Source organism: Colwellia demingiae (assembly GCF_007954275.1).
In the GTDB taxonomy this organism is placed as follows: domain Bacteria; phylum Pseudomonadota; class Gammaproteobacteria; order Enterobacterales; family Alteromonadaceae; genus Colwellia; species Colwellia demingiae.
Genome location: NZ_VOLT01000010.1, coordinates 57,672 through 173,014 on the forward strand (window position 1 = coordinate 57,672; position 115,343 = coordinate 173,014).

Genomic DNA, 115,343 nt, shown 5'->3' on the forward strand with positions numbered 1-115,343 from the left:
AACCAGCATGATAGCTTAATTAATTTAATATATTTAATCGAAGACTCCAACCCTGCAATAGCGTTAGCTACCGCTTTATCAGGACTATCACAGCTGTGTTTCCAAATACGTAAACGTATCTTAATTTCATAATAAACAAAGATTACTGAGGTTATGGCTCCGAAAGCAAGGTAAGCAATAGTTGCCGTTCCCCAATCCCCTTGATATAGGCCAATTAATAACGCAGTGATAAGCCCAACAGTAGCGATGATATCAATCGCTAACAAAGACTTTGCTAGCAGAGTACGTTTTTTAGTTTGTTTTAATAACGCTTGAATGTCTGTTTTTTCATAAGGTTGATTTTGCCAATCTTGGCTAAGTGTGAGCCATTGTTCATCAAGTAGATTCGTTGGCTCTGCGCTAGTATCTGAGACAGTATCTGAACTTAATTGTACATCGGGTTCTTCATGACCGTCTTGATGAAATGCTTTATTTTCCGGTGATTTATCGTTACTCATACGGCCTCCAACATTTGAGCTAAAACTTGTTTCGCTCTCTGTAATCGTACACCAACAAGGTTTGTTGTAATGGCTAAAACGTCTGCAATCTCTTGATAACTCATGCCTTCTAATGCAAGTGTTATCACCTGCTGTTGCTCAAGTTTTAACTGCCGAATTGCTTCGGCTAGCTTTTGTTGTCGTTGACTCTGGTTAAGAGATTGATATGGTGTAGGTTGACGTTCATCTTTTTCAACCTCCATACTAATGTTACTTAAATCTTGATCAACTTTAATGGTTTTGACTGCCTTAGCAACGTGTGTCGCTAATACATTGTGAGCAATACGCGCAACAAAAGTTTTTACCGCCGAATCCTGACGAAACTTAGGCAAGGCTCGCCAAATATTTAACGCGATCTCTTGAAAAAGCTCATCTTGAATAGCGACTTTTGCTTCAAAACCGGTAATGATATGACGTAGCAATTTTTCATGCTCCGTCATCCACAGGGTAAATACGGCTTGATGATCCGCAATCTGTGGCTCTACTGAATGACAATCCAATGCGTGTTCCTGGCAGTCTATTCCCTGTGCGGTAGCATAGGAAATATCTGCTTTTTTTATGCTTAACTTACTTAAATTTAACATAAAATTTACTGTGATTTCATCATTTATCATTCTTTACATCATCACTAACGGGGTAGGCTTAACTTAATGCCATGACTACTTTTTCTGACTTCAGCTTTTTAGCTAACGCTAAAACTAAAGCAACCGTGATAGCAATAGTCACTGCACTCGTAGCGAAAACCGCTAACCAATCGACGTCAACACCCTTAAATATATTTTCAATTATCATGGATTGACCCGCTATTGGCAGCCAATTTAGCCACTGAGGACGGTCATCCATCATCGAAACAACAAAAGGGATAAAAGCAGGAATACCAATAAGCATACCTACCGTTGATTGCGCCTCTTTAAAACTCTTTGTTTGAAATGCCACAAATAACTGACAGGCTGACGCAAAGAAACAAATAGGTAAGAGTAGTAATAATAATACAGCTGCGGTCGATATATCTAAGCTAAAGGTGGCACCAATTTTTGTTAAATCGACAAAACCTACGGAAACAGAAGTAAGTATCAATATCAGTAACACCCCAATAACTGCAACGGTTGAAGCACTTATCAATTTTGCTAACACTATTTTCAAGGTGCTCACAGGTTGGCAAAGTAACATTTCCAGCACATTACGTTCACGCTCACCAGCACTTGAATCAATCGCGACAGATAAACCAGACATAAATGCAGCTAACATCAAATAAATACCAAGCATCATTGAAATCAGCATAAAAGTAGCATCAGGCTTTGCCGTGTCTTGCTCAACTAATTTAACTGGGTTTAACAAACGTATGTCTACGCCTCGCAGTAACAAGCGTTTATAACCAATGGATAAAGAAAATGCTCTTACGGCATTATTAATTCGCCTTACCGGTGGTTGAACAGCCTTGTCAGTGAAATCAGCTTGTAAATGCAATTTTATCGGCTTACCTTCTGCCATATCTGCTGCATAATCTTCTGGGATCTCAATCGCTATATTACGTTGTTCCCAAGTAGACTTTTCATCCTTAGGTACATCAGCAAAATCTAATAAATTTTTCTCCGCAAAGTGCTTGATTAACTTAGGTGCATGCTCAGCGCCGATGAACTTGACATAGACAGGCGGCTCATCCACTAATTTTTCAATCATGATCTTTGACATGACCATTATTCCGACAGGCGCTAAGATAGCCATCATTAACGCAACCATCAGAGCACGTTTATCACGAAAAGCTTCTCTGTATTCTTTTATCACTAATGCTTTTAATTGGATTAAATCTAGATTCATTATGCTGCTACTCCTTCATCTGAACCAATTAATTTAACAAAAGCTTCTTCTAAATTCTGTTCACCCGCTAACTCACATAACTCTTGTGGAGTGCCTTGGGCGGCAAGTTTTCCATTCGCCACAATAATCACGCGGTCACATAAAGCAGCAACCTCTTGCATTACATGTGACGAGAATAAAATACAGTGCCCTTTGGCTTTAAACTTCGCTAAATGATTACGCAAAATACGAGTACTCATTACATCTAACCCTCGCGTTGGCTCATCAAGCACGAAGTTTTGCGGTTGATGAACTAATGCTTGAGCTAGCGTAACTTTCATACGTTGCCCTTGAGAAAAACCAACGGTTTTACGATGCGCTAAATCACCTAACTCTAAATCTTGGATCACTTGTTCTATCGCTTGTTTTTTAGTTTGTCCTGACATGCCATGTAGACTTGCAAAGTAATCAATTTGTTCATAAGCAGTAAGACGTTCATACAAACCGAATTTATCGGGGAAAATACCTAACTTGGCACGAGCGGCAAGTGGGTTTTCAGTAACACTGATACCATCAATGGTGGCAAAGCCTTCGTCAGCTGAAAGCAAACCATATAGCGTGCGTAAACAGGTTGTTTTTCCGGCGCCATTTGGGCCTAAAATCCCGGTAATTTCACCGTCTTTTGCGGTGAAAGAAAGCCCATCTAGCGCTTTTACCGTATTCTTCTTGTCTTTCTTATCAATAAAGCTCTTATGTAAATTATTTACTTCTATCATTACTTTTTCCTTCAAACATAGTTATTTCCTTATTCGTGCCATTGCTTGTAAATGCATGCGATCTATTGAATACCGTTAACACTGGTCATAAAAGTTTCTTGAGGAATATCTTTTAAACAAGATTCATCAAGTTTCTTAGGCGTTTTACTGGTTAAAAATTCTTGGATAATATCACTCGCACACGTACTCATTGCCACGGTATGAGAAGCATTTTCAACAATAATATGATGGCTATTAGGTAGAGACTTCGCTGAATATTCACCATTACTCGGCGGAGTTACCGGATCTAAGTTACCTGATAAAATTAACGTCGGAATATCTGCGGTGACACTTTGGTAAAAATCTTCACTAGGACGGTATTCAGGGAAAAATGGACAAACCATATCCCAAGCTAGCTGGCTGTCTTTACCATCAAAGTTATTATTTGCGTCTGCAGCTTTATCTGCTAATGATAATCTTGGCATGTCTTCATTACATACAATGTTAAAGAGCAAGCCAGTATAAACAAGTTGTTCACCCTCAGTGCGAGCCATCAAGCCAACTAGTGGTTGATAATTACCTAAGAAAGCTTGATGAATAACAAGTGGCACCATAGAACGACCTTCCATTCCATAGAGCTGAAAACGTAAGTTACCAGTAAATTTAGTATCATCAATAACAAGTTTTGTCGGTGTGCCTAAACGAGGATGTAAGATATCAATGCTAGCTGGCTGTTTAGCTAAACGTGCTTTTACTGCTTGAAATTCTGCAGCTAAATTAGGGAAAGCTTTATTGCAGGATTCACTGTTTTTACAATTATCAATCAATAGATTAAAAGAGCGTGCACCACTTTGCCCAAACATGCCGATAGGTACTTCGATGGGGCCAACACTATCTAACACTACACTTTCCAGAGATTCAGGAAACATGCGCATAAATACCAAGCCGGCACGTGTGCCATAAGAGCCGCCATAAATGTTTAACTTTTCATGGCCTAATGCTGCTCGTATTGCATCAAAATCTCGAATAGCATTTTCAGAATTATATTGAGTTACATCACCTTTAAATTGCGCAACACAATCTTTTACCTCTTGAGGGTTTAGTGCATCAGGTAAAGCGCTATAAACATTATCTACTGCTTCAAATTCACATGATAAGGGGCTGCTTTCACCAGTACCGCGTTGATCAACAAGAATAATATCACGCGTTTTACGCACCTCACGAAACACTCGATTCAATCCTGTCGCTAATTCAACCGCTGCTTGGCCTGGGCCACCTGCTAAAAACATTAACGGCGCTTTGTATTCACTATCATCAATAGCAGGCAATACTGCAAAATTAACGGCTATTTTATCACCATCAGGCTTCTGATAATTTTCTGGCACTTCAAGTTTGCCACACTTTACTTGTGAGCGAATTTCTCCTAGATGACAGTTTTCTAGAGTTAATTTATTATCATTGGCCCAACTCGTTGCCGTTAATGACAACAAACTTAGCGCTAAAATATTTTTCCACGTTATATTCATACTATCTTTCCTTAATAAAGCATTGGACAGTTAGTCTGCAGGTTTACCCATTTATTACAGAAAAATAAAAATAAATTTTATATATACCCAAACCACCTGAAGATGCAGGTTTCAGCTGGAAATAGAAATGCCTTTAGGTAAGGCATTGATTGAAGAGAATAGTTATTCTATTGTCGAAATCAATAACGCACCTTCAAGTAGCTTGGGTATACGATCCACAAGTAATCAATAAGTAGACAAATAGCTACTTTATCCATCACAAGACTAAAAAAGTTAAAATAGCCATTCCCAAACGCCTGAATAAGCGATATGGTTTAGTTATATCTTTTTAAATTAGTAGTGGGGATTTTATATGGACTTAAATCAGTGGGTAGATGAATTATTTGAAGTGTTTGATGAAGATAAAGACGGCGTGATAAGTCGTTCTGAATTTGTTGAGCTAATTGACGTTTTATTGCAAGACAAAGGTATTCGTATGTGCGAAACCATTTTTAATCGTTTTGATAAAAATCACAGTAACTCAATCTCTAAAGATGAGCTAAAAGATATGGTTATTGAGTTAGCACTTTAACTAAAGTCTGCTCAACTCTGATACCAAGGCTAAAAACAGATTTAGCCTTAGATGAGCTGTATCTTTGCTTTGTAAAATTAATCAGCGTGCATTTGTACACTGAATTTATTAAAGCTGCTTATTATGATTGATCAAAAAGATTCTGCTTCAACCAATTCTCAACCAACCTCTTATAGTCAAAACGAAGAAAAACTTAATGTTATCAGCCATGCTTTTGGGCTATTGTTAAGTTGTTTAGCACTATTTTTACTATTAAAAAATAGCCATGGCGAACTTAACCGGATAGTTAGTTTTAGTATTTTCGCTACCAGTGGTATTCTGCTTTTTCTTTCCTCAACTCTTTACCATAGTTCAACGAATAAGCGTGCTAAGAAGTTATTTAAACTGCTGGATCACTGCGCAATATATTTACTCATCGCAGGTACTTATACACCACTATTCGCTATCACATTAGCAGGCCCGCTTGGCTATACTTTGCTGGCTTTTATTTGGCTATTTGCTCTATTTGGTATTATTTTCAAAATAAAGTTTGGTGACAAATACAAAAAAACATCTCTAGCCACTTATTTAGGCATGGGGTTTATTTCGTTGGGCATTTTAGGCGAGTTATATGAGAAACTACCTGAACAAGCCATTGTCTTGCTGGCATTAGGTGGACTAGTTTATTTTCTTGGGGTATTTTTCTATGTTAAAAAAATGGTGCCCTACACTCACGCTATTTGGCACCTTTTTGTTTTAGGAGGCGTCACTTGCCACTTTTTGATGATTTATTGGTATGTGTAATTAAAAATTAGCCATAGATTGCTAGCCACAAAAAAGCCGCAATAAATGCGGCTTTTTAGTAAATACAAACTAAACATCGAACTAGCATTCAAAGTAAACTTTAACGCCTTAAGGCAACAAAGCTTAACGAACTAGCTGAATTAATCTAAATTGTTAATAGTAACTTCTGGGCTAACATCAGCGTCGTAATCAACACCATCAATACCAAAACCAAACAGTTTTAAGAACTCTTGATGATAAGCAACGTAATCTGTTAATTCATCAATCGTGTCAGTATCAACTTTGTTCCAAATATCAGTAACACGTTGTTGAACACTGTCTTCTAGTTCTTTATAGTTTTGACGGAAACGACCTTCCTCATCTAAACGTGGTGAATCGCTATAAATATTCTCTTTAAATAAGTTAGCGATTTGCTCAATACAACCTTCATAAGTACCATCAGCTTTCATCACTTTGAACATAGCTGAGATGTATAAAGGCATAATAGGAATAGCAGAACTTGCTTGTGTTACCACAGCATTTAAAGAGGTAACACGTGCTTGACCATTTAAATCAGCAGTTGCTACGTTAATCGCATTAGCGGCTCTGTCTAAATCTTCTTTCGCTTTACCAATAGTCGCTTTACCGTAAATTGGCCACGTTAACTCTTTACCAATGTAAGTGTAAGCTACGGTTTTAACCCCTTCAGCCAATACGCCAGCTTCGCCAAGTTGGTTCATCCATAATTCCCAATCAGCTCCGCCCATTACGTCGATAGTACCTTGAATTTCAGCATCATTTGCTGCTTCAACCGATATTTCATCGATAGTACGTTTTGAAGTATTGAGGTTCTTAGTGGTAACGCTTTGGCCAATTGGCTTTAACGTAGAAGAATAAACTTCACCGGTATCAGGATCAGTTCTACGTGGTGATGCTAATGAATAAACAACTAAATCAACTTTACCCATGTCAGCTTTAATTGCTTCAATCGCTTTTGCTTTTATTTCATGAGAAAAAGCATCGCCATTAATGTTCTTAGCGTAAATGCCAGCTTCATCAGCCGCTTTTACGAAAGCCGCGGTATTGTACCAACCAGCAGAGCCTGTTTTCTTTTCTGTTGGTGGTTTTTCAAAGAAAATACCTAACGTTTTCGCATCATGACCAAAGGTAGATGTGATACGTGAAGCTAAACCATAACCAGTAGATGCACCGATAACCAAAACATTTTTAGGACCCGAAGTCGCTGATGTCTGCGCTTTTACATAAGCAATTTGTTCATTAACATGCGCTTCACAACCTACTGGGTGAGCATTAGTACAGATAAAACCACGAATTTTTGGCTTGATAACCATAAGTTTACCTTTTTATTTATATTAGTGACTCAGCTAGAGTATGTATATAGCTAAGGTTTGAAAGAAACTTTCAAGTATTTGATGACATTGTACCTTGCCTAAAGCATAAAGAGGTACGACCAGAATACAATGTTATACCAATTTGATTAAATTTATTCCCTACTCAGAGCTACATTAGCAAGCTTAGAACAAGAAAAATTTGTTAAACATAGTTATTCTATATTTCATTCATTTTACGCTGTTATCAGTTTACTAATTAGCTTCCAAAGGACGAGTACCTAATAAAAGGTAAAGGCTTATATGTTACGTTATTGATTTTGACAAGGGAATAACCATTCTCTTCAATCAATGCCTTACCTTTAAGCCTTTTAATTCTCGCTGAGTGGAAAATAACTTAATCAACTTGATATTAATTGTTCTACTTTCCGCCACCTAAGCAGTTTGGAGAGCTTGGCGCATTGCCAGCATACTGCTCTTGCCACTCTTTTTCTGTGTAGGTGTGTAATGCTAATGCATGAATTTTTTCAGCTAACTCTTGTGAAAGTACACTATTGATTAAACGATGACGTTTTATTAAACGCTCATTCTCAAAGGCTTTGGCTACAATCACCACTTTAAAATGTGACTCACTGCCCGGCGGTACATTATGGTTATTACTTTCATTAATCACATCTAAGTGTGAAGGTTGAAAAGCATCAAGCAGTTTTTGTTCAATAACAGAGGCAACAGTCATTATTCTCTCGCTGAGTGTAAAATATGAAGTATTAAAAGTAGTAAATATTTTAGCTGATTTAAGTGGATAGACCAACAATATGTTGTAGATTATGACACAATAGCGGCCAAATTTTTACAGACCTTTAGCCAATTTTTATGATCAGCCCTTTTATTGTTAATGATAAGAACTTATTTCTAAGCCGTTTCCCTGTTTCACAAGTAAACCGTAGCCTACAAGCATGGGACTCCGCCGATGAATACCTAATAAACCATGTTAATGAACAAGGTTTAATTAACGCTAAAACAAAAGTGGCTATTTTTAATGATGCTTTTGGTGCGCTGGCTGTTAATTTTTGTCAATCAGCTACTGAAAATGCTGAAGTTTTTTCTATTAATGACTCTTACATCAGTAGTGAAGGGGCCAGCTATAACATCGAGCAAAATAACTTAAATGATAGTAATTTTAAGCAGCTAAATTCTCTTGATAGTTTGCCAAATGATATTGACGTCATTTTATATAAGATCCCTAAAAGCAAATCGCTACTTATTGAACAGCTCATTCAAATCAAAAAGTCGGTGAGTGATAACTGTATTTTTATTGCTGCTGATCGCGCCAAAGAAATTCATAGTGCGACTCTAAAAGTATTTGAAAAACATTTAGGCACCACCAAAACATCTTTGGCTGTTAAAAAAGCACGTTTAGTCTTTTGTCAGTTAGATAACAAACAAGTACATCAGTCTCCTTTCCCAACAGTGTGGTCTTTAGCACATACATCTACTAATGACTCGCCCTCTCGCGAGTTAACTATAAGCAATCATGCCAATGTTTATGCCCGAGAAAAGTTAGATATTGGCGCTAGATACTTTATTGAAAATTTACCTAAAGTTGCCGCTAACAGCACAGTAATCGACTTAGGTTGTGGCAATGGTGTTATCGGCCTTACCGTTTTAGCGAATCAACCTGAAGCGCATGTTCACTTTATTGATGAATCGACTATGGCAATGGCCTCAGCGAAGCAGAATATTATGACTAACCTGCCTGAAGTGATTGAACAATGTGAGTTTACCCTCAACGATTCTTTAACCGATATTGAAGGTGGTAGTGTTGATTTAATTTTATGTAACCCTCCTTTTCATCAAAATACCGCGACAACCGATCACATCGCTTGGCAGATGTTTAGAGATAGTCACCGAGTATTAAAAAAAGGTGGTGAGTTACGTATTATTGGTAACCAAAAATTAGCTTATCATATTAAGTTACAACGCCTTTTTGGCAATGAAAGCTTAATCGCCAGTAATGATAAGTTTGTCACCCAATCAGCAATTAAACGATAAAAATAGAGAAAACAATGAACTTCAATACACTTAAATCAATAGCCCTAGCCTTATTGCTTACGAGCATTGTCGGCTGTAGTACAGCACCTACACATTTAATTGTTTCACCTCAAGTTTATCTATCACCCTCAAATCAATTATCCGGCAAGCAAGCACAATTGAACGTTGTTGATATGCGTACAAGCCCGCATATCATCCAGATACTAGAAAAGGATGAAGCGGCAATCATTCTTTCGTCTGAGCAACGTCTTGAAGATATTATTCAGGGACTATTAGTGAAACAGTGGCAACAACAAGGTTTATCTTTGGCTAACTCAGCAAATAATAAAATAACCGTTTCCATAGAAAAAGCTATCATCAGTGTTGATCAGGAAAGTGTCAGTTACAGCACTCAAAGTGAAATTATCATCAAAGTTTCTATTGATAATACAAAACAGACGCTAACTAGCAGCTTTAAAAATAGAGCCCACAGTGAAGGTGCTCTTAACGCTGATATCGCCGTATTAGAACGTGAATTTAACCAGCATTTAAGTACATTGATAAAACAGATTCTAACCAGTAAAGATATTAAAACCTTCTTATAATATTAGGCAATGTGACAAACATCTTTAATCAAAGGTAGGCAGGTAATTTTGAAAAATATTGTTCAATTTATTATAACAAGCACTTTGCTAATCCTTAGTAGTTTTAGCTATGCGGTTGATCCAACTAATATATATCCTCAAGTAAAATTAGAAACATCGATGGGGGTAATTGTTGTTGAACTCGATAGAGTGAAAGCACCTATTACGGTGAATAATTTTCTGGAATATGTGGTAAAAGGAGAATATAACAACACTATTTTTCATCGCATAATCGATGACTTTATTGTCCAAGGTGGTGGTTATGACGCTAAGTTTACCGCCAAAGAATTAGGTAAGAACATTGTTAACGAGTCAGGGAATGGCCTAAAAAATGAAATTGGTACAATCGCTATGGCTAAAGAAAATAGGCCACATACAGCCAATCGCCAGTTCTTTTTTAACCTCGCAGATAATACAACTTTAGATCCAGGAAGAAAGTGGGGCTACGCTGTTTTCGGCGCCATTATCGAGGGTGAAGAAGTATTAGAAGCGATTGCTAAAGTACCAACAGATTATAACGATACTATGGCTTGGAATGATGTACCGGTAAAAGCAGTAATTTTAATTAAAGCAACATTATTACCGGCTAATGATTAAGTTTTCATCAACAATAACTTACAAAAAACCAACAAATAAAAACTGAATTTTCTTTGACAAAAAGCCAACTATCACCGATACATAAGTTAGCCAATAAATTTTCTCGCAAATAAATATCAAGCCGTGAATCAATATTAAAGGCAATAATACTTTTCGGTGAAAATTAAACCTATAGCTAACCACCGTCATCTTCTGTACCAAACGGTACATGTATTTTAAGGGGACTTCATGATAATTGAACAATTCATCGATCATAAAATACTACAAATGCATGCCTACGTGAGCGCAGTCATAGATCAAACACTTCACTATACTGAGCTCGACAGTTTTATTTTAGATACCATGTCTGAGTGGACCTTATTAAAAGTTGTTGATGAAACGCCACACAGTGCTAAAGAACGTGTATTTTGGCATTTAATGCATGAAGTTAGCTTACATGGCGCCTTAGCACTAAGCCAAGATCTGTTTTTTAAAAGTGAAATGAATACCTGTCTGGACTTTTTTAACGGGACTGGAAGTTACCCTATTGATTGCATCGGCTGGCGTCCAATTCCTTAAACAATGGTTTTAATAAAAAACCTTACCTTTCATTGCCTTTCCTCTTTATCAGCTTGCTAAATCAATCAATCAGCTTATTATTAGTGTCACTATCAATTAGACCTAAGACCTAAAGTATGTGCAGCCTCTCAGTAAAAGGTGCTATTTTAATTTTCCGAATGCAGCTCTGTATTTTCATTGGTTTCAGTTCTATTTTTAGCGCTATTTTTCCTTTAATGAGCCAACGATTATCCCCTGTTTATTTTAAAGGTAATGACTAAATGCAACAAAATAAAACATGGTTGCAGAGCGCCAAAATTTATTTAGAAAAACGTGTCGCCACTCTATTTTTCCTAGGGTTTTCTGCCGGTTTACCTATCCTTTTAGTTTTTTCGACACTTTCATTCTGGTTGCGTGAGGCCGGCGTCAGTCGTGCTAATATTGGGTACTTTAGTTGGATAGCTCTCGCTTATGCATTCAAATGGATTTGGGCACCTTTTGTTGATCGGTTATCGGTCCCTATTTTGACTAACTACTTGGGTCGTCGTCGAAGTTGGCTATTACTCTCTCAACTTTCGATTGTATTTTCGCTCGTTGGTATGGCCATGAGTGACCCGCAGGTTAACCTCACTCTTTTCGTTATTTTTGCAATGATTGTGGCATATAGCTCTGCAACACAAGATATTGTCATTGACGCATATCGAATTGAGTCTGCCCCTGAAAAGTTTCAAGCCGCAATGGCTGCTGCTTATATGACAGGGTACCGCCTTGCTATGATTATGGCTGGCGCAGGCTCTCTTGCTATTGCTGCTTGGGCAAGCCCTAGTGATGCATATCAACTGAGTGCATGGTCACTTTCGTATCTTGTAATGGCGGGCTGCATGTCTGTTGGCATAATAACTACGTTTATCTGTCATGAACCGGAATACCACGATAATCTCAGTAATAAGCGTAAAAAAATAGAAACCAAGCTTGAACATCAGAACATCCCCCATTGTTTTTCACGTTTTATCGCATGGCTTGATATCGCAATTGTCGCCCCCTTTTCTGACTTCTTTAAACGTTATGGAAAACAATCTCTATTAATATTATTATTAATCGGTACATACCGAATATCGGATATTGTAATGGGTATCATGGCCAATCCTTTTTATGTAGATATGGGCTATACCAAAGGAGAAGTTGCAGCTATAACTAAAGTCTTTGGTGTCATTATGACGTTAGTCGGTGCAGGCCTTGGGGGAATACTATTAACCAGATATAGCACTTATTCTATTCTTTTTTTAGGTGCTTTCTTAGTGGTTATCACCAACCTTATTTTTGCTGTACTTGCTTTTGTCGGCAAAGACCTTATCCTTTTAACCGTGATTATCTCTATGGATAATATTAGTGCAGGTATTGCCACAACAGCCTTTATTACTTATATATCTAAACTGACCAATATAGAGTTTTCAGCGACACAATATGCATTATTTAGCTCGATGATGTTGTTGTTCCCCAAATTTATTGCGGGTTTTTCAGGGGTGTATGTAGATGGCTTTGGATACGTAAACTTCTTTGTTAGTTCGGCTTTAATTGGTGTGCCCGTTTTAGGCTTAATTATACTATTAAAACAAGTAATTAAAGAAGATAACAACTGTGATGTGAATGAAAATCAAACAACAAATTAACAAGGTAGCAATATGATAAAATTTTTCTTTTTAATACCTATTATTATGTGTGCAATTTGGACTTGGTACCTTAATGCACATAATTACAGCCTTAAAGAAGGCATAAAAGGCTTCACTTACATTCTTATTTTCAACACTATCCTCGTTGGCTTCTTTGTGATGATGATTTATATAACCCATTCATAAATAGTCATATAATTATATTTTAAGTAAGCAACATGGCTTACTTAAAAAGTAGTCCAATGGCTAATTTAATAATATAGACAATGTTTCATACTGAATTAACCCGTTACCTTGATAAGAAACATAGCAAGCAGATTTTTTATAACATACACTGATGCCATATTTTTATAGCCTTTTATTAGTCTTATGTTAATTGTTGATCAAAGTGTTTTAGATGATATTGGTCGTGGCTTCTCTGTCCCAGCCCAACCCAAACTGCTGCTAGAGTTACTGACACTTATGGCAGAAGCAAACCCAGATATAAACGCTATTAGCCGCGCCATTAGTAAAGACATCGCGGTCAGCGCTACTATTTTAAAAACCATTAATTCCCCTCTATACGGTCTCGGCAGAACAATAACCGATATAAAAATGTCAGTGAACTACATTGGCATTTTTGGTGTCGTAATGTTGGTCACTGGTAGCTTACTTAAAAAGAGTTTTGATCCCAAAAGCTGCAGTATTAATTTGGAAGATTTTTGGCAATTTACTTCTGATATTGCCAATGCGGCCATGTTGCTTGGGCAGAGATATAAACCTGATATAGCTAATGATAGGTTTTTTAGTTTAGGGTTATTTCATGCCTGCGGTGTACCTGTTATGGCGATGAAATATAATGATTACCAACAGTTATTAGATAATGCATTAACAACGCCAGAGATAGCGCTTACTGAGGCAGAAGAACAACATTATGGCGTGAATCATGCGACTATTAGTTATTATGTTGCCAGTTCATGGCGATTACCCAAAGATGTTTGCCAAATTATTTTACAGCACCGTGATAGAAGTTTTATTAGTGAACTTGACGGCTCGCAAGAGCAAGATTTATTTGCCGTACTTAAGTTAAGTGAACAGTTAATTTCAATGAAGCACTCCGATTTTTCTAGTGCTGACTGGCCCTATGTACAAGAAAATGTTTGCAAGATATTGGCAATTGATGAAGAGATTTTACAGGATCTAGTTTCAGAGTTTGCTGACAGTAAATAATAACGGCACAGCTAACTAATTAAAGATGCTACCAAAGCATCTTTAATTAAATTCAACTATGGTTTATCGTAAACCGTTAGTGAACTGCCCCCAAGAAAGCAGTAATACTCTAAAGTCATCTAAACCACAGCTAGCCATTTCATTTTGATCTAAATGAATATGTTCATCTGTTAACATCTCAGGTAAACCTTCACCACTGCCGTTTAACGAGCCATTCATGCTCACATTAGTTTGAATCGAGACATCTTCATTATTTAACGTAATAGAATATTCGCTACCCGTGATGAGTAGCTCTTGAGACTGTCCTGTTTCAATGTTATCAATCGCAATTAATAGATCGGTAAGCTTAGTAACGTTATGTCCTAGCTCAACTTCCATCCATGGGCCTATGACCTCATGTTCTAACGAAAAGAGCGCTCGGGCTTCGCCTGTTATGGCGTCATGTACAAATTCGTATTCCATAGCCATTCCTATCAATGGGGTATAAAAGGGCCTATACCCAAGTATATTCAGGTAGCTTGGGTATATATTAAGTGTAGCAAAGCTTTGCAGCTTTTATAAAAAATAGTAGAACTTAGTGAGGTGATTACTGCGCTTGCCAGTTACAATCTAATAGTACTTTTTCATTCGATAGTTTATCTTGTTGGCTCAAATATATTTGGCCAATAAAGTTATCATTTTGACCAATAACACCCACACCTTTCGGTGTACCTGTCATAACAATATCGCCATCTTCAAGACTCATAAACGTTTGTAGTTCCTTTAAGATATCATCAGGTTTTGCCATCATTAAATTAACGCCGCCCTGCTGCTTGAGAGCATTATTAATCATAAGTGATAAGTTTAATTGCTGAATGTCTTCTTGCTCAATACTGACAAAGTCACTAAAAATAGCCGAGTTATCAAATGCCTTAGCACGCTCCCAAGGAAGTCCTTTAGCTTTTAACTTTCCTTGTACTTCACGTTTAGTTAAATCTAGACCAAGAGCCACTGCAGTGAATTTGCCACCCTGGTAAAGAAAACTTAACTCAGCTTCATAGTGTAATACATCATCATTATGCTTAGCATTAAGCACAGTATTAATTGCTGAGTTAGGCTTTAAAAATACCACCATTTCATCAGGTATTTCATTGGCAAGCTCTTTGATGTGCTCGACATAATTACGACCTATACATACAACTTTTGATGGAGTTATCAGCTGTGATGATTTTTCAGCTGAAACTAAAGTGACAGTATTCATATAAAGACCTATTTATCTTACGAGGAGTTATTAGGGGGCATACTAATCAGTTACGGGTTATTGAACAAGTTGATTTTCTGATTGACGGTAAAATATAAACGCATGCACCTCACCATCAAGACGAATAGCCATACAAATTCAACTAACAGAAAAATAGCAAAAACAACATATAAGCTCGGTTCAAATAGTACTGCCAACAGTGATAAACCACTTAAAATATGCATATAATAAAGTGCTAAACCATGTTTTTTATTTAAAAACTCATGCATATGAGGAATAAACTGCATCGCAGAAAAGTCAATAAAACAGCGTTGTTGAAGGTGAGTGTAACTCAAAAAGGGTAATATTTTTAGTAACATACCTTGGATTACGGAGAGTAAATAAAAGTAAATGAAAATTGAAGTTAATAGCATCCCCTTATCAGGTAGAGAGATAAATATAGGGGTCTGTTCTGCGCTATAAAAACTATCAGGTAAGAAGTAGAGTAGATTCAGTAACAGCAATGTTCCCGCTGCCAATTGCCAGTACTTGATACTGGTGTCGGGTACTTTACGTTTGCGCTGCTTGATCACATAAAATAAGCTAAAGGCGAACACACCATGGCTAATGAAAATAAGTCCTAAGGCAATCTCAGCATAAAAAACATATACTACCAGTAAGATAAAAATGCTGACACCAAGATATTGTCTTATGTATTTCGGCATATTTGGAGCGACATGAAACATAGGTAAAACTTGAAAGCTCACCGCAATAATTAACAAGCCTGCCCAGCCAACTAGCCCCATTAGCGCATGGATATCAGTAACATGTTTATCAAGCTTAATAAATGGCACCGTAATGCCCAATCTATTGGCTAAAAGTAATATGCCTAACAGCAGCAATATAACCAATGATGTTATCGCTAAGCGAAAACAATTAATGGAATCACCTTGGCTTATTTTTTTTATTAGCACCCAAATAATAGCACCGAGATAAATACTTACCCCAAAACTGAGCAACGCTAATGCAGCTAGCGTTAACCAGTTAATCGCCAGTACAAAACTTAACATTAAGGCCATTACACCAGCACAATATAAAGCGTGGCTACTGGTCGCTATGAGTCTAGGTTTGGCAATACCAATACCACCAATTACCGGCAATAATTGTAATAATGCGCCCATCATTACCATGGTTAAAAAGCCTAAAGTAAAACAGTGTGTTAGCGCCAACATATTCGGTTGCCAGCGACTTAACCATAGTGTTTCCCCTGAGAATAAAACTAATATCGCACAAGCGATGATAAAGATAGGCGCACTTAAGAAAAAACGAAAAGGTAAATCAATAGGAGGTAATGCGTTAAATGACAAGCCTGACATATTCATAGCGAGCCCTTACTTTGGTGTACTTGTTTGAAAGGTTTGACCGTCAAAGTGCTGCTCAAATAATTGTTGTTCGATGTGACGATAGATGAACAATGAAATATGATCATCATCATGTACTTGGCAGTGGTACGCCCAACCTGCTTGAATCAGTTTTTCATACAAAGGAAAGGGCTGTCGTCTATGGGTAACCAATAAACAATGGCCTAGTGCCAAACTAGCCAACGCAGTTAAAATCACTGTCATTGGCTCAGGTGGGGCAAGCTCACTTACATCAACGGATACAAGCTGCATGATAACTTAAACTTCTGCGTTGGCTTTGAAGCCCTCAATAAGCTGATCGCCATCGCTTAAATGTTGCGCCATCATAGGATAAAGCATCATTTCTTCTTTCATATTATGCTGCTGCATCATTACCATCAAGGTTTCAGATAAGCCTAAATATTCATCTTTATCTTTGGCAGCAAGAGCATTATCGAGTGATTGCACCAAAGCACGCATTTGCTGATGTTCCATACGCATGACTTGTGTCGGTCCTGCTGTCATACCAGTAGCTTTTTCAAACTGTGGAAATAAAGTATCTTCTTCTTGGGCGAGATGCTCAGTTAATTCACTAGCAAACAGCTGCCACTTGGCTAATGCCAACGACCAATTTTTATCGGCAACAGCCGCTTCGGCTTCAGAAAAAAACTCATCACATTCTCTATGTTTTGACGTCATGTACTCTGGAATTGAACTCATAAAATTTCCTACTATTTATTATCAATGTTGGCATGTTAAAGCAGGAACCAATGCCATGTTTTGACCTACATTAACAAAATCTCAAGCAAATAATAATTATTATCTCTAGAGCCTCGATTGATGTTCTAAATCAATATGGTTAAGCGTAAAAAGCCACTATCGCCAACGCCACTATTACCAAACTCACGGTAAAGCTGTTCACAAGTGAATACTAGTTTTCACTGTTGATAACAGTTCAAAACTAACCTTTAAGGTAGGCTCATTACTTTATCCTTTCTACATGGTCCAAACTTATGACATTCAATAAAACATTGTTAACGCTATCGTTAACCTGTTCATCATTTTACAGTGTCGGCGCCGCCTTCCAGTTGGCTGAGCATAGTGCTGCGGGTTTAGGTCGAGCGTTTGCTGGTGAAGCTGCAATTGCCGATGATGCGTCTGTAATTGCACGCAACCCTGCCCTTATGGCGCAATTTGATCAAATAGAGTTATCATTCTCTGGCACTTACGTTATACCTGATGTCAGTTTAACGGGTATTGATGCACCAACGGGTATTAACCCCGTAACATTGAATGATACTAGTATTGCGCCAAGTGCGATCATTCCCGCAATATATCTCGTCGTGCCGCTAAATGACAAATTTGCACTAGGTTTTGGCACCTTCTCTAATTTTGGTTTAGCGACTGAGTTTGAAGATGATTATGCTGCTGGGCAAATCGCGGGGGAAACTTCAATTACGACTGTTAATTTTAATTCCAGCCTCTCTTATAAAGTAAATGATAACTTTGCCATAGCAGGCGGTTTTAATGTGGTTTATGCCGATGCTTCCTTAATACGTAATTTTGGTGACAGCCCTATGCCTTTACCATCTGAAACGGTCGCTGCAAATTTGTCTGGCGATGATATCTCCTATGGTTGGAACCTAGGTTTATCCTATGATTTTAACGAAAACAATAGACTAGGTTTTAGCTATCGAAGTGAAGTAGAACTAACACTTGAAGGTGATTACAGTAATGGTTTACCTGCTAACCTTGGTGGTTTAGCGGGTGAAGTAGTCATGGGCACCATGGATATAACCTTACCTGCAACTATGGAATTTTCTGGTTTTCATCAATTAAATAATTCCTTAGCTGTGCATTACTCTGCCATGTGGACTGGTTGGAGTAGTTTTGATGAACTAGCGGGATACGCTGAAGGTTAGAAGACCCAGTATTTTCAAAGCAAGAGAGCTTTGCCGATTCAATGCGATACGCCGTTGGTGCCACCTATCAATTAAGCAGTAATATAAAACTCAGAACGGGTATAGCTTACGATCAAACACCTACGGATGAAGAACATCGATCTATCTCAATTCCTGATAGTAATCGTATTTGGGTAAGTGGCGGCTTAAATTATAGCTTTGACGAGCAATCATCGATAGATTTAGGTGTCAGTATCATTCAAGGTAACACCGAAAAATTCACTGAAAAAGATGACTTAGGCCAACAATGGACATTCGAATCACAAGGTGATGCTTATATTGTTTCTGCACAATACAATCATGCTTTCTAGGGTGTTGTGTGAAGGTTAAATGGCTAAGAATAGCTGAAGAGTATAGTTAACTTAAGTTAATAGAATCCTCGCGGTGTATGACGAGGATTTTTATTCTAAAAAGACGCTAAGGCCATTTTTTACTGTTCATCTTTTACGGCTAACAAGTTACGAATCGAAACGGTGATTTCTTCAATATTATCGACATCAACCGGAGCAATGAAAATAGTGTCGTCTCCAGCAAGAGTACCTAAAATACCTGCAGACTCTCCCATACTATCCAGCATACGAGAAATTAATGGCGCAGCGCCAATTCCTGTCTTTAAGATGATTTGCATTTGATTATGCTTAACACTCAATACCACTGATTCGATTGATTGCTTTGATTTTGGTACGGCCAATTCATCCGGCAGTATATAAATCATTTCATTATTGGTGTTACGCGTTTTAACTGCACCGAGTTTAGATAACAAGCGAGAAATTTTCGCTTGCGACATATCTTCGAAACCCTGCGAAGCAAGAGCTTCTGCTAACTGACCTTGAGAACCATAACATTGTTCTTTTAATAATCTTTTAAATGCTTGAACTAATAGGGATTCTTTTTGTTTTCGGCTGCTAGTCATTTAGCTTCTTCATATAATTAATTGGTATTAATTAATTCTACACTATTGATACTCGATTAGTGAATATTTATTCAATAATTGTCATGTTTTTTAGGCTGAAATCACCTTCATATCATTATCTCAACGAAAATCATTAAAATCAGTATTTTATTGGTAAGCTTTTAAGGGGATTTTGTGAAAAACCACACGCCTCGCTCTGTGGAGATGACAATGTTATCAGTAATCAACGTCTCTTCTTCGCCATTTTGAGTTCATGGCTAGCAATAAATCGTTAACGATTAATAACTAAAAGAAAGTAAATCCCTCTTAGGGTAGTCACTAAAGACAAGCTAAAGGTGATCTAAAAATGATCTAAAGACAAATAATGGGCTAGAAAGCCCATTACTTGTTAACAAGTGTAAATTTTACCCGTGCCTACAATGACATAACAAAATCTAACAACGCTTGTCTATCTGCTTGTGTCATAGCCATGAAGTCTGCTTTACTTTGCTGCGCTTCACCACCGTGCCATAAAATAGCTTCTTCAACCGTTGCAGCTCGGCCATCATGTAAAAATCCTGCGGCAGGGTTCACTGTTTTAGTTAAGCCTATTCCCCACAAGGGTCTAGTTTTCCATTCAACACCGGTAGCAGTGAAGTCTCGACGGTTATCAGCTAAGCCTTCACCTAAGTCATGTAATAACATATCAGTGAAGGGATATATTTTCTGCCCTTTCAGCCCTTCAGGTGCCGGTAAACCACCCACTAATAATTCACCCTTTGCGGTGGTAAAATCAGGTTGATGACAGCCAGTGCAATTAACTTGATCAAAAAGCTGCGCACCAGCTATCACGGATTCTTTTTCAATATTTCGCCTTGCTGGTACTGCTAACGTTTCAGCATAAAACACGACTTCATCGGAAAACTCTTGTGAAGCTTCAGTGTTACCTTGTTCATCAACACCTGTATCAACAAAATTTGTCCGTGTTAAATAACTTTCATGCAACGGTGTGTTCGCAATACTTTCATCAGGAAATAATGGATTGGTCACGCCCATATCGCCTCGTAATGCCCCTAGAGATTGCACACGAACGCTCGGCGTACTGGCTTTCCAACCAAAACGACCTAAAGATACTGGTATAGGATCATTACCTTGTGCTTTGACAGGGTCGAATACCCAATTTGGACGCCCAGATATTCCATCACTATTAGAGTCATTTTCATCGGCGTTTGCCAAAATATCCGCATCACTGATCAGTTCAAGTAAACCTAAGCCGAAAACTGGCATGCCGTTTCTTGGACTGTATCGAACATCGGCTTGTAATATCGCACTGTCTAACCGGTTTTCGGTACTTACATCATAAGGCTGTTCAATCGAAAAAATCGGTTTTTTAAGTTCAACAGAACTGCCATCTGCATATTCCACGGTCGAATATTCATAAGCAAGATAAACATCTGCTTGACCAATGAAAGGGTTCTCTTGCCAATCATCTCGGGCTTTTAATACGCCTCGATGAAATAGCTGTGTGCCAAAGCCATCAACACCCGCATTTTTACAATAATTGTTCTCTGCAGATGGATTAGAACATTCGCCATCATCAATACTCATGCGTAAGAAGATCCCTGCTTCAGGACCCAATAAAACACGCTCTTGACCTTGTGCCAACGTAATCGTTGAGGGTCGCCCATCACGTTGATGACAAGAATTACAATCTTGATTATTAAAGACAGGTCCTAAACCATCGAGTTCAGGGTGTTCACTATTTGGAGCCGTAGTAAATGCGGTTTCAAAATGAGCATCACCGGCTAAATGTTTAGTTAATTGTTCATCAGTTAAGTTAGGCATAGGCGTTGAAAATCCATGCCCAGAATCACTCGCACTAACCGCCGTAGCATCACCACCTAATTGACTTACATGGGTATAGGCAACTTGGGATATTTCTTCTTTTTTATCTGAGCTGCTTGAGTTACAGCCAGAAACAATTATCGAACTCGCGATAATGATGGTCAAGCTTGACCATTTTGCTCTTCTTAAATTTTTCATTGAGAATACTTCCAGGACATTCACAGGTGTGCATCCTTGCACGACATTCATCCTTGAAAAACACTTATGATAGCGAGCTAAATTACTGCTGCCATTCTTTCAATTGCGTCAACACATCATTCTCTAACGAGGTTTGTAATGTTGTTAACGTATCAATTGCTGTTTGAATTCTAACGCGAGCATCAGCATTATTAATGGCCTGTCTAAAAGGTAGGTCATTGTCACCTGCAATGGCTTTAATTGCTGCGATAGCATCAGCTATTTCAGTGTCTACACGTGTTGCTATAGCGGCATCTGCTGCTGTAACAAAATCAATAATACCGGTTTTATCTGCTTGCCCTAGGAACTCGCCACGATAAACATTTTGAACACCTTGAATATTGTCAGTAAAATCGGCTAGAGAGTTCCAGCTATATTGTGATTCTACTTTTGTGGTATCAATGTTATCAATACTGCTACCAAAGGGTTCAGCGATTTTACCATTGCCTACCTCATCAACTATCCCGATCATGCCGTTAATTAATTCTTCGACTACACCTAACTGAGAAGCGTAAACAGCATTATCCGCTGTCAGTAATAAGTCTTTATATGCAGGAGAGTTAGCATCATTTGGATCATTTGCAACAGTCCATGCATCAAACAATGTTTGCGTATGAGTTTTGAAAACTTCTGCAGCAGCAGATAAGTATTCACGCTCTAAGGCTGTCATTTCACCAATAGCTTTTTCATTGTCGGCAACACCATCACCAAACAATAAAAACTCCATGGTATGGAAACCTTGTACGTCATCATTAAATGCTTTTAATTCAGTAGCATTAAAGCCTGATTGAGAGTTTAACAAGGCTTGTAAGTCACTGGTATTCAATGGCCATGTATCTAAATGTGGGTCAATGGAAAGTGCATCAACAGGACCGAATATATGAGACTCACCTTGTTCCCAATGTACACGAACATCTTTCCAAGCTTGTTGCGCTGCCGCTAAATTTTCTTCCGTAGCGGTATTGGCTAAATTTTGAGTGGCTAATAAAAAATCTGCTGCCTCATCATTAAGGTTTTTATAGCCTGCAACAATTACATCGTTGGTTAAGTTAGTGATCATTTCAGTTGCTTCAAAGGCAAACCCTGTTAATTCAGCAGGTACCTCAGGAGCTTCTGATGAACTGCCGCCACAACCAGTAAGAAATGCGCTCGACAAGGCCAAGGCCAGAAGTGATTTTTTTAACATTTTATTATGTTCCTTGTTTAAATATTGATATTGATTAACTAGGGTCTGTTAACCTTTCGCGGTTAAATTTTGTTCGCCTTTTTTAAAGAGATAAAAGCGTTTTAATCGCGGCGAGTAGTGTGTAACCTAGTAATTCTAAGTAAACACTACTTAACAAAGAGTAAAACGCTTTTAGCCGAATCCTTCGGACAGCGTTTGTAGGGTCTTTTTACTGCGTTATCGCCTTTTTATGTGGAATAACCACATGACAAATGCTCCGCCTTGTATAAATACCCAACAATTCGCTGCAAAAACAATCTCGAAAGTTCAACAGACCCTATTATTAAAATTTTATATTGAGAAAAAGTAACCCATCGATAGACTGAAGCTTGTGCTGTCATCCAAATCACTTTGTGCATACATCTGTTGTGCTACTTGTGCTTTTAGGACAATGTTTTTGATAGGAAAGTAATTAATACCGACAGCAACAGATTCTTTATTAAAGCGGTCGGTTGCATTGCCCTGCTCAACCTTTTTAATTGGGTTGGCATATTCATACGTGGTGTATAAATAAAGAGGATTACTTAAATTGAAAAGACCTTGGCTGTTATAAGCCAACTCAACAAATGCTGACTCAGCTTCACTACCTAGCTGTGCAAAGTTACCTGGTTTAAGGCCCGGCGTGGTTTTATTGGCATTGGTTATCGCTTCGCTATCATCTAACGTACCAAATAGATATTGCCCTCTAACTTGCCAGTTTTCATAGCTGTAAGCACCGTGAAGACCGATGATGGTGAGATTTCCGTCGCCAGCAACTTTAGTGGTATTATTTCGGTTTCCTGAGGTGTCACCGGTATAATAACTAACGCCAAATCCATTACCTGCTTTTATATCGCCGTAATCTAAACGAAGCGTTAGTGCTAAATCATCTGCATTAACTTGTTCAAATCGTTTTTGATGCCCAGTAGCTACCCACTCATAAGTTCGAAAATACTCTGAGTTTAGTCCTGTTGTTATTAAGGTTTGTGCCGTAAACCCCTGCCATTTACTGATCAAGTTAACACCTGTTTCGTGCCATACTTGTGGAATGAGTGTCGCTTCACTCCAATGACGTTGAGTCGTAAAATACTGGCCTGGTTTATGTAAATCAGTACCTAAACCGACAGGAACAAAAATGTGGCCCATTTTAATGGTGAAATTATCATTCGCTGTATATTTTGCTTGTAGCTTTTCAACAATAACTTCGCCGCCCGCTTCAATTTCTGTTTCAAACTCACCAAACTCTTCAAAACCGTCATATTCAAGTGTTGAACCTACGCCGCCATGTTCATATTCAAGTTCAATTTCAACTTGCCATTTAGCATCAAAGTCATAAACAAACTCTAAAACAACTCGCTCTAAATCAGTGGTAGCTTTACGTTCTGGATCTATGTCTTGGATATTACGGTAAATCTCTTCGTTTTTATAAAGGACACTGCCGTAAGAGTTAATTTGCCAATTTTTATTATTAGCATTACTTGCTGACTCCTCTTCATGACGCTGATTTTGTGCACTTACCATTGTTGTTTTTAACTCTGCTAATTGATTTTCAATCAGTTGCAGTTGCTCTTTTTGTTTTAATATTTCTGTCTGTAATTCAGTTTCACTAGCCGCAAAGCTTTGATGGTGAAAGAGAAACAAGGTATTTATGGCTATAAATTTTAGGACGTTATTCATGGAATCACTCAAATATAAACGAGAATTAATACTATTTGCGGTAATGATAATGACACTTGTTTACAATTACAAGTGAGAATTGTTTTTATTTGTGATTAGCTTGGGATAAATCAATAGAATAGTGAAGTTCAAGCAAAATCCGATAGGTCCTACTTCATTACTCATCCTTAACGCATAGTAAAATACGCCACAATAATGATGAGTTTTATGACAATAATGACACTTCGCGGATTACTTTTTGAAACCAATCTTTACAATTGAAATTAATAATTTTCATTGTTTTTTTTGACTAAGGGTTATCACTAGCGCACACTCCCTTGTCGATATTTATTATCAAAAAAATTACAACCAAATAACAACTAAATAACATAAAATGTAGTCACCACAACTAATTTGATTCGGTTCAAAACTACATAAGAAAAGTAGGATAGCTATGATTAAAATGAAACAATTTCTGAGCTTGTCAGTAATACTGCCGACACTAGCTCTTAGCGCAGGTTCAGCATTAGCAGATGAAGGTATGTGGCAGCCAAACCAATTACCAACTATCGCCAAGGAATTAACCAACGCGGGTTTAAAATTAAATCCAAATGATTTAACCGACCTTACCGGCTTCCCTATGGGTGCCATTGTTAGTTTGGGTGGTTGTACCGCATCGTTTGTTTCTGATCAGGGCTTGGTAGCAACTAACCATCACTGTGTTTACGGTTCTGTACAATACAATTCAACAGCAGAAAACAACTTACTTAAAAATGGTTTTTTAGCTAAAAATTTCGCTGAAGAATTACCGGCAACACCAGGTAGTCGCATTTATGTAACAGAAGAAATTACCGAAGTAACTAAACTGGTAAAATCAGGTGTTACTGAAAAAATGTCAGGTAGTGATCGTTATAAAGCGGTTGATACCAATTCTAAAAAATTAGTCGCTGAATGTGAAAATGATGATAGATACCGCTGTAGTGTGGTTAACTTTCACGGCGGTTTAGAGTATTACTTATTCAAGCAGCTTACTATTCGTGATGTTCGTTTAGTCCATGCGCCTGCTAGCAGTATTGGTAAATACGGCGGCGATATCGATAACTGGATGTGGCCACGTCACACAGGTGATTACGGTTTTTACCGCGCTTATGTTGGTAAAGATGGCCAACCTGCTGATTTCAGCAAAGACAATGTTCCATACCAACCTAAGCATCACTTAAAAGTTAACAAAAGTAGTGTTGATGACGGTGATTACATCATGGTTCTTGGTTACCCTGGCCGAACTAATCGCTACCGTACAGCTTATGAAGTTGAAAATACTTTCTCTTGGACTTACCCACACGCTAAAGCTTACCGCGAAGAGATTATTGATTTAATTCATACTCATTCAGAAGTAGGTAGTGAAGCGCGTATTAAATATGAAAGTACGTTAGCCGGTCTTGCTAACTATGCTAAAAACTATGGTTCAATGATCCACAGTTACAACAAGGGTACTTTCTTACAACGTAAGCAAGAACTTGAAACAAACTTAGCTAGCTGGTTAAACAGCAGTGCAAAGCGTAAAGCTCAATATGGCGAAGCGCTATCTGGTTTAGACAAATTAGTTAAAATGGATGACAAACAACAAGCTCGTGATTTAATTTTAGGTTACATGCGTTACAGCAAAATGTTATCAACTGCGAAAAAACTTCACCGTTTAGCCGTTGAAAACACTAAGCCAAATATTGACCGTGAACATGGTTATCAAGAACGTGATATCGCCCGTTTTGAGCAAGGTATGAAATCTGTTGATCGTCGTTATGATGAAAAAATTGACCAAGAAATTCTTGTAGCTATGTTAACGCACTACGTTGCTTTACCTAAAGCTGAGCGACTTAAATCATTTGATAAATTCTTTGGCTTAACGAATACCACAGCTAAAAACTTTAACGAGAAGAAGCTTCGCAAGCAATTAAGCAAAATGTATAAAAACACCAAGCTTAATTCACAAGAACAGCGTTTAGCGCTTATGAATAAATCGGTAAGTGACTTTAACAAGAGTAAAGACCCGTTTATTCAATTAGCTGTTTCTAGTTTTAAAGAACGTAAAGCGATTGAAGATAAATCTAAAGAGCTAGCGGGTAATATCCAAGCTTTCCGTCCTAAGTACATGGAAGCGCTTATTGCTTACTTCAACGATAATGACTTACCTGTATATGCCGATGCGAACAGCACTTTGCGTATTACTTACGGTAATGTAAAAGGTTACTCTCCTCAAGATGGTTTAACGGCTACGCCTTATACTACGCTTGAAGGTATTGTCGCTAAAGATACTGGTGTTGCACCCTTTGATGCTCCGCAAAAGCAATTAGACTTAATCAATAAAAAACAGTACGGCGAGTATGCGAAAAAAGCACTTGGTTCAGTACCTGTTAACTACTTAGGTACACTTGATATTACCGGTGGCAACTCAGGCTCACCTACACTAAATGACAAAGCTGAATTTGTTGGTTTAGTATTTGACGGTGTTTATGAAAGCATTATTGGTGATTGGGATTACGATACTAAGTTGAATCGCTCAATTCACGTTGATGTTCGTTACATGCTTTGGGTTATGGAGCACGTAGATGGCGCCACTAACCTAATCGAAGAAATGGATATTGTTGAATAGCCTTTCGCTTATTCAACTTTAATCATAAAAATCCGGCCAAGCGCCGGATTTTTTTGTTTTCAATTTACTAGCAGCTCATGCATTATCTGGATTTTAACTTGATGGTATTGTCAAAAGCATCTGAGTTTTCAATATTTTTTAAGGCCTCAGCAGTCGGTAAAGTGTCGTTGGAAACAAATTGAATAACACTTAGATCTGGCTGACAAAAGAGTATATCGAATGCTAAACGATCCAAGCCATATAAACCACGATGAATCATATTCGCCGAAAAGATTAATAAATCTCCCGCTGCTAATTTAATGATCTTGCCTTGCGAGAGCGCTTGATCATTTTTATGGCCATTTTGCTCTAACCTTACATTTAGTTCTTCAGTAGAATCCCAACGTTTATGTGTACCTGGCACTAATTCAATACCCGGTTCATCAAGTAAAGGTAGCCGAAAATGAATAACCTCAGAGGCCGACAAAGCCGATTTTTGCTGTTCAATAGAGAGGTGGTATTGCGGATCTCTGTGCCAATAGTTACTCTGCTTTGGATTCATGGGATTAAAAAATAGTTGGGTATTTAAAAAACAAGGCTGTTCGGGTATCAGTTCATTAACAACAGACATCACTTTTTCTGAGCCAATAAAATCGAACAGTACTTGTCGCTGTTTATCATTTAAATACTGGTTATTAGTAAGGTAAGCTGAGTTAACTGCGTTCTGCGCATAATAAGTAGCATTTTCCTTTTGCCATAAACGATGAAACTCCGCCAGTATGGCATGCAACGTTGAGACTTCACTATCGTTAAGGAAGTTTCGTATAAGTAAGTAACCACTTTCATTGTATGCTTTATTCATAATGAGTTTTACACTTAACATTTGCTTTCAATATTACCGTTAAATCTTTACGCTTAAGAGTAACATCAAGTATTAGTAGTAAGCATTTTCTTCACGCCAGTATAGCTATGATAGAACGTAAGGTGGGCTGCTTTAGAGAAGTTATCATCTCTAAGTTCGTATTGAGAAATCCACTGAATAAGCATGGTTAAGTTAGTATCTTGTTCCATTTTAGACGCGTATTTATGCGGTTCCCAAGGTCGGTTCTTGGCATTTTCAATGCAATCATCAACAGGTAAATTCATAAAGATAATCTCTGTTGATTGCTCTTTGGCGATCTTTAATAAGTCACTATAGCAACCTTCAATAACCCACTGGTCATGCTCTCGCATAAACGTTTCAATCGCTTTAGCACTTTCAACTAACGGTACTCTGGTTGGTGGATTGGTCGCTTGCCAAGCAAGTAAGTCGAGATCTAAGTGTGCCAGTAAATCTACCTTAGCTAATCGCTTAGCTAAGGTAGATTTACCACTGGCTGAATTACCAAAAACTAACACCTTCTGCAATATTCTTTCCTCGCAGCTTAGCGCGTCACTTATCATAAGTAATGCTTAATTATGTTATCTAATATCCCACATTTTCATGATTTTAAAAACAGGTAAGCGTTTGTTGTCCAAAACAACAAGATAACTAAATTTACTGGGTTAACGCTCGCCATGCTTTCACGGCTTCAGCATGACCATTTTGAGATTTGATATACAGATTTAATAACTTCAGTTCGTTGCTTTGTCTTGCTTCAATGGGTTTTGCTGGTACTTCAATTAATGATATCCCTGCTTGCTGACTGCAGGCTTTAAAGTAAGTTTTAAACTCTCTGACGCTAGTACATGTTTTGCTATCACCTTGGTAGGCTTTCACTAAACTATGTACATCAAATTCACTGTCATTACAGTGATAAATAGCGCCATCACCACTTTTTCCTAAGTGAAAAACATTATTACGCATATAAACGATGGTAACGTCTGACTTATCCTTTAAAAAATGGATCAGTTCATTTAGCTGAAAATGAAAACCTCCGTCACCAATGATTACCACCGCACGTTCTGCTATTTGTTGTGACTTTATACGCTGAGCAACTACTCTGGCATAAGGTAATGCTGTGCCCATTGCGCCATACCAAGGATTAGTGAGCCATGAGCGACCAAGTATTGATTGACGAACTTTTAAGCTGTAACTGGCAAAGTATGAATTACCCACTTCAGGTAGATAAACATAGGTACTCGCATCTTGTGCTTGTAAGTCGTTGAGTGTTTGCGCCAAGTTATTAAAATCTATGTCATCATCACCTTTGGCTAATTCATGACTTTCAATCTGTGGGGCTAGGGTTGTTAAAGCTCTTTGAGAAGGCGCTGTAAAGTCGAAGGGGATAATATCTTGTTCCAACAAGCGCTCAAAGATTGCGATAAGGTCTTTTTCTAACAGTGAACCGCCTTTTAATAGTGTCTTATTGTCAAAGCGCTCAATTTTATGGGTACCAGTACCAAAAGCAATATTACTGTCTTGCGGGAATATACTGGTCGCAATATCAATAACATAATCAACTTGCTGTTCAATGTACTCACGGCCAGTTGTTTGGGTAAAAATACCATTGTAAGCGCCTAAACACAGTGGCGCATATTCATCAAAAAGTCCTTTAGCAAACCAAGTGGTGGCGTAGGGAATATTAAATTTATCAGCAAAACTAATGATCAAACTTTTAAGTTTTTCATTGTGCTTTAGACGATCGCCTAAGTAGAGCATAGGTGCTTTGGCTTGGGCCAATTTTTCTAGAATATTATCAACAATTAGCTCTGTCCCCGCTAAAATATTACTACCGCAACAAATATTATCTAAAGTGCTTGGTAGCTTAATCGGTTGGGTTTTTGCAAAGACTTGGTCGCGTGGCACTTCAATAAAAACTGGTTGTTTGTTCTTATACGCCTCACTGACAATTTGATAAAAACGTTGTCCGGCAATATTAGGATGCCCTTCTACTCGCTGCCCTTGTAAACGTTCTACACGCATACCCAAGGCCGAAAAGGCTTCTAAAGCATTATCATATTCAGCCTTCCATGAGGCATTGGGATGAATAGTATGATGAATAGCCACTTGATTTACTTCACTTTCTGCAGGAGCGCCTGAAATAAAAACAACAGGCAAACCCTCGGTTACTGCTAATGCGGCAGCACTAGTACAAGGTAAGCTACCAACCATATAGGTAGTTAAACAAAACCCCATACCGTCGACTTCAGCCTGAGCACAGGCTGAAAATCCTGCATGCATTTCATTACTTGAGGGATTAATTTGAATGCCTTCGCCATGCTCATTAACACCAAGGGCTGCTATTAAGTTAGCAGCAAAATCACCACCAACACCATAAATGTGCTGTCCACCAAAAAAGCGAATAACATCGCTCATGGTTTCGCCTAAAGTAGGTAATTGTTCATTGTAATCTTTGCCAAAGTTCATTTCATACGACATATTTTTAATCTCTCCCATAAAGTTTATCTCTGTACTTTAAAGGGCTATTAAACAACCAATATGATTAAGATCATATTTTATGATCTTTAGATAAAATCACTATGAAGTCGTGTGTGCAGTCTTTTTTACAGTTTTTGTAAAGCTGTAATTGAGAAATGACAGCTCAATTGATTTTGGTTTTACTAGTGAGCTTGCAACTGAGGTAGGGTCAAATCTGAAAGGAAAATGAGGAATGCTCATATTTAAAAAGAAGCATTCCTACAGTATCAATAAATATTTTCGCTGTTAGGTGAGGTTAAATTTTCTCAAATAACATCACAAAGCGATCCGTTTTACGGCGTAGTTCAGGAACAAAAACTAACTTAGAGTGATCATCTGCATTGTTTTCTAATATTTTGGAGGTTTTAACTAATTTAAAGCCACGTTTTTCTAAATCAGCTTTAACATATGCACTATCAATTCTATGCAGTGATTTAACATCAAGAATACCACTATTTTCTGTTGCATCATGGTCGATAACTAATAATTTCCCGCCTGATTTTAATGATTTAAGCACTTGTGGCATCACTTCATCAGCCGTGAAATTCCAGCTATCTTCTTTGAAAAACATGTCATGGAAACCCAAAACTAAAAAAGCACTATCATAAGTATTTTCACTAAGTTTTAAGTTATCTGCCTCACTGAGTAAATAAGTAACATTTTTCAACCTGTCATTGGCAAGCCTAACTTTTATCGATTTTTCTGCATACTTTAGGTATGCCTTAGGTATTTGCAGGGTAACTTCGCCTTTTTCACCGACAACTCGCGATAGTAGTTCAGAATAATAGCCTCCACCAGCTAACAAATCGAGTACCTTGTCACCCTTTTTAACGCCGACAAACTCGATAATTTGTGCAGGTTTTCTGCCACTATCTTGCTGGGTATCGTCATCACTTCGACCTGATAAATCGAGTGAACCGGCTAAAAGTGGTGCACTAAAAGCTAATAAAGTCATTGCAGAAAGTGCCGCTAACTTAGCGGTAATTTTCCCTTGAAATGTGTTCATACTCATTGTTATTTCCTTAGCTGTTATTATAGGTATTAAGGTTATACGTTGCGAAAATGTCACTATTAAATGAGTTTACAACGTATTATACCCGTAATCATTCAAAATGCTCGATTCAGAGTGCTTGAGCAATGTCAGTTTGAGGCGCGTCAATTAAATCATGGTCATTCCCTATTTCTTTGATGCAACAATAAAATGGCTTTGCTCAAGCGCTTCTGCGATGGGGCTAAAAACGATTGATGCGTCGTTATTGATTTTGAGAATGGAACAACCATTCCCTTTAATCAATGCCTTGTCTCAATCGTTTTTTTCTCCCACTGAAACATGCATTTTGAATGGTCACGGGTATAAATAAGCTAACAGTCTATAACAGTGTTTTCATTGAGCAATAAGTAACTTGTTTCAAAATATGTAACGCGCGTTAATTTAGTGCAGGTTAGGTGCAGGAAGTACTTCAATTCGATTTCGACCCTTTTCCTTTGCTAGATACATAGCTTTATCAGCATCGTTAATTAATTGGTCTAAGTTTTTATGACGTTCACTGAGCATAGAGATCCCAATACTTAAGGTCACACAAACTTCTTTACCATCCAGTGTCACGCAATGCTTAGCCAATGAATTCTGTATACGGTTAGCGGTTTCAATACCTCCGGCTATATCACAATTTGGCAAAACGATAATAAACTCCTCACCTCCATATCTTGCTAAAAAATCAATATCACGTATTTCTTGGCTACAGATATTACAAATATGGATTAATAACTCATCACCAAATAAATGACCGAACTCGTCATTAACATGCTTAAAAAAGTCGCAATCTAACAGTAATAACGTTAATTTATTTTTACTTCTCTTTGCCCTAGAAAATTCCATACTTGCACGCTCAAAAAGGGCGCGTCGATTGGCCACTTGAGTCAATGGGTCGGTCTTTGATAACAACTCTAATACATGTGTTCTTTCCTCAACAATTTTTTTCATAACGGTTAAGGAGACAGTAGACTCACTTAATTTTTCATTCATAGCATTAAACGCTATAGCGATACTATCAAACTCTTTAGAGTGATGAGAAAGCTGTATGTTTTGATAGTCACCACTGTGGTTTTTCTCAAAAGCATGTTTAACTTCATTCAGTGATTTTCTGACTATAGAGGTCAAGGTAAAAGCACCAAATAACAAAGCGAGTATACTGACTGCGGAAACTGTAATAATAAAAATAGCTTGATTTTTAATGGTGTTGTAAATATCTTTTTGTGCTATTGCTGATAGGTGTAAAGCATCTGATCGAATAGCTTCTAGCTGTGTCATCAACTTTGCTTTCAAATGCGTTTTTATTACCTCGCTGGCATTTTTTAGTTTGTTTTTATTTATCAGAGTAAAAAGGTTTTTCAAACTTTCATTTTGACTTTGAAGGCTATTTTGAATGGTTAGTTGTTGATCTGTTAATTTGGGTGATGATTTGAGTAGTGCAGTGAGTTTTAACTCTAACGATTGCCAATCATTAATACTGTAATTACTGTCATAAATATTATCATTGGCGACCAGTTGCTTTAGTGTATTTGTCTGGTTAGTGAGTTGTTGCGCATAATTATTTCGACTAAAAGCGAGCTCTATCGCCTGTGATGACCAGATGACACTGCCAAGTAACAAGACAAATAATAAACAACAACTGAGAGTGAAAAAAAAGATACGTTGCAACAAACTGATATTCATCGTAAATCTTCCTTTATTGGGGGATATTTACCGCATTAGGCATAACTTGCAACATAGCTCTGCTGTCAATAAAGTGCTCTATATTGGGGACTTCATTAAATTGAGTCATCTGGGTCGCAACAGCCCAAATGGCTTGTGATTCAACACTTAACATTAAAGACTGGTTGAGCCCTAGTTTGAATATATAATCGGACCATACCCAATCAATAAATTTAGCTGAAAGTTTAAGTTCATTCATCACTATTTGTTTAGACTCAGAAGGATGAGAGGCAATATAATCAATAGCAATACTCAGTCCTTGGATAACACATTTTGCCTTTTCCACCAGTAAATTATCTGCAGTGACAGAAATCAAATTAAAACTTAAGGAGTTTAAACTTTTAGTGTTATGTATTTTAATTTGGCCATTAAGCAATTGATCGCTTTGAAATCCAAAAGGTTCCCAAGGCACGAAGGCATCAATATCATTATTTATAAAGCCATTCATTAACTGTTCTGGTTTGTAATGATGAAGCTCTACATCTTCTATGGTTAACCCCTCAAGCGCTAACAAAGTACTCAAGAAGTATTCACTTGCAGTACCTTGAGTCACACCAACTCGCTTTCCTTTAAGATCCATGGTTGAGTTGATTTTAGCGGAGGTTCTAGTGATGAGTTTGACATCATTATCAGATTGAACAAACATTGCATGGGTGACAAATGCTTTGTTCGCCAAACTTTGAAAAGCGATAACTGAGTCTGAACTAGTACCGAAATCAACATCACCATTCATAACTTTGGCAAATGCTCTTTGTCCACCAACAACCTCATCAAATTTGACACTAACGCAAGTTTCATCGAAGGCTCCTATTGCCTTAGCAACATAGAAAGGCGTTGATAACGGTGTTTTAGAAACCGCAATCATTAGCGGATATTTTGGCTGCTGCCAATGAGATTCAAAATTAGAATAAAGCCAGACAGCACTGATAAATACAATCAGCATAATCAAAGACAAAATAAGGTTTTTATTAATCAAAATAATCAATACAAAATAAAGGTTTTGTTAAGTATAGAAAGGATTCATGAAATAGGATCATTGTACTGACATTTACTTATATACCCATGATACTTCAAGAGGCGAGTTTCATGATGACTGTGCGATTTATGATCGAGGCGCCTCTTTTTATTAAGGGTTGTTCCCTTAAAAAGAGAGGCAACGAAGAGCATTATTCTCTCAGACATCCCCGTAGGGCTGGTTTAGAAAAGCTTTATGCTAAGTTATTAATGTCGATAAGGGAACAACCATTACCTTCAATCAATAACTTGCCTAAAGACGCTTCTAATTCCAGCTGAATCCTGTCTCTTGAGGTAACATGGGTATACATCAGTAACACCTTAATTAGTAAGACCTATAGCACTTAAAAGTGCCTTAACCCTCGTTATTTCCTCCCTAATATTATGACAAGTACGTCATAAGTCTTTTCACCTTTACTTCACTTCGATATTCATCACGAGCAAATAGTATAAATTACACTTTCTAACAGTTTTTCGACACTTAGATTACTGATTTTTACATCAGCGTTCGTCAAAATTAGTCCATAACTAATTCGCATTACACCCAGAAAAAGACAGGGAAGCTAGAAATGAAAACAACATCTACCACTAGTTTGGCTAGTTCACTTTTAATGCTCATAGCGGCAATGCCTGTCACTACATTGGCAGCATCAGAAGAAAGTGCAGAAAAAAACTCAAATAAAAGCACTGTTGAAGCGACAGACAAAAAAGCAATAGGTCAAGACATTGAAGTTATCGAAGTCACCTCAAGACGTAACCAAGCCAATAGTGAGATGACTGAACAAACTGAGCAGTTAATGAGTGTTGCAGGTATTGGCAATGATCCTTTAAGCGCCGTTTATAGTTTACCCGGTATTGTTTACGCTGGTGGTGATACTGGTTCACCGGCAGTGCGCGGCTCTTCTCCCGAAGATAATGCCTTTTACATTGATGACATGCCTGCAGGTTACATATTCCATTTATTTGGCGACAGCATTTTTAATGAAAACCTAATTCAAGATTTCACCTTACATCCAGCTGCATTTGGCAGTGAATATGGCAATGCCACGGGTGGTGTTTTTGATGTGCAATTACGCGATCCTCGACACAAAGATATCACAACTACCGTTGACTTAAGCATGCTCAAAAGTGGCGTTATGATCGAAGGTGAAACCTTTGAAGACCAAGCTTTTTACGTGTCTTATCGTCGTAGTCAGATCCACCTATTTTTACCCGAGGGAGAAGAAGATGAGGGATATACGATATTTAAAGCCCCGATAAGTGAAGATTACCAAGGTAAATATCAATGGTTAATAGGTGATGCTCATAAACTTACCTTAAGTGCTTCTGGAGCCAGCGATACCGGTGGCGTTAATATTTCTGAAAAATCAGAAGAAGGTCGAATTGACCCTGATAGTGTTGGTGATTTTAAAATATTGACCAAATTCGATAGCCAAAGTCTTTCATGGCAATACTATGGCGATGAAGAAAAAATAATGCAGTTAGTCGCAGGCCATACGATCAACAAAACTGACCAGATTTTTGGTAAAGGGCAGTTTATCAAAGTTGATGAAGAGTCCTATAATGTGCGTTTTTCATCACAAATTACCTGGCTTGATAATCATAAGTTAGGTTTTGGATTTGACTACAGTAAATCAGACGTTGATTACAGTTTCGATATGATCCCTTATTACTGCACGGAAAATGATGCCGACTGTAATGAAAACAAAGGTGATCGCATTCAAGATGTTGCCAAGCTCACTGATGAAGATATCGCCGTTTATATTCATGATATTTGGCAACTAAGTGATGCTTGGCAGCTAACTGTTGGCCTTAGAGCTGAACGTAACGATTACACCGACCAAAGTTTTGTTCATCCTAGGGTAGCCTTAGATTGGTTCGCTACCGATGACTTAACCTTTAAGGCAAAGGCAGGTACTTATAGCCGTTTTCCTGATGTTGATACCGCATTAAATAAACTAGGCAACCCAAAGATAAAATCACCACAATCAACGCATTACTCATTAGGTGTTGATTATGATTTAAATGGCATTTGGTTCACCTCACTAGATATCTACCATAAAGAGCTAACTAAGTTGCCCCGCTCTGTTGATGAAAATACGGCCGTAGAGGATGCTGATGTGCACTATACCAATGATACCTCAGGTGATGCACAAGGAATTGAGTGGCTAGTTAGACATGAACGCAATAATGGTTGGTTTGGCTGGGCATCTTTAAGTTGGTCACAAAGTCAACGTACTGATGACTTGACTAATGTCACTGCTGATTACTACTTAGATACCCCTTTGGTCGCCAATATTGTTGTCAATTATGAGTTAAATGAACGTTGGGATTTTGGTTTGCGTTTCACCCTGCGCAGTGGGGCAAAATACACACCTATCGTTGGTTTGCGTGAAAACCCTGACTATGATGATCACTTCTTACCGACTTATGGTGAGTTAAACGCAAAAACATTACCGGTATATCATCGCTTAGATTTAGAAGCTAATTACAAGACAAATTATTGGGGCTACGACGCGCAATGGACTTGGGCAATTATCAATGCCATGGCACAGAAAAATGTCTCTGGTTATTACTACGATCCTAGTGATAACGACAGCCTGACTGAATACAATGTGTCGGGCGAAGAAGATATTGGCGTATTTCCCTATATCGGTTTAAAGATGACTTTCTAATCAAGAGTTAACTACCTTTACTATTCAAGGTGTTGATAGCTGTTATCAATCAAGGTACATGTTTCATAACGCACATTGAATGGTACTGGATTTAAGTTTACTTACACTTTTTAAACAATAAAAATGAACAGCTAAGCACAAGTAACATTTACACCGTGGTAACATATAGTTACTTTTTGTAAATACGCTTTGTGCTTTGCTATGTCCTTTAAAAAAAATAATATCAGACAACCACAGAATCAAAGCTTTTCTTGGCTACTCGCCATTAGCTTGGTGATATTTAGCTCCTTAAGTTACGGGCAAGATAACAGTGACAACCAAGAGAATAATGCCAACAAACCGGTTATTAAAGATGGTTTTGAATGGCAAATTTTACTAGATCTCTCTTTAATTTATGATCCTACAATCATAGCCGGCATCGAACAGGAAAAATTATCAGAATATCTTCTGCCAGGTTTGTTGGTTGATATTTCTTACAAAGGCTTTTATTTACAAAGCAACCAAAGACGCTCACATGTACTACTTGGCGCTACCGAATTAGGTTACCAACTATTTATTGAAGAAGAATGGCAACTTGATCTGATACTAAAAGCTTACATGCAAGGTTACGATTCTGACTCCTTGATTGAGTACGGTGGTGGCGACGAAGAGTTGCTAACTGGATTAAAAGAACGTGAAGTTACTATCGGTGCAGCGATACGTTACTCACAGTATTTTGAAAATGCATTATTTCGCATTGATTTTGCTTATGGCAGTTCAGGTGAAGATGAAAACGAAAATCATGTCGGTGGCCTTATCATTGATAGCTTCTACAGCTATTTATTACCCTATAAAAATTGGGATATCTATTTAGGTGCTGGTTTAACTTATTTTAGCCAAGATATTATTAATTATTATATTGGTGTTAGTCCTGATGAAGTATTAGCAACGAGGCCAGAATACAACGCCAGTGGAAGTTTTAGAGGACAAGCTGAGGTTTATGCGCAATATCCCTTATCAGAAAGCTGGTCTTTTCATACCGGTATCACCCACAGTTATTTTTCAAATAATGTAAAAGAAAGCCCCTTAGTTGATACTAACCAAGTTACCCAAGTTACGCTTGGAGTGATGTATGTATTTTAATGTTGGCAAAGGAATTGCCATTGTTTTACCAACACTGCTTTATTGCTTACTGGTGTGTAAGCAAGTTAGTGCAAATGAGCTAACAGTAGATAACGAAGTGGTTTTTACTGCCCTGCCCGAGCAGTGTGTAACATTAAGGCAAGGGCGTAGTTGTTTTGCCACCGTAGAATTGCAATGGCAATCACCTTCAAAACAAAGTTTTTGTTTATATCAAGAAGGTGAAGAGAAACAATTAGCTTGTTGGAAAAATAGTAACAATGTTCAGATAAAAATAGACTTCGAATCAAATAAAAGTGTCAAATATCAGTTACGTAAAGAAACTAACAATAAAGTCGTAGCCGAAGCTCAAGTTGAAGTAAGTTGGCAGCATAAAAATACCGCGCGTAAACGTCGCTGGCGACTATTTTAGTAATAGCTAGCTATTGCGATTGTAAGTAACGACATCATTGGATATTCAAGTCATTTTAAAATGATCATTTATCTTGGTCAAATGGATATAACACAGTAGGAATAAGCAAAATGTACAATATATTATTGGTGGAAGATGACATTAGCCTAGCCGACTGGGTGTGTGAATATTTAACCGAGCAAGGATTTAATGTTACCCATGTTGCTCGTGGCGATCTAGTACTTGATGTGATCAAAAAAAACACCACTGACATAGTGTTACTTGACGTTATGTTACCTGGACTCAATGGTATAGAAGTATGTCGCCTTATCCGCCAGCATGAACAGAGCAAACAAGTTCCGATTATTATGCTAACCGCCCGCGCCGATGAATTTGATGAAGTAATCGGCTTAGAAGCTGGCGCTGATGATTATGTGATAAAACCGGTTCGTCCCCGCGCCTTATTAGCACGAATAAACCGTCAGTTAAGCCATAATGATAAAGTAGAGCCCGATCTCAATGCCCCACTGGTTTTTGGGCAACTTACCATTAACCAAGAAGCAAAACGTGTGCTTTATCAGGGAAAAGAGGTTGAGTTATCAACCAGTCTATTTGCCTTTCTCACTTATCTGGCACAGCATGCTGGTAATGTTGTTGATAGAGACTCTGTTTTTAAAGCCCTTAAAAAACGTGAATATGATGGCCAAGATAGACGCTTTGACGTTATGTTATCCACCTTACGTAAGCTCTTTAATGACGATCCACAAAAGCCACAAAAGTTTAAGACCATTTGGGGTAAAGGTTATTTATTTGTTAGTGATGCTTGGCAAGATAATTCTCAAGATAAGCCAGTGTGCGATATTGAAGAATAGCTATGCGTAGTCTCTATATTAGTATTATTTTTACTGTACTAGGCTCGCTATTTTTTATTGGCTGGGGGTTAGATGAACTAGTAGAATACTCAACTGAAGATAAAATAACTGAAACACAAGGCACTATTGTATATCGTCAGTTGCTCGACGGTTTATCGAGTGAACTTAGCTCGCTCACCCATTCGCAATTAAACGAAAAAGTTAATCTCTTTCAACAACACTATCAAATAAAAGCCAGCTTGGCCTCAAGTAAAAATATAGCCTTACCTAGTTCATTAGTGGCCGAGTTAAACCAGTCAGGAGGATTATTACTTGCTTCAAGTCACCATCAGTATTTAGTGAAAAATATCGCCAATCATTCTGACTACCTTTTACGCATTGAGTTACCCATTGAAACTGTCGACGACGATAATTTCAATTTTATTCTAACTTTAATACTCTATGTCAGTATTTGCGGCATCTTGATTTTATGGTTAATACCGTTAACAAGGCGCTTATACCTACTAAACAATGCCGCCGCTAAAATTGGCTCAGGACAACTTGATGCACGTATAGCTAGCAGCCGATTCTCCTATATTAAAATGTTAGAGCAAAGCTTTAATACTATGGCTGGAAAAATAGAAAACCTAGTAGCCGATAATAAGATTCTTGCTCGAAGTTTATCCCATGACATTCGCACACCAATGTCCTGTTTACGCTTTGGTATTGAAGCAGCGCTTGATAGCAAATCAATGGATAAAAAAAATAGCTACTTAACCCGTATGGACAATGAATTAACCCGTATGGAAGAGATGACCTCTCTGTTTCTCGATTACGCATCAATGGAGCGACAAGCGTTAAACTTGAAAAAACAACAAACCGATATTCAAGCGTTAATTATCTCCGCCATCACTGATTGCCAAGTACTTGCCACACAAAAAGACATAAAGATTAGCACCATTGTCCCAGATAAAACGCTTAACTATGAGCTAGATTATCACTGGTGTTATCGCGCCATAGTCAACTTAATTAGTAATGCAATTGGTTATGCTGACAGCAATATAGTCATCTTATTAGAAACTAGTAACAACGCCATTTCTATTACTGTAGCCGATGATGGTAAAGGTATTAGTGAAGATAAGTTGGAGATTATTTTCAGTCCTTTTGTGAAACTTGATGCTGATAGAACCCGAGAGCAAGGCCACTTTGGCTTGGGCTTAGCTATCTGTAGCAAAGTGATGGATTGGCATCTAGGAAGTATAAGCGCCGTTAACGGTACACAACTTTGTGGTGCTAACTTTACTTTATCATTCCCTGTTAACTAGCTAATTGAATCATCTTTTTTAGTTCATCTACTTCTGTTAATTTCGTTCATTGAGTAAAATAAAATAAGTAGTAATTGTTAAGAACTCCTTTAATAACTTTCTTGTTAACGGTAACCTTGAGGGTATATTTATACCAATCAGCTACTGAGAAATACTCTATTGAATGCCGACATAAAAATTAATTTTATTAATAGTATTGATAAAATAAGTGCTAGTGATTGGCAAAATTTAAATAGCTCACCCTGCCCTTTTCTTCGTTATGATTTTTTTAATGCTCTTGAAAAAAGCCACTCCGCAAGCGCTAAACAAGGTTGGCAAGCCCATCACTTAGTTGCCACCACTAACAATGAAGTGACGGCTGTTATGCCGATGTATTTGAAAAGTCATTCTTGTGGTGAGTATGTTTTTGATTGGGATTGGGCTGATGCTTTCAAACGTCATGACATCAATTATTACCCTAAATTAGTTGCCACCATCCCGTTTACTCCCGTTAGTAGTGATAAATTGCTTTCTTCACAACTCCAAGTAAATGAGCTATTTGAGCCATTAATTGAGCATTGCCAACAAGAAAACATTAATAGCTGGCATATTTTGTATTGCAATGAAATTAAGACCGCTTTGCCCGAAGATGTTTATCAACGTAATACCGTACAATTTCACTGGTTTAATCGTGATTATAAAACATTCGATGATTTCTTAAATAGATTCACTTCCCGTAAAAGAAAAAATACCCGTAAGGAGAGGCTGTCGATCCTTGAACAAGATATTAAGATTCGTCAGTTAAAAAATAGCGAAATAACAGAAAAAGATCTCGAGTTTTTTTATCTAACTTATCAACTAACCTACTTAAAGCGAGGTCATCAACCGCACCTAAACTATGAGTTTTTTAGACAGCTATTATTGAACATGACAGATAATATTTTATTGATCATTGCCAGTAATGAGCAAGAGGATATTGCATGTGCTTTATTCTTTTACGATGATTCTCAATTATATGGTCGGTATTGGGGCTGCACCAAACACTATAATAATTTACATTTTGAGCTTTGTTATTATCGCGGTATCGAGTTTTGCATTCAAAACAAGCTAAGAAGCTTCAACCCTGGCACCCAAGGTGAACACAAAATTCAAAGGGGGTTCGAGCCAGTATTAACGCACTCTTACCACTGGATAAAACACGCGGCTTTTAGAATGGCAATTAAAAACTTTTGTCAACAAGAGCAGCAGCATATGCTAACGTACCAGCAACAATGTCAGCAGATATTACCTTTCAGAAAATATGATGAATAAACCCTTCTCTCAAGCATGTGAAAACAACAAACGGCCGATCTTAAATATTCTGTCAAAAGTATTCTCAAAAAATAAACATATTTTAGAAATTGGCTCAGGAACGGGACAACATGCGGTTTTCTTTGGCCAGCATCAACCCCACTTAATTTGGCAAACCAGTGATTTACCAATAAATCATCAAGGTATTAATTTGTGGTTAGATGAAACAGTCTTGTCTAACGTGCAAAAACCTATTGTGATAGATTTGAATAAAACCTGGCCGATGCCTAAAAATACTCTGCAAGTTGATGGATTATATACTGCCAATACCCTTCATATAATAAGCTGGCCATTAGTAGTAAAGTTTTTTGATGGTATCGCACAAAACTTAGCATCAGAAGCTATCGTTTGTATATACGGTCCCTTTAAGTATCAAGGGAAATACACCAGCGACAGTAATGCTAATTTTGATTTCTGGTTGAAAGACAGAGATATAGATAGTGGTATTCGTGATATCGAAGCGATTTTGTTATTAGCAAATTCCGCAGGTCTTACGTTAATAGACGATCATGTTATGCCCGCTAATAATCAGCTTTTAGTTTTTTCAAAAAGTTAGTTGTTCGTGCTAAATGAAGATAAAAAGTATCAAACAGACGGCTCATAACGAATAGATAGCAACACACTCTCTAATCATCCGCTCTAAATAGGCTCCAGCTAGTAAGGCTTTCTATGTTTTGTTGGTCTTGTACTTCGTAGCCTAAGTGTTGATAAAAATTGATGTTTTTATCTGATTCGGTATTCAGACCGACCCCTGTTGAATAGACATCTGACTTTGATAACTCTTGGTATTTAAGAATAAGGGCTTTTGCATAGCCCTTACCTTGATGGTCTGGATGCGTGCCAATGGAGTCGATAAAAAAGTGTGCCCTTTTGGGGTGTGCAGCATCAGCTTGCTGCTCGTATTGTTCAATGCGACGGGAGGCTTGGGGGCTTATGCTTTTGTAAAATTCAGTTAATGCATCATCGCTTCCCTTGATCATTTCTTGTTCACTGGAATTACAGCCAAGAGCAACAGCTACCCATTGCTCATTAACTTTCACGCCATAACAGGGCCAGTTATTGGCTAAGCCGAATTGATAAAACGATAAGAAAAACTCAGTAATGTGTGCTTCATAATTGTTGCCAGAATCATTGAATAGATAGCGCATTACTTCGTAGTTTTTAAAGGAAGAACTAAGAATGTCAGCTGCCTCTACAAGGTCAGTTTTTGTTATTGGAAAAATATTCATAATTAAGTTCAACTTCGTATTTTATTTATATCGATAATAAGTTTAAATAAACTTATTGGCAAGTATCCTGTCATGCACCACTACTTTAAACCATTGTTATTTAACGTTAATAAATACAATCAATGTCTACCCCTTTCTTTCAGTCAATAGGGCTTATACGTTTACCGGCAATTATAGACTCGCCGCTTAGCGCCTCGACTTTAAAATTAGACTGTTCATCTCCTAAATCTTTATTTGTAATGACTGTTACTTTTTACCTCGCACAGTTTTCAAGTGTCATTGATTAGTGGGAGATAAAACCTATACTCATCGATATAACAAAAGGAAAGTGCTAAATGGAATATTTAACCCCTTTACAGAATCTACAAAATAATGTCAGCCGTCACCCTAATAAAGTTTTTCTCCACCAACCAGTAAATCGACAATGGCAAGAATATACTTGGGCTGATGTTGATCATCAAGCTCGTTGCATTGCTAATGCTCTTAAAAGTCAAGGTTTTGAGAGTGGTGCTAAGGTTGGTATTCTTTCTAAAAATTGTGCTCATTGGGTTATTACTGATTTAGCCATCATGATGGCAGGCATGATCAGCGTGCCAATTTATCCGACCGCAGAACATACGAACATCAGCCATATTATTAAGCATGCTGATTTAAAAGCTATTTTTATTGGAAAACTAGATAATCCTGAAGAAGTACAAATGGCTATTAACGATGATGTATTAAGTATTGCCTTTCCCTATCCAACGCCAGCCACAGCAGTACAATTTTCTGACTGGTTAATCGAATTTGAGCCTTTGGTCGATGTTCACCAAGATGCTATTGATGATATAGCAACCATTGTTTACACCTCAGGCTCAACAGGTCGCCCAAAAGGCGTCGTATTAAGCCATAAAAATATGGCATCTGTAGCCCAAAACCTCGTAGATATTTTTAAGCTCTCCAATAATTTTCGGTCAATATCTTATTTGCCCTTAGCGCACATAGTAGAGCGCAGTAATGGATATGTAGCCCTTTATGCTGGATTTGAAGTGTTTTTTGTCGAATCACTCGATACGTTTATTGATGATTTACAATACGCACAACCTACAGGGTTTATCTCAGTGCCACGCTTATGGACCATTTTTCAAGGCAATGTGCTAAATAAAATATCACAAAATAAAATCGCATTATTATTAAGTATTCCTATATTAAAGCACTTGTTCGCCAAAAAAATCCGCAAGGCATTAGGACTAAACAATGCACAGTGGTTTGTCTCAGGTACCGCTCCAATTGCCCTGTCGTTACTTCATTGGTATGAAAAATTAAACATACCTATTAGCGAGGGGTGGGGAATGACCGAAACATCTGGCGCTTCTTGCCTAAATTACCCTTTCTCTAAGCTCAGTTTAGGGACTATTGGTAAACCCTTACCTTGTGTTGAAATGACCTTGTCTACAGAAGGTGAAATTCTCATTCGTGGCGATGCTGTATTTAGTGAATATTACTTAGACCCTCAATCCACCGATGCGTCATTTTCTAATGGCTGGTTCCACACTGGCGATTGTGCAGCGGTAAATGGGCAAGGTGAATATACAATTATTGGTCGCATTAAAGACAAATTTAAAACCAGTAAAGGTAAATACGTCGCGCCGGTTCCCATTGAAAGTTTACTCTGTACTAACCTTGATATTGAGCAAGTCTGTTTGATAGGTTCTGGCATGAAACAACCTGTCGCATTAATTGTATTAACCGCCATGGACAATAAACGAGATATTGAGGTCGTCAATCGCTTAAAAAACACATTAAGTAACGTTAATGCTGAACTAGAAAGCCATCAAAAAATCGACTATTTACTTGTCTGCGAGCACGCTTGGAGCGTAGATAATCATTTACTGACACCCAGCATGAAAATTAAAAGAAATATTATCGAAAAAAAATACGATGCACTAACCACTAAGGTATTTTCAGATCTTGTTATATACGAAGAAGATATGTTCTAAATAAACACTGCCATAAACAATTGTAAACAAGGTAAAATATAGTTAATTAAAATATAATAGTCTCTATGTAAAATCATCTAGCATCAAAGCTCATATACGGTTATTGTCGCTTTGCTCACAAAATACTTACTAACTTTAGAAGGCATTTGTTCTCGTATATGGATACTAGCAGTTTTATTGCCCTACTCTACAATGCAGCACTCCTAATTTCTTTAGGCGTTATTTATGATGCGCTGAAGCTTGAATCAATCAAGAACAAAAAGATACGCGATCTAATCTCTGGATTATTGGTCGGTATGCTCGGCCTCGCAGTGATGAACACTTCATGGGAATTGGCCCCTGGAATGTTTTTTGATACGCGATGGGTGCTGATCAGTCTTTGTGGTTTGTTTTTTGGCCTGATACCAACCCTAATTGCCGGAGCTATGATGGTTGCCTTAAGACTTCATATAGGAGGGGCAGGAATTCTGGTTGGCTCATTGTGTGTCATCATCCCCGGTTCTCTTGGTTATATATTCGCCATTATATTAAAACGCAAAAATCTGCAGCTCGATTGGTTCAAGTTATATTCATTTGGCATGCTGATTCAAATCACTGTATTGGGTTGTATGTTACTCATGCCCGAACATTTACGATTCAAAGTCATAGGCGCAGTGATACAACCCGTCATCTTCGTTTTCCCTGTTTGTACCATGCTAGTGGGTTTAATACTAAGGCGTCAACGTGACCGTCGAAAATCTGAATATGACCTAACAGAGAGCCAAAAACTGTTGAACAGGGAGCAAAGCTTGATGAGAGGTTTGATTGGCTCATTACCTGATTTAATATCTTTTAAAGATGTGCAAGGACGTTACCTTGGCTGTAATCATGCTTTTGAACAATACGTTGGCCTGACAGAGCAAGAATTGAAAGGGAAAATGGATCAGGAGCTCAAGGGGAATTTTAAGCCTTCAGATATAACAGGGCTTGATGAACAGGAAATTATTGCCAGTGGTAAAGTGTACAGTCAAGATGAATGGGTAGTTTACCCTGATGGTAGTAAAGTATTACATGAAACCATTAAGAAAACCTTTGATGGTTTAGATGGAACTCGTTATGGTTTAATGAGCGTTAGTAGAGACATCACTGAACGCCAAAGCCATGAAGATCAAATTCAACGACTTGCCTTTTATGACTCATTAACACAATTACCCAATCGCAGGATGTTGCAAGACAGATTGCAACTTATGGTGACTACTAGTTCTCGTGACGAACGATTCAACGCACTTTTTTTCATCGACCTTGATCACTTTAAAACCCTTAACGATACCAAAGGGCATAATATGGGCGATCAATTATTAATAGCTGTTGCCGCCAGAATACAAGACAGTGTTCGAGGTGAAGATATTGTCGCTCGATTAGGAGGGGATGAGTTTGTTGCTTTGATTTCCAATCTTGGTGAAGATGAAGCAACTGCTGGCCATGTTGCTGAAAAAGTAGCTGAGAAAATACGTCTATCCATTTGCCAACCTTACAAATTATCTATCAAAGAAAATGTAGATGCTAACAACGAAATGACTTTTCACTGCACACCCAGTATTGGCATCAGTTTATTCAAATCAAACTTAACCAGCCCCGATGAAATCCTAAAACAAGCTGACGTTGCAATGTACCAAGCAAAAGCAGCGGGTAGAAATGCTATCCGTTTCTTTGATCCAGCCATGCAGATTGCATTAGAAGAGAATGCGGCTATTTTAGCTGAACTGCACCAAGCAATTGATAATGGTGAACTTGAATTGTATTACCAAATTCAAATAGATGAAACCAAGGGTATTCAAGGTGCAGAAGTATTATTACGCTGGTTTCATCCGATACGAGGAATGGTTTCACCACTTGATTTTATTCCTTTGGCAGAAGAGAGCGGCTTAATCATACCCATAGGACGTTGGGTATTAGAGTCAGCTTGTCATCAACTTAAAGTGTGGGAAAACATGCCCAACCGAGAAAACTGGCAGATATCCGTTAATGTTAGTGCCTTACAATTTAAACAAGAGAATTTTGTTGAAACTGTGCAAGAGATCATCGTCTCAAAGAACATAAACCCGCGCGGTTTAAAACTAGAATTAACCGAAAGTATGGTGCTAGAAAATGTCGACGTTATCATTGAAAAAATGCAGCGATTAAATCAACTCGGCATTGACTTTTCTATGGATGATTTCGGCACTGGATATTCTTCTCTTTCGTGTTTGAAACGTTTACCACTTAAACAATTAAAAATAGATCAGTCATTTGTACGTGATATCACAACAGATCCTGATGATGCCGCAATCGTACAAACAATTATTAACCTATCTAGAAGTCTAAATTACGACGTCATTGCTGAAGGTGTTGAAACCCAAGAGCAACGTCAGTTTTTATTTAATAATGGCTGTAGTCAATATCAAGGTTATTTGTTTAGCCGTCCTGTACCTATTACTGAGTTTGAGGAATTAGTAAGCTCCATGTCAGTTAATTTTGCTCCTGCCCTAAACTAAAAGGCAACAACGCTGTAGACATGGCACTTAACCTTTCAATAAAAGTCCTCTATTTATTGAGGGTGTTACTTTGCAAACGACATGAAATATCCTAACACCTTACGGCTTAAGAGAATTTATTTAGAATTGACTGACAATATTCAGTTTTCAACAATCGAGTCACTTCACTTTTTTCATCATTGATAACATCTAACATCAATTTATCTGTAGATTGGCGCATTAATCTTCTGCTTGTTTGTACTGAGTCTGCAGGTAGTTTAGCAATAGTTTGTGCTATATTTAGTGCGTTTTTTATCACCTCATTAGGTTGGCAAATCTGATTTACTATACCGTATTGATAGGCTTGCTCTGCTGTGAAAGGTGCCCCTAATACAGCCAACTCAAATGCTCGATTATGACCAACTTTCAAAGGCAGTAATAAACTTGCTCCGGCCTCCAAACAAATGCCTAAGTGTGCAAAAGGTAAAATGAACTTACTATTGGTTGCCGCGATAATCATATCGCATTGCAACAATAACGTGGTGCCAATGCCTACTGCGGGCCCAGCAACCGCAGCAACGATAGGTTTAGAGAATTTTGCCAGTTGCTCAATAAATACAAAGGCGGAAAGCTCTTCTTCATTGCCTGATTCAGCAAAATCATTACCGGCAGAAAAACAATTTTCATCTCCTTGAATGAGTAGACAATGTATATGTACAGAGTCATTGGCATATTTTAAATGCTCACACAGTAATTTATACATGGCAGCATTAATGGCATTTTTTTTCATTGGTCGATTTAGCGTTATGGTAAAAACGCCTTGATGTTCTTCTGTTAAAACTAAATTTTTCATTGTTATTTCACTTAATGATAGAAATATTTTTTAAACCAAAATAAATGGGCTATTAAAAACATAAATAAGAGAGTGGATTGTTTAGCGGTTTAATGTGCCAATGAAGTCATTAAATATTAGGAAATCTTTGTAAAACAATTTCGCCTTCCACTTCCAATACCGTCTTTCCCTTGGCATTTTTCACCTCAAATTTTAACTCTGCATTTCCTCTATCAATACGAGTATCGACGCTTAATTTAGCAATGGTCATGTTAACCGTTAGGCAATCGTTAACAAAAACAGGTAGACGAAAGTGACACTTTCGAAGCTCTCTCCATGCGACGATATGCCAATTGGCGTAGATGTTATCAAAGGTTAAACGTTGCATTATGCCTAAGGTATGTATGCCACTGGCACACAATGCACCTATAGGCGATAACTTCGCTTTTTCTGGATCAACGTGAAATTCCATCGGATCGTAACGCTTGGCAAAATCAATAATCTCATGCTCAGTGACTTTATAATGGCCATAAGAAAATTGCTCACCCTCGTTAAGTTCATCCCAATAGATCTTTTGATTTTGTTCTATTTTGGCTGACTTTAATGCAGACTCATTTATAACATCACTCATTGTGAACTCTCATAATCGGCCAAAATCATATCAGCAGCTTTTTCACCAATCATGATAGTAGGTGCGTTGGTATTTCCGCTGACAAGCTTAGGCATTATAGAAGCATCTACCACTCTAATTCCGCTCAAGCCGTGTACTTTGAGCTGTTCATCCACAACAGCCATGGCATCAGATTCAGTGCCCATTTTACAAGTACAAGCTGGATGATACTGAGTGTCTGAGCGATTGCGAATGTCTTGTTCTAGAGAGTGCTCGTTGCCTTTTTCAAGGGGGAATAGTAGTTTTTGACGAATACCATCAAAGGGAGTACTTTCAAGAATAGCGCGCATTTTTTTCGCACCACGTTTGATCAGTTCTAAATCTTTTTCATTATCAAAAAACTTAGGATCAATTGCTAGCGAATCTTCTGGGTCTCGGCTGTTGAGTTTCACTTCACCCGTGCTATCCGGACGAAGAACCGTAATATGGCAACTATAACCATGGCCAAAATTCACCTTACGGGCATGGTCATCAACAATACCCGGCACGAAGACTAACTGAGCATCCGGCGCGACTAAATTGTCTTCCGTACTAAAGAATGCTCCTGATTCTGCGAGTGTACTGGTAATTTTTCCAGAACGTTTGTTCTTCCATTCAAGCATCCATTTAAGCATTCCGGTGCCACCTCGAAGGGATAAACCAAAAGTCTCATCACTACTGGCAACTCGGTAAGTTTGTATATAATCAATGTGATCTTGTAAGTTTTGACCTACACCAGGTAGATGATGAACAAGTGTTATATTTTTATCACAAAGGTGCTCTTTTGGACCAACCCCAGAAAGCATTAAGACTTGTGGCGAACCAAAAGCACCACCGCTAAGAATGACCTCTTTATCACAATAAATATCAACAGACTTTTTGTCTTTTTTATACCGTATTCCTATTGCTTTTTTCCCTTCAAATAATACTTTTTCCGTTAATGCATGAGTGATTACCGTTAAATTAGAACGACTCAAATGAGGTGTTAAAAAAGCTTTAGCTGCACTGCAACGTTCTCCATTTTTTACCGTGCGCTGATACATAAAACAACCTTCTTGCTCAGCACCATTGTAGTCATCAATCTGTTTCAGCCCTTGCTCCTGACAAGATGCAATAAACATTTGATTGGTATTACTGGCAGCCGTTGCATTTGAGATACCTAGCGGGCCGTCTTGATTATGATATTGGTCAGAAAAGTACTCATTACCTTCAGACTTTTTAAAGTAAGGCAGTACTTCTTCATAACTCCAGCCCTTGTTGCCTAACGCAGACCAATTATCGTAATCCCATTTATTACCTCGTACATACAACATGGCATTGGTAGATGAACAGCCTCCAAGAGTTTTCCCCCGAGGTTGGTAACCTTTACGACCGTTTAGACCTTTTTGTGGAATAGTTTCAAATGCCCAGTTATTTATCTTCGTTGGCAGCATTGCTGCTACGCCTGCAGGAGCATGAATAAAGACACTTTTATCTGGCCCGCCCGCTTCTAATAAACAAACAGAAATATTAGGGTTTTCGGTTAAACGCGCAGCTAAAACACAACCTGCAGAGCCAGCACCAACAATAATATAGTTGTACATTTTTTCTTCCCCATCATCAATTACAACTCATAACGGTTGCTATTTATTAATACCAATGCCATTAAGTTTTTACCCATTTGTGTTGGTTAAAATATCCCAAGGCGGCGTTGCCCTCAATTCCAATAGCCAGCTATTGCTCAATCAAGCGCCTACCCTTGAATTATTTTTCCTGCGCACAACAAGATCACAAATTTAATGAAATTGGTATAAAACTCAAATGACCGGTGCCACTCGAGTCATCTTTTTTATTTTCCGTAAAGCGTTACCACAACGGCTCCACCAAGGCCGACATTATGCTGTAAGGCTAGTCTAGCACCTTCAACTTGACGTGCGCCTGCTTGACCACGTAGATGCCAAGTTAACTCAGTACATTGTGCCAGTCCTGTTGCACCTATAGGATGGCCTTTGGACATCAAACCTCCAGATGGACCAATAACAAATTTCCCGCCATAGGTATTGTCACCTTTGTCGATAAATTCAGCCGCACCACCTTCAGGACAAAGCCCTAAACCTTCATAACTGATCACTTCATTAGTGGTGAAACAGTCATGTAATTCAATAACATCAATATCTTCTGGGCTAATGCCTGCCATGTTATATACTTTTTTAGCTGCTATTTCTGTCATACCCTTACCTGCCGCATAAATAGGGTCTTGCCATGACTTCTCAGTATCTGTTGCCATGGCTTGCGCTAGAATTTTCACTCCGTTGGTGATGCCGTTTCTTGCGGCAAAAGCTTCACTACATACGATAGTCGCCGCAGCGCCACAGGTTGGAGGACATGCCATTAGACGTGTCATATAACCATCATAGATAACTTTATCATTGAGCACATCTTGATAGGTCAGCGGTTTAGTAAACATAGAATAAGGGTTATGCACCGCATGTCTACGAGACTTCGCTGAAACTTTGGCAAAAATATCCGCTTCAACACCATACAGGTCCATATAATGACGACCTGCAGCACCAAAGGCTTGCAGTGCCAAAGGGCCATCAGGCGCATTAAATTTTTCTAACACAGGTTTTGCTCTATCAAAAGGACTTTCTCTATCGTCCCACCCTGAGCCCAATGCGCCTGGTTGCATTTCTTCAAAACCAAAAGCTAATGCACAGTCAATTTCACCAGAGAGAACCGCTTGTCTTGCTAAAAATAATGCGGTTGAACCGCTAGAACAATTATTATTGACGTTAACAACAGGAATCCCACTTTGAATAACGTCATAAAATGCATGTTGGGCACAGGTACTGTCACCATAAATATAGGCACCGAACGCTTGTTGAATTTTTGATGCCTCAATGCCCGCATCAGCCAGTGCGATATTGATCGCTTTAGCAGCCATCACACGATACGGTTCTTGCTGACCTGGTTTACAAAACTTTGTCATGCCGACGCCGGCTACGATTACTTGACTCATTTCTTTATCTCCTAAGATTGTTTTCCAAAGACACCATCAGCTTTAAGCTGATTAATTTGTTGTTCACTAAAACCAAATTCTTGTTGTAATATTTGGTTGTGCTCACCTAAGCTACATCCTTTAAAATGATACTTAGCAGGGCTAGCCGACATTTTGACTGCACAGCCCACTTGTTTAATACCATCAACCTCGATAATCATTTCTCGGCTATTAATTTGTTCGTGCTGACACGCTTCACCCATGGTTAATACAGGTTCAACACAAGCATCTACTGAACTAAACAACTGTTGCCAATAGGTAAAGTTCTGCGATTTAAAAACGTCTGTTAGTTGCGTTTTAAATGCTTGCTGGTGCGCTAATTTATCAGATAGCGCTAACGTTAATAACGCTGGCTGTCCTATTGCTTCGCACAAGATTTTTTTAAATTTAGGCTCTAAACCACCGACAGATAAATAACGTTGATCACTGGTTTGATAATAATCATAAAACTGTTGACCATTGAGTAACTCTTGCTCAGGCCCTGTTGTTTTTTCTGCACCTAAATAATTAGAGGCCGCAAAAACATTTAGACTAAAAGCGGCATCAGTAATACTGATATCTACTTGCTGCCCTACACCTGTTTCTAATCGTTGTATAACTGCCGCCAACAAACCTGCGACTAAGTGCATAGAGCCACCTGCCACATCAGCTATTTGAATACCGGCAGGTACAGGCGCGGTATTTACTCTTCGGCTGTAATCTTGAGTGCCAGCGATAGCCAAATAGTTATTATCATGCCCCCCCCTATCTTTATAAGGCCCTGTTTGTCCATAGCCCGTTAAAGAGCAATAGATAAGTTTAGGGTTAATCGCTTTTAACGTTTGATAACCCAAACCCAATTTATCCATTACGCCGGGCCTAAATTGCTCAACGACCACGTCATATTCACCAATCAACTTTTTGACAACTTCAATAGCGTCTGGTTTTTTAAGATCTAAACCAATGGATTTTTTCGAGCGATTCAAATAGCGATGCGCATACGAAGCATCACCATCAAGTTCGCCAATGATACGCGTTAAATCAGTACGACTCGGCGCTTCAACGCGTAAAACCTGCGCACCTAAATCGGCCAAAACTAAGGTGCCAAAAGGACCAGGAAGTAAGGTTGAAAAATCTAATATTTTTACATTAGCAAGTGCTGACATAACTAACCTTATAAAAGTAAGGAGAGTGATTAGCCCCCCTTTGATTTATTAACAACTTAATAAATGCTGATTAAGTGGCTATTCAAATAAGTAACTAAATTGAAGCGTTACCGTACTGGGTTGGCTAAAAGAAGCAAATTGCGAACCTGCAAACAGCGGGACATCATTGGCATAATAAAAATAACTTTCATCAGTTATATTTTTGAAAATAAGGTCTGTTTTCCAAAGGCCATCAGGCGAAGCGACACTGATTGCTGCATTCCACACAATATAAGCGTCTTGCACCGTAATAGGATCTAAATCTGCGGTAGCAAAGAAGTCATCAACATAGTTGCTATCAACCCTGCTGGTTACCACATATTCGTTTATGGCAAACTCATGTTGTAAGCTTAACGATAAGGTTATTTCAGGTACATCTTGATTGGTTTTACCTGAAAGATCGTTCAACCCCGCAGCGGCACAAGCTGAGCCAGTTAATCCAGAATCAATGACTTGCTGCGCAGTACAACCTGCATTTTTATAATCATCAAATTCAAAATCAATATAACCAAGGTTAGCATCTAAGGTAAATTCATCGTTTATTAACCATCTTAATTCAGCTTCAAGTCCACGAGAGGTTGCTTTAGCTGCATTTTCAACAACAAACGTTGTTCCGCCGGTAAACAACGTGGTTTGCATATTGTCATAAGCAACATTAAACACAGCGGTATTTAAAAGCACAGTACCGTCGAAAAATTCAAATTTACCGCCAATTTCAGAAGAAATTGCCTCTTCATTTTCGTATTCAATTTCATCTAAATCAGGCGACATGGCAATGGCGTTAAACCCGCCACCTTTAAAACCTTTACTCACTGAGACATAAAAACTAGCCGTGTCAGAAGCAAGCCAAGTCAAACTAGCAGAAGGTGAAAACAGATTTTCTTCTCGACTTACCGGCACTGAATGCGGGTACGCTTCCATAATGGCCTGACTCCAAATGAAAAGCTCAGTCGGGTTAGTCAATGGTAAACCGCTTTTACTGCCATCGCCTGTACCGCCGTATACTTCTACTGTTTGACGACCTGTTTTTTCTTCTTTTGAATAACGCCCTGATAGTTCAAGTTTCAATGATTCCGTTAAACCAAAAGTAACTTGGCCAAATAATGCTAACGAATCGGTTTCTTGTTCAAGCTCATTAAAACGACTGGTTACTGCATGCTCAATAGGGATAGGAAAGGCGCCTGCAACCGGAGTCCCGGGCGCTGTGGCAAAATCAGCAACCGCATCAACTAATAAGTCACTGTTTTGCCAAAAGACACCAAATAAATATTCAAAGTCATCGTTATCTCCTGAAACAAACCTTAACTCTACGCTATTCTGTTCGTAGTCTTCTGATTCACTAAACTGTATCACCGGTAAAGGACCAAAATCAGCATCTTGAGAGCGAACAAAATCTAAATTAGATTGTGCTATCGTGGCGCTAATGGTGCCTTGATCAATTTTATAGTCACTTTTTAGCGCATATTCGCTAAAATTAGCATCCATAAAATAAGGTGTTTCTTCGCCATTAAAACCTAGGCCTGGGTAATTACCATTTGAAATATTGGTTTTACCATCAATATTAGCTTCTGCGCCGAACATTCTAGCGAGCCCTGTTATGGGTTGGCTGTCTTCCAAGTAAAGAATTTCATAAGGGGCACCTTTTGTTTCAAATGTGCCATTCTCTGCACGTAAGTTAATTTTAAAGTCATCGTTAACCTGCCAATTTAAAATACCGCGCAAAGCGCTATCCTCTTTGGTTGGCATGGTTTCACCATTGGCTTCATTTTCAACCCAACCTTCTTCACTGTTTGATCCCTTAAAGGCAAAACGCCCAGTTAAAGAGCCACTCTCGTTAAGTGCGCCGGTAACATAACCAGAATAATCAACTTTTTCATATTCAAATTCATAAGCTGCAGTTAGCTTTGCTTCAAAGTAGTCTTTCGGCTGTGCTGGCAAAATGCTAATAACACCACCTACGGTATTTTTACCAAATAAACTTCCTTGAGGGCCACGTAATACTTCAATAGCATCAACATCCATAAACGAAAAACGTGATTGCACACCTCGCCCATGATAAACACCGTCTAAGAATATGCCGACAGATTGTTCACCGCCCGCTTGAAGATCTGAATTTACCCCACGAATAGAAATAGTATCTTGTACCGCATTTTCAGAAATACTAACGTTAGGCAAAGACTGAGATAAGTCATCTAACTTATTAATTTTCATTTGGCTCAATGATTCACCGCTAATGACACTGACAGAAGCAGGCACTTCTCGTAGGGTTTTAACCCGTTGACCGCCTCTAACCTCAATCACCTCAACGTCTTTGGTATCAACTGCTGACTCATTTAACTCTTCTGCTGCCACGTTATTAACTAATAACGCAGAGGTTACCGAAATTGCGATAATGCTTTTTGCTATAGGTAGGATATTCATCATATCTCCAATTATTCCACTTAAGTGAACAAGGCTTTTTATTATATTTTTTAGCCTAATTATTGTAGTAATTCGTCAATCTATTTTTATTGTTATTAGTCTTTAATCAGTTCTCGGCCGATGATTTCTTTCATTATTTCTGAGGTACCACCGTAAATTCGTTGCACCCTTGCATCAACAAATTCTCTGGCGATTCGGTATTCAGTCATATAACCATAACCGCCAAATAACTGTAGGCACTCATCTGCGACTTTACCCTGTAACTCAGTAACATGAAGTTTGGCCATTGAAGCGGTAATCGCATCGAGACGATTTTCAGCCAGCAACATCACACACTGATCAACAAAGGCTTTTTGCACTCGAACGCCTGTCGCAAGTTCTGCCAATTTAAAACGCGTATTTTGAAAATCAGCGATACGTTTACCAAAAGCATTGCGTTCTTTAACATAATCTATAGTGATCTCTAACATGCCTTCTGCTGCAGCTTGTCCTCCGACGGCTAACAATAGACGTTCGCGTGGCAACTCAGTCATCATGGCGATAAAACCAGTATTAAGCGGTCCTAACAACGCATCATCAGGTACAAACATGTCATCAAAAAACAATTCAGAAGTATCTTGGCAGTGAATACCCAATTTCTTGAGTTTTTGACCTTTTACAAAACCTTTGGTATCGGCATCAACAATAAAGAGTGAAACACCTTTCGCGCCAGCATTTGGATCAGTTTTACAAGCGAGTACCACAATATCGCAGTGTTGCCCGTTAGAGATGAAGGTTTTACTGCCATTAATAACAAAACCGCCAGCAACTTTTTTCGCCGATGTTTTCAATGCTTTCAAATCACTGCCAGCACCCGGCTCGGTCATGCCAATAGCACCGACACACTCACCGCTTGCCATTTTAGGCAGATACTTTTTTTTTTGTGCTTCAGTACCCATATTCAAAATATAATGCCCCACAATACCGGCATGAACGGCAATACCGCCACCAGCAATGGCGCCAACGCCTCGACGATAAAAAATATCATTAATCAGTGCTGCGAATTTAAAGTCGACACCAAAACCGCCATATTCTTCTGGCATATCAACGCATAACAAACCTGCTTCGCCTAACTTGTTCCATACCTCTCTTGGCATCCAAGCGTCGTCTTCCCATTTTTCATAATAGGGAGCAATTTCTTTATCAATAAACTTATTTACCGATTCTGAGAAAATGCGTAAATCTTCATCAATCCAAGTACAATAAAAAGGGGTCATAGTTGTTCTCCTACATTCTTAAACCACCACCAACGACCACTGTTTGGCCACTGATGTAGTTTGATTCGGGTGTGCAAAATAAATAGATACCGTTAGCTGCTTCTTCAGGCGTACCGCTACGCCCTACTGGTACAGCTCGGGCAAAATTCTCATGGACTTTCTTAGGTATGCCGATGCTGACTTCTTTACCATCAACGACAATTGTTTTTTTCTCATCGGTTGCTTGTGTGAGGCGAGTTTCAATAAAACCAAACGCAACAGAGTTAACGTTAATTTTTAGTCGACCTAACTCTTTAGATAATGTCTTGGTCATACCGCCGAGTGCGGCTTTCATTGATGAATAATTAACTTGACCAACATTGCCGTATTCACCAGCAATAGAAGAAACATTGATTATTTTACGGAAGACTTCTTCTCCCGCTTCTGCTTCTGATTTTGCTACTGGGCTAACCGCTTTAACAAAAGCACGGTTTAACTTAAAAGGTGCCTTAAGATGGATATCGTACATAGCGTCGAACTGCTCATCAGACGCTTTAGTTAACATCGAATCCCAAGTGTAACCGGCGTTATTTACTAAAATATCAGGTGTACCAAAGGCTTCAATTGCTGCGGCAACAAACTCTTCAGCAAAATTGTCAGCCGTTACGCTACCAATATGTGCGATAACGTCACCACCCATAGCTTTAATTTCAGCAATAACGTCTTCTGCTGAAGCTGGGTCTAAATCATTGATCACAACCTTGGCACCTTCTTTGGCAAACTTAAGTGCTAATGCCTTACCAATACCGCGACCAGAGCCGGTAATTAGTGCTACTTTATTTTGTAAATTCTTACTCATCATATTCTCTTTATTTCTGTCGTTAATTAAATTGCTTGGCTTCATTGGGTAAAGATCACGTAAGCGCTATTTCAGCACTGCCAGAAATTTTAATGTCACCGTTTTGATCTTTCGCATCAATAAGTAGCAGTACGAACTTGCTGCCATCACGCTCAAATTTTTCTTTAACGATGGCGCTACAGGTGATTTCTGCAAACAGCTGTGTGATAGCGGTAAAGCGCACATCTATCTTTTTAATGGCGGATTGAGGAACCCAACCCGTTAACAGTCGACCCAAATAGGCTACTGACAACATGCCATGAGCAAAAACATCATTCATGCCTGCTTTTTTTGCGAAGTCTATATCGATATGCATTGGGTTGTGATCTCCTGAAGCGCCAGCAAATAACGCTAGTGTGGTGCGTGAAATTGCCTTAGTTTGTAATACGGGTAACTCATCACCCACTTGAACCTCATCAAATCCAATCATTTTAATAACTCTCTTTTATTAAATTTTGTTCTATTTAACATAGTATTAGTTACGAACAACGAGTGTTGTTGTCATATCTGCAACGTGTTGACCAAGTTGATTAGAAACTTTCGTTTTTTCTACTAAAAATTCTAACGCGCCAGCTTTTTTGTCATAGATATCTGCGATGTGGCTTTCAAACGTTAATGAGTCTCCAGCAACAACGGATTTATGGTAAACAAATGCTTGATTAGCATGGAGGATTTTGGCCAGTGACGCGCCTACTTTTTCATAGTTTTCAAACGGGTTAGGTACGTCCATTTTTAAACTAAAAAAGAAGGTTAGTGGCAGTGGTAAAGATTCATACCCTGCCTCTTTTGCCGCCGCTTCATCAGTATAAATAGGATTGTTCTCACCGATAGCTTTGGCAAAAAAGCGTAACCGACCTTTTTCAACTTCAGCGGTTACCGATGGAAATACTTTACCTATATCGCTTTTATCTAGCATGAATTTCTCTCTCAATATTTAAGGGTCAGGCATCGCAGTTACGATGTAAAAAGACGCTAAATAGTAAATATTCTTGTTATGTGTTGTGCTGTCTGCTTTAGTTAACTGCTTTGTTATCTTCATTGTTATCGCCCTATTAAAACTAGCAAGTTAACGTATTGTTCTTATATGACAATAAACGTCAAAATTGAAATCAATTGACGTATAAAAACAAAATGGCCATGATAACTAGGAAATTCACCTGCTAATAACTGAATGAATAAAGGAGAAAAAATTGAATCAAAATGATATCTCTACCGCAACAGGTGAGTTATTTGCTACCAATATCTTTGTGAGGGATTTTTGCTTTCTTGGTGAATCGTTAGGCCTTGCAAGAGAAGAATTTGCTAGAAGAATAGGGCTATCATTAAAATCAATTGAAGATCCCCAAGTGGTAATCTCGAAGCATTATATTATCAAGGGATACACCATTATCCTCGAATACTCTGATGATGAGTTTCTAGGCGCTGGAACAGCAAAATTACCAAGAGGTTCAGTAGACCTCATGGTTAAATCAGCAAGTACAGAGCAAACTTTAGCTCAAGCGTTAAAAGCGATAGAACAAGTGATTAGAATATCCCAAAGTCCGGTCAACTCCTCCACGATAATTGAGGGTTCACTTGTACGTTGGCGCTTTATACCCAAAGTTAAAGATCCTCGGTTTTCACTACTCATCAGTGCTTTATGTACATGTATGGGACACAAAGTATTGTCGACGTTGATCAAAAAAGAAATACCTTTGAAATACAGTAACTTTATGGAAGATAAGCCCAAAAACATTAGTGATTATCAATTTCTATTTTCTTGCCCGATAAAATTTAACCAGCAACATTGTGAATTAGTTTTTGATATTAAATGGCTCAAACAACCGGTGAAGTGTAATTATCAAGAAGTAAAACCCTACTTAGATGTCCCCCTCTCATTGATCACATACTCTTTTCAGACCTTAGGCTTTATTCGGCAAATTAAAGATCTGTTATCTGCATGCCCCTATGCTAGGTTTCCAAATCAACTTGAACTTGCTGAGCAGTTAGGTGTATCGGTGAGAACCATGCAACGTAAGCTTGATGCAGAAAATTCAAATTACATGCAGATTAAGGATGACATTCGCCAAAGAAAAGCGATTTTTTATCTGGAACATACCGACAAACGCCTTGACGAAATTGCCGAGCGTTGCGGTTTTAGTGAAATGGCTTCTTTTACGCGAGCCTTTATTCGCTGGACCGGTTACAGCCCTTCTAAATACAAAAACTAGCCTTTATACCGAACAGGTAAATAGATTGCTCTTGTCTTTATACGCCAATTGATTTCAATTTTGGCGCTTATTATCATGTTTCTTTTATCACCAAACCGATAGTTTGAATAGCAAGATTGAAGCAGATTTAACGATAACTATAATAATACCAGTTGCACTAAGCGCTCATTTTATTTCGTTCAAAAAATATAACAGCGTTTTTTCAGTTGAAAAAAGAGGTTTTTATGTACTTTTATCAGGCACTACAACGCAATGCGACAATATTTAGCAATAATATTGGCACATCTTTCGGTGATAGAGAGCGGACATGGAAGGAAGTGGAACAACGGGTTGCCAAACTTGCCGGTGCATTAGTTGAACATGGGGTTGGACAAGAAAATCATGTGGCTATTCTCGCCATGAATTCAGACAGGTATTTCGAATATTACAATGCGATTCCATGGATCGGAGGCATAGTTGTACCGCTAAACATTCGCTGGTCGATTAAAGAAAATATCTATTCATTAGAAAATTCACAAAGTAGCGTACTTTTTGTTGATGATGCCTTTCTAGAAATGGGGAAAGAACTGGCAAAACAATGTAAAAATATTCAAGTCATCATTTATATGGGGGACGGTGAAACTCCTGCAGGCATGCATAATTATGAACAATTAATTGAAAGTGCCAATGCCATTACTCCCGTTAAGAATGATTATAATAATCTTGCCGGTATTTTTTATACCGGTGGTACCACTGGCTTTCCAAAAGGAGTGATGCTGTCGCATACTAATTTATGGTCAAGCTCTATAGTCGTCACGGCAGAAATGGGCTTAAACGTAGCCGGTGAACGTTACCTTCATGCAGCTCCTATGTTTCATCTTGCCGATGTCGGCGTAAGTTATGCCATGGTTATCGGAGGATTATGTCAGGTATTTATCCCTTATTTCGAGGCCACTTCTGTTATTGAAGCTATCGAACATAAAAAAGTAAATCACGTTTTATTGGTTCCGACTATGGTGACCATGATGTTGGCAACACCCGCATTAGATAACGCCAATTTTAGTAGCCTTAAGCATATTATCTATGGCGCTTCTCCCATGCCAGAAGGTACGTTAATTGCTGCCATGGAAAAAATGTCCTCGGTACAATTTATTCAAGCCTACGGTCAATCTGAATTATCGCCTGTTATATCGATTCTACCGGCCGAGTATCACGTTTTAGAAGGACCAAACGCAGGAAAACTTCGTTCGGCTGGACGCGCTGGCTATTGTGTTCGTGTTGAAATTCGTGACGAGAATGGCAAGGTATTACCCACAGGTGAAGTAGGTGAAATAGCGGCATCGGGTCCAAACACCATGTTAGGTTATTGGAATAATACCGAACAAACCGCAGCAACCCTTATTGATGGTTGGGTGTTGACGGGCGATGCCGGTTACATGGACGAGGATGGTTTTATTTTCTTGGTCGACAGGCTTAAAGATATGATTGTTACCGGGGGAGAAAACGTTTTTTCCGCTGAAGTAGAAAATGCGCTATCTCATCATCCTGCTATTCAAGAGTCCGTTGTTTTAGGTATTCCAAGCGAGCAATGGGGCGAGGCTGTTCATGCCATCATTCGACTTAATGAACAACAAGAAATAACAGATGAAGAGGTATTCAAGCACTGCCGTGAATATATTGCAGGCTATAAAATTCCTCAGAGCATTGAAATTAGAGCAGAAGCTTTCCCAATAACAGGTGCAGGAAAAATAATGAAAAATGAATTACGTGCGCCCTATTGGATACATGAAACAAGAGCAATTAACTAATGAGACCATTTTTACCCATGAAAAATAACTTAACAATGAATTTTACCAAAATAATAACCACTTGTTTATTAGTTACTTCAGGAATAGCCTCTGCGACCACGGATACAGAGCGGCCAAACATACTAGCTATCTGGGGAGATGATATAGGTCAAAGTAATATTAGCGCTTATACCCATGGCATGATGGGTTATAAAACCGCCAACATTGACCGTATAGCAAAAGAAGGTGTGTTATTTACCGATTATTACGGCGAAAACTCTTGTACTGCTGGTCGTGCAGCCTTTATTACCGGTCAATATCCGGTACGAACGGGATTAACCAAGGTTGGCTTGCCTGGCTCTGATAAAGGTTTACGCGCAGAAGATGTCACCATTGCCGAACTATTAAAAGATAGAGGTTATGTTACTGGCCAGTTTGGTAAGAATCACTTAGGTGATAAAGATGAGTTTTTACCAACCAATCACGGTTTTGATGAGTTTCTGGGAAATTTGTATCACTTAAATGCTGAAGAAGAACCTGAACATCCAGACTACCCAAAAGATCAGGCCTATAAAAAACGTTTTGGCCCAAGAGGCGTTATTCATTCATATGCTGATGGAAAAATAGAAGATTCAGGGCCGTTAACTAAAAAACGCATGGAAACAATTGATGATGAGTTTTTAGCGGCAACGACAAAATTTATCGATAAAGCGCATAAAAATAACAAACCTTTTTTTGTGTGGTTTAATGCCACTCGCATGCATATCTGGACACATTTAAAAGAAGAGTCTAAAGGTTTATCAAAGCGTGGCGGCATATACGGTGATGGCATGATGGAGCATGACTATCAAGTTGGCGTATTACTAGATCAACTAGACAGTTTAGCTATTGCTGACAATACCATAGTGCTATACACAACCGATAACGGTGCTGAAGTCTTTTCTTGGCCTGATGGTGGCACCATTCCCTTTAAAGGTGAAAAAAACACCACCTGGGAAGGCGGATTCCGTGTACCTGCTATGGTGAGATGGCCTGGCAAAATAGCCGCCGGCGACGCTAAAATAGAAATGGTGTCACATATGGACTGGGCACCAACACTGTTGGCTGCTGCAGGTGTCAATGATATTAAAGAAAAGCTAAAACAAGGGGCCACCATTAATGGCAAAAAGTACAAAGTACATTTAGATGGTTATAACCTTTTGCCATACCTTACGGGAGCAACCGATGAAGCGCCTAGACCGAGTTATCTGTATTTTACCGATGGTGGTGATTTATCAGCCGTTCGTTTTGGCGATATGAAACTTCAATATAGTATTCAAGAATGTGAGGGTTTAAATGTTTGGATATGTCCATTAACCCCCTTAAGAGCACCGCTGTTAACCAATTTACGTCAAGACCCTTATGAACGAGCTCGAGATGAATCAGGTAGTTATGAAAGGTGGTATGTGGATCATATTTTTGAATTTTCTCGCGGCATTACCATGACAGCACAACAGATGAAAACCTTTGTTGAATTTCCTCCTCGTCAAAAGCCGGCCAGTTGGAGCGTAGATGCCATGGTTAAAAAAATAATGGGTATGTCAGTACCACAATACTAGTGCATGCTATCGCTTCATTGAATTTCAATTAGCTTCAATTAGAATATAAGCAGCAAGATAATATAATCCTGCTGCTTATATTTTTTGAAAGCGGCATTAACATTCAATCGTTATTTTCTTCCCTTATCGTACTATTCATACTCTTACACTCCCTCCCCTGTTAAACCTCTACAGTTTAGCCTTACGATAAATAGCGGGCGCCATGCCTATATTCTTTTTAAATAATCGCGAAAAGTAATAGGTATCGTGATAACCCAATTCTGATGCGACATGCTTAACAGACCGTGGGGTGCTATCTAACAAATAACATGCGCGTTGCATTTTCATATTAATAAAATAACTAATCGGTGACTCGCCCGTGACTTGTTTAAATTTCTTGGAAAAATGATATTTAGATAACTTGGCTACTTCAGCTAATGAATCAAGATCAAGCTTGCTATGAATATGCTCTTGCATCATGGCGCGTATATTCTCTGTATCAAAGGTATTGATTGCGCTAGGTTGTCGCTGCTGCACTAATAAGGCGATATAACTTAACAACGCTTGAACCTGATGACCGCCTTGAATAAATTCAGCCAAACTATGACTACTGTGACGAAGATGTGAGATACCATCAAAGACCCGAATGACTCTTGGTTGTACGCCGATATTAAACTTACGTTCAACAATATTTATGTGTCTACAAAAATCGTTTGCTAAAGTGCCATCAAAATGAAGCCAATATAATGTCCAAGGCGATTCTTTACTCGCTTGATAGCTGTGCTTTGAACCTGCGGGTAAATAAAAGATATCGCCACTGTTAATAGTGCTTGTTTTACCTGCCATCGTGAGAGAGCCGCTACCCGCCGTACAGTAAATGAGAATATGATCGGGATGACCTTTACGCTCCATAGCATGACCACTTGCTGTTGGGTAATATCCCATTGCGGTAACAAAAAGCCCTTTAGCTAACGGATCGGCTTGCAAACGCTTAACTAGCACATGTGGGGTTATAAAACGAATACCCTCTGCTGTAAGTGGCCAACGTGAAGGTTTACTCATCTATCAGTTCTCATTTTAAACTCCACCTCTAAGAATATGCATTGGTCACATCATGAACAGCAATATAGTCCATCAAAAGAATAATATAGTTAATTCACGCCCCTATTTCAATGTGTTTATATAGTCATAGTAGTTTTACCAAAGCAATAAAGTTCATGTTATTGTTTCATTAAAATATAAAAATAATACAATCAGGCCATACCAGTTATCATGGTAATGACTCGAATTAAGGGCATTTATGAATTTTTTACTGAACGAAGATCAATTAGCTTTTCAAGATGCTGCCCGAAGCTTTGCAGCGGGAGAGATGAAACCGTTTGCGAGTGAATGGGATGAGAAGAAAATTTTTCCCAAAGCCATGTTTAAAAAAGCCGGTGAATTAGGATTTATGGGTATGTACTGCCCAGAAGACGTAGGTGGTATGAATTTACCGCGCTTAGATACCTCGATCATTCTTGAAGAACTAGCTGTAGGCTGTACTTCAACGGCAGCCTTTATTTCTATCCATAATATGGCCAGTTGGATGATATCCACTTGGGGTACTGAATCAAGTAAACAGCAATGGTGTGATGATTTAGTGATGGGTCAAAAACTCGCATCATATTGTTTAACCGAGCCAGGTGCTGGCAGTGACGCCGCATCATTACGTACAACCGCTAAAAAAGACGGCGATTATTACCTGCTTAACGGCAGTAAAATGTTTATCAGTGGTGCGGGTGAAACTGATGTATTGGTCGTAATGGCACGTACTGGTTCACAAGATGACGGCGCTAAAGGTATTTCAGCTTTTGCAGTACCTGCTGATCTTGCTGGCGTTAGTTATGGCAAAAATGAAGATAAGATGGGCTGGAATTCACAACCTACTCGCGCTATTAGTTTTGAGAACGCTAAGTTACCTGCAGATTGTCTATTAGGCGCTGAAGGTGAAGGCTTTAAAATTGCCATGAAAGGCTTAGACGGTGGTCGAATTAATATCGCTAGTTGTTCAATTGGTGCTGCGCAAGCGTGTATTGATTTGTCACAAGCTTACATGCAAGAACGTAAACAATTTGGTAAACCGCTGGCAGCTTTTCAAGCCTTACAGTTTAAGTTGGCTGATATGGTGACAGAATTAGTGGCTGCACGACAAATGATTCGATTAGCGGCAAGTAAAATTGATATAAATGACCCTGATAAATCGACTTATTGTGCCATGGCAAAACGTTTTGCAACCGATATTGGTTTTAATGTTTGTAACGATGCACTGCAATTACACGGCGGTTACGGCTATATCAAAGAATATCCTATCGAGCGCTATATGCGCGATGCACGAGTTCATCAAATTCTTGAAGGTACCAATGAGATTATGCGAGTAATAACCGCACGACGCATATTAGAAGAAGGTGCCACCGATATTATTCGTTAAAGCACTTGAGTATGCAGCTTGCTAAACCAACCCTGCGGGGACGTATATTCAAGTAGCTTGGTTATATATTATAAATTTTTTAAACAATATTTTTTTGGAGTTATCGATGAGTGATTTATTAAAGGTAGAAAAACGCGGCCATGTCGCTATTGTGACTTTTAACAACCCTCCGGCAAATACTTGGACACCTGAGAGCTTAAATTATCTAAAACAGTTAGTCGGTGTACTTAATGAAGACAAAGATAACTACTCACTTATTTTAACGAGTGACAGTGAAAAATTCTTTAGTGCTGGCGCAGATTTAAATAGATTCAACCATGATGACAAAGGTTTATCCTTTGAGTTCTCAGCCGCTTTTGGCGGTGCGTTTGAAGCCTTAGCCAACTATCAAGGTGTTTCCATTGCTGCGATCACTGGCTTTGCTATGGGCGGAGGTTTAGAAGTCGCTTTGTCTTGCGATGTTCGAATATGTGAAGAGCAAGCGCAAATGGCACTACCTGAAGCATCTGTTGGTCTATTACCCTGTGGTTTAGGCTCGCAACAACTGTCATGGTTAATCGGTGAAGGCTGGGCTAAGCGAATGATTTTATTAGGTGAACGTATCAAAGCACCGCAAGCTGAAAAAATAGGGCTAGTATCTGAAGTCGTTCCGACGGGCACTGTATTAACACGCGCTTTAGCGTTGGCAGAAAAAGCCGAAAAACAATCACCAACCTCAGTAGCTTTTTGTAAGTCATTAATTATGGAAGCACGTAATGGTGACATAAATTCTGCTTATGCTAAAGAACGTGAACTTTTTGTAAAATTATGGGATACCGAAGATCAAAAAGAAGGTGTTAGCGCCTTTGTTGAAAAACGTAAACCTCAGTGGAAGAATAACTAATGACAAGCCCTGTAATAGTTGAAGAATTAGCAATTAACAATGGCCAATATATTGGTGTTTTAACACTAAACAGTGAAAAAACATTAAACGCATTAACGCTGGAAATGATTGACCTTATGTCAGTTCAATTACAGCATTGGCAAAACAACGATGAAATTGCCGCTGTATTGATTCAAGGCGCGGGTGAAAAAGCCTTCTGTGCTGGTGGTGATGTACAAGCTTTGTATAAGTCATCGATTGAACAGCCCGGTGGTCCATGCGAGTATGCAGAAACATTTTTTGAGCGAGAGTATCGCCTAGATTATTTACTGCATAATTACCCTAAACCAACCATTGCTTGGGGCCATGGCATTGTGATGGGCGGTGGTCTGGGAGTTTTTGCTGGTTGCGCTTATCGTATTGCCACCGAAAGAACACGTATTGCGATGCCAGAAGTGACCATTGCATTATTTCCGGATGTCGGCGGTAGTTACTTTTTAAATACCATGCCGGGTTATTGTGGTCGATTTTTAGCATTAACAAGTTCCTCCATTAATGCTGCTGATGGTCTTTATGCAGGTATTGCTAACTACGCCATTGCTCATGCAAACAAACAAAACATTATCGATGAGTTGTTGTCATTAGAATGCCCTCCCATTGAAATCAACAATAGCTTAGATAATATTTTCAGTCATCATCAAAGTCAGTGTATTGACGATATTCCTGCTGGAAACTTAGCCATTAATCAGACATTAATTAACGATTTATGTCGCAGTGATGATGTAGAAAAAATAGTGGCTAATTTTTATGCACTCGAGACTGATGATAAGTGGCTTCAGCGGGCAAAAAATGGTTTAGCCAGCGGCTCACCTTTAGCGGTTAAGTGGATATTCCATCAACTCGAACTTTGTAAAGGTTTAGGTTTAAAAACTGTCTTTGAAAAAGAAGTACTACTGGCAACTACTATTATTCGTCACACCGAGTTTGCTGAGGGTGTACGGGCTTTATTGATTGATAAAGACCAAAATCCAGACTGGCAATATAAGCAGTTGAGTGAAGTTACCAACGAAGTGATAGCACCATTTTTTGAAGCACCTTGGCAACAAAACCCGTTGGCTGATTTATAGCTTTTTAAATATAACAATATTAACCTCAGTAATGAGGTTAATATTACAACTAAAAAGTAGCTTTCATTGATTTAGGAACAACTGACTCATTACTTATTTTTCTATAAACAGCTACTTTTCTAGCAGCCTCATTCAATTCACGTTACAAGCATTAATCATTGTCGAGAAAGCTTCAAAATTCATATTATTCGGATTGTCCCGTGCTGTAAATCCAGCATAAAGATAAAAGATACTTAGCACTGAAGAAAGTGGATTTGCGTTGACTCCTATAGGATAGCAAGCAAGTCGATAAGAAAGTTACTGCACTATTTGACAAAAAAGAGTAAGATCTTGCGCTAATTTGTTACACCTTAATTTGTCACAGATTAACGTATTAGCATAAGCTCACTGGTAAGTGTTTACTCGAATAATCACATTGCTAACAAGATAGTAACTTAAACATAAGTATTAAAAGCAATGGATAACAAAGCAGCCTCGCTACATTCAGATATAGATACTGTTCTAAATAATTATGATTATGACTTTTCTGAAGTTGAAATAAATATTTTAGGCAATGGTCATATCAATAATACTTATCAGTTAACTACCCCTAAAGTTGAGTTTGTCTTACAGCAAATTAACCATGTTGTTTTCCCCAAAACCGCAGAGTTAAGTAGTAACGCTCAAAAAATCAACCTGCACTTACAACAACAGAAAGATGCCGGCAACTACCCGCTAACAGTTCCTCAGCAAATATTAACCAAAACGGGTGAGACTTATAGCAAAGTTGGCGATAACTATTGGCGCTTGATGGAATTCATCAGTAACTCCTACACACTAGAGGAAGTTGAATCACCAGAACAAGCGGCACTCGTTGCTAATGCTTTTGCAGAATTTAGCTGTACGCTAAGTGATTTTCCCGTTAAAGAACTCGCTGTTATTATCGAAGACTTTCATGATATTAGTTTCCGCATGCAACAACTTAACGAAGCCGTTAAAAACGATCTGCAAGGTCGTTTATCGAGTTGCCAAACATTAGTAAACTTTTGCTTAGATCAACAAGATTTTATTAATCATGTTGCCGAGATTAGTAAAAAATTACCCCTACACGTTACACACAACGATACTAAGATAAACAATCTATTATTTACCACAGGTGACATCCCTTGCGCGGTAATTGACCTTGATACCTGCATGCCTGGCTTATTGATGCATGACTTTGGCGATATGGTAAGAACATGTTGTAGTAACCTTGCAGAAGATGACACCAGTATTGATGACATGGTGATTAAATTTGATATTTTTGAAGCATTAATTCAGAATTATCAAAATGCTTTTGGCGATAAGATGACTGCGCTGGAAAAAGACAGCTTAATTGTTGGCGCTAAGTTATTACCTTTCATTATTGGTACTCGTTTTTTAACAGACTACTTAAATGGTGATACCTATTTCCAAGTAAGCCGTGAAAAGCATAATTTAGATCGCGCGATCAGCCAAGTTCAATTATTTACTTTACTTTGTGAAGCTGAGCTTGAGTTAGTAAAACTCGCTAAGTAAACATTGTTAATAGAAGATTCTCTACTCTTAAGTTCTCTAGTCAAAATAACGGCTATCAATATAGCGTAATATCCATGACTATTTATTCTAAAAGCCTTTGAGAAAAGCGATTAATAAATCTCTCCTATAGCCTAACGCTGAGTTACGTTGTATAACAATCACTCTACTGTTACCATAATCTAGTTCATTAATTTAAAAGGATTTTTCATGAAATCATGGTGTTTTTTTGTATTCGTTTTTATGCTCTCTGCATGCGGAGAAGGCGGGGGTTCATCTGATAATAAAATATCGTCCCAGCATTCAGAAATAATTTACCTTAAAAGTCACTCTATAAACGACTTAATAAAGTTAGAAGATGGCACGCTATGGAGTATTGTCGGTTTATCACTCGGTGATGGAACGCTTAGTGCTGGAGAAGTAGACGTCATTATTTATGATAACCCAAAGGATTTTGGTGAGCCTAACCAGGGTATTAAAGGGCAATATTACGTATTCATTAACAATAGCGCCGCTAGCTTTTACATTGACCCGATCCAAACCCCCACTATTTTACAACAAGGAAATATTGAGTTAGCGCCATTATCCGTAGGTAGCGTAATGTTATTAGATGATGATTCAATATGGAGAGTTAACGGTATTGACTATTCAGACATTAACACTGGGGGTATTTTTGATTACACACTCTATACTGTAAGAAGCAACTTTCCTGATCTAACGTCACAAACAGCTGAAAAACTGGGCGAATCTAGTGCGTGGTATTTATATAATGAATACGCACCTTTTGGTTATTATCTTAAGCCTTTAACGAAAGCAAAAATCATATGGCAAGGCCTTCACACATTTTATTCTGAAGGTGAAAATGATTCAATACTGTTAAGTGATGGTTCTTTATGGGTAATTACGGGTGCCTTAGCGCCAGCAACCACTGCTTCAGGAGAATATTCAATAACATTGATTAAAAATGTAAGTTCGCTAGATGAGCCTACCCTTGGAGACAAAGCAGAAACAGTTATGTACATACAGGGTCATGAAACGGCTTTTTACGTGAAAAAAATATAACCGCAGTTACCCCATATTTAGAGGTGTATAACAACACCTCTAAATTCACTATGCCGCTATAACCACCAACCACCGCATAAAATTCCCTTCTATCTATCGCTTACTTGTGAAGCTTTAGACTCTCAAAAGCCTTTGAATACTATTTAAAACACCATTCCTTCATTGCTGTGATACTTCTGTGATTAATTCTCCAACAAAAAGTGATAAATGCGTGATCTCCAAGCGATAATTCAGTCGCATACTTTCTTTACTACAACAAAACCATACCAAACAGATTGGTATAATCTAACTGCAAAGGAAAGTATCATGAAAGTAATCAAGAAATCGCCAATCACATCTACATTAAGTGTTTTAGCACTCGCGCTTGCGAGCTCAACCACTATGGCACAAGAATTATCCATTACTGTCACAAACCTAACGCAAGGTTTGTACTTCACCCCTGTTATTACAGCAGCACATACCAGTGAAAATCACATTTTTATGGCGGGTGAAATGGCTAGCGATGAGCTTCAAGCCATGGCTGAGGGTGGTAGCATCTCAGGTTTATCAAGTATATTAACTAATGCCGACGCTAATATTAATGAAAACCCTGCTGGAGGATTATTAGCACCAGCAATGTCAGCAAGCTTTGATTTAACGAATGACAGCACCAATACTCATTTATCACTTACTGCGATGGTTTTGCCTTCTAATGATGGTTTTGTTGGTTTAGACAGTTGGAAAATACCTGAAGAAGCCGGTACTTATACCGTATTTTTAAATGCCTATGATGCGGGTACCGAAGCCAATGATGAACTTCGTGGCAGTGGTGCACCTGGGGAAGCTGGCATGCCAGTGCCACCACCACTAGATCCTCTATTAGGCATGAACGGTACTGGCGTAACAGATATGGAGTCAAACGATAAAGTACATATTCACCGTGGTAGTTTAGGTGATAGTGATATGTCTGCAGGCACAAGTGATATTAATAATAGCGTGCAACGTTGGTTAAACCCTGTCGCTAAACTTACCATTACCGTGAAATAAGGGGGCAACATGTTAACCTTTAACACTCAAAAAAAGAGTACAAAAAAACTAGCTAAGCCATTACTTATTGCGGGTTTACTCACTTTAGGTCTATCTGCTTGTAATGATAATGACAATGCGGAGACTCCTCCAGAAGAAGTTCCTACGGAATATAGCTACTCATTAACGCTGACTAATCTAACCTACGCTCAGCCTCTTTCACCTGCAGCGGTTTTACTTCACGGCGATGCTAAAATGTGGCAAGTTGGTCAAGCAGCTTCAGTGGCTTTAGAGAAACTAGCCGAAGGTGGAGATAATACTGACTTTATTGCACTAGAGAATAATCTAGCTACAGCAACGGCTGAAGGCCCTACTCTACCTGGTACCAGCGTTACTGTGAACATCAGCACAATGGATCCTACAGCAACTTATTTGACCGTTGCCACAATGTTGGTGAATACAAATGATGCTTTCTCGGGTCTTACTGGTGTAGATATATCAACATTGACCCTTAACCAAGAAAAATCGTGGCGATTAAACGTCTACGATTCGGGTACCGAGCAAAATAACGAAGCCGCCGGTACTATTCCAGGCCCAGCAGATGGTGGGGTTGGTTATGATTCAACGCGAAATGATATCGATCTAGTCGGTTATCATTCAGGTGTGGTTAGTAAAGATGATGGTTTACCAAGCTCAGTACTAACTCAGGCTCATCGCTTTGATAACCCTGCAGTTAAATTAACTATAACTCGAACTAAGTAGTGTCCTTGGTCAAGATACCAAGCGGATTAATTAATTGACTAACTTAGAGCTACAGTAGTGAACTTAGAACAAACAAAATTTTTAAACATAGTTATTCTATATTTCATTGGTTTTGTGATGTTATCAGTTTTCTACTGAGCTCCCGAAGGGCGAGTTTAAAAGGTTTATATACGGCGTTATTGATTTTGACAAGGGGGTAACCATTCTCTTCAATCAATGCCTTGCCTCTAAACCTTTTAATTCTCGCTAAGTAATCACTTAATTAGTTCGCTTGGTATAGGTGGCTCAGTTCACTCATTGGCCAAAATATGAAAGATAATATTCTAATAATTGAAGACGAAATTGATATTGCCAAACTTATTAAGGTGCATTTATCTGAATTAGATTTAAATTGCGATATTTGTACTCAAGGAAACGAAGCATTACAACAAGCTTTAACAAAAGACTATCAGCTTATTTTGCTTGATGTGATGTTGCCAGGTATTAGCGGCTTAGATATTTGTCGACAAGTTAGGCAAGAAAAACCATTACAGTCCATTATTATGCTTACTTCTAAAACGTCAGAAATAGACCGTATATTGGGACTTGAGTTGGGGGCTGATGACTATATGACTAAACCTTTCAGTGTTCGAGAATTACAAGCCCGAGTCAGGAGCCAATTACGCAGGGTTCATGCAGTTACCGCCAAGAATGCCTCTGAAATTAACAGCTCGGTAATTGAAGAAAAACCAGCTCAAGAATCGGCTCAGTTAGATAAGACAAGTACATCGATAGGACAGCTGCTGGTTGATCATAGATTTCATCAAGTCACGTATAAAAATAAAGCAATTAATTTAACGGTTACAGAATTTGAATTGATTGATTTTTTCTGTCAGCACCCTGATCAGGTATTTTCACGTGCTCAGTTACTCGATGGTGTTTGGGGTTACCATCACAATGGCTATGAACACACAGTTAACTCTCATATTAATCGCCTTAGAAGTAAACTTGAGGAAGATTGTACTGAACCAAAAATAATTCAGACCGTCTGGGGAGTTGGTTATAAACTTAATTCAGCGGGCGTAATGCCATCAGCGGTATTATAATTTAGTAAGGACTTTTCTCCGATGAAAACATCACTTTATCAACGTTTAGCATTAACACTCTGCGCTACTTTCATGGTCATGGCCTCATTGCTTGTTGCTTGGAGTAACTCTTTAGTACAGCAATCAAAGTACCAGGCAGAGCAAAAGTTACACGTAAATCTCGCGGAACATCTAGCCCATGATAACCCGTTATTACAAGATGGTGTTTACGATAAAGCTGCCCTAGAAAACCTTTTTCATACGCTAATGCTTTTAGGTCCTGCCTTTGAATTTTACTTTTTAGATACCCAAGGTAATATTTTAACGTACTCCGCTGATCCCGCTAAAATAAAACGAAAGTCTGTTTCACTAACGCCGCTAAAAAAGCTTATTGATAAACCACAACAAGTGCCTGTTTTTGGTGATGATCCTCGAGATATAAACGATAAAAAAATATTTTCAGCCTCCCCTGTTTATCAAGGTGAGCTGCTGCAGGGGTATTTATATATTATTATTGGTGGCGAAATTTATGATTCAATTTTTAGCCAAGTGCAATCAGATAAAGACTTACAGAAGTATGGCGCATTTGTTGTCGCCGGCTTGTTCCTCTTTTTACTTGTTTTATTAGCTGTTTTTCGATTTTTCACTCGTCCGGTAAGAGAGCTTGCAACACAAATGCAGGCACTTAAAGCGGTAAAATTTGATCAAACAAAAGTACAATTAAAGCAATGGGGCTCTGAATCAAGCCAGAATATTGATAGTAATGAAGTGCACTTTCTCGGTGCTACGTTTAACGATATGGTTGTACAAATTAACCAACAGTTTTCTTTATTGACTGAAAACGACCGTATACGTCGAGAATTATTAGCCCATTTATCTCATGATCTACGGACGCCATTAGCGACAATGCAAGGGTATATTGAAATATTAGCGATCAAAGGTGACAATTTATCCAGCATTGAAAAACAAGATTATTTAGCAACCGTTCAGCGCAATGTTAGTCAACTTAAACGCCTTATTGATCAAATTTTTGAACTCGCGCATCTAGAAAATGGTCAAGTGACTGTCAATCTAGAGACATTTCCTATAGGTGAGTTGTTACACGACATTCTGGCTAAATTTAACTTAAAAGCTGCCGAAAAAAACATTGCGCTAACCTTACAACCTCAGCCTTGCCAATTCATTGTTTACTCTGATATTGCCAAGTTAGAGCGCATAATGACAAATTTATTAGAAAATGCCATTAGACATACCGACAATGGTGGTGACATTGTTATGACAGTAACTCAATTATCCACACAAGTTAAAGTAAGCGTGACTGATAATGGTAGTGGGATAAGTAAAGAAGATATCGCCTATATATTTGATGCAAGGTATAGAGCGAGTAATGCTATAGAAGATAGCACTCAGCATGCCGGCTTAGGTCTCGCGATTAGCCAAAAATTATCTCAAGTTATAAATTCTGAACTGATGGTTAAGAGTGAACTAGGCAATGGCAGCAGCTTTTCATTATCTATACCTATGTTGCCTTAATCATGAAAAGTTCTGCTGAAATTGAAACACTTTTGAACAAGATTTAACCGCGAAAGATCAACAGCCCCTAATATCTTGTCCGTTTTCTTAACACTGAGTTTGTGCCGTTAACGCCAAGATATTTTGTTGTGCATCAATGAGCTGTTTGCTTACTACCTTTTCGTGCTTAATTGCTTCATCCAGCGTAATAAAATGCATCGCATTATTTTTCTCTGCCACCATAATATTAGATTCACCGTCGATTAGTGCTTGCACAGCAGCTACGCCCATTTTTGTCGCGAGTATTCTATCTTTAGCAACGGGTGAGCCACCTCGCTGAATATGTCCTAAGATACAGGGCGTGCACTCAATATCAGCTTGTTGGTGCAATTGCTTCGCTAATTCTACTGCGCCACCTGGCCATAGATTTTCTGCGATAACAATAATATAACTTGAATGACGATTTTTCTTTGCTGTGGTAATTTCTGTCGCGAGTTGCTGTAATTTTGACGACTGCTCATTCGCGGTGAAATTTTCAAAAGATAATACCTGCTCTGCCGCACAAGCAATACCAACATTAAACGTAATATGGCCACAATGTCGCCCCATCAACTCAACAATAAATATTCGTTCAAAAGCATCTGCAGTATCTCGAATTTTATCAATCGCTTCTATACCCGTGTTCACTGCGGTGGCAAAACCAATGGTATAGTCGGTACCATCTAAGTCATTATCTATCGTACCGGGAATTCCAATCATCTGACCTGACCAATAAGATTTAAGCGCCAGCATTCCCGAAAAAGATCCATCTCCACCTATAACCACCAGTGCATCGATATCTTTATCATTTAAGGTATCAGCGGCTAATTGTAAGCCTTTTTCTTCATGCATTAATTGACAACGTGCACTCTTCAATATCGTACCGCCGAGATGAATGATGCCATTTACTTTTAACAAGGTTAACGATTCAGCCATAGCGATATATTCTTCACATACCAAGCCGTTATAACCATGATAAAAGCCAATCACTTCAATGTGGTAATGATGCGCTGCTAATACAACTGAACGTATCGCAGCATTCATACCTGGTGCATCGCCACCACTGGTTAATAGTGCAATGCGCTTAATCTGCTTAGCTGACTTAATTGATTTATTATTCATATTTTCACTCCAAACCCGTTACCATTCAAAGTACAAGATTTCTGCGATAATTAATATGACTTTGGTTAAGGTCTGTTGATCTATCGAGATATATTTACAGTAATTTGTTGGGTATTTATACACGGTAGAGCCTTTGTCATGTGGTTTTTCCACACAAAAAGGTGATAGCGCCGTAAAAATGAAGGTAACAATGGAGGTGACATAGCTAACAATAACGAACGACTGTTAGCTATGACGAATCATATAAATTGAAATGTGGCTTGTTGGACAAACTATTTAGCCAGAGTTGCAGCCAAGTTGAGTTTTGTTACGCTAAACAGTTATTAGCTGTAACTGACCCTTACAGGAATAGTTAATACCTTTTTACCTTTATGTTTAAGCCAAAAGTAAATCAAAACAAAGGTTAATAAAGCAAGAGCAATAGTGATACTAGAACTTAATGGTGAGGCCAAGAAATTACCAATTTGATAACATAACGTTGATACCAAATAGGCAAAAACAAAGCTCCATATTCCAGCAAATCCAGCCCAGCGACTACCTACTTCATTTTTAATTGCTCCCATAGCAGCAACGCAAGGAGTATAAAGTAAGATGAATAATAAATAGCTAAAAGCGCCTAACTGGCTTACAAAAGCTATTTGCATTCGTTGGTAAGTAGTTAATTCAACACCTTGCTCTTGTGCAGCAATATTTAAGTCACTGATTTCGCCGACGCTAATACCTAATGGGTCATCAGGGGAAAGACCAAATAAATTTTCTTTTATGCTATCTGTAGCGTCCTGCCAACTTTGTACCAACGATGGCTCTCCTTCACTCTCTGAGGCATGTGGTGAATATAAATTATTAAACGTAGCAACCAATACTTCTTTGGCAAATATTCCGGTGATTATTCCTACGCCGGCTTGCCAATTATCTTCTTGAACGCCCATAGGTGCCAATAGCGGCATAACCACTTTTGCCCCTTGGCTCAATACTGAATTCTCACTGTCTTGGCTACCAAATTTACCGTCAATGCCAATAGAGTTAAAAAAGTTAAGTAAACACACCACAATCACAATGGTTTTACCTGCACCTGTGACAAAACTACTGGTACGTTGCCATACTCGCTTACTAAGAGCACCAATTCTTGGCATCTCATACTGCGGCAATTCCATAATGTTTAATGAAGTCGTGCCTGATAAAACGGTTTTCTTTAATAAGAATCCGGTAAATATAGCGGCGGCAATACCCACTAAATACAATAAAAACACTAAATTCTGACCGTTATCAGGAAAGAATGCTGCAGCAAATAATGCATATACAGGTAGCCTTGCGCCACATGACATAAAGGGTGACATCATTACTGTGGTAATACGTTCTCGTTCACTATCAAGAATTCTTGCTGACATTACCGCCGGTACCGTACAGCCAAAACCAACAATCAAAGGAACAAAAGCTTTACCGGGCAAACCAATTTTTTGCATCAAACTGTCGACAACAAACGCAGCACGAGCTAAATACCCTGAGCTTTCAAGCAGCGATAAACCGATAAAGAGACAAGCAATGATAGGAATAAAAGTCGCTACCGTTTGCAAGCCACTGCCCAAACCTTCAACAATAGTAAGCATCCACTGCGGTAAATCTAAAGGTGCAAGAAAGTGCAAAGGATATTCAACGAATAAAGTACCACTAAGAATATCGAAAAAGTCGATAAAGGCACTACCTACGTTAATGGCAAACATAAAGAGTAAGTACATCACGCCAAGAAATACAGGTATGCCTGTTATGGGGTGCAATACTACGCTATCAATTTTTTCTGAAAAGGGCTTGTTGCTAGAGGCTGGATTAGCAAAAGCTGCGTTTGTCGCCTCAACACTGCTTACGCGCGCCAGCATGTCAGTAATGTAGTCATAACGAGCTTGCATTACTTTGACACTTGGCTTTGCCTTATTTTTTGGCTCCGTGTAAGCATTATCAATAATTTTTTGGTGCACGGCAGATAGGTCACCGTTCAATTGACCAAGTGCTTGTTGCACCTTTTTTAAGGCATCATCACGTTGTGCGCTAATGGCAACAACAGGACAACCTAATTCGGCTGCTAATTGCGAAATATCAATATCTAAATGTTTTTGTCGATCGATTTTATTAAGTACCACGATCATTGGTACTCCCAACTCTAGTAACTGGCTAGTTAAATAAAGTTGGCGACTAAGTTGATTAACATCAACAACATTGACTAAAAAATCAATATCATTCTCTTGCAAAAATGATTGAGAAATAGTGAGATCTTTACCCTGTTCTGCATGACGTTCTAATGAACTTAAGCCGGGAAGATCGGATAAATAAGCAGCTTGCTTATTTAGGGTAATACTTGTTTTTTTAGCTGCAACAGTCACACCTGACCAATTGCCTACATTTTGTTTACTCTGCTTTTTATTGCTTTCGCTATCAGATAATAACAGATTAAATAATGTGCTTTTGCCCGAGTTGGCAAAACCAACCAGTGCGAAATGTTTTGATTGTTTCACGGAAAGATTCTTTTTGGTTGCTTGTTATGAATGAATAGCTCATTCATTAATTAAAAATTAACGCCAATTTGTTTTGCGATATCACGCTGAATGCTAATTTTAGTATTGTGTAAGCGAAAAGCCATTGGACCATTAAAAGGAGCCTTATGCGCTAATGATACATGTGACCTAAGCGTGAAGCCCTGTTCAATCAATTGAGCAGCGATAGCTTCATCTTTCGGTAGCGCGCTAATTTTGGCTGGTTTATTAAGGGGAAGTTCAGCTAGAGTCATAATATAAATCCAAAAAACAAATTCATCTCACTCAAAAGGGTAACCTAAGAGCTAATGATAATTACTATTATTTAGATAGTAGCATTTAGTCTTCCAATACAACAGTAAAAGCTGCTCTTCTGGCTTGATTTTGATCAAGTTAGCGTTGATAAAAAACCTAAGCGATACTAAAGACCTGTTATCTTGTGGTATCACTAAATGGCTCGCCTCACATTCAGCCTCAGGTAAATAATAGCGAACACCCTCGCCTAACCATCAATGGTTAACTTATAGGTTAAGTCACCACAAACTCACTAGCTGGTATTTAACATTTAGTGCTTTATTAAATTACTGAAGCTTACGTCTTTAACTAAATGTTTTTTAGCGCCATAAGCAATACGGTGTGTTCCATGACAACGAGCACATGCTAATACGGCTAACGTACCAAGATCGCGTCCTTGTTGTTTAGCGGTACCTGATTCTATGGATGTCTTTAAACTACTGAGTGTTTTTTTCATCACTTCACTTGGGTAAGGCTTCCGGTCTTTTTTATGGCAACCTACGCAGGTTTCTCCCAGCGTTGCCATTTCATCATTAAGGCCTGCTAAAGATGATAGCGCTAAAGACTTATTACCATCTTGTGCTGAAATTTTTATCTGGTTCACTTGCCTTGTTAATATATCCATATGTTCAACAAAGCTGAGCTTTGGGGTAATTTGAATGTTTGAAAAGTCTGGAGTTCTATAGGTCAAAGCTGTAATTGCTTGATAATCGTCATGACAAGAGTCACAACTTTTTTGCAACGTTTCATGCTGAACTAATACCGAGGTAAAATCTTTTTGTTCACTAGCAAGCTTCAACTCAGCCATAGTGTTTATCGCTAATTTTTTTTGCCAAGCGGGTACCATGTCAGCAATTTTAAAGTAGTGTTTGTTTAATTTTTCTGCCCATATTTGCAAGTGTTCAACATCTTGCTGTTGTGCATAAAATTCTACCGCCTGCATTTCCCGGCGAAGTTTGAACATATTATGTAGCCAAACTTGACGTTTATTTTCAGGCTTATACCATTTTGCCAATTCAATGGGCGGAGTTTTAATTAACTTAACTTTATCTTGATGTTTATAAACGAGTCCTGCTACGACGAGCAAAATAATAGCTTGTAAAATAATGAAATAACGCCAACGCATAACTAAGTACTCAATATAATTTATTAACTTAGTGTAAACAAATTGATGATTATGGTTATTGATCTATACCCATGATATACCAATCGGAATAATTTATTGGTCAGCTTAGAGCTACATCAGCGAGCTTAAAACAAGCAAAATGAGTTAAACATAGTTATTCTATATTTCATTCATTTTGTGATGTTATCAGGTTGGTATTATCTCAAAAGGCAGGATTCAGCTGGAATTAGAAAGCGCGTTAAGGCGCTTTCTGTATACTAGATTATTCACTCATAGAATTAGGGCTAAAATGAAAAACGTACTCCAACAGCACCATCAACGCTGAACTTAAAGCCATCATCAAAATTTGCTACTGGCTGTACTTGTCCATATAAATCCCATCCCTTAGCAAAGTACCAAGAAATACCTACGGGAGCACGAACACCAAAGCCGTCATCCCATTCAGTCCAGCCGCCACCGGAAAAATACCAAGATAATGGCGTTTTATTATCAAATTGACCTGTTTTAATTAAATAATCGACCGCAAAGCCCCTATCACCGAGTACGATATTGTAGCGATCTATTTGCGCTACTAGACTTAAATCCATATCGAGCGCGACCCCCATTTTCATGTCGGCTTGAGCAAAGCTAGACACAGATGAAAGCAGCATAAAAATACTTACCCACAATAGTTTTTTCACATTTTTCCCTTAAATTTATAAACGTATATTCAACGAGGTTGGCGCTATTCTAGTGTCTTTCGATGCCAAAGCAAGCGAACTATTAACGCACTAATTAAGCTGGCGAGCAGAACGGGCTTACTGTGAAGTGTTTTTATACAGAACAAAGCTATTAACAGCCTCATTCGCCTAGGAAAAGTAATCTTCATATTTAAAGCTAAGTTACTAAAGTGTAACGGCTACTTGTTAACACCAATCACAGCCTTTACTATGAGCTACAAATTCGAACCATTAACTGCAAACTTAGGTTGTCCATGTTTACACAAATAACAAAGAAAAATACCAGAAAGATATTAGCCCTTGTCGGCATCGCTACTGCCAGTTTAGTTTTTACTAACACCGCCAGCGCAACTATTGTAGAAATTAAGACATCGTTAAGTACAGATCTTATTAAAGTTAACTTGTTTGATACAACTACACCTGCAACGGTCGCTAACTTTCTAAGCTATGTTAACTCACAACACTATGATGATTCCGTAGTGCATAGAGTAGCATCTGGCAATGGATTAAATATCGTACAAGCTGGTGGCTACGAGTTTGGTGGTACATGGCCATTAACACAATTAGTTTCAAATGATCCAATAATAAATGAACCTGTTTATTCTAATGTCAAAGGCACCATAGCCATGGCAAAAAAAAGCGACAGTGTTCATAGTGCTACTAACCAATGGTTTTTCAACTTAGCTGATAGTAGTGATAATTTAGACAGACAGAATGGCGGTTTTACCGTTTTTGGCCAAGTGATTGAAGGCTTGGATGTTATAGAAAAAATAGCTCAACTTAAGCTATGTAATAATAACAACCTAACGGGTATTCCTATGGTCGTAGACGAGGGTCAAGCCTGTGCGGATATGAGTGCACCCGGAATGGAAAATTTTGCGGTTATTGAGTATGTAAAGGTTTATGACTCTTCTCCTGTGACGGACAGCGATTTATTCCCATCGAAGTCAAAAGAGCCTGATAGTGATAACGATGGCGTGATAGACATCGCTGATGCCTTCCCAAATGATCCAAATAAATATTTACCTGACGCTGAAGAAGACAGCGGTGGTTCAATCACGTGGTTTTCACTTGTTATGTTAGCACTCGTTTCAACACGAAAACGTTTTATTAAAAGCTAGCTGTTAACAATAACTATTGTTTAAGTCATTAACTGAATCAAACAATAGACAAGTAAAAAGCCGCCTATCATTTACGATAGACGGCTTTTTTTGGCTGCAATTTTGAATACTAATAGCAGGCTTGTATATTAACGCCTACTACTAGGAAGGTTAATTTTAACCTCTCGTACTCTTAACCCCTAGTAAACTCTGGGTAAGCTTCCATACCACAATCAGAGATATCAACACCTTCATATTCTTCTTCAGCACTCACTCGAATACCGATAATTTTCTTCAAGCTGAACCAAACGATGAAGCTCGTCACAAAGACCCAAACAAAGATAGTTGCAGCGCCAATAAGCTGACCGCTAAAGCTAGAAGCTGAATTAGTAATAGGAACAATCATCAAACCAAAGAAACCAACAACACCGTGAACTGAAATAGCACCTACTGGATCATCAATCTTAATTTTATCTAATGCTAAAATTGACATCACCACAATAACACCAGCAATAGCACCAAAGATTGTCGCTTGTAATGGCGATGGAGTTGATGGCTCAGCAGTAATCGCGACTAAACCTGCTAATGCACCGTTTAATGTCATGGTTAAATCAGCTTTTTTAAACAATATTTTAGCAAAGATAAGCGCTGATATTGCACCTGCCGCAGCGGCAGCATTGGTATTTAAAAACACCATAGCGACTGAGTTAGCACTATTAATGTCAGCTAGTTTTAAGACTGAGCCACCATTAAAACCAAACCACCCCATCCATAAAATGAAAGTTCCTAATGTAGCCATTGGTAAGTTAGCACCAGGAATTGCATTAACTTTACCGTCTTTGCTGTATTTCCCTTTACGAGCACCCAGCAATAAAACACCAGCTAATGCTGCAGAAGCACCTGCCATATGAACAATACCTGAGCCAGCGAAATCTGAGAAACCCAAGTCACCTAAAGTATATAAGCCAAATACAGCTTCGCCGTTCCAAGTCCAACTACCTTCCATCGGGTATATAAAACCGGTTAACACGACAGTAAATGCTAAGAAAGCCCATAACTTCATGCGCTCAGCAACAGCACCTGACACAATCGACATCGCGGTAGCAACAAAGACTACCTGGAAGAAGAAATCAGAAGCATTGGAATAAACCGCGCCGCCATCAAAACCTGCTTCAGCCGATTCAGCTAAAACTGCACCAACAAGTGACTCTGCATCACTAGCACCATCTAAGGCAATACCATTTAGAAATACACCGCCACCATACATAATGTCGTAACCAACAATAAGGTACATGATGCAAGCAATAGCATAAAGTGCAACGTTTTTAGTCAATATTTCTGTGGTATTTTTAGCTCTTACCAGACCAGCTTCAAGCATTGAAAAGCCTGCCGCCATCCACATAACCAAGGCACCGCACATTAGAAAATAAAAGGTATCTAATGCATATTGTAATTGAAAAATATTTTGTTCCATTATTATTATCCTTTAAAGTGCTTCAGAATCTTGCTCACCCGTACGAATACGGATAGCTTGTTCTAGGTTATAAACAAAAATCTTACCGTCACCAATTTTTCCGGTGTAAGCCGCTTTAGTAATGGTTTCCACTAAGCGTTCAACAAGCTCTTCATTCACCGCAATTTCTATTTTTACTTTAGGCAGGAAATCAACTTGGTATTCAGCGCCGCGGTATAATTCGGTATGCCCTTTTTGACGACCAAATCCCTTCACTTCACTCACAGTGATACCTTCGACGCCTACTTCAGAAATAGCCTCTCGAACATCATCTAATTTAAATGGTTTTATAATTGCGCTAATTATTTTCATGGTGAACCTCAAGTTATCGTTTTAATATATCTAATAACTTGATAATACAATTCATATGCCAAGTTGAATTTACCATATTAATTAGAGGCTTAGAGGTATTGTGTATTTCGAGGTCGCTTTACTCGCACCAAGAGCGTGCAGAATATCCCCCCCACTGAGATCATCTGGTGCAATGTAGGGGTGAGAATAAGTGGAGTGTTAAAGAGGGGGAATAATCTAGGGAGCAGACGACTAAAAAACTTTAGCTATTGTACATTTCGGTAAACGCTTGTACTGAAAAGCCGTTAAGCAGCTGATCACCTATTTTCAGCACAGGTACACCGCGAAGGCGAGTGGCTGCGAACTCTTTTTGTCCTTTTGCCGTTTTAATATTACATAACCTAAAAGCAATACCTTGTTGTTCAAGGTAACGTTTTGCCGTTTGGCAATGAGGACACTTTTCAGTGGTATACAAGACAACTCTTTTCATTTTTTTACCTTAGTTACTTCGACCTAGCTATATTAAGAATCTGGTCTACTCTGTTAACGTGATAAGCGTGGCATAATGTTTGCTATTTTATCCTAAGCTGCGCTTAACTAGGTAACACTTTCTTAAGCACAATTATCGTTGTGCAAAAATTTTAAGCCAGAAGAGTACCAACAATAAGAATCTACACTTAAGTTGGAGCTAAGCTTGATTTAAATCAAGTTAGTAAACCTATTAAAATACATATATTAACAATTTGATTTAAATCAAACTATTCAATCTGATGCAATGCAAAACTCCCCCCCATCAGTTACCTATAGCAATAATAATAATAAAGTTAACGTACCCTCTTAAAAACATGAAATTAGGATATTATTATGAAAACATTAGTAAATAAGTTTACCTTATCATTAATCAGTGCAGCTATTTTAGCAGCTCCTACCGCCTTTGCTGGTGAAACAGAACACGGCAACAGCATTACTGAAGCGTTAAGTGAAAGCACAGTTAAAGTTAATTTACGTGCTCGTTATGAAGGCGTAGATCAAGACGGTATAGACAAAAAGGCTGCAGCGTTAACGCTTAAAAGTCGCATCACTGTGAATACTGGCAGTTACAGCAATTTCTCACTAGGTTTAGAAGTTGATAAAGTAGATGCACTAGTAGATGACTACAATAGTAAAACTAATGGTAACACTGAATATCCAGTAGTTGCTGATCCACAAGGTACTGATGTAAACCAAGCTTTTATCAAGTACGCGAATAGTGGTTTTAGTGCCGTAGTTGGTCGCCAACGTGTTTTACACAACAATCAACGTTTTGTTGGTGGTGTAGGCTGGCGTCAAAATGAACAAACATATGATGGAGTTCGCGCACAATATAAAGCTAATGCTTTCTCAGTTGACTATAGCTACATCCATAACATCAATAGTATTACTGCTGCCGATGTAAAAGGTGAATTCCATTTAGTTAATGCTAAGTACAACATTAACAAAAGTCATAAATTAGCGGGTTTTGCTTACCTTCTAGACTATGATGCTGTAGCTAACTATAAAAACTCTAGCAGCACAGTAGGTGCACTATATAATGGCAAGTTTGGTAAGTTCTTAGTAAATGCTAGCCTAGCGAGTCAAAGCGACAATGGTGATAACCCAACGAGCTATTCAGCAATGTATATTAATGCTGAAGCCGGTTATAACTTTGGTAAAGTAACTGTTTTAGGTGGTTATGAATTATTGGGTAGTGATGATGGTAAAGTTGCATTTAACACACCATTAGCAACTAAGCATAAATTCAACGGTTGGGCTGATAAATTCTTAGGTACGCCAAAAGAAGGTCTACAAGATGTTTATTTAACTGCCAAAGGTAAAGTGTCTGAAGTTAAATGGGCTGCAACTTACCATGATTTCTCATCTGATGAAGGTAGCATTGATTTTGGTAACGAAATAGATTTAGTTGCCACTTACCAAATTAACAAAAACTACGGTGTTTTAGTTAAAGCCGCTAACTACAGCGAAGGCGATTCAGGCATAGCCCCAACTGATACCAATAAACTTTGGGTTCAAATGACGGCTAAGTTCTAAATAATACTGACTAGATAATTGCTTAAATACGTACTTTGATGATTACTAAAAAAAGTACTTATCCAATTAATCTAAAAATAGTAGAACTTTACGCAATATAATAAGAAGCTAGCAACTTGCTAGCTTCTACTCAAACCACTTGTAGATGTAGGTTTCAGCTGGAATTAGAAACGCCTTTAGGCAAGGTATTGATTGAAGAGAATAGTTATTCTATTGTCGAAATCAATAACGTAGCATAAAGCGTTTCTAAACCAGCCCTGCGGGGACACCTGAGTAAACCATGCTCTTCGTTGCCTCTTTTTTTAAGGGAATAACCCTTAATAAAATGAGCCGCCTTGATCATGAATTGCTCAAGCGTCCTGAAACACGCATCTTCAAATGGCTTGGGTATATCGTTTATATCACCTCATTGCATTGCCCCATTCCAATAAAAGCATTAGAATAGCCGCGAATTTTATAAGCTGCGAGGCGACTTTTTTTGTTATTAATGATCGACAATTACGACTCATTTACTTTTAATTTAGTGCATTATTTTCAAGCGCTAGGTCAAGAGGTTGTTGTCTATAGAAATAATGAAATTAGCCTTAAAGAAATTGAGCTGTTAACGCCTCAATATATTGTTATATCTCCAGGTCCTTGTGATCCTGATTCGGCTGGCATCTCCCTTGACGTTGTAAAAAAATTCGCCGGCAAAATACCTTTATTAGGTGTGTGTTTAGGCCATCAATGTATTGCGCAACATTTTGGTGCTAGTGTGGAAAAAGCAAAAAAAGTGATGCATGGTAAAACCTCCAAGATTTCACACAATCAACAAGGTTTATTCGCTGAGTTAAATCATCCATTACAAGTCACACGTTATCACTCTCTAATTGTTAACAAACAATCATTACCAGCAGAACTCACCATGACGGCATGGAGCCAAAATGAACAGGGTGAAGTAGATGAAATTATGGCGCTAGAACATAAAACCCTTCCGATTAGCAGTGTACAATTCCATCCAGAATCAATACTGACGGAGCAAGGACAACGTTTATTAGAAAATTTTATCAAGCAATTTAAAAATTACCCGATAAGCTAATAACAAGAGCTTTTTAGAGTAAAGCCAGATAAAGTAGTACCTTAAAGCGATAGACTTCACGCATTCGATGCTCAATTTTATATTTTAAGTAAGCAATAAAACCTCTATGCAGATTTTTGAAAACAATCAAACCGTCGCCACAGTTTACCAACGTGCTATTAGCCTCTCTATCTGTAAAGATTTTGCGGAAAAGCAAAGTGGTAAAGTCTCTATGGTTGACCATCAAGGTAGCGAACAAGAAAATCGCCGCCGAGAATTGTTATCAGTTGAAGTACAAGCTCAACAAGAGAAAATTATTGCCGAGCATGGCGAAGAGCATTTTCGAAAACAAACTAAACTGAATTTTTTTAGTCGTCTGCGTACGCAAATTAATAGTGACTTTGATAATAAAGAGCACCTATACCATTATATTTTAGGCATTGAAGATGCCTGCCCTGCTATCCTCGATATTTTATCTGCTAGCGCGGCTTCAGTGAACCAAATCAAGGATCTTGCTGCTTCATTACCTTGGTTAACCATTGATCTAATTAGCTTAGTGAATAAGCCACAATATAGAAAACGTGCTGATGTACAAGTTACTGATGCCAAGCTAGCATTAAGCTATATTGGTTTAGATAATTTAAAATTGGTTATGCCAACTTTTACTCTAAAACATTGGTTGCCAACAAGTACCGCTCCTTACGGTTTAATGAAACGTAAGCTTTGGAATGATAGTTTATCCATTGCACTGGCTTCACGCGTATTAGCCAAAGAGCAAGGCCTTGATGAATTTACTGCTTTTACCACAGGTATGTTGTCAAATATTGGCAGACTTGCTGTTACTCGCTGCTATTTAACAAAGTTTAGTGAGATGCATAAAAAAGAAGTACGTGAAGCCTTTGAGAAAAAAGACAAACGTTTGCACAATGTTTTATCAAAAATTGAGACGAGTGAAGGATTGCTCCTTGAGCAGCTAATTATGCGAAGTTCACAACTATCGGCTGATTTAATTGAGAAAATGCATTTCAAACGACTTGCTATCACCGAGCCCATTTTTGATTTAGCTTATGCCGATAGTATTGAAAAAATGCACCCTATTGCGCAACTTGTTGCCAAAGCTAAAGCCTATATCGCGTTTAGAGCACTAGCGAAAGAAGAATTAATTGACAGTGATGAAAGTAAAAAACTACTCAGTACGGTTAATTTAACACCTGCAGAAATAACACTATTGAAAAAAAGCGATATTGATCACATTAAGCTTAACTTCAATTAGGCCCTGAAAAACAGTCTCAAAAGATCAACTTCCGCTATTTTGTCACTCATTTGCTTCAACATTTAGTTTTTCACGTGATTTTTTTCTGATTAATTATTAAAAAATCACACTGATGGCTTTCATCAAGCAAGCGCCTACTCCCTCACTTATTTCCTTATTTCCACAAAACAATCCGAATCAATAAATATTCATCTTTTATGAATAAAGTTAGCTAAGCCTTTGTTTCTTCTGGGCTACAGGCTAGCACAGCAAGACAAGCAGACTATTTCCTGTCATACTATTGCTCTACTTTTTAACTCGCTGTTATTATTTTTTACAATAATTAGATATTCATTAAGCTTTATCTAGATTTTGCAGTAAGCTGTTAAAAAATTACCCACTTATAAATGAGGATTTTAAAAATGTCAGAACATTTTTCAGTTGAACGCGGCTTATTTGATGATGTTATGGTGCCAAACTATGCACCTTCAGCGGTTATACCAGTTCGCGGTCAAGGCTCTCGAGTGTGGGATCAACAAGACAAAGAATATATTGATTTCGCCGGCGGTATTGCCGTTAGTGCTTTAGGTCACTGTCACCCAGCTTTAGTGGGTGCTTTAAAAGAGCAAGGCGAGAAAATCTGGCATTTATCAAATGTTCAAACAAATGAACCAGCGTTACGTTTAGCTAAAAAATTAGTTGATAGTACATTTGCTGAGAAAGTGTATTTTTGTAACTCAGGTGCTGAATCAAATGAAGCTGCACTTAAGTTAGCACGTCGTTGGGCATTAGACGTACATGGTGCAGATAAATCACAAATCATTGCTTTTAAGCAAGGTTTCCATGGCCGTACTTTCTTTACTGTAACGGTTGGTGGTCAAGCTGCTTATTCTGATGGATTTGGTCCAAAACCAGGTGATATCGACCATGCAGAATATAATAACCTTGATAGTTTAAAAGCATTAATCTCTGATAAAACGTGTGCCGTAATGATTGAACCATTACAAGGTGAAGGCGGTATCGTTTCACCAACAGATGAATTCATTAAAGGTGTTCGCGCTTTATGTGATCAACACAATGCATTGTTAATTTTTGATGAAGTACAAACAGGTGTTGGCCGTTTAGGTGAGTTATACGCCTATATGGATCTAGGTGTTACTCCTGATATTTTAACTTCAGCTAAAGGTTTAGGCGGTGGTTTCCCTATCGGCGCTATGCTTACGACTACTGAGATTGCTAAGCACCTTAAAATTGGTACTCATGGCAGTACTTATGGTGGCAACCCATTAGCTTGTGCTGTTTCTGAAGCCGTACTAGATACCGTAAATACGCCTGAAGTTTTAGCAGGTATTAAAGCTAAAGCTAAACTTTATGTTGATGGCTTAAACGTGATTAATGCTAAATATAATGTTTTCTCTGAAATCCGTGGCAAAGGTTTGTTAATTGGTGCGGTATTAAACGACAAGTACCAAGGCCAAGCTAAAGCGTTTTTAAATGCTGCGATGGACGAAGGCGTTATGGTATTAGTTGCTGGCGCAAGTATTATTCGCTTTGCACCATCACTTGTCATTCCTGATGAAGATATTGCTCTTGGTTTAGCACGTTTTGAAAAAGCTATCGCTAGCTTAGTTTAACTTAACCGAGACTAGCCTAGTCAATGCTAATAGTTACCTGTTCTTGCCGCTAGGGTTTGAGCAGGTTACCACTTCTTTTCATCGAGAGCATTTATGATCATTGTACGTCCTATTAAAACAAGTGACTTGAAAGCCCTATACCAAATCGCGATAGATTCTGGCCACGGTTTTACTTCACTACCAGTAAATGAACAATTACTTCAACAACGCATTAGCCTTGCTGAAGAATCCTTTTCTAAAGAAGTGAGCCAAGCGGGAAAAGAAGGCTATCTTTTTGTTATGGAAGATACCGAAACAGGTGACGTTGTTGGTACCAGTGGTATTGAAGCTGCTGTTGGTTTAGATGATGCTTTTTATCATTATCACTTAGGTAAAGTTGTCCATAGCTCGCGTGAACTGAATATTTACAATACCGTAGAAACCCTTTCACTGTGTAATGATTACACCGGTGCGAGTGAGATTTGTACGTTATTTTTAAGTGACAGCCATCGTAAAAATAACAATGGTCGTTTTTTATCACGTTTCCGCTTTCTTTTTATCGCGGAACATAAAGAGCGTTTTTCTGACACTATTATTGCAGAAATGCGTGGTGTTTCAGACAATGAAGGTCGCTCACCATTTTGGAATTGGCTTGAAGAACATTTTTTCTCAATGGACTTCCCTACTGCCGATTACTTAACTGGGATAGGTAAAAAAGAATTTATCGCTGAGTTAATGCCGAAGTATCCAATTTACGTCAATTTGCTAAGTAAAGAAGCACAAGACGTGATTGACAAGGTACATCCACAAACAGTGCCTGCACTTCGCTTATTAGAAGCGGAAGGCTTTGCAAGACGTGGCTATGTTGATATTTTTGATGCGGGTCCAACGGTTGAATCGCATGTTAACAATATTAGATCGGTTAACCAAAGTAAGCGTTGCCAAGTGATCATTGACGAAGTGCAATCAACGGATAATTACATTATTTGTAATAGTAAAGTTGAAGACTTTAGAGCCACTCAAGCACCACTTTCATTGCGCGACACGGCTAACCAAGTTGTGATTAGTCAATCAGTTGCCGATGCATTGATGGTCAGTGCTGGTGACTGGGTTCGTATAATAGCCAATTAGCTCCTACCTATTTAGCGTGGCTAATACTAGCCACTCATCAAATTACTAATGGTGATAGCAGAACGCCTCTGTCACCACTATCAATGAGAAGGAAATACCATGTCTCACACAGATCCAGTTCAATTTATTAATGGTCAATGGCAAGCCGGCTTAGGTCATGCTGTTAGCTCATCTAACCCTGCTCGTAATGAAGTCATTTGGCAAGGTAAAACTGCCAGTACAGATCAAGTAAACGATGCCGTTTTAAGCGCTCGTCAAGCATTTGAAAGCTGGGCAAATATTAGCTTAGAAGCACGTGTTGCTGTAGTAACAAAGTTTGCTGAGTTATTAGCAGAGAACAAAGATGCGTTAGCAACAACTATTGCCTTAGAGACAGGTAAGCCAAAGTGGGAAACTACTGGTGAAGCTGGCGCGATGGTGGCTAAAGTGGCTATTTCACTTAAAGCTTACAACGAACGTACTGGCACAGTTGAAAACCCTATGCCTGGCGCTAAAGCCTTTATCCGCCATAAGCCTCATGGTGTAGTTGCTATTTTTGGTCCTTATAACTTTCCTGGACACTTACCAAATGGTCACATAGTACCAGCATTAATTGCCGGTAATACTATTGTATTTAAACCAAGTGAATTAACGCCTCGTGTTGCACAAGAAATGTTAAAACTTTGGGAACAGGCCGGTTTACCTAAAGGTGTTATCAACCTAGTTCAAGGTGAAGTAGAAACAGGTAAAGCACTTGCCAGCCATAAACTTATTGATGGTTTGTTTTTCACGGGTAGCTCTAATACTGGTCATATATTGCATGAACAATTTGCCGGTCAACCAGGTAAGATTCTTGCACTAGAAATGGGCGGTAATAATCCGCTTGTTGTTAAAGATGTTAGTGACATTGATGCCGTTGTACATGACATTGTGCAATCTGCTTTCGTTACTACTGGCCAACGTTGTACTTGTGCACGTCGTTTATTCATTGAAGCTAATGAACAAGGTGATGCTATTTTAGCCCGCCTGATCGAAGTAACTAAAAACTTAACTATTGGTTACTACGATGATGAAGAGCAGCCATTTATGGGCTCTATGATTTCAGAAAAAGCGGCATTAAGCTTAGTTGATGCACAAGCTAAATTGCTAGCTTTTGGTGCAACATCTGTTGTAGAACTTAAACACCTAGAAGTAGGTACTGGTTTTGTTTCTCCTGGTATTATCGATGTGAGTGATATTATTGCCGACATACCTGATGAAGAATATTTTGGTCCACTAGTTAAGTTATACCGTTACAACGATTTCGATAAAGCGATTGATGAAGCTAATAATACTGGCTTTGGTCTTTCTGCCGGTTTGTTATCTGATAGTGAAGATTCATACAATCACTTCTTTACCCGTATTCGTGCTGGTATTGTTAACTGGAATAAACCAATTACAGGCGCAAGTAGCGCTGCACCATTTGGTGGTATTGGTGCTAGTGGTAACCACAGAGCCAGCGCATTTTATGCTGCTGATTATTGTGCTTACCCAATTGCCTCAGTTGAAGCAGAAAAAGTGAGCTTACCTGCAACATTGACTCCTGGTATAAAATTCTAAATGCAAAACAATAATACTCTTACACTAGAAACACCAAACCTTACCGATATTACCAGTGATAGCTTTACCCAAGCTTATCGCCAATTTATTGCAAAAGGTGACTTTATCGCGTTAACTCGCCAGTTTGAACAGGGCTTTATCCAAACTGGCGCAGAAAACCAATTAAGTTTTAACGTCAAGCAAGCGAAAGTTAGCTTACTCGATACCGGTGTTCTATTAATTGAACCTGAAAATGTTGAGCCTGAATTGGTTAAAAAAAATTCGGCAACGCCAAGTAAGAGTATTATTATTTCATCGGGCATTCATGGTAATGAAACTGCGCCGATTGAAATAGTGCAACAATTGATTAGTGACATTATTGCGCAAAAAATTCAAGTGAAGCACAGAACCCTATTAATTATGGGTAACCCTGTTTCTATGAATATCGCAAAGCGCTTTCAAACTGAAAATTTAAATCGCTTATTCTGTGGTAAGCACCAAGAGATAGACCCTTGCTTTGAAAAATATCGTGCAGAAAAATTAGAAGGTTACGTTAGTGATTTCTTTAATGGTGATGCTAGTGATGGTGATGTGATTAATTACCACTACGATTTACATACTGCTATTCGAAATTCTAAATATGAAAAGTTTGCCATTTATCCTTACCAAGCTGGTAAACCATGGAATAAAGAACAGTTAAGCTTCATGGCTAGCTGTGGTGTTAACACTATCTTATTCGGTCATGGACCCAGTGGCACATTCTCCTACTTCAGTAGTGCCAACTTTGCCGCTCATGCTTTTACTATTGAGCTGGGTAAAGTAAGACCCTTTGGTGAAAACGATATGGCAAATTTTACAGCCATGACAAACAATTTGAGTGCACTGGTTAGCGATGAAGAAATCACGCTGAAAAGCTTCGATAATAACGATTTCAATTTATTTGAAGCGTTAGGTGATATCACTAAAGTAAGTGATAAATTTGAACTTTATGTTGCTGATGAAGCGAGTAACTTTACTAACTATCCAGTAGGTACACTATTGTCTACTGATAAAAATCAAGAATATCGCACTACTCTTCCTGGAGAGAGCATTGTATTCCCTAATGCCAATGTCGGTAATGGTCAACGTGCTGTGTTAATGGTTGTCCCTACAACACTGCAGTAAACTAGTAGCTCTTATCTTTTAATGCCTTTTATCATCAAATAAAGGGCTATTGATTCACACCCATTAAAAACACTAAACTTCCTGCTATACTCAAACAAAAGTACTAATAATTTACACAGGTAAGCCAAAATATTATGGTTACAGACACTGACGGTTACATTCAAATAATTGAATATCTTACCGAACATCTCAGTCTATTTGAAAACTCAAAAGCACCTGCTCAAGCTACTGAAACGGTAATGTCAGCTATTGAAGTAGAATTGTGTGACCAAATCATTAGTGTCTGCAGTCAGAACCAAGACCTGACTTTTAATCAACGTAATGCCATTATTCGAGAAGTAGATGCTATCGTTTACGATCTTGAAGAAATCCTATCAGGCGTTATCAATAATCCAGTTAATGCTGCGCAACAAGCCTTTATAAAAGAATTTGCAGGTTTAATCAAAAACCTCTTTGATACCGTTATTCATAAAGGTTAGCTTATTAGTTAATCTAGCAATTACCTCTTATATCCGTTCCGCCTGATGGCGTTTCTAATTCAAGCAGAACCCAAAATATTCAAGTAAAATGGGTATAGTTAGCCTTACCATTGCAGCGCTCGCTCCAACGAGAAACTCTATTACACATAACGACTGGTGATGGTGCTTCAACTTCGATAGAATCCCTATATATTAATAATAATACCAAACGGATTAATTTATTGGTCAGTTTAGAGTTACATTAGTAAGCTTAAAACAAGTAAAATGAGTGAAACATAGTTATTCTATATTTCATTCATTTTCTGATGTTGTCTGTTTCCTAATGAACTTCCGAAGGACGAGTTTAAAAAGCTTACAAGCGACGTTATTGATTTTGACAATAGAATAACTATTCTCTTCAATCAATTCCTAGCCTCTAAGCCTTTTAATTCTCGCTAAGTAATCAATACATCAGTCCATTTGGTATCAATAGAGTCGATTATGAAAGCACAAGTAAAATGGTTAGGCGAAGAGTTATTCATGGGCACCTCAGAAAGTGGCCACACCATGGTTTTAGATGCAAATGGTGGCAACTTAGCCCCTAGCCCTATGGAAGGCGTACTCATATCTCTGGGTGGATGTTCTTCGGTAGATGTAGTTAGCATATTGCAAAAGGCGAGACAGAGCATAATCGGTTGTCGTGTCGATATTTCTGGTACTCGTGTTGATAGCGTACCTGCATTATTTGAAAAAATTCATCTTCATTTTGTTATTACTGGATCAGATGTTGCTGCTAAGCATGTTGAGCGCGCAGTAAACTTATCAGCAGACAAATATTGTTCAGTCGCCTTAATGTTAAATGCTACCGTTGACATTACTCACGATTTTGAAATTGTTGCCCAGTAAAGTTATTAATCCTTATGCATACTGACAATAAAATCCCCCTGTATGGTTTTAATAATTTAACGAAAAGTCTAAGCTTTTCGCTATACAGGGTACATTATTTACCATCGACTCAGTCCGTTGGTAGTTATAACACCTACATCAATCAAACCTATAGCAGCTCACTGCTTGAAGTTCTGCTTACTAAAGTTTGTCACGCTATCGGTGGTAATGTACTAAATATAGCAAGCCAAGATTACACTCCACAAGGAGCGAGTGTGACCTTAATGATTTCTGAAGAAGCAAAACCAGAATCTTTAGTGGCTCATCTAGATAAAAGCCATTTATGTATTCATACCTACCCAGAGGAAACCGCAAAAAGTGGCACAGCCATTTTTAGAGCTGATATTGAATTATCAACCTGCGGTATTATATCGCCTTTAAAAGTATTAGATTATGTGATTGAGGCTTTTTCAGCGGATGTTATCGATATAGATTATCGTGTTAGAGGCATGACTCGCGATCAAGACGGTAAAAAGCACTTCTGTGACCATGATATAACTCAAATCAGTGATCATTTAACCACTGATACACTTAAGAAGTATCAGGTCAAAGACAGTGTTATGACCACCCATAACTTGTTTCACTGTAAGCTAGTAAGACAGTCAATTGAATTGAACAAACATGTTTTCCATGTTGATTCGCCCTCTGGTAAACATCAAATATCAGCGCTGGATGAAATGCAAATCAAAGCACAACTAGCATTAGAGTTAAATGAACTTTTTATGGGTAAATAATTCACGTACCCCAACGAAGTCATAAATGTTACCTCTTCCATAAAGGCTAAAAGGCTTCTAACGATTTATTTTTCTTGATGTCTTCAGCTTTAAGTAATCACACATCACTAGCAATTATTACACTCCGTATATGGTCCGCATTCCTAGGGCCTTACAGGATAAACAGAACCGTTTAACTTCTATGATGGTATAGTGCGTTAATCATTATGGTATAGGAGTATTTATTGTTAATTAAGCAATGTTTTGTCACTTTTTTAATTATTGTCAGTTACATTAGTAGTATTTTTTTCTGTATATCCGTTAACGCTAATGAAAACACACGCGCTGATGCCATCATCGAATTATTTAAAACTAACAAACCAGCATCCCCGCAACAAGCAGATAGCTTACTTCAAGAATTAAAAACTGCAATTGCTACCGATGATTTCCTGCGTCAAAAAGAATATATACGTGCAAAATGTTGGAATCAAAAAGCTGAGACAAACGAACAAATATTAGGAGCAATATCATACGCAAATAAACAACTTGATATATTCAGCCCGTACATTCCATCAAAAATAACAATTGATTTAACGTTATGTAAAACAAGCTATCAACGATTATTAGGTCAAGTCGATACTACACTCCAAGATTTAACTAACGTAATTAACCAAGCATACACCATTGAAGCACCGCTATTGATTGCCCATGGACATAGTCAACGAGGCACTCTGCACTCTTATCAAGGTAATTACTCCGCATCCCTAGAAGATTTACTGACTGCACAAAATCACTATGAGTCCCTTAAGTTGACCTATTGGGCCAATATAAATCTAGGTGAATTAGCAACCAGTTATCGACGGTTTGGTGATGCAAAAACAGCTTTAAAATATCAATTACAGTTAGAAGAGATTTATAAAACAGAAGGCAAAATATTTGAAGCCAACGACATAAACATTCAAATAGCTTCTTCTCTAGAGCAATTAAAAAAATTAGATGAAGCCAACGCCCGTTATCGAGTAAGCCAGCAATTTCTAGTCAATAAACAGCCGGTAATTTCGGCCGATATGTCGATAAACATCGCCAATAACCTAATATCATTAGGCCAATACAACAGAGCGCTAATTTTATTACAACAAGCAGAAAATACGATCACACCTGAGTTCAATGCCCCTTATAGTTTTTTACAATTATATTTAGCAAATGTACAGTTTAAACTTAACAATTACCCCGCCAGTTTACACGCTTTACAAAACGCTGAAGAAGCCTTCATAATCGATAAGAATCAACGTGGTCTGAGTAAAGTACATTTACTTAGAAGTAACATTTATGCGGCGGATAAAAGTTGGCAAGATGCCTACCTTGCATTAAGAAACCACCTTCACGTTCATTTGGCACAAGATAAAAGTGTGCTTACTAAACTCAATGCTGAATTACAAACTCGTTTTGATACTGATAGGATTAAACACGAGAATACCTTACTGGTTCAACACGCTAAAGATAAAGAAATGCAATTGAGCATGTTGCAACGTAATAAGACGATGCAAATCATCATAATCACCTTAGTCGGTATTATATTAATCTTGGTGTCAATATTTGCATATAAGCAAATGCATCATAAACACCAATTTAAAAAACTCGCCTTTACTGACGAATTAACGAAAATAGCTAATCGGCGAGAAACCTACTTTCAGGCTGAAAAATTCCTGACTTTCAGTAAGAGAAACCAAACACCATTCTCGTTAATCTTCTTTGATGCTGATTACTTTAAATTAGTGAATGATGAATTAGGTCATTATATTGGTGATCAAGTCTTAATTTGCCTCGCCGATATCGCATCTAACGTCATTCGAAGTGGTGACATTGTCGGTCGTGTCGGAGGGGAGGAGTTTATAATTTTACTACCTGATACTGACATAGACACAGCGTTATCTATCGCTAATAGGCTTTTGACTACCATTGAGCAGTATGAATGGTCGATAATTTCAAACGATTTAACACAAACAGTCAGTGCAGGTGTTGTTAGTTATCAAGAAGAGAAAAATTTATCAGAACTATTATTAAAAGCTGATAAAGCGCTTTATGAAGCAAAGGCAGCTGGTCGTAATCATGTAAAGACCTGTTGATTATATTGACTCAAATTAGACAGTAAATAACAGTACTTTTCTTTTGAAAAAGCGCTTTTACGTAACGCATGATTGTAGAGCACTTGTTTGCTCCGAGTGTTCGCCTTAATACCTCTTCAAAACGTTGTTCTGATTTTGGTGCTACGAAAGGCTCTACATTATTGGTTACAGTGCCCGCTAATACCTCCTCAGCTATTAAATATACTGGTGGATATCATGTGCAACCACTTCGTTACTGAGATCACATAAATGAGTAAGCTGTAGAAAGGAGCTTTATAAATCGCTCATCCAGTCTAATTGTTTGTTGGCTTGGTTTTTACGATCCATCAAGTCACGAATTAGCGGTGTTAAAATTAACTCCATCGCTAGACCCATTTTTCCACCAGGAACTACAAGGGTATTAATTCGCGACATAAATGAACCGTCAATCATACGAAGATAATACTGAAAATCTACATTTTTAACTTCACGAAAGCGAATAACAACAAAACTTTCGTCTAAGCTTGGGATTGCCTTAGCACTAAATGGATTTGAGGTATCTACAGTCGGCACTCGTTGGAAATTAATATGAGTTCGAGAAAACTGGGGCGTGATGAAAGAGATATAATCTTCCATACTGCGAACGATGCTTGCGGTTACCGCTTCTCTTGAATGTCCACGCTTATTGGTATCGCGAATAATCTTTTGAATCCACTCTAAATTAACAATCGGAACCATTCCGATAAGTAAATCGACATGCTTAGCTACATCATTGTCCTTGGTTACTACACCTCCATGAAGCCCCTCGTAATACAATAAGTCTGTACCTTCACCAAACTCTTCCCATGGGGTAAAAGTACCAGGCATTTGATTGTACGGAACCGCTTCATCAAACGTATGTAAATAGCGTCTAATTTGTCCTCTACCTGTTTCACTATAATCACGAAATTGTTTCTCTAACGCACTAAAGTCATTAGCAAGATCACCAAAATAGCTGATATTTTTCCGTGCTTCTTTTGCTTTACGCTTTTCCATATCCATTTCTTGTCGTGAGAAGCGATGAAAGCTATCACCTTCAACATTGACAGAGGATATACCAAGTGTTCTAAAGATATGCTCAAAGGAAGCAGTCGTTGTTGATGTTCCTGCTCCTGATGAGCCAGTGACTGCTATGATTGGATTTCGTGACGACATAAAGGCTCAAAGAATAAACTAAAGTACAATAGATATTTTATACGGTGAATTTACGTTTAGGTCAAGGAAGAAAGCGACAAGTTTAACGATGAAGTCTACATAGTCACTATACCCAAGCCACATAAAGCTGCAGAATTCAGCTGGAATTAGAAATGCTTTTAGGCATTACATTGATTGAAGAGAATGGTTGTTTTCTTGTCGAAATCCATAACGTAGCATAAAGCGTTTCTAACGCCAGTCCTGCGGATGCGTCAGAGTAAATCATCTTCTTCGTTATCCCATTTTGTATGGGAATAACCATTAGTATAATAAAGTGCCTTGATCACGATTAGACCAGACGACTTGAAACCGTATCTTCAAGTGGCTGGGTATAAACCATGGAAAATATGTTTAACAAATTTTAGGCAATAAAAAACCGAGCCTAAGCTCGGTTTTTTAATTGAAGTATAAACTTTCGTTTATGCTTCGGCTGATTCTTCAACTACTTCAGGAGCATCTTCTACTACTGGGCGGTCTACTAATTCAATATATGCCATAGGCGCTTTATCACCAGTACGGAAACCACATTTTAAAATGCGAGTATAACCACCTGGACGTTCTTGGTAACGAGCACCAAGTTCGTTGAATAAAATACCTACTACTTCTTTATCTTGTGTACGAGCAAACGCTAAACGGCGATTTGCAACACTGTCGGTCTTGGCCAATGTAATCAGTGGCTCAAGAACACGACGTAGTTCTTTAGCTTTAGCAACAGTCGTTTTAATAACGCCGTGCTTAACTAAAGAGCTTGCCATATTGCGGAACATCGCTTGACGATGACTGCTATTACGGTTTAACTGGCGACCGCTTTGACGATGACGCATAAGTTAATCCTTCTCTCTAACTATTAAAAAAATGATGATCGAACTAGTCGTTGTCAACAATGCTTTCAGGTGGCCAGTTTTCTAGGCGCATGCCTAGAGACAAACCACGCGACGCTAACACGTCTTTGATTTCAGTTAGAGACTTCTTACCTAAATTAGGCGTTTTAAGAAGCTCCACTTCAGCACGTTGTACTAAATCACCAATGTATTGAATTGCTTCTGCTTTTAAACAGTTAGCTGAACGAACAGTTAATTCTAGATCATCAACAGGACGAAGCAAGATTGGGTCGAACAATGGTTTTTCTTCCACTTGCTCTACTTCTTTGATATCACGAAGTTCAACAAACGCATCAAGCTGTTCAGCAAGAATAGTTGAAGCACGACGGATAGCTTCTTCCGGATCCAATGTACCATTGGTTTCCATATCTAAAACTAATTTGTCTAAATCTGTACGTTGTTCAACACGTGCAGAATCAACATCATAAGCAATTCTAACTACTGGGCTGAATGAGGCGTCAACCAACAAACGACCAATAGCACGATCTTCTTCCTCGGCATCACGGCGCGCAGAAGCGGGAACATAACCACGTCCCATTTCAACTTTAATGCGCATGCTGATAGAACCTTCACCTGTTAAGGTGCAGATAACATGATCAGGATTTGCAATTGTTACATCTCCGTCATGTTGTATATCAGCTGCCGTTACAGGGCCTTCACCAGACTTAGTTACGGTAAGAACGGCTTCATTCTTGCCTTCTAAAATAACTGCAAGCCCTTTAAGGTTTAACAATATTTCGATGATGTCCTCTTGAACACCTTCTTTACTACTGTACTCATGTAAAACACCGTCAATTTCAACTTCAGTTACGGCACAACCCGGCATTGAAGATAAAAGAATACGACGTAACGCATTACCTAAAGTGTGACCAAAACCACGTTCTAGTGGTTCCAAAGTTACCTTAGCACGACGAGGGCTAACGGTTTCAATGCCAACTAAGCGTGGTCTAAGGAATTCGGTTACAGAACCCTGCATATATGTCCTCTCTTAAAGTGCAACTCTACTTAGAGTAAAGTTCAACAATCAACTGTTCATTAATTTCGGCAGATAAGTCAGCACGATCTGGAACACGTTTGAAAACGCCTTCAAGCTTCTTAGTATCTACTTCAACCCAAAGTGGTTTCTCACGTTGATCAGCTAATTCTAAAGCAGCGATAATACGCGCTTGAGTTTTAGACTTCTCACGAACAGAAACAGTATCTTCAGCTTTAACAGTGAAAGATGGAATATTAACTACAACGCCGTTTACCACGATAGCCTTATGGCTAACTAATTGACGGGCTTCAGCACGAGTGCTTGCATAACCCATACGGTAAACTACGTTATCTAAACGAGTCTCTAAAAGCTGTAACAAGTTTTCACCTGTGTTGCCTTTTTGACGTGCCGCTTCTTTGTAGTAATTACTGAATTGTTTTTCTAGCACGCCAAAAATACGACGAACTTTTTGTTTTTCACGAAGTTGAACACCATAGTCTGACAAACGACCGCGACGGGCGCCGTGCTGACCTGGTATTGTTTCGATTTTACATTTAGTGTCAATTGCTCTAACACCGCTTTTAAGGAACAAATCTGTACCTTCGCGGCGACTAAGTTTTAACTTAGGACCTAAATATCTAGCCATTTTCTTTCTCCAACTATCCTAAAAAAAAGCGCTTAAACGCGACGTTTCTTCGGAGGACGACAACCATTATGAGGAATAGGTGTTACGTCAGTAATGTTGGTGATTTTAAAACCAGCAGCATTTAAGGCACGGATAGCAGATTCACGACCTGGACCTGGACCTTTTACGAACACTTCAATATTCTTCAAACCAAACTCTTTTGCAACAGCGCCTGCGCGATCTGCAGCTACTTGCGCAGCAAATGGAGTAGATTTACGTGAACCACGGAAACCTGAACCACCGGCAGTCGCCCAAGATAACGCATTACCTTGACGGTCTGTAAGAGTCACGATTGTGTTGTTGAAAGAAGCATGGATATGAGCCATGCCATCAGCAACTTGTTTTTTTACGCGTTTACGCGTACGAACTGGTGTTTTAGCCATTGTCTAGTTCCTCTTACTTCTTAATTGGCTTACGAGGGCCTTTACGGGTACGCGCATTTGTTTTAGTGCGTTGACCACGTAGAGGAAGACTGCGACGATGGCGAATGCCACGGTAACAACCTAAATCCATAAGACGTTTAATGTTCATTGAAACTTCACGGCGTAAATCACCTTCAACGGTAAATTTATCCACTTCAGCGCGTAGCAAATCTATTTTTGCTTCGTCTAGTTCACTGATCTTCGTTGATTCAGCGATACCAGTAGCTGCACAAATTGCTTTCGCACGTGTAGCTCCGATACCGTAAATCGCAGTAATGGCGATTACTGCATGCTTACGATCAGGGATGTTAATGCCAGCGATACGGGCCACTAATCACATCTCCTATTTATAATTAAAATTACTTTGGTTGGAAAGCCCGTTAGGATACCCAACCATTCTCTTTTTCTGCAAATCGAAGCGGCATTATACAGATAAATCTACATAATGCCACTTCTAAAAGATATTAGATTAAAAGCTAAGCTTAACCTTGTCTTTGTTTGTGCTTTGGTTCAACACAAAGAACGCGAATTACGCCTTTACGCTTTACCACTTTACAATTACGACAAATCTTTTTTACGGATGCACGTACTTTCATTTTATACTCCGTTAACTAAATCGACTCGGTCTAACGACCATAGCCTTTCAAGTTCGCTTTTTTAAGTACATTGTCATATTGATGAGACATCATATGCGTTTGTACTTGTGCCATAAAGTCCATAATCACTACTACGATAATCAATAAAGATGTCCCGCCGAAATAGAACTGTACGTCCCATGCCATGATCATAAACTGTGGAACCAAACAGACAAAGGTAATATACGCCGCACCACAAAGGGTTAAACGTGTCATGACTTTATCAATATATTTGGATGTTTGTTCACCCGGACGAATCCCTGGAATGAACGCACCTGACTTTTTCAAGTTATCTGCAGTTTCACGCGGATTGAAAACAAGAGCCGTGTAAAAGAAACAGAAAAATATAATTGCTCCCGCTAACATCATCACATACAAAGGTTGTCCTGGAGACATAGCTCCTGAAACACCTTGTAAGAAGTCAGCGACAGGGCCGTCACCTTGACCAAACCAGCTCGCAAGCGTGCCTGGAAACAAGATTAAACTTGAGGCAAAGATTGGCGGTATAACACCAGCCATATTCACTTTCAAAGGTAAATGAGTACTTTGTGCAGCAAACACCTTACGGCCTTGCTGACGTTTAGCGTAGTTAACAACGATACGTCGTTGACCACGTTCCACAAATACTACTAAGAAAGTTACTGCAAATACCACAACGCCTATAAGCAATAATACTAATAAGTGCAATTCACCTTGACGCGCCATTTCAGCTGTTTGACCAACCGCGGATGGCATGCCAGCAACAATACCTGCAAAAATGATAATCGAAATACCATTACCGATACCGCGTTCAGTAATTTGCTCACCTAACCACATTAAAAACATGGTACCCGTGATCAAACTAATTACTGCGGTGAAATAGAAACTAAAGCCTGCATTTATAACAAGACCTTGCATCATTTCCGGTAAACTTCTGGCAATCGCTATCGATTGTACTGTTGCTAGAACTAAAGTGCCGTAGCGTGTGTATTGACTGATTTTACGTCGTCCAGCTTCACCTTCTTTTTTAAGCTCTGCCATTGCGGGATGAACCACAGTAAGCAATTGCATAATAATCGAAGCTGAGATGTACGGCATAATACCAAGTGCCAACACTGAGGCTCGCTCAAGTGCACCACCGGAGAACATGTTAAACATCTCTACGATAGTGCCCTTTTGTTGTTCAAAGAACTGAGCTAATACAGCGGCGTCAATACCAGGGATTGGCACAAAAGACCCTAAACGAAGCACAACTAAGGCAACGAATACGAACCATAATCTTTGTTTAAGCTCAGACAAACCGCCTGCGCCCTTACTACCTTGTGAGGTAGCCGTTCCTGGTGTAGCCATTGTGTATTATTCCTCTACTTTGCCACCAGCAGCTTCAATAGCTGCTTGTGCGCCTTTAGTTACTGCAATACCACGTAATGTAATTGGACGAGTAATTTCGCCAGATAACATAACTTTAACAGCTACGATATTACGTGTAATTAGGCCAGCGTCTTTAAGTGCATGGATATCAACAACATCACCAGTGATAAGGTTTAATTCGTGTAAACGAACTTCAGCGCGAACTAAAGATTTACGTGAAGTAAAACCAAATTTAGGTAAACGTTGTTTCAATGGCATTTGACCACCTTCAAAACCTGGACGTACACTACCGCCAGAACGAGACTTCTGACCTTTATGACCACGACCACCAGTTTTACCGATGCCTGAACCAATACCACGACCACAGCGTTTTCTAGCTTTGTGAGATCCCGGTGCAGGGGATAAAGTATTTAAATGCATAATTAATCCTCCACCTTAACCATATAGTAAACCTTGTTAATCATACCACGTACAGATGGAGTATCTTCTAACTCAACTGTATGATTGATACGACGTAGACCAAGGCCTCTTAATGTAGCTCTATGCTTCGGTAAACGACCGATAGAACTTTTTAATTGAGTTACTTTAACTGTTTTAGACATGCTCAATTACCCCAAAATTTCGTCAACGCGCTTGCCACGTTTAGCTGCCATGCCTTCTGGTGAATGCATATTCACTAGGGCAGAAACAGTAGCGCGAACTACGTTGATTGGGTTAGTAGAACCGTATGCTTTTGACAATACGTTCTGAACGCCTGCAACTTCAAGTACTGCACGCATCGCGCCACCGGCGATGATACCTGTACCTTCAGAAGCTGGTTGCATGTAAACTTTAGAACCAGAATGCTTGCCAATAATGACATGCTGAAGAGTAGTACCCTTCAAGTCTACGTTTACTATGTTACGGTGTGCTTTTTCCATTGCTTTTTGGATTGCAGCAGGCACTTCACGTGCTTTACCGTAGCCAAAACCAACACGACCGTTACCGTCACCAACTACTGTTAGTGCTGTAAAACTGAAAATACGACCACCTTTAACCACTTTTGAAACGCGGTTAACTGCAATTAGCTTTTCAGCCATATCACTTTGCTGTGAGTTTTCTTGATTATGATTAGCCATTATAAACCCTTAGAACTGAAGGCCAGCTTCACGAGCTGCTTCTGCTAACGCTTTTACGCGACCGTGGTAAAGGAAACCAGAGCGATCAAAAGCTATCTTAGAGATACCTTTTGCTACAGCACGTTCAGCGATTGCTTTACCTACTGCAGTTGCTGCTGCAACATTACCTGTTTTTTCAATTTGAGCTGCAACTTCTTTGTCTAAAGTAGACGCAGATGCGATTACTTCAGAACCAGTTGGCGCGATCAATTGAGCGTAAATGTGACGAGGAGTACGGAATATAACTAAACGATTCGCACCCAACTCGCTAATTTTTGCACGAGCGCGTTTAGCGCGGCGCAAACGAGATGTTCTCTTATCCATAGTATTACCCTACTTCTTCTTAGCTTCTTTACGACGAACGTATTCATCAACATAACGAACACCTTTACCTTTATAAGGCTCAGGTTTACGGTATGCACGAATGTTCGCAGCGGTTTGACCAACTAAATGCTTATCACAACCTTTCAGTGTAATTTCAGTTTGGCTAGGAGTTTCACAAGTGATTCCTTCAGGAATCGCATGTTTGATTGGGTGTGAAAAACCTAAAGATAAATCTAAAGACTTACCAGCAGCTTTGGCACGGTAACCAACACCTTGTAAAACTAATTTCTTTTCAAAACCTTTACTAACACCTTCAACCATATTATTGATTAAAGAACGTGTAGTACCGGCTTGAGCCCAAGCGCCTTTAACATCAGCAACGATATTAGTAATGATATTGTTTTCTTCTTGAGAAACAACAACGTCACTATGGATCGTGCGAGATAATTCGCCTATTGGACCTTTAACTGTAATGTCTTGACCTGATAACGTAATGGTAACGCCAGCAGGAACAACGACAGGTGCTTTTGCAACACGAGACATATTATTCTCCTTACTCTACGAAACCAAGAACTTCACCGCCGATACCCGCAGAGCGAGCGGCACGATCCGTCATCAAACCTTTAGAAGTTGAAATGATCGCAATACCCATACCTGCAAGAACTTTAGGAAGTTCATCACAGCTTTTGTATATACGAAGACCAGGACGTGAAACACGTTTGATCTTTTCAATTACTTCTTTACCTTCAAAATATTTCAACGTTACAGCTAGTTCAGGTTTAACTTCGCCTGATACTGAAAACTCTGAAATATAACCTTCTTCTTTAAGTAAAACTGCAATTGCAACCTTAACTTTTGAAGATGGCATTTGTACTGCAACTTTTGCTGCAGATTGACCGTTGCGGATGCGTGTAAACATGTCCGCGATAGGATCAGTCATCATAACCATTTACTCCCGTGAATTACCAACTAGCTTTCTTAAGACCTGGAACTTCACCACGCATCATAGTTTCGCGTAATTTAATACGGCTCAAACCAAATTTGCGTAAGAAACCATGTGGACGTCCAGTAATGTTACAACGGTTACGTTGACGACTACTGCTCGAATCACGAGGTAAACTTTGAAGTTTCAATACAGCATCCCAGCGTTCTTCATCCGAAGATTCAGTGCCTGAGATGATTGCTTTTAACGCAGCACGCTTTTCAGCATATTGTGCTACTAACTTGGTTCTTTTAGCTTCACGAGCTTTCATTGACGTTTTAGCCATAACTCTACACCTTCTTCTTGAACGGGAAATCAAAGGCGGACAATAAAGCTAGTCCTTCTTCGTTATCTTTCGCGCTAGTAGTAATAGTGATATCTAATCCGCGAATCTTATCGATTTTATCGTATTCGATTTCAGGGAAGATAATTTGCTCACGAACGCCCATGCTGTAGTTACCACGACCATCGAATGACTTAGGGTTTAAGCCACGGAAGTCACGGATACGAGGAATAGAAATAGAGATTAAACGCTCTAAAAATTCCCACATACGCTCGCCGCGTAGAGTTACTTTCGTACCAATAGGGTAGCCTTCACGAATTTTGAAGCCCGCAACTGATTTGCGTGCTACTGTCGTGATCGGCTTTTGCCCAGAGATTGCAGTAAGATCATTTGTGGCGTGTTCTAAAACTTTTTTATCAGAAATAGCTTCACCAACACCCATATTAAGGGTGATCTTTTCAATCCGAGGGACTTGCATGACACTTTTATAACCGAATTGCTTTTGCAATTCAGCTACAACTGTATCTTTATATAAATCATGCAGTTTCGCCATCGTTTACTCCAATTAAATTAATTCGTTATTAGATTTGAAAAAACGTACTTTTTTGCCGTCTTCAATTCTAAAACCAACACGATCTGCTTTACCCGTTGCTGAGTTAACGATCGCTACGTTGGAAACTTGTAAAGGTGCTTCTTTTTCAACAATCCCACCAGGCTGCTGTAACTGAGGTACAGGCTTAGTGTGCTTCTTGATTAGGTTAATACCTTCTACGAATACTTTGCCGTCTTCAACAAGAACTTTGGTAACTTTACCAGTTTTGCCCTTGTCTTTACCTGCAAGTATAATTACTTCATCATCACGACGAATTTTAGATGCCATTATCGTGACTCCTTATAGTACTTCTGGTGCTAATGATACGATCTTCATAAATTTCTCATTACGAAGTTCACGTGTCACAGGCCCGAAAATACGAGTACCAATTGGTTGTAAGTTAGCGTTTAACATTACAGCCGCGTTTTCGTCAAAACGGATAGCAGAACCATCTGTACGACGAACACCTTTCTTAGTGCGCACCACTACCGCAGTGTTAACATCACCTTTTTTTACTTTACCGCGAGGACTTGCTTCCTTTACGGCAACTTTGATGATATCACCAATGCGTGCATAGCGACGGTGCGAGCCACCAAGAACCTTTATACATTGAACACGCTTAGCGCCACTGTTATCAGCAACATTCAGCTGTGATTGCATTTGGATCATTGATTTTGCTCCATTGTTATCTTTTTTCTAAACCTTGCTAAATGCAAGATAAACAATAAGATAATATAAAATTTAAGGCCGAAAATTGACCCGTCACTGCCTTTTGAAAGACCCCCGTCTTGTATAGAATTTAGACATTAAAGCCATAACTCAAACTTAACGGGCGCGAGATTATAACACCACTTAATATAAAGTGATAGTTAATTAGCTAAAAAATAAGCAGTGCTATGGCTGATGAGATTTATACTAATAAGAAAGGTTAAATGGTCAGTGTGAAAGTTACCGGCCCATCATTAATTAAGGCTACTTTCATGTCGGCAGCAAACTCCCCAGTAGGAACATCAAAACCTTTATCTCTAAGCTGGGTAACAAAAAACTGATAGAGATGATTACTAAAGTCTGGCTTTGCTGCTGTAGTGAAACTTGGTCGCATACCACTTGAGGTATCTGCCGCTAAGGTAAATTGAGATACCACTAAAATATTGCCACTGGCTTGTTTCACATTTAGGTTCATCTTGTCATTTTCATCATTAAAAATGCGATACCCTGCGACCCGCTCGGCTAATCGTTTTGCTTTTTGTTCACTATCTAACGGCTCAATGGCAAGAAAAACTAATAAGCCTTTTTCTATCTCCCCTATGATTTCACCATCAACAGTGACACTTGCCTGGCTTACCCGTTGTATTAAAGCTATCATGATATTTCCTCATCCTTTACTTGTGCTCTATCGATTCCTTTTGCTTTTTGCTCTTTTAACATTTCATACTCTTGTAAAGAAACAGTGATTAACGCCCCTGTTAGTACAATAAGCCAAGAGACATAAACCCACAGGAATATAATAGGAATAGTCGCTAATGCACCATAAATCACTTGATAAGAAGGAAATGCAGTTATATATAAAGCAAAAGCCTTTTTCGCTAGTTCGAATAGAATACCCGCAACTATGGCACCAGATAAAGCAAACCTGAAAGGTACCGCTTTATTAGGTACAGCGATGTAGAGGATGATAAAGGCGATAATGGAAGAAAGCAGCGGTAGCATACGTAAAAACATATCAGATAAACCTAATACATCGTATTCATCAACAGCGACAATAGAAACTAAGTAAGAAGATAACGCAATACTTGCTCCAACCAATATTGGACCCAAGGTTAATACCATCCAATACATGGCAAATGAAGTAATGGTGCGTCGTTTATCAGTGACTCGCCAAATTTTATTAAAGGTATTATCAATTGATGAAATCAATAATAGTGCCGCTACAAACAAAAAGGAAATTGCGACAGCCGACATTTTTGAGGCGTTTGATACAAAGCCAGTTAAATACTGCTGCACCACATCGCCTGCAGCAGGTACAAAGTTTTGATAAACAAATTGTTCAATACTATGTTGTAACTCAGCAAAAAGTGGAAATGCTGTCATTACCGATAACATTACAACAATGAGTGGAACCAATGACATTAAACAAACATAAGATAAATAACCGGCAACGACTTGTATCTGCTCACGTTGTACTCGACGAGTAAAATAAAAAAGTAACTCTTTATTGTCATGCCAAAAACTAATTAGCTTTTTTTTGTTGAATAAACTCATATTTGTTAACAATTTACTGATTTGCCCTAGTTAGTATATATATTAAGATAGAGACAATTAATTAGCTAGCTTATCAATAGATAAAAGGTTGGAGTGACTGATGGCAAGTCAAGGTTCTGCAGGTAATGTAATTTCTGCTATATGTAATGTGTTTTTCCCTGGATTAGGGCAACTGGTGCAAGGCAGGTTAATGGCTGCATTAATTTTTGCTATTGTATGTGTGGGTGGTTATGCACTTTGGTGGATGGTCATTCCAGCAATTATTGCTGGAATATTTCATGTGTGGTCGATAATCGATGCGGCAACTTATAAAGATTACGATTAGTAAGGGTAAGCGCTAAGCTGCCCTTATCCGCTTTGGGTAAAATAGTCGCTCAATATCAACCAAAGTGCGGAGCGCCAGTAAAGTTAATTTTCTCACTTTCTTCCGCTCTGTTTTCTTCACCGTAACAATTAATTTGTGCAAGTAAAGCTGAAAGCTGCTGCACTTGTTGTGGGCTAGCTTTGCCTTGACTAAAAATATGGCTTAACTCTTGGAGTTCTTTTAGCTGTGCTGGGGTCATAATACAATTCCTTTTGTTTGGACAAAGCCGCTATAACTTACTGCTTTATCCCCATAAGCGTAGTTATAAAAAATATTCTCTGCTTAGTTATTTGTAAAATAGAAGTAACAAGATATTTATATATTGATAAAATCTTATCGTTTATTACGAAGAAACAGTCACTTACTAGAAAACCATTCTCGCTATTGTTGATGAAATCGGTAGCAATTGCAGATATGTCTTACAAAAACAATTAGGTATTTACAGGAAAGTTTTACTGATCGATTTGCTGAATGTGGCTTAAGGTCATTAGAATGCTCCTAGATATGCTATATCCGTAAGCTACTCGACTTCCTTTACATAAGAAGTCCTGACATAAAAAAACGCCTATTACATAAGCAATAGGCGTTTTTTAATATTTATAAAGGTGGTCAGTAATTATTTAACACCGCGACCTTCACGTTTACGATCATTCTCTTTCAAGAATTTTTTACGTATACGAATACTATCAGGCGTAACTTCGACTAATTCATCGTTATCGATAAATTCTAAAGCTTGCTCTAATGACATAACAATAGGTGGCGTTAATGTTTGTGCTTCATCAGTACCTGATGAACGAACGTTAGTTAACTGCTTACCTTTAAGGGCATTTACTGTTAAATCGTTATCACGACTATGAATACCAATAACTTGACCTTCATAAATATCAACACCGTGTCCGATCAACATACGACCACGAGATTGTAAGTTGAAGATAGCGTTAGTTAGTGCTTTACCCGTTGCATTACCAATCATTACACCATTTTTACGTTGGCCAATTTCGCCACCCTTGTGAGGACCGTATTCATAGAATGTATGGTAAATCAAACCAGAACCTGACGTTAATGTCATGAATTCAGTTTGGAAACCAATCAAACCACGACTTGGCATGATGAAATCCATACGAATACGACCAGTACCATCTGGTGCCATATCTGTTAATTCAGCTTTACGAACACCCATCTTTTCCATGATAGGTCCTTGATGTTGTTCTTCAACATCAATAGTTACGTTTTCATAAGGTTCTTGTAACTGACCATCAATTTCACGGATGATAACTTCTGGACGTGATACAGCTAACTCGAAACCTTCACGACGCATGTTTTCAATTAGGATACCTAAGTGAAGTTCGCCACGACCTGATACTTTAAATTTATCAGCATCTGCAAGTTGTTCAACACGTAAAGCAACGTTATGAATCAATTCTTTGTCTAAACGGTCTTTGATGTTACGTGAAGTAACATACTTACCTTCTTTACCACAAAATGGTGAAGTGTTTACTTGGAAAGTCATGTTGATAGTAGGTTCATCAACAGATAACGCAGGTAAACCTTCAACTTCTGTTGGACAACAAACCGTATCAGAAATCTTTAATTCGCCTAAACCAGTAAGTGCAATAATGTCGCCAGCAAAACCTTCAGCGATATCAAGACGTTCTAAACCTAGGTAACCAAATACTTTACCGACTTTAGCGTTATGAACGCCGCCGTTTGCTAATTGTATAGTTACTTGTTGGTTCGGCTTAACAGAACCACGGGTAATACGACCAACACCAATTACACCTAGGTACGAGTTGTAATCAAGCTGAGAGATTTGCATTTGGAATGCACCCTCTGGATCAGCGATTGGCTGTGGAACTTCTTTAAGAATAGTATCAAATAAAGGAGTCATGTCAGTGCCGATAACGCCTTCTTCTAACGAAGCCCAACCATTGATTGCTGAAGCGTAAACAACTTTAAAGTCAAGCTGTTCATCTGTAGCGCCAAGGTTATCAAACAATTCAAAAACTTGGTCCATAACCCAATCAGGACGAGAACCAGGCTTATCAACTTTGTTAATGACAAGAATTGGTTTTAAACCTTGAGCAAACGCTTTTTTCGTTACGAAACGCGTTTGTGGCATAGGGCCTTCTTGTGCATCAACAATTAGTAAAACTGAATCTACCATAGACATTACACGCTCAACTTCACCACCGAAATCAGCATGGCCAGGAGTATCTACGATGTTTACACGGTAGCCATTCCAGTTAACAGCCGTATTTTTAGCTAAGATTGTGATACCACGTTCTTTTTCGATATCATTCGAATCCATCGTGCGTTCTTCTAGACCGCCACGCGTATCTAGGGTACCAGACTGCTCTAGTAATTTATCAACTAAAGTGGTTTTTCCGTGATCAACGTGAGCAATAATTGCCACATTTCTTAATTTATCTAACACAGGCGTTACTCGCTGTTACTATCGTTTATTGCTACTTCAAGCAGATTAACGAATAGGGCTATAATTGGGCGCGCATTATACAGTTGTTTAGGCTAAAAAGAAAACAATAAAGCCATAAGCATTGTTATTAGTATCTAATACTACATTAGCTTTACATTTATCAATTGTTCTTGGCATCACAGAAACTGAGCAATAACGGGTGATGCAGACACTTTTAACTCATCTACTGCTACCAATAGCTACTATTTATAAAAAGCGGCATGGTCTTACTTTTTTTGTTCTTAATGTCGATTATCCTCCTTCAATTGCCATATTGTTAAATGGGGTTGAACTACCGTAAAGTGACGTGTATTAGTCTTAATGATTTGAGTAACCTCTTGCTCATCAACCAAGGTGAAATTATTAGATAATAAAGCGGTTAATGCTTCAAAACCGGTCAAGTTTTCACCATTAATTTTTTGTCCACCCAACCATTTAGTTTTATCTGTGACTTCTTCAGTAAATTGATAATCTGAAATAATAACCAAGATACCTTGTGCATTAAGTCGCTGATGAACATGTGCTAAAAATAACGCGGGGTCATAACTTTGCTCTAAAGTATTTTGTGCAATGATGACATCATAACCAGCAAATATATTTTTTAGATTACCAATATCTCCTTGACTAAAATGAATGTTTTTTGATTGTTCTTGTAATTCGATAGGTAAGGTAAACTCATGAAAATCAGTTAGCTCTCCTTCACGAGGCATTACATATCGTATCGATTCGCCTTGTTGGAGCTTTACACCGTATTGAATATATCTAGCAGAAAAATCAACCGCATCGATCGAGGAATAATACTTAGCCAAGATAAAGCTTAAACCGCCAACATTACAGCCTAAATCTAGACATTTTAACATTGGTTTTACGTTATATTTATCGACTACTTTAACAATGGTGTTAGCCAGTCTATCTAAGTAATTACTCGCTAGGTGCTGTTCATTGACAGCTAAGTTCGGATCTTTTTTAGGTTGTTGTTTCGTATTTGGTAACGAAGCACTTAACGAGTTCAGCTGTTCGAAGTGATTATGAAGTTGCCGGCATACTTGAGTATCGGTTTCATAGTGATTGTCAGCTAAATTCGGTACATTCTCATTTTTACTCACAACATACCTAAAGCCTGCATGTTGAAAAAAGTGCCGACGAAAAGCATAACGAGAATTTTGCATCGCCTCGTTACCTGTCGAGATCCAAGAGCCACCTTTAATTAGGTTGTGTTTACCATCAAAGGTGGGCGTAGAGAAATCATCATATAAAGGATGAACTGAGAAACCGTTGAAGCCATCAATGGCTGATTCTGTCCACTGCCATACATTACCGACAATGTCGTAAAAATCACCTTGGGAGAACATATTTATCGGGCAAGAAGAAGCAAAGTATTCACTGTTAATATTACCTGGTGCTTTTTGCCATGATAGTAAGTCACCTTCAACTTGCTCTCGTAAAGATAGCCATTCGCCTTCAGAAGGCAGTCTATAGAGACCTTGGTTGTCTTTATCGCTTAAACCATTATCACTTAAGGCTTTATCATCTAAGCTATTTTTCCAATTACAGAAGGCTTTCGCTTCGAGGTAGTTTACTTCTACTGGCCAATCCAGCGGCAAAGGCATTTCATTTAATAAGTTTCGCTGCCAATATTCGCCCGATTGCTTTAACCAAAATCGTGGCATCGTTGCTTCGCTATATGCCAACCATTGTTGCCCTTCTTGGGTCCATAAAAAAGTATTTTGATAACCACCTGACTCGACAAAGCCCAAAAACTCTTCATTAGAGACTAAATATTTTGCAGCGTGAAAATCATCTAAGGCTAATGTTGCACATCCGTATTCATTGTCCCAACCAAAGCTATCATCTGATGTTGGCTTGCCAAACTTAATAACACTTCCCTCTACTGGCATTAATACATTATTTGGCGGGCTATCGGTTTGCAGGCAAGTAGGCCAACATTCATTCGGAGTTAATGAAGCTAATGGCAACATCCGCATAATCACTGAAGAGGTTTCAATGTGAATACGCTCATGTTCACAGCCCATTAAAATAATCCACGCTAATGAATTTTGCTTAATAGGTAATACTAGCGACATAGTGTCAATGATATGATCGACAACAGTAAAAACTTGTTGTCGGTAGACTCTTACTTCATCAACTGCTGGCCAATCATAATGTGCACTATTAAGATCATCCCAGCTCATTTCATCTACACCAACGGCGCAGATTGCTTCTATTCGAGGGTTAATTCTCTCATCGATATATTTACCTAATATGAGCTTATTTATATAAAAGCAGGCTGTATGTCCAAAGTAAAAAATCAATGGATGTCTTAATCGCTCAGGTCTCTGATAGTAAGCCTCATCATTATTGACCAATGAGAACAAAGAATCATAACGTTGCCATGTTGCTTTAAAATAGCGTTTTAATTCAGCACGTTTTCCATTTACAGAGTCCCCCATTAACGTTGGTGACTTGGGCTCGCTTACTTCGTTGTATTTGTTAGTGTCCATGAAACGCCGCCTATAATGTGTAATTAAAATTAACAGGTAATGCTATTTTATTAGTTTGATATTTAGCGAGAATTTGTTGCTTAATTGAGTCACCTAAATAAGCAGGTTGGTGATTGTCATCATTTATTAAACTCATGAACTGCTGCACCTTATTGATTCGTTCACTAAACCATGGACAGCGAGTAAATAGTTCAATAGCACCAATAGAATCTTTAGCGCCACCAGCCCCTTGTTGGTATTGGTTATATAGTGACTTGGGTAATTCGATGGTTTGTATTGAAGAAGATAAATCGGATAAGCAACTTTCTTGCAGATATACCTCGAGGGCATCAACAACATTCATTAAAGAAAATAAGACATTAACATATGGATTATAAGCCGCACTTGAAGCTCCTAGTCTGTGTTCTATACGTGCTGTTTTTTGCCAATTTTGCTCAGTAACTAGTATTTCATTATGTTGATCAAACAGTAACGTCTCTTCGCCCATTTGTTGATTATGCTTACCTAACTCTTTATACAGCGCAATACTACCTTGATGTCCACCGGAAATATCACAAGGAGAACAAAGCTCTGCTGCCAAACCATAGGTTGATTTTAATTTTAAACGTTCGAAGGCTTCTTCTTCGGGCAAATATAAAAGACT

At 38.5% G+C, this 115,343-nt stretch carries 109 protein-coding genes and 2 pseudogenes (2 of these 111 cut by a window edge); 45 read left to right on the forward strand and 66 right to left on the reverse strand.

All coding sequences use genetic code 11. From position 1 onward, the window contains the following. From ESZ36_RS17285 to ESZ36_RS17305, 5 genes are all read right to left on the reverse strand, one after another. Positions 1-497, reverse strand: partial view of a hypothetical protein gene (locus ESZ36_RS17285; RefSeq protein ID WP_146790188.1) — the 5' portion only. It extends 169 nt beyond the left edge of the window; 497 of the gene's 666 nt are visible here — the first part of the coding sequence; it begins with the start codon at positions 495-497; its stop codon lies off the left edge, out of view. Further along, on the reverse strand, positions 494-1,120 hold the full coding sequence (locus ESZ36_RS17290) for an RNA polymerase sigma factor (RefSeq protein ID WP_246129151.1): 627 nt from the start codon (positions 1,118-1,120) through the stop codon (positions 494-496). The genes ESZ36_RS17285 and ESZ36_RS17290 overlap by 4 nt, the downstream gene beginning before the upstream one ends. A gap of 58 nt (positions 1,121-1,178) precedes the next feature. Then, entirely contained in the window at positions 1,179-2,354 is a 1,176-nt protein-coding gene (locus ESZ36_RS17295) for an ABC transporter permease (RefSeq protein WP_146790190.1), read from the reverse strand. Then, positions 2,354-3,109: an ABC transporter ATP-binding protein gene (locus tag ESZ36_RS17300; RefSeq protein WP_146790192.1), complete on the reverse strand. Its 756-nt coding sequence runs from the start codon at positions 3,107-3,109 to the stop codon at positions 2,354-2,356. Before ESZ36_RS17300 ends, ESZ36_RS17295 begins: the two co-directional genes overlap by 1 nt. Before the next feature lie 62 nt (positions 3,110-3,171). Next, a complete protein-coding gene (locus ESZ36_RS17305; RefSeq protein ID WP_146790194.1) occupies positions 3,172-4,614 on the reverse strand; it encodes an alpha/beta hydrolase in 1,443 nt (480 codons plus the stop codon). A gap of 352 nt (positions 4,615-4,966) precedes the next feature. On the opposite strand from ESZ36_RS17305, the gene ESZ36_RS17310 reads away from it, so the two are divergent. Both ESZ36_RS17310 and trhA read left to right on the forward strand, forming a co-directional pair. Continuing rightward, positions 4,967-5,185 (forward strand): EF-hand domain-containing protein, encoded by a 219-nt coding sequence (locus tag ESZ36_RS17310; RefSeq protein ID WP_011041571.1) that lies wholly within the window; start codon positions 4,967-4,969, stop codon positions 5,183-5,185. Between the two features lie 123 nt (positions 5,186-5,308). After that, positions 5,309-5,968 (forward strand): PAQR family membrane homeostasis protein TrhA, encoded by a 660-nt coding sequence (trhA, locus tag ESZ36_RS17315; RefSeq protein ID WP_146790196.1) that lies wholly within the window; start codon positions 5,309-5,311, stop codon positions 5,966-5,968. A gap of 140 nt (positions 5,969-6,108) precedes the next feature. Here trhA and fabV read toward each other — a convergent pair whose 3' ends face one another. Continuing rightward, positions 6,109-7,299 carry an enoyl-ACP reductase FabV gene (fabV, locus tag ESZ36_RS17320; RefSeq protein ID WP_146790198.1) on the reverse strand — a complete coding sequence of 397 codons (1,191 nt, stop codon included), beginning with the start codon at positions 7,297-7,299 and terminating at the stop codon, positions 6,109-6,111. Between the two features lie 418 nt (positions 7,300-7,717). Beyond that, on the reverse strand, positions 7,718-8,032 hold the full coding sequence (locus tag ESZ36_RS17325) for a BolA family protein (protein ID WP_146790200.1): 315 nt from the start codon (positions 8,030-8,032) through the stop codon (positions 7,718-7,720). A gap of 137 nt (positions 8,033-8,169) precedes the next feature. Here ESZ36_RS17325 and ESZ36_RS17330 point away from each other — a divergent pair, with 137 nt between their 5' ends. The 6 genes from ESZ36_RS17330 to ESZ36_RS17355 all read left to right on the forward strand — a co-directional run bounded on the left by ESZ36_RS17330 (position 8,170) and on the right by ESZ36_RS17355 (position 13,984). Next, positions 8,170-9,348 carry a methyltransferase gene (locus tag ESZ36_RS17330; RefSeq protein ID WP_146790202.1) on the forward strand — a complete coding sequence of 393 codons (1,179 nt, stop codon included), beginning with the start codon at positions 8,170-8,172 and terminating at the stop codon, positions 9,346-9,348. Between the two features lie 14 nt (positions 9,349-9,362). Beyond that, positions 9,363-9,932: a YajG family lipoprotein gene (locus ESZ36_RS17335; protein ID WP_146790204.1), complete on the forward strand. Its 570-nt coding sequence runs from the start codon at positions 9,363-9,365 to the stop codon at positions 9,930-9,932. A 57-nt stretch (positions 9,933-9,989) separates the two neighbouring features. Then, the gene (locus tag ESZ36_RS17340) at positions 9,990-10,568 is read left to right on the forward strand and encodes a peptidylprolyl isomerase (RefSeq protein WP_170235874.1); all 579 of its coding nucleotides are present in this window, start codon (positions 9,990-9,992) and stop codon (positions 10,566-10,568) included. Positions 10,569-10,796: 228 nt separating this feature from the next. Continuing rightward, positions 10,797-11,126: a hypothetical protein gene (locus tag ESZ36_RS17345; protein WP_146790207.1), complete on the forward strand. Its 330-nt coding sequence runs from the start codon at positions 10,797-10,799 to the stop codon at positions 11,124-11,126. A 260-nt stretch (positions 11,127-11,386) separates the two neighbouring features. Then, positions 11,387-12,775 (forward strand): AmpG family muropeptide MFS transporter, encoded by a 1,389-nt coding sequence (locus ESZ36_RS17350; protein WP_146790209.1) that lies wholly within the window; start codon positions 11,387-11,389, stop codon positions 12,773-12,775. A gap of 369 nt (positions 12,776-13,144) precedes the next feature. After that, complete coding sequence (locus ESZ36_RS17355) at positions 13,145-13,984, forward strand: HDOD domain-containing protein (RefSeq protein ID WP_146790211.1); 840 nt, start codon at positions 13,145-13,147, stop codon at positions 13,982-13,984. Between the two features lie 63 nt (positions 13,985-14,047). Here ESZ36_RS17355 and ESZ36_RS17360 read toward each other — a convergent pair whose 3' ends face one another. The 5 genes from ESZ36_RS17360 to ESZ36_RS17380 all read right to left on the reverse strand — a co-directional run bounded on the left by ESZ36_RS17360 (position 14,048) and on the right by ESZ36_RS17380 (position 17,323). Continuing rightward, a complete protein-coding gene (locus tag ESZ36_RS17360; protein ID WP_146790213.1) occupies positions 14,048-14,446 on the reverse strand; it encodes a YacL family protein in 399 nt (132 codons plus the stop codon). Between the two features lie 124 nt (positions 14,447-14,570). Next, complete coding sequence (locus ESZ36_RS17365) at positions 14,571-15,224, reverse strand: fumarylacetoacetate hydrolase family protein (protein WP_146790215.1); 654 nt, start codon at positions 15,222-15,224, stop codon at positions 14,571-14,573. Between the two features lie 50 nt (positions 15,225-15,274). Beyond that, entirely contained in the window at positions 15,275-16,585 is a 1,311-nt protein-coding gene (locus ESZ36_RS17370) for a hypothetical protein (RefSeq protein ID WP_146790217.1), read from the reverse strand. 9 nt (positions 16,586-16,594) lie between these two features. Beyond that, positions 16,595-16,876 (reverse strand): DUF2249 domain-containing protein, encoded by a 282-nt coding sequence (locus tag ESZ36_RS17375; RefSeq protein WP_146790219.1) that lies wholly within the window; start codon positions 16,874-16,876, stop codon positions 16,595-16,597. Positions 16,877-16,882: 6 nt separating this feature from the next. Further along, entirely contained in the window at positions 16,883-17,323 is a 441-nt protein-coding gene (locus tag ESZ36_RS17380; protein WP_146790220.1) for a hemerythrin domain-containing protein, read from the reverse strand. Positions 17,324-17,616: 293 nt separating this feature from the next. On the opposite strand from ESZ36_RS17380, the pseudogene ESZ36_RS17385 reads away from it, so the two are divergent. Further along, positions 17,617-18,875, forward strand: a pseudogene (locus tag ESZ36_RS17385) (outer membrane protein transport protein). A gap of 119 nt (positions 18,876-18,994) precedes the next feature. On the opposite strand, the gene argR reads toward ESZ36_RS17385, so the two are convergent. The 3 genes from argR to ESZ36_RS17400 form a co-directional block, all read right to left on the reverse strand. Beyond that, on the reverse strand, positions 18,995-19,477 hold the full coding sequence (gene argR, locus ESZ36_RS17390) for a transcriptional regulator ArgR (RefSeq protein ID WP_146790223.1): 483 nt from the start codon (positions 19,475-19,477) through the stop codon (positions 18,995-18,997). A 414-nt stretch (positions 19,478-19,891) separates the two neighbouring features. Further along, positions 19,892-21,499: a di-heme oxidoredictase family protein gene (locus tag ESZ36_RS17395; protein WP_146790224.1), complete on the reverse strand. Its 1,608-nt coding sequence runs from the start codon at positions 21,497-21,499 to the stop codon at positions 19,892-19,894. 82 nt (positions 21,500-21,581) lie between these two features. Then, complete coding sequence (locus ESZ36_RS17400) at positions 21,582-22,724, reverse strand: imelysin family protein (RefSeq protein WP_146790226.1); 1,143 nt, start codon at positions 22,722-22,724, stop codon at positions 21,582-21,584. 117 nt (positions 22,725-22,841) lie between these two features. Between ESZ36_RS17400 and ESZ36_RS22970 the strand changes: the two are divergent. Further along, positions 22,842-23,063 (forward strand): annotated as a pseudogene (locus tag ESZ36_RS22970) (hypothetical protein). Here the strand turns inward: ESZ36_RS22970 and ESZ36_RS17405 are convergent. Next, entirely contained in the window at positions 23,055-24,419 is a 1,365-nt protein-coding gene (locus tag ESZ36_RS17405; protein ID WP_146790228.1) for a hypothetical protein, read from the reverse strand. The pseudogene ESZ36_RS22970 and the gene ESZ36_RS17405 sit on opposite strands and share 9 nt — an antisense overlap. 433 nt (positions 24,420-24,852) lie before the next feature. On the opposite strand from ESZ36_RS17405, the gene ESZ36_RS17410 reads away from it, so the two are divergent. Beyond that, entirely contained in the window at positions 24,853-27,048 is a 2,196-nt protein-coding gene (locus tag ESZ36_RS17410) for a S46 family peptidase (RefSeq protein WP_211357807.1), read from the forward strand. A gap of 82 nt (positions 27,049-27,130) precedes the next feature. Here the strand turns inward: ESZ36_RS17410 and ESZ36_RS17415 are convergent, their stop codons facing one another. From ESZ36_RS17415 to ESZ36_RS17440, 6 genes are all read right to left on the reverse strand, one after another. Next, positions 27,131-27,889 carry a phytanoyl-CoA dioxygenase family protein gene (locus tag ESZ36_RS17415; protein WP_146790230.1) on the reverse strand — a complete coding sequence of 253 codons (759 nt, stop codon included), beginning with the start codon at positions 27,887-27,889 and terminating at the stop codon, positions 27,131-27,133. Positions 27,890-27,954: 65 nt separating this feature from the next. Next, complete coding sequence (locus ESZ36_RS17420) at positions 27,955-28,434, reverse strand: AAA family ATPase (RefSeq protein ID WP_146790232.1); 480 nt, start codon at positions 28,432-28,434, stop codon at positions 27,955-27,957. 130 nt (positions 28,435-28,564) lie between these two features. After that, positions 28,565-30,388, reverse strand: coding sequence for a thiamine pyrophosphate-dependent enzyme (locus tag ESZ36_RS17425; protein ID WP_246129152.1), 1,824 nt, complete (start codon positions 30,386-30,388; stop codon positions 28,565-28,567). 295 nt (positions 30,389-30,683) lie between these two features. After that, complete coding sequence (locus ESZ36_RS17430; RefSeq protein ID WP_246129153.1) at positions 30,684-31,439, reverse strand: class I SAM-dependent methyltransferase; 756 nt, start codon at positions 31,437-31,439, stop codon at positions 30,684-30,686. Positions 31,440-31,859: 420 nt separating this feature from the next. After that, a complete protein-coding gene (locus ESZ36_RS17435) occupies positions 31,860-33,143 on the reverse strand; it encodes a sensor domain-containing diguanylate cyclase (protein WP_146790234.1) in 1,284 nt (427 codons plus the stop codon). 13 nt (positions 33,144-33,156) lie between these two features. Continuing rightward, the gene (locus tag ESZ36_RS17440; RefSeq protein ID WP_246129154.1) at positions 33,157-34,125 is read right to left on the reverse strand and encodes an ABC transporter substrate-binding protein; all 969 of its coding nucleotides are present in this window, start codon (positions 34,123-34,125) and stop codon (positions 33,157-33,159) included. A 640-nt stretch (positions 34,126-34,765) separates the two neighbouring features. Here ESZ36_RS17440 and ESZ36_RS17450 point away from each other — a divergent pair. The 7 genes from ESZ36_RS17450 (at position 34,766) to ESZ36_RS17480 (ending at position 42,442) form a co-directional block, all read left to right on the forward strand. Beyond that, on the forward strand, positions 34,766-36,871 hold the full coding sequence (locus ESZ36_RS17450; RefSeq protein ID WP_146790238.1) for a TonB-dependent receptor: 2,106 nt from the start codon (positions 34,766-34,768) through the stop codon (positions 36,869-36,871). A gap of 201 nt (positions 36,872-37,072) precedes the next feature. After that, positions 37,073-37,993 (forward strand): MipA/OmpV family protein, encoded by a 921-nt coding sequence (locus ESZ36_RS17455; RefSeq protein WP_246129155.1) that lies wholly within the window; start codon positions 37,073-37,075, stop codon positions 37,991-37,993. Next, positions 37,983-38,402: a DUF3019 domain-containing protein gene (locus ESZ36_RS17460; RefSeq protein ID WP_146790242.1), complete on the forward strand. Its 420-nt coding sequence runs from the start codon at positions 37,983-37,985 to the stop codon at positions 38,400-38,402. Before ESZ36_RS17455 ends, ESZ36_RS17460 begins: the two co-directional genes overlap by 11 nt. 101 nt (positions 38,403-38,503) lie before the next feature. Continuing rightward, the gene (locus ESZ36_RS17465) at positions 38,504-39,253 is read left to right on the forward strand and encodes a response regulator transcription factor (RefSeq protein WP_425457415.1); all 750 of its coding nucleotides are present in this window, start codon (positions 38,504-38,506) and stop codon (positions 39,251-39,253) included. 2 nt (positions 39,254-39,255) lie between these two features. Beyond that, positions 39,256-40,557, forward strand: coding sequence for a HAMP domain-containing sensor histidine kinase (locus tag ESZ36_RS17470; protein WP_146790245.1), 1,302 nt, complete (start codon positions 39,256-39,258; stop codon positions 40,555-40,557). Positions 40,558-40,716: 159 nt separating this feature from the next. Continuing rightward, positions 40,717-41,847, forward strand: a complete 1,131-nt coding sequence (locus ESZ36_RS17475) for a GNAT family N-acetyltransferase (protein ID WP_146790247.1) — start codon at positions 40,717-40,719, stop codon at positions 41,845-41,847. Continuing rightward, on the forward strand, positions 41,840-42,442 hold the full coding sequence (locus ESZ36_RS17480; RefSeq protein ID WP_146790403.1) for a DUF938 domain-containing protein: 603 nt from the start codon (positions 41,840-41,842) through the stop codon (positions 42,440-42,442). The genes ESZ36_RS17475 and ESZ36_RS17480 overlap by 8 nt, the downstream gene beginning before the upstream one ends. 70 nt (positions 42,443-42,512) lie before the next feature. Here the strand turns inward: ESZ36_RS17480 and ESZ36_RS17485 are convergent, their stop codons facing one another. Next, positions 42,513-43,115, reverse strand: a complete 603-nt coding sequence (locus ESZ36_RS17485) for a GNAT family N-acetyltransferase (protein ID WP_146790249.1) — start codon at positions 43,113-43,115, stop codon at positions 42,513-42,515. A 335-nt stretch (positions 43,116-43,450) separates the two neighbouring features. Here ESZ36_RS17485 and ESZ36_RS17490 point away from each other — a divergent pair, with 335 nt between their 5' ends. Together ESZ36_RS17490 and ESZ36_RS17495 are read left to right on the forward strand one after the other, a co-directional pair. Further along, positions 43,451-45,094: an AMP-binding protein gene (locus ESZ36_RS17490; protein WP_146790251.1), complete on the forward strand. Its 1,644-nt coding sequence runs from the start codon at positions 43,451-43,453 to the stop codon at positions 45,092-45,094. Positions 45,095-45,252: 158 nt separating this feature from the next. Next, complete coding sequence (locus ESZ36_RS17495) at positions 45,253-47,607, forward strand: EAL domain-containing protein (protein WP_146790253.1); 2,355 nt, start codon at positions 45,253-45,255, stop codon at positions 47,605-47,607. A gap of 106 nt (positions 47,608-47,713) precedes the next feature. Here the strand turns inward: ESZ36_RS17495 and ESZ36_RS17500 are convergent, their stop codons facing one another. The 10 genes from ESZ36_RS17500 to ESZ36_RS17545 form a co-directional block, all read right to left on the reverse strand. Then, the gene (locus tag ESZ36_RS17500; RefSeq protein ID WP_146790255.1) at positions 47,714-48,439 is read right to left on the reverse strand and encodes an enoyl-CoA hydratase-related protein; all 726 of its coding nucleotides are present in this window, start codon (positions 48,437-48,439) and stop codon (positions 47,714-47,716) included. Between the two features lie 109 nt (positions 48,440-48,548). After that, positions 48,549-49,049 (reverse strand): MaoC/PaaZ C-terminal domain-containing protein, encoded by a 501-nt coding sequence (locus ESZ36_RS17505; RefSeq protein WP_146790257.1) that lies wholly within the window; start codon positions 49,047-49,049, stop codon positions 48,549-48,551. Then, entirely contained in the window at positions 49,046-50,650 is a 1,605-nt protein-coding gene (locus tag ESZ36_RS17510; protein ID WP_146790259.1) for a GMC family oxidoreductase, read from the reverse strand. The genes ESZ36_RS17505 and ESZ36_RS17510 overlap by 4 nt, the downstream gene beginning before the upstream one ends. Positions 50,651-50,895: 245 nt before the next feature. Then, positions 50,896-52,065, reverse strand: a complete 1,170-nt coding sequence (locus ESZ36_RS17515; RefSeq protein ID WP_146790261.1) for a lipid-transfer protein — start codon at positions 52,063-52,065, stop codon at positions 50,896-50,898. Positions 52,066-52,076: 11 nt separating this feature from the next. Beyond that, positions 52,077-53,249 (reverse strand): CaiB/BaiF CoA transferase family protein, encoded by a 1,173-nt coding sequence (locus ESZ36_RS17520; protein WP_146790263.1) that lies wholly within the window; start codon positions 53,247-53,249, stop codon positions 52,077-52,079. Between the two features lie 78 nt (positions 53,250-53,327). Further along, positions 53,328-55,712, reverse strand: coding sequence for a TonB-dependent receptor (locus ESZ36_RS17525; protein WP_146790265.1), 2,385 nt, complete (start codon positions 55,710-55,712; stop codon positions 53,328-53,330). Between the two features lie 92 nt (positions 55,713-55,804). Beyond that, entirely contained in the window at positions 55,805-56,965 is a 1,161-nt protein-coding gene (locus ESZ36_RS17530; RefSeq protein WP_146790267.1) for an acyl-CoA dehydrogenase family protein, read from the reverse strand. A gap of 10 nt (positions 56,966-56,975) precedes the next feature. Beyond that, positions 56,976-57,806, reverse strand: coding sequence for an SDR family NAD(P)-dependent oxidoreductase (locus ESZ36_RS17535; RefSeq protein ID WP_246129156.1), 831 nt, complete (start codon positions 57,804-57,806; stop codon positions 56,976-56,978). Positions 57,807-57,858: 52 nt separating this feature from the next. Next, complete coding sequence (locus tag ESZ36_RS17540) at positions 57,859-58,272, reverse strand: MaoC family dehydratase (RefSeq protein ID WP_146790271.1); 414 nt, start codon at positions 58,270-58,272, stop codon at positions 57,859-57,861. A 45-nt stretch (positions 58,273-58,317) separates the two neighbouring features. Then, positions 58,318-58,758, reverse strand: a complete 441-nt coding sequence (locus ESZ36_RS17545; protein ID WP_146790273.1) for a MaoC family dehydratase N-terminal domain-containing protein — start codon at positions 58,756-58,758, stop codon at positions 58,318-58,320. A 274-nt stretch (positions 58,759-59,032) separates the two neighbouring features. Here ESZ36_RS17545 and ESZ36_RS17550 point away from each other — a divergent pair, with 274 nt between their 5' ends. The 3 genes from ESZ36_RS17550 (at position 59,033) to ESZ36_RS17560 (ending at position 63,416) form a co-directional block, all read left to right on the forward strand. Beyond that, complete coding sequence (locus ESZ36_RS17550; RefSeq protein ID WP_146790275.1) at positions 59,033-60,052, forward strand: AraC family transcriptional regulator; 1,020 nt, start codon at positions 59,033-59,035, stop codon at positions 60,050-60,052. 224 nt (positions 60,053-60,276) lie between these two features. After that, positions 60,277-61,839, forward strand: coding sequence for a long-chain-fatty-acid--CoA ligase (locus ESZ36_RS17555; RefSeq protein ID WP_146790277.1), 1,563 nt, complete (start codon positions 60,277-60,279; stop codon positions 61,837-61,839). Continuing rightward, positions 61,839-63,416, forward strand: a complete 1,578-nt coding sequence (locus tag ESZ36_RS17560) for an arylsulfatase (protein ID WP_146790279.1) — start codon at positions 61,839-61,841, stop codon at positions 63,414-63,416. The genes ESZ36_RS17555 and ESZ36_RS17560 overlap by 1 nt, the downstream gene beginning before the upstream one ends. Before the next feature lie 168 nt (positions 63,417-63,584). Here ESZ36_RS17560 and ESZ36_RS17565 read toward each other — a convergent pair whose 3' ends face one another. Continuing rightward, positions 63,585-64,457: an AraC family transcriptional regulator gene (locus tag ESZ36_RS17565; RefSeq protein WP_146790281.1), complete on the reverse strand. Its 873-nt coding sequence runs from the start codon at positions 64,455-64,457 to the stop codon at positions 63,585-63,587. Positions 64,458-64,695: 238 nt separating this feature from the next. Here ESZ36_RS17565 and ESZ36_RS17570 point away from each other — a divergent pair, with 238 nt between their 5' ends. From ESZ36_RS17570 to ESZ36_RS17610, 9 genes are all read left to right on the forward strand, one after another. Then, entirely contained in the window at positions 64,696-65,862 is a 1,167-nt protein-coding gene (locus ESZ36_RS17570) for an acyl-CoA dehydrogenase family protein (RefSeq protein ID WP_146790283.1), read from the forward strand. Between the two features lie 106 nt (positions 65,863-65,968). Continuing rightward, positions 65,969-66,745, forward strand: coding sequence for an enoyl-CoA hydratase (locus ESZ36_RS17575; protein WP_146790285.1), 777 nt, complete (start codon positions 65,969-65,971; stop codon positions 66,743-66,745). Further along, positions 66,745-67,851 (forward strand): enoyl-CoA hydratase/isomerase family protein, encoded by a 1,107-nt coding sequence (locus tag ESZ36_RS17580; protein ID WP_146790287.1) that lies wholly within the window; start codon positions 66,745-66,747, stop codon positions 67,849-67,851. Before ESZ36_RS17575 ends, ESZ36_RS17580 begins: the two co-directional genes overlap by 1 nt. Before the next feature lie 456 nt (positions 67,852-68,307). Beyond that, on the forward strand, positions 68,308-69,387 hold the full coding sequence (locus tag ESZ36_RS17585; RefSeq protein ID WP_146790289.1) for a phosphotransferase enzyme family protein: 1,080 nt from the start codon (positions 68,308-68,310) through the stop codon (positions 69,385-69,387). Between the two features lie 207 nt (positions 69,388-69,594). Then, positions 69,595-70,446, forward strand: a complete 852-nt coding sequence (locus ESZ36_RS17590; RefSeq protein ID WP_146790291.1) for a hypothetical protein — start codon at positions 69,595-69,597, stop codon at positions 70,444-70,446. 306 nt (positions 70,447-70,752) lie between these two features. Further along, complete coding sequence (locus ESZ36_RS17595) at positions 70,753-71,472, forward strand: spondin domain-containing protein (RefSeq protein ID WP_211357808.1); 720 nt, start codon at positions 70,753-70,755, stop codon at positions 71,470-71,472. Between the two features lie 9 nt (positions 71,473-71,481). After that, positions 71,482-72,213, forward strand: a complete 732-nt coding sequence (locus ESZ36_RS17600; protein ID WP_146790293.1) for a spondin domain-containing protein — start codon at positions 71,482-71,484, stop codon at positions 72,211-72,213. Positions 72,214-72,521: 308 nt separating this feature from the next. Then, positions 72,522-73,298 carry a response regulator transcription factor gene (locus ESZ36_RS17605; RefSeq protein WP_146790295.1) on the forward strand — a complete coding sequence of 259 codons (777 nt, stop codon included), beginning with the start codon at positions 72,522-72,524 and terminating at the stop codon, positions 73,296-73,298. A 21-nt stretch (positions 73,299-73,319) separates the two neighbouring features. After that, complete coding sequence (locus ESZ36_RS17610) at positions 73,320-74,810, forward strand: sensor histidine kinase (protein WP_146790297.1); 1,491 nt, start codon at positions 73,320-73,322, stop codon at positions 74,808-74,810. Positions 74,811-74,897: 87 nt separating this feature from the next. Here the strand turns inward: ESZ36_RS17610 and ESZ36_RS17615 are convergent, their stop codons facing one another. The 5 genes from ESZ36_RS17615 to ESZ36_RS17640 all read right to left on the reverse strand — a co-directional run bounded on the left by ESZ36_RS17615 (position 74,898) and on the right by ESZ36_RS17640 (position 80,575). Then, on the reverse strand, positions 74,898-75,950 hold the full coding sequence (locus ESZ36_RS17615) for a 6-phosphofructokinase (RefSeq protein WP_146790299.1): 1,053 nt from the start codon (positions 75,948-75,950) through the stop codon (positions 74,898-74,900). A 323-nt stretch (positions 75,951-76,273) separates the two neighbouring features. Continuing rightward, the gene (gene feoB, locus ESZ36_RS17625) at positions 76,274-78,457 is read right to left on the reverse strand and encodes a ferrous iron transport protein B (RefSeq protein ID WP_146790301.1); all 2,184 of its coding nucleotides are present in this window, start codon (positions 78,455-78,457) and stop codon (positions 76,274-76,276) included. Between the two features lie 50 nt (positions 78,458-78,507). Then, a complete protein-coding gene (locus ESZ36_RS17630; RefSeq protein ID WP_011041497.1) occupies positions 78,508-78,729 on the reverse strand; it encodes a FeoA family protein in 222 nt (73 codons plus the stop codon). 311 nt (positions 78,730-79,040) lie between these two features. After that, positions 79,041-79,895 carry a cytochrome c gene (locus ESZ36_RS17635; protein WP_146790303.1) on the reverse strand — a complete coding sequence of 285 codons (855 nt, stop codon included), beginning with the start codon at positions 79,893-79,895 and terminating at the stop codon, positions 79,041-79,043. 284 nt (positions 79,896-80,179) lie between these two features. Next, positions 80,180-80,575 (reverse strand): hypothetical protein, encoded by a 396-nt coding sequence (locus ESZ36_RS17640; RefSeq protein ID WP_146790305.1) that lies wholly within the window; start codon positions 80,573-80,575, stop codon positions 80,180-80,182. A 293-nt stretch (positions 80,576-80,868) separates the two neighbouring features. On the opposite strand from ESZ36_RS17640, the gene ESZ36_RS17645 reads away from it, so the two are divergent. Further along, positions 80,869-81,735, forward strand: coding sequence for a peptidylprolyl isomerase (locus tag ESZ36_RS17645; RefSeq protein WP_146790307.1), 867 nt, complete (start codon positions 80,869-80,871; stop codon positions 81,733-81,735). A gap of 172 nt (positions 81,736-81,907) precedes the next feature. On the opposite strand, the gene ESZ36_RS17650 is transcribed toward ESZ36_RS17645, so the two are convergent. The 3 genes from ESZ36_RS17650 to ESZ36_RS17660 form a co-directional block, all read right to left on the reverse strand. Next, positions 81,908-83,188, reverse strand: a complete 1,281-nt coding sequence (locus ESZ36_RS17650) for an ammonium transporter (protein WP_146790309.1) — start codon at positions 83,186-83,188, stop codon at positions 81,908-81,910. A gap of 12 nt (positions 83,189-83,200) precedes the next feature. Next, complete coding sequence (gene glnK / locus ESZ36_RS17655; protein WP_146790311.1) at positions 83,201-83,539, reverse strand: P-II family nitrogen regulator; 339 nt, start codon at positions 83,537-83,539, stop codon at positions 83,201-83,203. A gap of 241 nt (positions 83,540-83,780) precedes the next feature. After that, complete coding sequence (locus ESZ36_RS17660) at positions 83,781-84,008, reverse strand: glutaredoxin family protein (RefSeq protein WP_146790313.1); 228 nt, start codon at positions 84,006-84,008, stop codon at positions 83,781-83,783. A gap of 374 nt (positions 84,009-84,382) precedes the next feature. On the opposite strand from ESZ36_RS17660, the gene ESZ36_RS17665 reads away from it, so the two are divergent. From ESZ36_RS17665 to ESZ36_RS17715, 11 genes are all read left to right on the forward strand, one after another. Next, positions 84,383-85,585, forward strand: coding sequence for an alginate export family protein (locus ESZ36_RS17665; RefSeq protein ID WP_146790315.1), 1,203 nt, complete (start codon positions 84,383-84,385; stop codon positions 85,583-85,585). Between the two features lie 478 nt (positions 85,586-86,063). Next, complete coding sequence (locus tag ESZ36_RS17670) at positions 86,064-86,663, forward strand: anthranilate synthase component II (RefSeq protein WP_146790317.1); 600 nt, start codon at positions 86,064-86,066, stop codon at positions 86,661-86,663. 106 nt (positions 86,664-86,769) lie between these two features. Beyond that, a complete protein-coding gene (locus ESZ36_RS17675; RefSeq protein WP_246129157.1) occupies positions 86,770-87,915 on the forward strand; it encodes an HDOD domain-containing protein in 1,146 nt (381 codons plus the stop codon). A 401-nt stretch (positions 87,916-88,316) separates the two neighbouring features. Next, positions 88,317-89,528 (forward strand): aspartate aminotransferase family protein, encoded by a 1,212-nt coding sequence (locus ESZ36_RS17680; protein WP_146790319.1) that lies wholly within the window; start codon positions 88,317-88,319, stop codon positions 89,526-89,528. Positions 89,529-89,621: 93 nt separating this feature from the next. Beyond that, the gene (astA, locus tag ESZ36_RS17685; protein ID WP_146790320.1) at positions 89,622-90,638 is read left to right on the forward strand and encodes an arginine N-succinyltransferase; all 1,017 of its coding nucleotides are present in this window, start codon (positions 89,622-89,624) and stop codon (positions 90,636-90,638) included. Between the two features lie 99 nt (positions 90,639-90,737). After that, on the forward strand, positions 90,738-92,216 hold the full coding sequence (gene astD, locus ESZ36_RS17690; RefSeq protein ID WP_146790322.1) for a succinylglutamate-semialdehyde dehydrogenase: 1,479 nt from the start codon (positions 90,738-90,740) through the stop codon (positions 92,214-92,216). Continuing rightward, positions 92,217-93,359, forward strand: coding sequence for a succinylglutamate desuccinylase (gene astE / locus ESZ36_RS17695; RefSeq protein ID WP_146790324.1), 1,143 nt, complete (start codon positions 92,217-92,219; stop codon positions 93,357-93,359). A gap of 134 nt (positions 93,360-93,493) precedes the next feature. Further along, complete coding sequence (locus ESZ36_RS17700) at positions 93,494-93,838, forward strand: DUF3802 family protein (protein ID WP_146790325.1); 345 nt, start codon at positions 93,494-93,496, stop codon at positions 93,836-93,838. Positions 93,839-94,318: 480 nt separating this feature from the next. Then, entirely contained in the window at positions 94,319-94,723 is a 405-nt protein-coding gene (locus ESZ36_RS17705; RefSeq protein WP_146790327.1) for an OsmC family protein, read from the forward strand. Positions 94,724-94,737: 14 nt separating this feature from the next. Next, positions 94,738-95,496: an adenosylmethionine decarboxylase gene (gene speD / locus ESZ36_RS17710; protein WP_146790329.1), complete on the forward strand. Its 759-nt coding sequence runs from the start codon at positions 94,738-94,740 to the stop codon at positions 95,494-95,496. Between the two features lie 224 nt (positions 95,497-95,720). Then, positions 95,721-97,601 (forward strand): tetratricopeptide repeat-containing diguanylate cyclase, encoded by a 1,881-nt coding sequence (locus tag ESZ36_RS17715; RefSeq protein WP_146790331.1) that lies wholly within the window; start codon positions 95,721-95,723, stop codon positions 97,599-97,601. A gap of 273 nt (positions 97,602-97,874) precedes the next feature. Here the strand turns inward: ESZ36_RS17715 and ESZ36_RS17720 are convergent, their stop codons facing one another. From ESZ36_RS17720 to ESZ36_RS17820, 20 genes are all read right to left on the reverse strand, one after another. Next, positions 97,875-98,774, reverse strand: a complete 900-nt coding sequence (locus tag ESZ36_RS17720; protein ID WP_011041478.1) for a phosphoribulokinase — start codon at positions 98,772-98,774, stop codon at positions 97,875-97,877. Between the two features lie 458 nt (positions 98,775-99,232). After that, on the reverse strand, positions 99,233-99,637 hold the full coding sequence (gene rplQ, locus ESZ36_RS17730; RefSeq protein WP_011041477.1) for a 50S ribosomal protein L17: 405 nt from the start codon (positions 99,635-99,637) through the stop codon (positions 99,233-99,235). Positions 99,638-99,680: 43 nt separating this feature from the next. Beyond that, positions 99,681-100,670 (reverse strand): DNA-directed RNA polymerase subunit alpha, encoded by a 990-nt coding sequence (locus tag ESZ36_RS17735; RefSeq protein ID WP_011041476.1) that lies wholly within the window; start codon positions 100,668-100,670, stop codon positions 99,681-99,683. 25 nt (positions 100,671-100,695) lie between these two features. Next, positions 100,696-101,316 (reverse strand): 30S ribosomal protein S4, encoded by a 621-nt coding sequence (gene rpsD / locus ESZ36_RS17740; RefSeq protein WP_011041475.1) that lies wholly within the window; start codon positions 101,314-101,316, stop codon positions 100,696-100,698. Between the two features lie 32 nt (positions 101,317-101,348). Next, positions 101,349-101,738 (reverse strand): 30S ribosomal protein S11, encoded by a 390-nt coding sequence (rpsK, locus tag ESZ36_RS17745; RefSeq protein ID WP_011041474.1) that lies wholly within the window; start codon positions 101,736-101,738, stop codon positions 101,349-101,351. Positions 101,739-101,751: 13 nt separating this feature from the next. Beyond that, entirely contained in the window at positions 101,752-102,108 is a 357-nt protein-coding gene (gene rpsM, locus ESZ36_RS17750; RefSeq protein ID WP_011041473.1) for a 30S ribosomal protein S13, read from the reverse strand. Positions 102,109-102,259: 151 nt separating this feature from the next. Then, positions 102,260-102,373, reverse strand: coding sequence for a 50S ribosomal protein L36 (rpmJ, locus tag ESZ36_RS17755; RefSeq protein WP_011041472.1), 114 nt, complete (start codon positions 102,371-102,373; stop codon positions 102,260-102,262). Positions 102,374-102,403: 30 nt separating this feature from the next. Continuing rightward, positions 102,404-103,741: a preprotein translocase subunit SecY gene (gene secY, locus ESZ36_RS17760; protein ID WP_146790333.1), complete on the reverse strand. Its 1,338-nt coding sequence runs from the start codon at positions 103,739-103,741 to the stop codon at positions 102,404-102,406. Between the two features lie 6 nt (positions 103,742-103,747). Further along, positions 103,748-104,182, reverse strand: a complete 435-nt coding sequence (gene rplO / locus ESZ36_RS17765; RefSeq protein ID WP_011041470.1) for a 50S ribosomal protein L15 — start codon at positions 104,180-104,182, stop codon at positions 103,748-103,750. 2 nt (positions 104,183-104,184) lie between these two features. Continuing rightward, positions 104,185-104,364 carry a 50S ribosomal protein L30 gene (rpmD, locus tag ESZ36_RS17770; protein ID WP_033094751.1) on the reverse strand — a complete coding sequence of 60 codons (180 nt, stop codon included), beginning with the start codon at positions 104,362-104,364 and terminating at the stop codon, positions 104,185-104,187. Between the two features lie 6 nt (positions 104,365-104,370). Further along, a complete protein-coding gene (gene rpsE / locus ESZ36_RS17775) occupies positions 104,371-104,880 on the reverse strand; it encodes a 30S ribosomal protein S5 (RefSeq protein ID WP_033094750.1) in 510 nt (169 codons plus the stop codon). Positions 104,881-104,889: 9 nt separating this feature from the next. After that, complete coding sequence (rplR, locus tag ESZ36_RS17780) at positions 104,890-105,243, reverse strand: 50S ribosomal protein L18 (protein ID WP_033094749.1); 354 nt, start codon at positions 105,241-105,243, stop codon at positions 104,890-104,892. A 9-nt stretch (positions 105,244-105,252) separates the two neighbouring features. After that, a complete protein-coding gene (gene rplF / locus ESZ36_RS17785) occupies positions 105,253-105,786 on the reverse strand; it encodes a 50S ribosomal protein L6 (RefSeq protein WP_146790335.1) in 534 nt (177 codons plus the stop codon). Between the two features lie 10 nt (positions 105,787-105,796). Then, a complete protein-coding gene (gene rpsH / locus ESZ36_RS17790) occupies positions 105,797-106,186 on the reverse strand; it encodes a 30S ribosomal protein S8 (protein ID WP_425457416.1) in 390 nt (129 codons plus the stop codon). Between the two features lie 19 nt (positions 106,187-106,205). After that, positions 106,206-106,511: a 30S ribosomal protein S14 gene (gene rpsN / locus ESZ36_RS17795; RefSeq protein ID WP_146790339.1), complete on the reverse strand. Its 306-nt coding sequence runs from the start codon at positions 106,509-106,511 to the stop codon at positions 106,206-106,208. A 4-nt stretch (positions 106,512-106,515) separates the two neighbouring features. Beyond that, positions 106,516-107,061, reverse strand: a complete 546-nt coding sequence (gene rplE, locus ESZ36_RS17800) for a 50S ribosomal protein L5 (protein WP_011041463.1) — start codon at positions 107,059-107,061, stop codon at positions 106,516-106,518. A 12-nt stretch (positions 107,062-107,073) separates the two neighbouring features. Then, positions 107,074-107,388 (reverse strand): 50S ribosomal protein L24, encoded by a 315-nt coding sequence (rplX, locus tag ESZ36_RS17805; RefSeq protein WP_011041462.1) that lies wholly within the window; start codon positions 107,386-107,388, stop codon positions 107,074-107,076. Between the two features lie 12 nt (positions 107,389-107,400). Continuing rightward, positions 107,401-107,769, reverse strand: a complete 369-nt coding sequence (rplN, locus tag ESZ36_RS17810) for a 50S ribosomal protein L14 (protein ID WP_146790341.1) — start codon at positions 107,767-107,769, stop codon at positions 107,401-107,403. Between the two features lie 259 nt (positions 107,770-108,028). After that, positions 108,029-108,466, reverse strand: coding sequence for a D-aminoacyl-tRNA deacylase (gene dtd, locus ESZ36_RS17815; RefSeq protein ID WP_146790343.1), 438 nt, complete (start codon positions 108,464-108,466; stop codon positions 108,029-108,031). Then, on the reverse strand, positions 108,463-109,362 hold the full coding sequence (locus tag ESZ36_RS17820; protein ID WP_246129158.1) for a virulence factor BrkB family protein: 900 nt from the start codon (positions 109,360-109,362) through the stop codon (positions 108,463-108,465). The genes dtd and ESZ36_RS17820 overlap by 4 nt, the downstream gene beginning before the upstream one ends. 100 nt (positions 109,363-109,462) lie before the next feature. On the opposite strand from ESZ36_RS17820, the gene ESZ36_RS17825 reads away from it, so the two are divergent. Next, positions 109,463-109,687, forward strand: a complete 225-nt coding sequence (locus ESZ36_RS17825) for a hypothetical protein (RefSeq protein ID WP_146790347.1) — start codon at positions 109,463-109,465, stop codon at positions 109,685-109,687. 55 nt (positions 109,688-109,742) lie between these two features. Here the strand turns inward: ESZ36_RS17825 and ESZ36_RS17830 are convergent, their stop codons facing one another. From ESZ36_RS17830 to ESZ36_RS17845, 4 genes are all read right to left on the reverse strand, one after another. Then, on the reverse strand, positions 109,743-109,925 hold the full coding sequence (locus ESZ36_RS17830; RefSeq protein ID WP_146790349.1) for a hypothetical protein: 183 nt from the start codon (positions 109,923-109,925) through the stop codon (positions 109,743-109,745). Positions 109,926-110,342: 417 nt separating this feature from the next. Beyond that, the gene (gene typA / locus ESZ36_RS17835) at positions 110,343-112,160 is read right to left on the reverse strand and encodes a translational GTPase TypA (protein ID WP_146790351.1); all 1,818 of its coding nucleotides are present in this window, start codon (positions 112,158-112,160) and stop codon (positions 110,343-110,345) included. 281 nt (positions 112,161-112,441) lie between these two features. Continuing rightward, a complete protein-coding gene (gene ovoA, locus ESZ36_RS17840; protein WP_146790353.1) occupies positions 112,442-114,700 on the reverse strand; it encodes a 5-histidylcysteine sulfoxide synthase in 2,259 nt (752 codons plus the stop codon). Between the two features lie 10 nt (positions 114,701-114,710). Next, on the reverse strand, positions 114,711-115,343 hold the 3' portion of the coding sequence (locus ESZ36_RS17845) for a hypothetical protein (RefSeq protein WP_146790355.1). 519 nt of this gene lie beyond the right edge of the window; 633 of the gene's 1,152 nt are visible here — the last part of the coding sequence; its start codon lies off the right edge, out of view; the stop codon is at positions 114,711-114,713.

Coding starts and splice junctions, on each gene's coding strand:
- ESZ36_RS17605 (WP_146790295.1), top strand. CDS start 72,522: ATGAAAGATAATATTCTAATAATTGAAGACGAAATTGATATTGCCAAA.
- ESZ36_RS17615 (WP_146790299.1), bottom strand. CDS start 75,950: ATGAATAATAAATCAATTAAGTCAGCTAAGCAGATTAAGCGCATTGCA.
- ESZ36_RS17505 (WP_146790257.1), bottom strand. CDS start 49,049: ATGAGTGATGTTATAAATGAGTCTGCATTAAAGTCAGCCAAAATAGAA.
- argR (WP_146790223.1), bottom strand. CDS start 19,477: ATGACTAGCAGCCGAAAACAAAAAGAATCCCTATTAGTTCAAGCATTT.
- ESZ36_RS17595 (WP_211357808.1), top strand. CDS start 70,753: ATGAAAGTAATCAAGAAATCGCCAATCACATCTACATTAAGTGTTTTA.
- rplF (WP_146790335.1), bottom strand. CDS start 105,786: ATGTCTCGTGTTGCAAAAGCACCTGTCGTTGTTCCTGCTGGCGTTACC.
- ESZ36_RS17400 (WP_146790226.1), bottom strand. CDS start 22,724: ATGTTAAAAAAATCACTTCTGGCCTTGGCCTTGTCGAGCGCATTTCTT.
- rpsK (WP_011041474.1), bottom strand. CDS start 101,738: ATGGCTAAAACACCAGTTCGTACGCGTAAACGCGTAAAAAAACAAGTT.
- fabV (WP_146790198.1), bottom strand. CDS start 7,299: ATGGTTATCAAGCCAAAAATTCGTGGTTTTATCTGTACTAATGCTCAC.
- ESZ36_RS17540 (WP_146790271.1), bottom strand. CDS start 58,272: ATGATTGGATTTGATGAGGTTCAAGTGGGTGATGAGTTACCCGTATTA.
- ESZ36_RS17720 (WP_011041478.1), bottom strand. CDS start 98,774: ATGTCGTCACGAAATCCAATCATAGCAGTCACTGGCTCATCAGGAGCA.
- ESZ36_RS17705 (WP_146790327.1), top strand. CDS start 94,319: ATGAAAGCACAAGTAAAATGGTTAGGCGAAGAGTTATTCATGGGCACC.
- ESZ36_RS17515 (WP_146790261.1), bottom strand. CDS start 52,065: ATGAGTCAAGTAATCGTAGCCGGCGTCGGCATGACAAAGTTTTGTAAA.
- ESZ36_RS17565 (WP_146790281.1), bottom strand. CDS start 64,457: ATGAGTAAACCTTCACGTTGGCCACTTACAGCAGAGGGTATTCGTTTT.
- ESZ36_RS17585 (WP_146790289.1), top strand. CDS start 68,308: ATGGATAACAAAGCAGCCTCGCTACATTCAGATATAGATACTGTTCTA.
- ESZ36_RS17460 (WP_146790242.1), top strand. CDS start 37,983: ATGTATTTTAATGTTGGCAAAGGAATTGCCATTGTTTTACCAACACTG.
- ESZ36_RS17425 (WP_246129152.1), bottom strand. CDS start 30,388: ATGTCGTATGAAATGAACTTTGGCAAAGATTACAATGAACAATTACCT.
- ESZ36_RS17410 (WP_211357807.1), top strand. CDS start 24,853: ATGATTAAAATGAAACAATTTCTGAGCTTGTCAGTAATACTGCCGACA.
- rpsE (WP_033094750.1), bottom strand. CDS start 104,880: ATGGCTAATCATAATCAAGAAAACTCACAGCAAAGTGATATGGCTGAA.
- ESZ36_RS17820 (WP_246129158.1), bottom strand. CDS start 109,362: ATGAGTTTATTCAACAAAAAAAAGCTAATTAGTTTTTGGCATGACAAT.
- trhA (WP_146790196.1), top strand. CDS start 5,309: ATGATTGATCAAAAAGATTCTGCTTCAACCAATTCTCAACCAACCTCT.
- ESZ36_RS17360 (WP_146790213.1), bottom strand. CDS start 14,446: ATGGAATACGAATTTGTACATGACGCCATAACAGGCGAAGCCCGAGCG.
- ESZ36_RS17520 (WP_146790263.1), bottom strand. CDS start 53,249: ATGTCAGCACTTGCTAATGTAAAAATATTAGATTTTTCAACCTTACTT.
- ESZ36_RS17700 (WP_146790325.1), top strand. CDS start 93,494: ATGGTTACAGACACTGACGGTTACATTCAAATAATTGAATATCTTACC.
- ESZ36_RS17495 (WP_146790253.1), top strand. CDS start 45,253: ATGGATACTAGCAGTTTTATTGCCCTACTCTACAATGCAGCACTCCTA.
- astA (WP_146790320.1), top strand. CDS start 89,622: ATGATCATTGTACGTCCTATTAAAACAAGTGACTTGAAAGCCCTATAC.
- ESZ36_RS17650 (WP_146790309.1), bottom strand. CDS start 83,188: ATGGAACAAAATATTTTTCAATTACAATATGCATTAGATACCTTTTAT.
- rplX (WP_011041462.1), bottom strand. CDS start 107,388: ATGGCATCTAAAATTCGTCGTGATGATGAAGTAATTATACTTGCAGGT.
- ESZ36_RS17455 (WP_246129155.1), top strand. CDS start 37,073: ATGTCCTTTAAAAAAAATAATATCAGACAACCACAGAATCAAAGCTTT.
- rpmD (WP_033094751.1), bottom strand. CDS start 104,364: ATGTCTAAAACAGTTAAAGTAACTCAATTAAAAAGTTCTATCGGTCGT.
- ESZ36_RS17610 (WP_146790297.1), top strand. CDS start 73,320: ATGAAAACATCACTTTATCAACGTTTAGCATTAACACTCTGCGCTACT.
- ESZ36_RS17350 (WP_146790209.1), top strand. CDS start 11,387: ATGCAACAAAATAAAACATGGTTGCAGAGCGCCAAAATTTATTTAGAA.
- ESZ36_RS17825 (WP_146790347.1), top strand. CDS start 109,463: ATGGCAAGTCAAGGTTCTGCAGGTAATGTAATTTCTGCTATATGTAAT.
- ESZ36_RS17485 (WP_146790249.1), bottom strand. CDS start 43,115: ATGAATATTTTTCCAATAACAAAAACTGACCTTGTAGAGGCAGCTGAC.
- ESZ36_RS17375 (WP_146790219.1), bottom strand. CDS start 16,876: ATGCAGCTTGTATCCGTTGATGTAAGTGAGCTTGCCCCACCTGAGCCA.
- ESZ36_RS17570 (WP_146790283.1), top strand. CDS start 64,696: ATGAATTTTTTACTGAACGAAGATCAATTAGCTTTTCAAGATGCTGCC.
- ESZ36_RS17345 (WP_146790207.1), top strand. CDS start 10,797: ATGATAATTGAACAATTCATCGATCATAAAATACTACAAATGCATGCC.
- rplE (WP_011041463.1), bottom strand. CDS start 107,061: ATGGCGAAACTGCATGATTTATATAAAGATACAGTTGTAGCTGAATTG.
- ESZ36_RS17645 (WP_146790307.1), top strand. CDS start 80,869: ATGTTTACACAAATAACAAAGAAAAATACCAGAAAGATATTAGCCCTT.
- glnK (WP_146790311.1), bottom strand. CDS start 83,539: ATGAAAATAATTAGCGCAATTATAAAACCATTTAAATTAGATGATGTT.
- ESZ36_RS17300 (WP_146790192.1), bottom strand. CDS start 3,109: ATGATAGAAGTAAATAATTTACATAAGAGCTTTATTGATAAGAAAGAC.
- rpsN (WP_146790339.1), bottom strand. CDS start 106,511: ATGGCTAAAACGTCAATGAAAGCTCGTGAAGCTAAAAGAACCAAGTTA.
- ESZ36_RS17580 (WP_146790287.1), top strand. CDS start 66,745: ATGACAAGCCCTGTAATAGTTGAAGAATTAGCAATTAACAATGGCCAA.
- ESZ36_RS17590 (WP_146790291.1), top strand. CDS start 69,595: ATGAAATCATGGTGTTTTTTTGTATTCGTTTTTATGCTCTCTGCATGC.
- ESZ36_RS17290 (WP_246129151.1), bottom strand. CDS start 1,120: ATGTTAAATTTAAGTAAGTTAAGCATAAAAAAAGCAGATATTTCCTAT.
- ESZ36_RS17660 (WP_146790313.1), bottom strand. CDS start 84,008: ATGAAAAGAGTTGTCTTGTATACCACTGAAAAGTGTCCTCATTGCCAA.
- ESZ36_RS17830 (WP_146790349.1), bottom strand. CDS start 109,925: ATGACCCCAGCACAGCTAAAAGAACTCCAAGAGTTAAGCCATATTTTT.
- ESZ36_RS17735 (WP_011041476.1), bottom strand. CDS start 100,670: ATGCAGGGTTCTGTAACCGAATTCCTTAGACCACGCTTAGTTGGCATT.
- ESZ36_RS17335 (WP_146790204.1), top strand. CDS start 9,363: ATGAACTTCAATACACTTAAATCAATAGCCCTAGCCTTATTGCTTACG.
- ESZ36_RS17305 (WP_146790194.1), bottom strand. CDS start 4,614: ATGAATATAACGTGGAAAAATATTTTAGCGCTAAGTTTGTTGTCATTA.
- rpsH (WP_425457416.1), bottom strand. CDS start 106,186: ATGATGACTGATCCTATCGCGGACATGTTTACACGCATCCGCAACGGT.
- rpmJ (WP_011041472.1), bottom strand. CDS start 102,373: ATGAAAGTACGTGCATCCGTAAAAAAGATTTGTCGTAATTGTAAAGTG.
- ESZ36_RS17440 (WP_246129154.1), bottom strand. CDS start 34,125: ATGCTGATTGTATTTATCAGTGCTGTCTGGCTTTATTCTAATTTTGAA.
- rpsD (WP_011041475.1), bottom strand. CDS start 101,316: ATGGCTAGATATTTAGGTCCTAAGTTAAAACTTAGTCGCCGCGAAGGT.
- ovoA (WP_146790353.1), bottom strand. CDS start 114,700: ATGGACACTAACAAATACAACGAAGTAAGCGAGCCCAAGTCACCAACG.
- ESZ36_RS17575 (WP_146790285.1), top strand. CDS start 65,969: ATGAGTGATTTATTAAAGGTAGAAAAACGCGGCCATGTCGCTATTGTG.
- astE (WP_146790324.1), top strand. CDS start 92,217: ATGCAAAACAATAATACTCTTACACTAGAAACACCAAACCTTACCGAT.
- rplN (WP_146790341.1), bottom strand. CDS start 107,769: ATGATCCAAATGCAATCACAGCTGAATGTTGCTGATAACAGTGGCGCT.
- ESZ36_RS17500 (WP_146790255.1), bottom strand. CDS start 48,439: ATGAAAAATTTAGTTTTAACAGAAGAACATCAAGGCGTTTTTACCATA.
- ESZ36_RS17525 (WP_146790265.1), bottom strand. CDS start 55,712: ATGATGAATATCCTACCTATAGCAAAAAGCATTATCGCAATTTCGGTA.
- ESZ36_RS17470 (WP_146790245.1), top strand. CDS start 39,256: ATGCGTAGTCTCTATATTAGTATTATTTTTACTGTACTAGGCTCGCTA.
- ESZ36_RS17535 (WP_246129156.1), bottom strand. CDS start 57,806: ATGATGAGTAAGAATTTACAAAATAAAGTAGCACTAATTACCGGCTCT.
- ESZ36_RS17680 (WP_146790319.1), top strand. CDS start 88,317: ATGTCAGAACATTTTTCAGTTGAACGCGGCTTATTTGATGATGTTATG.
- ESZ36_RS17295 (WP_146790190.1), bottom strand. CDS start 2,354: ATGAATCTAGATTTAATCCAATTAAAAGCATTAGTGATAAAAGAATAC.
- ESZ36_RS17675 (WP_246129157.1), top strand. CDS start 86,770: ATGCAGATTTTTGAAAACAATCAAACCGTCGCCACAGTTTACCAACGT.
- ESZ36_RS17630 (WP_011041497.1), bottom strand. CDS start 78,729: ATGACTCTAGCTGAACTTCCCCTTAATAAACCAGCCAAAATTAGCGCG.
- rplQ (WP_011041477.1), bottom strand. CDS start 99,637: ATGCGTCATCGTCAAAGCGGTCGCCAGTTAAACCGTAATAGCAGTCAT.
- rplO (WP_011041470.1), bottom strand. CDS start 104,182: ATGCATTTAAATACTTTATCCCCTGCACCGGGATCTCACAAAGCTAGA.
- ESZ36_RS17555 (WP_146790277.1), top strand. CDS start 60,277: ATGTACTTTTATCAGGCACTACAACGCAATGCGACAATATTTAGCAAT.
- ESZ36_RS17510 (WP_146790259.1), bottom strand. CDS start 50,650: ATGTACAACTATATTATTGTTGGTGCTGGCTCTGCAGGTTGTGTTTTA.
- ESZ36_RS17450 (WP_146790238.1), top strand. CDS start 34,766: ATGAAAACAACATCTACCACTAGTTTGGCTAGTTCACTTTTAATGCTC.
- ESZ36_RS17370 (WP_146790217.1), bottom strand. CDS start 16,585: ATGAATATGTCAGGCTTGTCATTTAACGCATTACCTCCTATTGATTTA.
- ESZ36_RS17490 (WP_146790251.1), top strand. CDS start 43,451: ATGGAATATTTAACCCCTTTACAGAATCTACAAAATAATGTCAGCCGT.
- ESZ36_RS17325 (WP_146790200.1), bottom strand. CDS start 8,032: ATGACTGTTGCCTCTGTTATTGAACAAAAACTGCTTGATGCTTTTCAA.
- ESZ36_RS17435 (WP_146790234.1), bottom strand. CDS start 33,143: ATGAATATCAGTTTGTTGCAACGTATCTTTTTTTTCACTCTCAGTTGT.
- ESZ36_RS17330 (WP_146790202.1), top strand. CDS start 8,170: ATGATCAGCCCTTTTATTGTTAATGATAAGAACTTATTTCTAAGCCGT.
- ESZ36_RS17430 (WP_246129153.1), bottom strand. CDS start 31,439: ATGAGTATGAACACATTTCAAGGGAAAATTACCGCTAAGTTAGCGGCA.
- ESZ36_RS17560 (WP_146790279.1), top strand. CDS start 61,839: ATGAGACCATTTTTACCCATGAAAAATAACTTAACAATGAATTTTACC.
- ESZ36_RS17545 (WP_146790273.1), bottom strand. CDS start 58,758: ATGCTAGATAAAAGCGATATAGGTAAAGTATTTCCATCGGTAACCGCT.
- ESZ36_RS17480 (WP_146790403.1), top strand. CDS start 41,840: ATGAATAAACCCTTCTCTCAAGCATGTGAAAACAACAAACGGCCGATC.
- secY (WP_146790333.1), bottom strand. CDS start 103,741: ATGGCTACACCAGGAACGGCTACCTCACAAGGTAGTAAGGGCGCAGGC.
- ESZ36_RS17635 (WP_146790303.1), bottom strand. CDS start 79,895: ATGCGTTGGCGTTATTTCATTATTTTACAAGCTATTATTTTGCTCGTC.
- rplR (WP_033094749.1), bottom strand. CDS start 105,243: ATGGATAAGAGAACATCTCGTTTGCGCCGCGCTAAACGCGCTCGTGCA.
- ESZ36_RS17665 (WP_146790315.1), top strand. CDS start 84,383: ATGAAAACATTAGTAAATAAGTTTACCTTATCATTAATCAGTGCAGCT.
- speD (WP_146790329.1), top strand. CDS start 94,738: ATGCATACTGACAATAAAATCCCCCTGTATGGTTTTAATAATTTAACG.
- ESZ36_RS17600 (WP_146790293.1), top strand. CDS start 71,482: ATGTTAACCTTTAACACTCAAAAAAAGAGTACAAAAAAACTAGCTAAG.
- ESZ36_RS17415 (WP_146790230.1), bottom strand. CDS start 27,889: ATGAATAAAGCATACAATGAAAGTGGTTACTTACTTATACGAAACTTC.
- ESZ36_RS17530 (WP_146790267.1), bottom strand. CDS start 56,965: ATGACCCCTTTTTATTGTACTTGGATTGATGAAGATTTACGCATTTTC.
- dtd (WP_146790343.1), bottom strand. CDS start 108,466: ATGATAGCTTTAATACAACGGGTAAGCCAGGCAAGTGTCACTGTTGAT.
- astD (WP_146790322.1), top strand. CDS start 90,738: ATGTCTCACACAGATCCAGTTCAATTTATTAATGGTCAATGGCAAGCC.
- ESZ36_RS17355 (WP_146790211.1), top strand. CDS start 13,145: ATGTTAATTGTTGATCAAAGTGTTTTAGATGATATTGGTCGTGGCTTC.
- ESZ36_RS17310 (WP_011041571.1), top strand. CDS start 4,967: ATGGACTTAAATCAGTGGGTAGATGAATTATTTGAAGTGTTTGATGAA.
- ESZ36_RS17405 (WP_146790228.1), bottom strand. CDS start 24,419: ATGAATAACGTCCTAAAATTTATAGCCATAAATACCTTGTTTCTCTTT.
- ESZ36_RS17365 (WP_146790215.1), bottom strand. CDS start 15,224: ATGAATACTGTCACTTTAGTTTCAGCTGAAAAATCATCACAGCTGATA.
- ESZ36_RS17395 (WP_146790224.1), bottom strand. CDS start 21,499: ATGAAAAATTTAAGAAGAGCAAAATGGTCAAGCTTGACCATCATTATC.
- ESZ36_RS17380 (WP_146790220.1), bottom strand. CDS start 17,323: ATGAGTTCAATTCCAGAGTACATGACGTCAAAACATAGAGAATGTGAT.